Raw genomic sequence first — 115,343 nt, forward strand, 5'->3', positions numbered from 1 at the left:
CACGTCCATTTGGTCTTTGTCACAAAATACAGGCGAAAAATATTTGATCAGGATGCAATTGAAAAATTGCGAGGCTACTTTGCCAGTGTTTGTGCTGATTTTGATGTTGAACTGGTTGAAATGGATGGGGAACGGGGTCACGTTCATTTATTGATTAATTACCCGCCAAAACTGGCGATATCTAATCTGGTTAACAGCCTTAAAGGGGTATCGAGTCGATTACTTCGACGTGATCGTCCTGATATTGCCCAACGCGATTACTACAAGGGGGTTCTTTGGTCGCCGAGTTATTTCGCGGGGAGTTGTGGTGGCGCACCAATATCCATTATCCGCCAGTACATTGAGCAACAGGAAACACCTAGTTAGTTAAAAAACCGCGCCTTATCTCCCCGGCCTGAAGGACGGGGTTTTACGGTGCTTTGGATAAAAATGATATAAACAGCCAGAACGACTTATTATGTAAAAAAACCCGAGCCTAAGCTCGGGTTTTTGGTGTAAAACAGCTAGCAGATGAATTACATCATGCCGCCCATTCCACCCATGCCGCCCATTCCACCAGCAGCACCTAAATCCATTTTTTCGTCTTTAGGTAAATCTGTCACCATTGCTTCAGTGGTGATCATCAGACCTGCGATAGAAGCTGCGAATTGCAGAGCAGAACGAGTTACTTTAGTTGGATCTAAGATACCCATTTCAATCATATCGCCATAAGCTTCTGTTGCAGCGTTATAACCGTAGTTACCTTGGCCAGCTTTCACATCGTTAACTACCACAGAAGGCTCTTCACCTGCGTTAGCAACGATTTGACGCATTGGCGCTTCCATTGCACGTAGTGCAACACGGATACCAACTGTTTGTTCTTCGTTATCACCTGTCATTTCACGCAGCGCATTAGCAACGCGAACAAGTGCAGTACCACCACCAGCAACAACGCCTTCTTCAACTGCTGCGCGAGTTGCATGCAGAGCATCATCAACACGAGCACGTTTTTCTTTCATTTCAACTTCAGTTGCCGCACCGACTTTAATTACCGCAACACCGCCAGCTAATTTAGCCACACGCTCTTGCAGTTTTTCACGATCGTAATCTGAAGTTGCATCTTCGATTTGTTGACGGATTTGAGCAACACGGCCACTGATAGCCTCTTGTTCACCCAGACCATCGATGATGGTTGTCGTATCTTTGTTGATAACAACACGTTTCGCTTGGCCTAAATCTTCCAGCGTTGCTTTTTCTAACTCCATACCGATTTCTTCAGAAATCACAGTACCATTAGTTAGAATAGCGATATCTTGTAACATTGCTTTACGGCGATCACCAAAACCTGGTGCTTTAACCGCAGCAACTTTCACGATACCACGCATGTTGTTGACGACTAATGTTGCCAGTGCTTCACCTTCAACATCTTCTGCAATGATCAGCAGAGGTTTGTTTGCTTTAGCAACACCTTCTAAAACAGGAAGTAATTCACGGATATTAGAGACTTTTTTATCAACTAATAGGATGAATGGATTTTCTAACTCAGCTGTACCTGTTTCTGGTTTGTTGATGAAGTAAGGAGACAGGTAACCGCGGTCAAACTGCATACCTTCAACAACATCCAGCTCATCTTCTAAGCCAGTACCTTCTTCTACAGTGATGACACCTTCTTTACCCACTTTTTCCATTGCTTGAGCAATCAGAGTACCAACGGTTTCATCAGAGTTAGCAGAAATAGTACCTACTTGAGCAATAGCTTTAGTATCTGAACATGGAACAGACAGTTTTTTCAGTTCTTCTACTGCGCCCACAACGGCTTTATCGATACCGCGTTTCAGATCCATAGGGTTCATGCCAGCGGCAACTGCTTTTAAGCCTTCGGCGATAATTGCTTGTGCTAACACTGTTGCAGTTGTAGTACCGTCACCTGCCGCATCATTAGCTTTAGAAGCAACTTCTTTCACCATCTGAGCACCCATATTCTCGAATTTATCTTCTAATTCGATTTCACGGGCAACAGAAACACCGTCTTTAGTGATAACAGGTGCACCGAAAGATTTATCTAAAACAACGTTACGACCTTTAGGGCCTAAAGTTACTTTAACTGCATCTGCAAGAACATTAACACCACGTAACATTTTATTACGAGCGTCTATACCGAATTTGACGTCTTTAGCTGCCATCGTATATTTCCTTTGAATTCGTTCAGTTTAAGAAGATCTTAAAAGAGAAAAATTATGCTTCTACAATTGCTAAAATGTCGCTTTCAGACATGATAAGCACGTCTTCGTTATCAATTTTTTCTGATTTAACACCATAACCATCGTTAAAAATTACGATATCGCCAACTTTAACATCGAGTGGTTTGACTTCACCGTTTTCCATAATACGGCCGTTACCAACTGCTAAGATTTCGCCACGAGTTGATTTACCCGCTGCAGAGCCAGTCAGTACGATACCACCTGCTGATTTAGCTTCGACTTCTTTACGTTTAACAATAACACGGTCATGTAATGGACGAATCTTCATTAATAGATCTCCTATAAAAAAGTCCATATCAGGATTAAGGTTGATACCAGTGCCTAAGATGAACCAGTACCATGACGATACAAGTGGGGGCATCCAATAAAACTTCAAGGGGGAGAAAAGTGTTTTTTTTCAAAAAATCCCCTTTTTAGATGATTATGCTTATAGTTAATTATTTTTTATCAGAAAAATGGTCATTATCCTGATGTTCATCCTTATTATTCAGTTGCTTACTAGGTGAATCTTCTTTACGTTGATATTCACCTTCAAAAGTACTCCCACCTTGATGGGAAGAAAAGCCATTTCCACCCTGTCCGGGGGTATAAATTTTGATACGCGTAATCAGTTTTGTTACCAATAGCGCTTGTAATGGGGGTAACAATAAAAGTAAGCCGAGGAAATCAGTAAAGAAGCCAGGGATCAATAACAAAATCCCTGCCAACACCAACGAAACGCTTTTCACCATTTCAGCCGCAGGCACTTCTCCCATGGCTAATTTTTGTTGCATTGAAGCAATATTTTTCACACCTTGATTTTTGACCAAAGAGATCCCGACACAAGAAGTCAGTACCACTAGGAATAGGGTTGTAAGAACGCCAATTGAAGAGGCAACATGCACAAAAATCACAGCTTCTATATAAATAAGAAGGCAGATAACAATTAATGGGAGCCAACGCACTTGGTTCTCCTTTTATAAAAAAGATTCATATTATTAATAGAAAGGAGTGTGAACCACCTCTAAGCTAACAGCTTATACACTCGCTTTTTCTTAGTTTATCTACATAATAATGGGGAGCCTAATCCTCCTTTTCAAGGGAGCATAAAAAGAGAAGTAGAACTGTAAAATCCATGAGATAGATCACAAAAAGAAAATAATTCAGCGTTATTTACTTATAAAGTGATCCAGCTTAAAGGTATTTGCTTACAACCCGAATATGATCGTGTCAGTACCAAGCAAAACGGTAAGTTATATTACATTATTAACCGTTAACGATATATTTTATTAACAAGCGCATAACTAGACAGTTAAAATTTTAATAAGAAGGTTCTCATGTCAAATAAAACTCGTATCGAAGAAGACCTGTTAGGTAAAAGAGAAGTTCCTGCTGATGCTTACTACGGCGTCCACACTTTACGTGCAATTGAAAACTTCTACATCAGTGATCGTACAATCAATGATGTTCCAGAATTCATCCGCGGTATGGTCATGGTGAAAAAAGCCGCTGCATTAGCAAACAAAGAGCTTCACACTATTCCTCGCGAAATCGCTGATACGATTATCAAAGCCTGTGATGTTGTTTTAGAAACAGGCAAACACATGGATCAATTCCCAGTTGATGTATTCCAAGGTGGTGCTGGTACTTCATTAAACATGAATACTAACGAAGTTATCGCAAACATCGGTTTGGAATTAATGGGTCATCAAAAAGGTGAATATCAATATCTGAACCCTAACGATCACGTGAATAAGAGCCAATCAACAAACGACGCTTATCCTTGTGGTTTCCGTATCGCAGTTTATAACTCTGTTATTAAATTAACTGAGTCTATTGAGCTACTGAAAGCAGGTTTTGATAGAAAAGCAACTGAATTTGAAGACATCCTGAAAATGGGTCGTACTCAATTACAAGATGCTGTACCAATGACTTTAGGCCAAGAATTCCACGCTTTCTCAGTATTAATGAAAGAAGAAATCAAAAACCTAAAACGTACTGCTGAATTACTGTTAGAAATGAACTTAGGTGCAACTGCTATCGGTACTGGTTTAAATACTGCACCTGGCTACCAAAAATTAGCTGTTGAAAAATTAGCAGAAGTAACTGGTTTACCTTGCGTTCCAGCTGAAGACTTAATCGAAGCAACCTCTGACTGTGGTGCTTACGTGATGGTTCACGCTGCATTAAAACGTCTAGCAGTGAAAATGTCTAAAATCTGTAATGACTTACGTTTACTTTCTTCTGGTCCTCGTGCCGGCCTGAAAGAAATTAACCTGCCAGAATTACAAGCAGGTTCTTCAATCATGCCAGCTAAAGTAAACCCAGTTATCCCAGAAGTTGTGAACCAAGCTTGCTTTAAAGTTATCGGTAATGATACTTGCGTCACCATGGCAGCTGAAGCAGGTCAATTACAATTAAACGTAATGGAACCGGCTATTGGTCAAGCAATGTTTGAATCAATTTCTCTATTAAGCAACGCTTGCCGTAACTTAGTTGAAAAATGTGTTGATGGTATCACTGCTAATAAAGAAATCTGTGAACACTTCGTATTTAGCTCAATCGGTATCGTAACTTATCTAAACCCATTCATCGGTCACCACAACGGCGACATCGTTGGTAAAATTTGTGCAGAAACAGGTAAGAGCGTACGTGAAGTGGTATTAGAACGTGGCTTATTAACTGAAGAACAACTGGATGATATCTTCTCTGTTGAGAACCTAAAACACCCGGCTTACAAAGCAAAACGCTTCGATGATTAATATTTATGTTTCATAACATAATCATGTTAAACATAAGAATGAGCTCTTAAAAATACAAGGCACGGACTCTTTAAGAGACGTGCCTTTTTACTTGATTGTAAAAACAAAAATTTAACTTATCTTTCTCATTTTTTTAATTATCTCAAGGAGTAAACGCTATGTTAGCCGTAGAATTGATTATCGTTCTGCTGGCCATTTTCCTCGGTGCGAGACTAGGAGGAATTGGTATCGGGTTTGCCGGTGGTTTAGGGGTGTTAGTATTAGCCGCTATCGGTGTTAAACCAGGTACTATCCCTTTTGATGTGATCTCCATCATTATGGCTGTTATTGCCGCAATCTCTGCGATGCAGGTTGCTGGTGGTTTAGATTATTTAGTTGATCAAACAGAAAAACTATTAAGACGTAATCCTAAATACATCACAATACTTGCGCCAATTGTGACTTATTTATTAACTCTCTTTGCAGGTACAGGTAATATCTCTTTAGCTACATTACCCGTTATTGCTGAAGTTGCTAAAGAGCAAGGCATCAAACCTTGTCGCCCATTATCAACAGGTGTGGTTGCTGCGCAAATTGGTATTACAGCATCACCTATTTCTGCTGCGGTTGTTTATATGGCATCAGTCATGGAAAACCCTGCAATGGTCGGTGAAGGTAATACAGTAAGTTATATCACTCTGTTATCTATTTTATTACCAGCGACCTTCCTTGCTATTATTCTGATGTCATTCATCATCTCTTGGGTATTTAACTCAAAACTGTCTGATGATGCGATTTATCGTCAACGTTTAGAGCAAGGTCTAGTTGAATTACGTAATAGTAAAGAGCGTAGAGAAACATTACCGGGTGCTAAATCTTCTGTAATGCTATTCTTACTTGGTGTTATTTGTGTGGTCACTTATGCCATTATCAATAGCCCAAGTTTAGGCATTGTAAAAGAGCCGTTAATGAACACCACTAACGCTATCCTTATCATTATGCTGAGTGTGGCAACCCTTATCACTGTTTTCTGTAAAGTTAAAACAGATAACATCTTAAACTCAAGTACATTTAAAGCAGGTATGAGTGCATGTATTTGTATTCTGGGTGTTGCTTGGTTAGGTGATACTTTCGTTTCAAGTAATATCGATTGGATCAAACTGACTGCCGGTGATTTAATCACAGGTCATCCTTGGTTATTAGCGGTTATTTTCTTCTTCTGCTCTGCCTTATTATATTCACAAGCGGCAACAGCAAAAGCGTTAATGCCAATGGCTTTAGCTTTAGGTGTTTCTCCATTAACAGCGATTGCATCATTCTCAGCAGTTTCTGGTCTATTTATTCTACCAACTTACCCAACACTGGTTGCTGCTGTTCAAATGGATGATACGGGTACAACTCGTATTGGTAAATTAGTCTTTAACCATCCATTCTTTATTCCTGGTACTATCGGTGTGATATTAGCGGTCGGATTTGGTTTCCTCTTCGGCGGTATGATTTTGTAGTTTAAAACCAATATTTAAAAAGACATTGCAAAAAGCTTTACTTTTTAACTAGATATAAAAATAAGTCCCCTCACCCAAATGGATGAGGGGATTTCATTTTGACACTACCCCACTCGCGGCTGTTACTTTCATTTCTGATTAAAATCTGTTAATTATGGTGCTCTTGCGACACTATGATTTAAGGAGATTTCCGTGCAACGTGAAGCATTATTAGACCACGTACTTATCCAATTAGAGCAACATGGGCTTGCCGCTACGTTGCCTGAGTTATTGCAGGGATTTGATATTACTGAATCTGAACTCCAACCTTTTTGGCCTGATAAAGACGCGTTAATTTTTGATTGTCTACGCCATCATGGACAGCAAATTGATATTTGGCAACGTCAAGTGATATTAGATGAAACGCTGACCACAGAGCAAAAATTACTAGCACGTTACGATCAGCTGGCTATGCGCTTAGAAAAAAATCGTTTTCCAGGCTGTTTGTTTGTTGCTGCTTGTAGTGCTTATCCTGATGAGCATTCACAAATCCATCAGTTAAGCCAGCGCCAAAAGCAAAGCTCATTTGAATACTCTAGAATGCTACTACGCAAGCTTGATCTTGAAGATAGTGAGTTAGTTGCTAAACAAATGGAACTCATCTTAGAAGGCTGTTTAAGTCGCTTAATGGTCAATCGTCGTGCTGACGATATCACGACAGCAAAACTATTAGCTCAAGATATTCTTAAAATCGCCCAATGTCGTAAAAATGGTGCGCTAAGCTGATTGCATATCAATATTGCAATTAGAGTAATTGCTCATTTCGTTCTCTTATTCCATTACTCTCGATGAGAGGAAGAGCAAAGCGGTTAAGTGATAAGCAAAGGAAAAATATCTCTTTAAAAGATAAAAATGGACTATCTTTACTGATTGTTATTTAAGCATTTTTTATTAGAAAATCGCTTGTGCTGAAAAATCAGACTCAAATAGAATAAAAAGAGAGCAAACAAACTTATTTTTGCATTTTTTATTAAAAAGACGTTGACGCATCACGCTGAATACGGTTTAATGCGCCTCGTTGCCCGGATAGCTCAGTCGGTAGAGCAGGGGATTGAAAATCCCCGTGTCCTTGGTTCGATTCCGAGTCCGGGCACCATATTTATTTTGTTCGTCAGTGAGTTAAGTCACTGAGAGGGCAAAAAAGAGTTGAAAAATAATATAATTTGGCACAGTCACTTTATGTTAAAACTCTTAAACTAAACAGTCTTGCTCATATCAAGGCTGTTTTTTTATTTGTCACTTTTACTTTCTTTCCTAATTGCTGTCAAATCTAGATACTCCTCCTGTTATTCTTATCACATCAATTCCGCTTCAAGTATATCTCGCAAGTTATCAACACTTTCATCAATGTATTCTAATGTCGATGTAATACTGGCATGCCCTAATAGCCTTTTCACAACATGCAGATTACGCTCTGGTGATTGCATCATAAGATAAAAATAGCGACATATTCCTCTACCAACTCCCTGAAGCACCCCCACCACCACTCGAACCACCGCCACCACCGCTAGAAGAACTAGAAGAGCTTGATGAACTTGATGAACTTGATGAATAAGACGAACTCGAATAACCACCAGAGCCTGAATAACCACTACGTCTACGAATACGTTTTGAATATGGCAGTTGATTAAACGGTGAACCAAACGGACTAGCGACACAAATCGCTTTCCATTCTTTTCGTTGTTGCCGATAAATTGGAAATAACAGGTTGATAATACCAAATAAAACCACTAATACGATAAAATTACATAATAATGACAATATGACTATTATCACTAAAACAAAATTATCAATAATACCATCAAGAAAGACTTGTGTATAAAACATCACCGCCGCAAAACAGAGTGTCATGGGGAAAAATAACGTTGAAAATGTAGGAAAATAGTACGAATATTGCAGATAATTTTTCAACTGTTTACGTTGCTTTATACTTAACTTACCTTTTTGGTCTGCTGGATTTTTCTTTTTTCTTCCTCTAGGCGCTAATAATTGATTAATTTTGGTTTTTATTTTTCGCGTCGAGAATATCAACTGAAACCAATAAACACCGCCTAATATTACCAAATAAATTAGGATAAAATGTGTGTGGAATATTTTAAGTGTATTAGTATTTATCTGTGAGTTAGTGAAGCTTATTGGTTCATGATTAACGGCTTGAATAGCATTTTTAACCCCTTGTTCGATGCCTGCATAATAATTATTTGAACGAAAAAATGGCAACATTTCATTGCGAATAATTCGTCCTGCCAGTACATCAGTTAATGCTCCCTCATAGCCATACCCGACTTCAAAACGAACATTACGATCATTAATTGCCACCACGAGCAATAATCCATTATCTTTCCCTTTTCTGCCTATCTTCCATTGATTAAAAACACGAAAAGCAAAGGATTCGATGGTTTCTTTCCCTGTCGTTGGAACGATATAGACAACAAATTGTGATCCATCATTACGACTATTTTCGAAGTTAACCAATAAAGTATTTAACGCTTTGAATTGTTGTGCAGTCAATAAATTTGCACTATCAATCACTCTATCTGTTTTTAGTTGAGGAATATCATTCGCTGATGCACTCACTATCACGCTAAAGCTAAATAAGAACAATGAGAATAAGAATGAAACCTTACGTATCATGAGGCAAAGTCCACCACTGGTGTTACTTTTATTTCCTGTTCACTCTCAACAGTGAAATTGACTTTTTTATCATATCCCATAACGATAGCTATGAAGTTATAAGGAAACTGTCTAATCTGAGTATTATAATGACGAACTGCCTCGATATATCGCCCTCTAGCAACAGAGATACGATTTTCGGCCCCCTCTAATTGCACCATCAGATCTTGATATAATGTGTTAGCTTTCAAGTCAGGATATCTTTCTGAAATAGCTAAAAGACGTGATAAAGATTTTCCCAAATCATCCTGTGCTTTTTGATAACTCGTAGCAAGTGTAGAATTTTCAAATAAACGCGTATTGACATTAATTTGTCCAACAGACGCTCTTGCCTTTACAACATCTTGTAATACTTGGCTTTCATAATTTGAGTACCCTTTAACTGTATTGACTAGATTAGGGATCAAATCTAAACGACGTTGATATTGATTTAATAATTCTGATGCCGCCGCAGTAACTAACTCGTCATTCTTCTGGATTTTATTATAAGCATTAATCAATACAACAAAAATAATGATAAGAAGCAAAACCAAACCAACGACTAACTTACGCATAAAATATCCTTTTATTGGTGAGCTTTTAGTTCTATGACAGCAATAAATTTATCATTTTTATCAACTAAAAAAAATCATTTAATATTATTACCCATTTTTTATTGTGGTTACTATTTTTAGCCGATCTTTTCTTCAGTATTTTTCAACAATACTCCTATCTTCTTAATGAAATAGAATATTCACTCAATATATTTATTTTTTGCACAACAAAATAATTATTACCTTAAGATAAGGTATTGCCATCAGAGTAAAATCACTTTTATCTTTTTTAAAGAATGATCTGATTTTCTAATACAGAAGAATTAATACTATCTCATTGCTATCTTAGTCATTTATCTTAACTACCAATGAACATAAAAATAAATTAAGATAGACAAAATGTGTTCTCAACCACATGTTTTTTCAACCATTTAACATAGTATTATTAGTATTAACCTAAAAGAGACACGCTCATCTCGTTAATTTAAGAGAACGCTTTATGAACCTTTTTTTCCAAAATAGCTTAGCCTTTCCTAGCATTATCTTTAGTGCCTTACTTATTATTATCCTCTTTTATTGGCTATGTGCTGCTTTTGGACTATTAGATATCGATTTATTTAATATCGATAGCGAATTAGATGTCGATGCGACGGGCCTTGCGGGTTGGCTAACTAAATTAGGGCTTGCCGGCATTCCGGTAACCATTATATTAACCTTCTTCACTTTGTTCGGCTGGTTTATTAGTTACTTTTGCGTACATTGGTTTATTCGTTTTATTGAAACAGATTTATTGCGTTATGTTATCGGCTTTATTGCTTTTATTATCATCAGCTTTGTTTCTCTTAATTTAACAGCGCTATGCTTAAAACCAATCCGCAATAAGCTCATTTCTCGTAGCAAACCTAAATCAGTTCACCAACTAGTAGGAAAATTTGCTGTAGTACGCTCCGAATATGTCACAGAAAATAAAGGTGAAGCCCTATTAGAAGATGGTGGTGCCGGTTTAATTTTACAGATCAGAGCGCCAGCAACAGAAAATATTAAACGAGGGGATAGCGTAATTATTATTAGTTATGACGCGCCTACTCATAGTTATCAAGTCGTAACGGAAGATGAATTTCACCGCTAATGATAAATTCGGTGAAAGGAAAATAAGTTAACAGACACATTAAGATTAAAAATGACGACATCGTCTGAACCTATGGAGAAAAATGTATGGATTTGGCTTTCGTTATGCCTTTCTTAACAATTATTGGCTGTGTGATCTTAGTTATTTTAGGACTCTTTGGTTTATTCAAAGCGTTTTATATTAAGGTTCCACAAGGTACAGCATTAATTGTTAACGACATGACATCACAACCTAAAGTTCATTTTACTGGGGCTTTAGTTTATCCGGTTATCTACAAAAAAGAGTTTATGCGTATTTCGCTTTTAACCTTAGAAGTCGATCGCCGTGGTAAAGATGGATTAATTTGCCAAGATAATTTACGTGCAGATATTACTGTCGCCTTCTACCTGCGTGTTAATGAAACAACGGAAGATGTATTAAAAGTCGCTAAAGCGATTGGTGTAGATAGAGCATCAGATCATCAAGCCGTGAGTACATTATTTAGTGCTAAATTCTCTGAAGCCTTAAAAACCGTCGGCAAACAATTTGAGTTATCGAAATTATTTGAAGATAGACAAAATTTCCGTGATCGTATTGTTGATGTGATTGGTAAAGATCTCAATGGTTATGCGTTAGAAGATGTGGCCATCGACTATTTAGAGCAAACCCCTAAATCAGCCCTTGATCCAAATAATATTTTTGATTCAGAAGGTATTCGCAAAATTACCGAAATTACTGCAATACATAATATCGAAACGAATCAAAAAGAGCGTGACCAAGAGTTAGCGATTCAAAAGAAAAATGTTGAAACTCGCGAAGCAAGTCTGGCTTTAGAGCGCCAACAAGCAGATGCAGAAGCTCGCCAACAGCGTGAAATTGATAATATCCGTGCCCGTGAAAGTTCAGAAACCTTACGAGTACAAGAAGAAGAGCGTCTAAAAGCAGAGCAAGCTCGTATTCAAACTCAGCAAGAAATTGAAATACGAGAAGAAAACCGTATGCGTGAAGTCGAAGTCGCGCAACAAAATCGCACCAGAGCGGTAGCTATCGAGCAAGAGCGCGTTAATCGTGCCCGTGAATTAGAAATTGTCGCTCGTGAGCGAGAAGTTGAACTACAACGTATTGAAAAAGAAAAAGCGTTAGAAGAAGAGCGCAAAAATATTTCAAATGTGATCCGCGAGCGTGTTGCTGTTGAAAAAACGGTCGCACAAGAAGAAGAGCGTATTAAAGAAGTACGTGAAGTCTCAGAAGCTGAGCGTATGCGCCAAGTGACGGTGATTAATGCGCAAGCTGAAGCCGAAGAATCTTTAGTACGCCAAGTGAAAAAAGCCGAAGCGGATGAATCAAGTGCAAAACATAAAGCTGAAGAAATCAGCACCATGGCAAAAGCAGAATTAGAAGCCTCTGTGAAACAAGCTGAAGCGAAAAAACGCTTAGCTGAAGGGATCGAAGCTGAACACGCAGCATTAGGCCTTGCCGAAGCACGTGTTCGTCAAGCAACTGCCGAAGCAGAAGAAAAAGAAGGTTTAGTACAAGCCAATATCACAGCGGAACAGCTGTTGGCACAAGCGCGTGGCTTGAAAGAAAAAGGCTTAAGCGAAGCGCAAGTCATGGAAGCAAAAGCACAAGCGCAACAACAACAAGGTTTTGCTGAAGCGAAAATTCTTGAAGAGAAATTAGCAGCTCAAGCTCGCGGTGAAGAGCAACAAGCGAATGCCAAAGAAAAACTGGGTCTTGCTGATGCGAAAATTCTTGAAGAAAAACTGGCTGCTCAAGCGCGTGGTGAAGGTCAATTAGGTTCAGCACAAGCAGAAGTGATCCGCCAACGTCTGAAAGCAGAAGCTGACGGTTTAACAGATAAATTCAAGTCAATGGATCACCTCAGTGATACTGCTCGTGCTCATGAAGAGTTCCGTATGCGCCTTGAAAAACAATTTGAACAAGCCATGGCTTCTATTGAAGCAAATAAAGAGATTGCCCGTGAGCAAGCAGATGTATTAGCAGCTGCACTGAGCAAAACGAATATTGAAATTGTCGGTGGTGATGGCAACTTCTTTAATACCTTCTCTAAAGCACTGAGCTTAGGTAAAGCGGTTGATGGTTTTATGGATAAAAGTAGCTTTGCCAAAGAGAACGTTGAGAAATTGATTAATCGTACTCAACAAGATAAAAATTTAGATGTTGCTTCACTGCTAAAAAATCCAGAAGTTCAAGAATTAATTAATGGATTTATGGCGACTAAAGGTGCGGGTCAACTGATCAAAGAAGTCACAGCAAAATCAGACACCCCAAAAGAAGATTAATATCGCTCTAAAAGGAGAGGAAAAGACATAGAGAAATTCTCTATGTCTTTTCGATTGTTTCTATCGTTTAAGCCAAGGAAATCCGTTATACCATGTCTGATATTCATGATACGAATCGCGAACAGGAAATACTTGATAGCGCTGTTGCACAAGGTGGCGCATATGAAATATTGCGTAAACGCCTTACCGAGCAAGGTCAGCAGTTACATGTAAAAGCCACTGAACTCAATCAGCATCGATTAGCTGAATTTGGTCAAAGCCAAATGGATATCATTGGCCGTATTCGTATTCGAACAGAGAATAATTGCCAAGCAAGAGATATTGTTCGCGTTGGTGAATGGTTACTATTTGGTTATAACGTTTTCCTCGGTTTAAAACGAGAAACGCACCTTGAAGATGTTTTTTCACTTTATCGCTTAATTGATAATAATGGCGAGTTTGATGTTGAAGCGGTTGCTTATGAAGGCACTTTTTTAAATGATAATCGCTTTATCCAAGATTTTACCGAGCTATACACTTACTATAAAAATACGCAACTACTACAGCTAGTTGAGCGTGATGGTAAATTACTCGCTAGTTTTCAAATTGGCGATCGTATTACCGATGTACGCGTCTTCCGTTGGTCGATATCCAGTGACAAACAACGTATTGAATATATTGATAATCGTGGCGAACGCGATATAGCACTCCCCCCTGCTTACGATTTTGATTGGATAAAAACACAACGTGAAGATACGGTAAATGGGCGTTTTCCTCATATCAACATTTTAGATACAGTCTTTGTAGAAACCACCGGTGGCGATCTGACTGTCAAATGTGAAAACAATACCGAAGATGGTTTAGGTATTTATCGTGAAGCGGTCTTAGATAAAAACCAGTCCCTTGATGATGCACAAATTGAATATGCACAAACTGGCAGTTTAATTTTATTAAAAGTGCTTCCTTACCGCGAAGAGAATTGGCGTTATTTAGTCTATAACACACTAACACAAAGTGTTCAGCGTATTGATGCCATTGGGCAAGCTTGTGTGCAACTTCCGGAAGATCACGGTATCATTTTTCCCGGCGGCTACTATCTACAAAATGGCGATTACAAAACCTTTGATCAACCAATGGAAGGTATGTATTTTCGTCGTTTGCGTCGTTCACCTAACGGTGAAGATGTGCTGTATGTCTTCTATTCACCGACACAAGGTCGTCTCGCGCTATTTAATTACAATATGATTGAGCGTAAATTGGCGACACCATTGGTCGGTCATGGCTATGCCATGCTAGAAGATGGCAAAATGGTGCTATTTGAAGGGGAAGGCGAAGAAGCTACCCGTGTTCACCCGATGCAAGTTTGGCAAACGCCCTTCTATTCTGAAGAATTTGCTGATAAACAACCGCCACGAAACGGCTTTTATGGGCGTATTGGTAATGCCGATTTAGTTCGCGGGATCTCAGAAATTTTACATGTCGCCAAAGAAATTGAAGGTAGCCAAGTTTCCATCGCTCGTTATGAGCAACTTAGCCAACAACCAAAAAGCTTATTAGATCTCTATTACTGGTTTAATGATGAACACTGTCTAGGTATTGGCCCCTTACTAAAAGAAATCGCTCAAACAAGTGAATTAGTGCTTGATGAATATGAAAAAGTCGAAAGTATTCGTCAACAATCAGCGAAATCAATGCAAGAAGCGATCAACCGTCAGAAATCTCTGTTATCACTGACACTGCCTGATAGTTGGACCGATATTCAACAATTTGTTGATAGTTTAAATTCGCTCAATACACACCATGGACACCTTATTTCTTTGCGTGAATTCCGTTATATGGATTTAACGCAATTAAATAAAATGGAAACGGAAATAACCGAGGCACAGCAACGTGTTTCGCAAGCCACAGCCCAATTTCTTGCCAGCGACAAAGCGCTACAGCCTTTTAAAACACAGCTTACTACTTTTGAACAACAGATAGAAAAAGCACAAAACAGTGCTCAGCTTGATGTACCAATGAATGAGATGGCGCAGATGTCAGAAGATTTAGACATGCTGTCAAATCTGATGGCATCACTCACCTTTGAGGATGTGACGCAACAAACACAGATTATTGATGCCATCTCCCAAATTTATGCACAACTCAATCAATCACGAGCTCGCTTACAGCAAAAAAGAAAATCACAAAGTAGCGTAGAAACCGTCGCTCAATTTGGTGCGCAATTCCGCCTATTTAGTCAGGGGATCACCAATGCTTTATCACTGGCAACAGATCCGGAACGTTGTGAAGAGCAGCTTTCACGACTGCTAGTACAGCTAGAAGAATTAGAAAGCCAATTTAGTCAGCATGATGAATTTCTTGATGATATCTTGTCAAAACGTGAAGAGTTATTAGAGACTTTTGAGGCGCATAAACAATCGTTACTTGATGATCGTCAACGTCGTTCACAAAGCTTATTAACTGCTGCTAATCGTCTCTTAGAAAATCTGCAACGTAGAACAACTCGGTTGCAATCACAAGATGAATTAAATGCTTTTTTTGCCTCTGATCCTTTAGCATTAAAAACACGTGAAATCATTGAAAAACTAAGAGAAATCAATGATAACGTTAAAGCAGATGATATTGATGCCCGCCTTAAATCGTCTCGTGATCAAGCCATCCGTATCTTACGTGATAAAACGGATATCTTTGAAGAGGGCGGCAATGTTATTAAATTAGGCCCTCGTCACCGTTTTAGCGTTAATACACAAGAGCTAGATCTTACTATTTTACCGAAAGAAGATAAGCTTTGGTTGTATCTAACTGGTACCGATTTCCAAGAGCCAATCGACCATCCAGAGCTTGAAACACTGCGCCCTTACTGGAATGCAACATTAAGTTCAGAATCTGAAACGGTGTATCGTGCGGAATATCTCGCCTATTCAATTATCTATGCTGCATCAAAACGTCAAGATGGATTAACCCTTGAAATCTTAAAAGAAGCACTGAGTGTACCTGAAAAATTAGAAAAGTTAGTACGTGATTTCGCAACACCTCGCTATAAAGAAGGCTATGAAAAAGGGATCCACGATCACGATGCTATCGCCATTCTAAAGAAACTCCTACCTGTAGGTGAAAGTGCCGATCTGCTTCGTTATAACCCAACAGCACGGGCAATTGCTGCTATTTTCTGGGAAAAAGTACAAACTAATGAATACCCAGCATTATGGCCAGAGCGCGCACGAACGGCAGTGAATATTCAACAACTGTTTCATAATGATGATGCATTAATTGATTTACAGGCAGAAATAGAAGCGGATATCCGCCTATTCCTTACTGATAATCCGATTAAATGTGGATCTTATGTTCCGATCCAAGCCGCTGAATATTTAAGTTTTGCATTAGCAAGAACACCAATAGAATTGGTTTACAGTAAATATGCCAAAGAGCTCGTTGTTGCCTTACAAAACCGATTAGAAGCCGCTCATATGTGGATTGATTTTAATCGTTCACAACAAAATTTAGCCTCACGTTATGCACAACGTTGGGCATTGATTCAAAATTGGCTACAAGGATTGTGCTCTCAAGCCGATTATGCTCATCTAACCCCTTATATTCCGGGGGCAATTGCCATTATTATGTTAGATAAAATCGCCTCTGCACGTTATAGCGAGGTTGATTTATACTTTAAGGTAAACGGATTATTAGGTGAGCATCCTACTATTGAAAATCAAACACTTTCATTGAGTTTAGATGATTATTTCAGTCGTATGCGCGGACAGCGTAAAACCTTTATTCCCGCCTTTAATCATTATCTGACTTTACGACAAAAAATTGTTCTTGAAGAGCGCCAGCGTTTAAAACTGGATGAGTTTAAAGCAAAACCTCTCAGTTCATTTGTGCGTAATAAACTGATTAACGATGTCTATTTGCCAATTATTGGTGACAATATGGCAAAACAGATTGGTGCATTAGGTGAAGGGAAACGCACTGACTTGATGGGATTATTATTAATGATCTCCCCACCAGGTTACGGTAAAACGACCTTAATGGAATATGTAGCCGATCGTTTGGGACTGATCTTTATGAAAATAAATGGCCCTGCTTTAGGTCATAATGTTTTGTCATTAGATCCCGAACAAGCGCCAAACGCAACAGCAAAACAAGAGCTAGAAAAACTCAATCTTGCCCTTGAAATGGGCAATAATGTGATGTTGTATGTCGATGATATTCAGCATACACACCCTGAATTCCTACAAAAATTTATCTCGCTATGTGATGGCACACGCCGTATTGAAGGGGTTTGGAAAGGGAAAACCCGAACCTATGATATGCGTGGTAAAAAATTCTGTGTGGTGATGGCCGGTAACCCTTATACCGAGTCTGGTGAACTATTTAAGATCCCTGATATGTTAGCTAACCGTGCTAATATCTATAATCTTGGTGAGGTATTAGGAGGAATGGATGACGCCTTTGCACTCAGTTATATTGAAAATAGCTTAACCTCTAACTCCGTTCTTGCTCCCCTTGCTTTACGTGATCTAAACGATCTCTATCTTTTGGTTGATAAAGCCATGGGTAAATCAGTTTCAACCAATTCCCTCAGTTATCCTTATTCGGATGCGGAAATTAATGAAATTGTGATGGTATTAAAACATCTAATTACTTTGCGTGATGTGATTTTAAAAGTAAATCAACAATATATAGCAAGTGCGGCACAATCCGATAAATATCGTACTGAGCCTGCATTCCGCTTACAAGGCAGTTATCGCAATATGAATAAATTAAGCGAAAAAGTCTCTGCGGTTATGAATGAGAAAGAAATTGAACGCTTACTCGACGATCACTATCTTGGCGAAGCCCAATTACTCACAACGGGTGCTGAAGAGAACTTATTAAAACTGGCGGAAATACGTGGCACATTAACCGAACAAGATGCTATTCGTTGGCAGCAAATCAAAAAAGATTTTATGCGCAACAAAGCATTAGGTGGCGATAATGCCGATATTGGCGATCGCGTAGTGTCACAGTTGGCGAATTTAGTAGAAAGTGTGCAGAGTTTGCGCTAAAAGAGATAAATTAACCTTATTTAGCTCACTTATTTTAGTGGGCTAAATAGGGCATAAATAATGGTTTATAAATTGAGCAACCCACTCCAAAAATCATTGATTAATTGGAATACTACAACCCATGTACAATCCTTACTAACAATCTTTCTCATGTTTCCATGTTCACGATATGCATCTGTTCAAGATTAGTGAACAAGGGAATATCGTGAACAGAATATGGTTAAATATTTTTACAATTAATATTGTATGGTCTTAAAAATAAAAATGTATACATAATATAAACATTATTAATGTTAATTTTATTTGCTACATAATAAATGCCTTTATTATTAACAATAAATAAAAATTTAATTTAATAATCCATTGCATTAAATACATAAAATACATATCTACTCATATATTGAAAAAAAAGAAACAACTTAAATATCAATATGGATTTACTATTTATAAATTTATGAGATCTCTATCTAAAGATAAATAGTTAGCTTAGAACAAGGTATTTAAAAATGATATAATTAAAAATCGCTATACACCAACCATATAGATTATAATAATTTCCATTTAATAAATTGGAAATAAATAAAAATATATTAGCTTTATTTTATTAACACTATTGGCAATATAAATATTTTATTTAAAATAAGATTATTATAAAAATTATTCTATTCTTATCTGGTTTAACCTCGTTTTTATACCAGATAAGTAGCAACACAACAAAAATATATCAATAAAGTGGGCGTACTATGAAAAGCATGTTTACGACTCGAGAGCTCCCTGACGTAGATCGGTTTTCCGTATTCAGGGATACCATAAAAGACCGCTTTTTATCGTCTTATGAATGCAATGAAGTCGAATTACCGCCTCATTCTCGATTTTATGCCAACATTGTCGAGCAGAAGGTGGCTGATATTCGCTTTATTCAGCTAGAATCTAACGGTCATTGGGCAAGTAGCCGTCCTTTAAGAAACAAATTGAGTCTAGAAGAGCATTTTCAAATAGAACTCCAACGCTCAGGTACAAGTCATCTGACTCAAGATGGCAGAACGGCCTTTCTACGACAAGGCGATTTCTGTATTTTTGATATGGCAAGACCCGTTTCTTGGTCGTTCGATAACGACTATTCGTTATTTAAGCTTTTGATCCCAAGAGAAAAATTGGCACCACGTTTAGGTAATACACAGAACCTAACAGCAAGAGCAATACGAGGTAATAGTATTACAGGCTCCCTCGTTTATAGCTTTGTGATGCGTTATATCCCTTTCTTAGATTCTATGCCCACTCAACATGCTCAGCAACTAGCTGATATTTTATTGAATTTAATTACGTCAGCTTTCAGTGAATACAGTATTGCAACTCCACCTCAAAGCTTAGGAAGATCAACACTGTTTTATTTTGCTCAACACTATCTTGAGCAACATCTGTCTGATCCAGATCTCAGCGTGAATGAATGTGCAAATGCTTGTGGGATCTCCGTGCGCTATTTACAGATGTTATTTAAAGAACAAAATACATCTGTACTTCGTTGGATCTACCAAAAACGTCTTGAGAATTATAAAACGGCTTTAGTAAATCCTCTTTTAGCAGAGAAAAATATTACACAATTAGCTTATGAATGTGGATTTAGCGATATTTCTAATTTAAGTCGAAAATTTAAATCTGAATTTTTTATGACCCCATCAGAGTATCGGAAAATACATTCATTAAGATAAATAAACTTATTATCTCCCCCTCTAGTTAAATTTTTGGAGGTTATTCTAGAAGGGGGATAAAAGTTATCATATCAGCCGTAACGAAACTCAATCCCTAATGTGCCACACGGATATTCCCATTTTTTTAAAATCGTTTCGCCACATAAAATACGGCAAGTACCACACTCTAAACATCCGGCATAATCAAAAAGATATTGCCCTTTTTCATCTTTCTTATATAAACCAGCAGGGCAGGCTTTCATTAAGATTTCAAATTGAGCCGGATCAATATCATCCTTTAAGACGATATGTGGATTTTCTTCATCCACATTAAATTTATTGACCCCTAATTTAACGTCTACGTTTACCTGACTCATAAAGAACGTACCCCCTTAAATCCATCTTTAATTAAGTTCATCACACCGACTTTCTTAACCTGAGACAGTATTTTCTTACGCACTGGTTTTTCTGGACCATTAATCACGAATAAGTCATGCATGACATTGGCCGCCATTTGCGGATAATCCGTAAAGAATCTTGTATTATCGAGGAAAGAAGGTAAATCTTTGTATAACTTCATATCTTTTATGACGAAACTATCATTTAATAAAGATTGATAGCAACTTAGTTCTTTCTGGCTATAGCTGTTTTGCTCTTTCGCCATTAATACCGCTTTTGCAGCCGCTTCACCTGAAGCAATGGCTAAATCCATTCCTCTTACGGTATAGCCAACGTTAAGGCAAAATCCAGCAGCATCTCCCGCAGCTAGTACACCATCTTTGACTAACTCAGACACCATATTCATACCCCCTTCAGGTACCATATGTGCTGAATATTCTAATAATTTTCCGTCTTTGATAAGTGGAGCAACAACCGGATGTTGTTTAAAATCTTCTAATAATTGAGGAACCGTTTTTTCGAATTTGTCGACATTATGTAGTCCCAATACAAGACCTAAAGAAACTGTATTTTTATTGGTATATAAAAATCCACCACCTAAATACCCACCTGAAGGTGCGCCAGCAAAAAGCCAAGCTAAACCTTCATCATTAGTACAACCAAATCGGTCTTCCATTTGTTGTGGTGTAAACTCGAGTAGCTCTTTAACGCCCACAGCTACGGTGTGAGGATCCACCTTTTGTGTCATACCTAATTGCTTTGCTAACAGTGAATTCACACCATCTGCTAAGATCACCACATGAGCTTCAATTTCATCATCACCCGCTTTAACACCACAAACTTTTCCGTCTTTCACTAACACTTCATCAACGCGAACACCGGTGATCACTTGTGCGCCTGCGTCTTCTGCTTTCTCCATTAGCCATTGATCAAAAGAAGAACGTAATACGGTATAAGAGCGAGCGGCTTCCTCTTCTTGTTGAGTATGCTGATAATCTAAAGTGACCCCATCTGTTTCCGTTAGCATGGAAATTTTTTCACGCATTACAAGGCGCTCAACTGGCGCTTCTTGAGCAAAATTGGGAATGATTTTTTCAAGACTGTGCGCGTATAAACGTCCCCCCGTCATATTTTTACTGCCAGCGAAATTACCTCGCTCTACAACTAAAACATCACACCCTGCTTGTGCTAATACATAGGCAGCAGTACCACCAGCAAGTCCACCACCCACAATAATGGCGTCAAAAATATCGTCTGACATACTTTCCTATCCTTTTATTATGTGTGGTCGCTTAGTACATTATCACTAAGCGACCTACGGTGATTAGTCGCCGAGCTTCGCGGTTAATGCAGGTAACACTTTGTAGAGGTCGCCAACAATACCGTAATCTACCATATTGAAAATAGGGGCATTTTTATCTTTGTTGATCCCAACAATGATTTTTGCTCTATCCACACCCACCATATGCTGGATTTGCCCTGAAATACCGACAGCGACATAAACATCTGCACCTAAGGTCACCCCTGAAACACCAATGTAGCGATCGTGTTCCATCCAGCCTTCACCTTCAGCAATTGGACGAGAACAACCCACTTCGCCTTGGAGGGCTTTCGCTAATGCTGACGCTAATGCAATATCATCAGCCTTACCAAAACCGCGTCCGACACCCACAACACAATGCGCTTTACCTAAATCAACAGTACTACCTTGTTTTGGCTTACGTGCTAATACTTTTAATGTATGTGCGGGAGCGATAAAGATACTTTGCACCATTTGTGCATTGGGTGCATCTTTAATGGCTTCCACATCTAATGCACTGCCCACAGTAGCAATAGCATAAGGTGAACGAATTTCTGCTTTCGCATGCGCTAAACCACCGTAGACTTGATGTATGGCAATCACAGTATTATTTTCAATAGCAAGACTTAAAGCATCGCTGACAACACCAGCTTTTAAAATCACACCAAGACGAGCCGCAATCGCTTTTGCGCGTTTTGATGCAGCAAGTAAAACCAATGCATTTGCCCCCGCTTCTTTAATAATTTCGGCAAAAGAAGCTGCATAATCTTCAGCAATCACACCGTCTTGCGGGGCAAAACAATAAACACAGTCAGCTCCTAAGTTGACACATTCGCGCGTGCTTTCATCATCACCAATAAACAGCACATTAACCTTTTCACCAAGGTCACGAGCAAACGCAATCAGCTTTGCTAAATCATCCGCTTTTTCGGCATAAACAAAGGTAGTAGGTAGTAAACTAGCCATTTTTAATCTCCTTATTGATTAACCGCTTGGCGTAAATGTTCAGCAAAAGTGGCAATATTTTCATCTGAATCACCGTCTAAAATAATCCCAAGGCGATCAGACTGCTCAGGGGCACTCACTTGTGTTTGCACAACCGTCAGAGCAGAAATATCAACACCGATATCGCCTAATCCCAGTTTTTCGACCGGCTTTTTATTCGCCGCTAAAATCGCTTTCATTGAAGGGAGTTTTGGGGTGTTAATGCTTGAAGTGACACACACAATGGCAGGTAATGTCAGTTCAAGTTCTTCTGTGATATTTTCTAAATCACGCTCAACAATAATTTTGTCACCTTCAACAGTGATTTTGTTTACGGCGTTTACACAAGGTAGACCTAAATATTCACCTACCGCTAAACCCGTTTGTTGAGCGTATAAATCGCCAGAACCTTCACCGAAAACCAATAAATCAAAACCCACTTTCTGTGCTGCTTGCGCAATAATATTGGCAGTATCCATTGAATAAAGCGCATGACATGCATCATCCGCCACCAGAGTTAATGCATCAGGACCACGCGATAAAATATCTTTTTTAATTTTCGCGTTTTCAACCATGGCACGTGTTCCTACACTTAATGCAGTGACTGTGCTATCGCCAAGGGTAGAGGCAATTTCTACGGCGGTTTCAATTGCATTCAAGTCATACAAACTAATTTTTAAACCCGCATTATCGGTTGCGAGTGTACGATCAGGCCGTGTTGTGATGTCTTGTTCGTCATGAACAACCTTACAGCAGGCAATAAGTTTCATAATTCACATTCTCCGTTTTGCACAATGCAACAAATTAATCTCATTACGCTAAAATATGCTTAGCGATGACCATACGTTGTACTTCATTTGTGCCTTCAAAAATCTCAGTGAGTTTTGCTTCACGCATTAAACGTTCAACAGGATAGGATTTGGTGTAACCCATACCGCCATGTAATTGGACGGCTTTTTGAGTCACATAAGTGGCAGCTTCTGCGGCATAAAGTTTGGCTTGAGCAGATTCACGCGTGTAAGGAAGACCCGCCATTTTGGCGGCAGCAGCGCGATAAACCAGCATACGGGCGCAATCAACACGCGTTGCCATATCCACTAATACCCATTGAATACCTTGATTAGCTGCAATGGGTTTACCAAATTGAATACGCTCTTTGGTGTAAGCAATCGTGGCATCTAAGGCACTTTGTGCGATCCCTAATGCAAGTGCAGAACAACTTAAACGCCCGCCATCTAAGGTTTCCATTGCGATATTAAAGCCTTTACCTTCTTTACCTAGCATTGCACTAGCAGGAACAACACAATCACTGAAACTCACAGAGCAAGTTTCAGAGCCATTCATCCCCATTTTGTCTTCAGGTAAACCAATGCTAATACCTGGGTTATCACGCTCAACTAAGAATGCCGTGATCCCTTTTACGCCTTTGCTTTTATTTGTCATGGCAAACACGATAAAGAAAGCACCCTGAGGTGCCGCCGTGATCCACAGTTTAGAACCATTGATCACATAGTTATCACCTTGGCGAACGGCTGTTGTCTCTTGAGCCGCTGCATCACAACCCGCACTAGGTTCTGACAAACAGAAACACCCTAATTTTTCACCCGAAACCACCCCCGGCAAAATACGTGCTTTAGTCTCTTCATCAGCATATTTTTGAATAATGGGTCCGGTTAAAGAACATTGTGATCCCATGATCATTGCGTGAGAGGCACTCACTTTTGCCATCTCTTCGGTGGCTAATACATAACTAATTGCATCTGCTTCTGTACCGCCATAAGTTTCATCAATATTGAAACCAAAGAGTCCTAATTCAGCCATAGGTGCAATACTTTCACTTGGAAAGCGGTGCTCTTTATCAATTGCACCTGCAATTGGTTTGATGTCGTTTTCAACGAACTCTCTGACCGTATCGCGGATCAGGACTTGCTCTTCTGTTAGCTGAAAATCCATGTTTATTTTCCTCTGAGAATATTTAGGGTTATCTCTACGGTGTGCGATTTCACGTTTGTCGTCTTATCGCACGCATTAATGGGTTAACGTTATTTCTACATCGTCGCGATAGATGCAGGTAAAAAGGTGTACAGCAGCAACATAAACATCATGGCTAACAGTGGGATAGCGAGGGTTAATGTCCCCACAGGACCGTATCCCTCTTTATGGCTGACACCACAGACGCTAAAGACAGTAATAATCAATCCGTTAAATGGCGGTGTTGTACTCATAGATGCCATTGTGGCGACACGGTGTAATGAACCTTGATCAACCACGGTGGCAGGGAACATCGCAGCAATCATTGGCATGGCGATACTTAACGCCCCAGAGCCTGAACCACTGATAAATACCAGAGCACCGACGGAAATCGCCGTGACGACAAGGGGATTAAGTCCCGATTGCGCAATCGCTTGGAATGATTCTTTGAACGCAGGTAATGTCATGACTAACGCACCAAATCCGACAATCACCGCGGTATTAAAGAGGGAGGTCACCCCTTCCATTGTCCCTGCGGCTAAATTAGGGACGAGTTTTTTCCAATCGAGATAACGCAAGTACACAAGCAAGGCGGCAATAATGGCGCAGAACAGCGCAATAGCCGGATCCCATTTCAGGATATTCAGCACGACAAGCAGAATAAGCATCGGCAGTAATGCAACGAGCACATTAGGTAATTGACGATCTTTTTTACCTTCCTCTGCTTTCGCTGTTTTTTCGTCTTCAACCCAGCCTTCACCTTTTGCTTTTACACGCTTAAATAACCAAGTGAGATAAATAATCACTAAAGTGACTTGAAACAACGCGGTCAACATACCCGGTACTAAACCCGCTGTTGCTGAGGTACCTAAGAATTTCATTGGGATAAGATTTTGGATCTGAGGCGATCCTGGCATTATCATCACAAAGGTACCCGCACCTGCAAAATAGACAGCCGGAATAAGTCTGCGAGGAAGATTCGCTTTGCGGAATAAACTCACCATCATTGAATAAACGGTAAACAGTGCAACAAACACTGAAACACCGCCGTAGGCTAAAATGGCACAAGCCGCAACTAATGAAGGAATAACGGCTCTTTCACCAAATTTACCAATAATAAAAGAGGCAACACTATCAGCAGCGCCACTGATAGCGGTTAATTTGCCAAAAATCGCACCAAGTACAAAAATGAAGAAGAAGCTACCGAAATAACCACCTAATCCACCGGTATACACTTGCAATAGTGCATCGACAGGATTAAGCATATCTGGTGATACAAGCCATGCGGTCACAGCAAGAAACAGGCTGGTGGTAAAGACAGAAATAAAAATATGTATGCCTTTCATACACATAATCATTAATATCGCAAGCCCGATGATTAAACAAATAATACCCATGATTGCCCCACTTATAGGTGTTAGGGTTCAATTGACCTGCGTAAAGCACACAGGCCTTTTGTGACTATTAATTAACGTTGTTAAGCAGAAAGCACATCTGCAAAAGTTTGCAGCGCCGTTCTTGCCTGCTCATATGTTTTAGTTTGTTGATCAATTTCGATAATGATGGAAGGAATACCTTCTCTATCGAGGAATTTCTTCACAATAGGGGCATCAAATTCTTCAGGATCGCAAAACTTCGTCAGCAAATAGACGACACCATCAGCGCCTGTGTTTTTCACCATATCGGCAATTAAACGACCACGTTTTTTCTCTGGGTCATACAGCAATGAGCACCCTTCTAGCTGGGCCATTTGCTCTGCCATCGCTTCATAAGGTGAGTTATTTTCAGGAATGTCTTGGCGAAACTGACGAGATTCATGCGCGACTTCATCCGCTACAATCGCCATTTTGTTATCAGCCAAAATTTGTAGAATAGAAGGGCTATCGGCAATAATGCCTGTGACAACAATCTTGTGCCCTTTCCAAGGTTCTGGAGACAAGGTTTTGCATTGTGTGACAATAGCTTCAACAGCTTTTGTATGTTCAACGACATCCATAAGATAGCCACTTTTGATCACGGTATTACGACGTTGTGGTGTGACTAAATTTGGATGGAGTGCTGCTATTTGAGAGAATTCACGTAATGTAGCACGACGCTGATTAAAAAGACGGATGGCATTTTTCAGTGCATCGTCAGTCACCGTTTGGCCTGAAATTTCCCCTAATTGCAACGCTATTTTCTTATATTGTTCAGTTAAAAATGCAATACCTGCTGGCGTTTTACGGTTCTGTGGATGTACCAATTGAATAAAAGGCACTTGTGGTACACCCGCTTTCCAGTTTTGCCCTAAGCATTTTAAGGTGTCACAAAGAGAAGGAATTAATGCCGCAGACAACTTATTTAATGCCCCATCTAATCCCATCTCAAGAGAAGAAAGCACTAACGCACAATAGAAAGGAGGAAAATATTTCTTTGCTTCTGAGATCTCACGTCCTTCTGCGCCCCAAATACCAAAAGGCACCATACCCGCAGCATAGACGATTTCATTTGGCGTATATTCAGGGAAACAGCCAACAACCTTTTTACCGCTACGAATAAAACCATCTAATTGAGCAACTGGGTTATCCACCACGGCTTGTAACTCATCAAACAATTGCGTTAATGTCTTCATCAGAAGTCTCCCTTTTTCATTTCTGCTTTGTTAGCAGCCATAATTTCAGTCAATGCTTCAACACGGGTGACATACTGCGCTTCAGAGAAAACTCGAGGATCAGCTTGGTCGCCATCAAAAGTCACAGTTGGGATCTTAAGTTCATGACGAATACGGCGCTCAATTTCAGGCATAATGCCACTCCAGAGCTTGCAACTACGATTAACATGAATAATCGCACCATCAACTTTATTCTGACGGCTCACGTTAATACGCATATCAGCAGCACGCTCAACAGAGACACAGTTAGGGACATAAGAGTAAGCACGCATCATCTCGTTACTGTTTTGATAAATCACACCAAATGCAGTGGCGTAAACAGTTGCAGTCACGTTGATACCCTGCTCTTTTAACGGGGTCGATGTGGCTCGTAAGTAAGGCCAGCACGCAATACCTTCAAAGAGAACACGGTATTTTTCTTCACCGCGGTAAGTCGATTTTTTCTCTTTGATATTTTGTTCCATCTCTTCACACAGTTGCTCAAAAGCCAGAGCAGCTTCTAATTTACCGCGAGCACAAACAGCAACAGCCATGTGATTAAAGAGATCAAAACCATTCATTGGAGACGGCTCATATTGGCAATATTCAGCCGCTTTTAACCATGCACGCCCTGTACGTTGCGAAATTTCACAGACTTCTTTAAATTTCTCTTCGGAGAACACTTTGCCTGTAACTTTTTCGAGCTGTTTGATGGCATCATCAAATTGAGCTTGAACGTATTTCACCGTGACATCATCGGTGTCATAGTCATTTTTATAAGGAATATCGATAAGGATCATCGGAATATTCAGCTCATAAGCGATATTTTCATACCACTTGATCATACAGTTACAGATATTGTTACAACACAGTAAGAAGTCTGGCTGTGGCATATCCATCTCTTCACACTGTTTAATATCCATGTAAGAGAGGCTGATACGAGCATAAGCACAGATATCGTTGGAATATCCCATGCTTTCTGCATGCTCACACATTTTTAAACCCGCACCTTTCGCTGCAATTGCAGCGGCTTGGTTTTCAGGGTAAACCACACATAAACCTAATGTTTCAGCAATTTCTTGAGGAAAGTTAGAGGCACACCACCCTATTTTTTCACCGCTGTTTTTTGCATCCCACGCACGTTGATAAGCATCAGCAGCGATTTTTTGCAGTCGTTTTTTCGCAGGAATGTAATCCGGCGCATTCATATCTATATTGCTCATTTTAATGTTCCTATTGTTAACGCATCGTCTTCCAGTTGATGGCGATACGCTTCAAAGGCATAAATGGCTGCACCTATTGCCCCGTTGTATTGTGATAATGGTGAAGTGGCGATAGGGACGTTCAGCTCTTCGCTAACATAACGAACAACTTCAAAATTACTGGCTACACCGCCTGTCATGACAACAGGAGCTTCCACACCGACTCGTTTGGCAAGACCGGCAATACGACTAGCCACTGAGCGATGAATACCATTAATGACGTCGGGTATTGTTTCGTTATTCGCGAGATGGGAGATAACTTCAGATTCAGAGAACACAGTACAGGTTGAGCTAATAGTGACTTTTTTAGTGGACTTAGCGCCCTCTTGAGCGAGATCGGAAATCTTGGTTTCTAATACTCGCGACATCACATCTAAAAAACGTCCTGTACCCGCAGCGCACTTGTCATTCATCACAAAGTTTAATAAACGGCCTGTACCATCCATATGAAGTGCTTTAACGTCTTGGCCACCGATATCAATCACCGTTTTCACACCCGGAAAAAGAAAGTGCGCACCTTTCGCATGGCAGCTAAGTTCACTCACCTCTTTGTTGGCTTCTTTCAGAGAATTACGGCCATATCCGGTTGCACAGATCCAGCTGATCTGACTGAGATCGCCACCAAATTGATGTAATACTTCATTGATTGCTTTTTCAGGCCCAGAGGTTCCAGCTCCTACTGATGCCAACGACTTCGCGACAATAGTGTCACCATTTTTCATGATGATGCATTTTGATGCAGACGATCCGATATCAACGCCCATTGTGAAAATGTCTTGTTGCATGCCTTTGCTCTCCTGAAAATTAAAAAAATCAGTGGATTATTCTTTCCACGTCATCACGTCTTTATTAGCTTCAAGGTTTGCTATCTCTTCAGCGCTATACCCTAATTCAGCTAATACAGACGGTGTGTCTTCGCCTAACAAAGGACCACGACGGTATTCAGGTAAACCACTTTCCAAGAAATCAATCGGTGGACGAACCAAGGCTTTTTCACTGCCATTTTTGTATTTCATGTGGTAGAAGGTGTTAATTGCCCAAGCTTGTTTATCTTCCAACACTTCTTCCCAAGTTTGAGCAATGCTGAATGGGATATCGTTTTTGGTGAAAATATCAGCCCACTCTGACGCTGTTTTTTGCTCTACTTGTTGCCAAATCAGATCATACAGTTCAGGAGATCGATTATTTTTTGCCACTTCTTGTAGACGTGTATAACGAGCATCCTCTGCTAAATCTGGACGACCAATACACGAAATAAAGGTTGGATAATAAGCATCGTAAACAGGCATACAGACTTGAATAAAACGATCGTCTTTCGTTTTATAAGCCAAAATAAATGGGCTGGTAGTTGTACGGCGATCGATAGGATAAGCTTGGCCATAATCTGGATATTGCGCCGCTTGGATCATAATCGCTTGAGTGTAAATAGAGGTATGCAGTAAGTTTGTTGAAACGTACTCACCTTGACCGATGTTTTTAGCACGAATATAAGCGGCTAACACACCTGAAACCAAGCCTAATGCACACTGGTGATCGCCAAGACCGGGGATCACATTCATCGGTACTGTGCCTTTTTGGTACAGAGAACCTAAGATACCACCACGGGCAAAGAATGCAGTATAATCAAAGCCCGGTAAGTCTTTATCTGGACCTTCATCGCCATACCCCGTCACACTGGCGTACACTAATTTTGGAAAACGTTGTTTTAATGTTTCATAATCTAAACCTGCACGCTCTCTTGCGCCGGGACGCCAGTTAGTTAAGAAAATGTCCGCCTTTTCTAATAGTTCAAACAGGATTTTTTTCCCTGCTTCTGTTTTCGTATTTAACACAATCCCACGTTTATTCGCATTTTCTAAATCAAAACTGGTGTTTTCATGTTGATCTAATGGACGACCTTCTGTTGGTGCTGTATAGCGTAAGTTATCGCCACTTGGAGATTCGATTTTAATTACGTTCGCACCCATATCAGCTAAAATACGCCCCGCTGCAGGTACTGCGATAAAGGTCGCCAATTCAACTACGGTGACACCTTCCAGTGCTTTATGACTTGTCATTTCTTCTCCTAATTATTTTTAGACTTCATACTGCTGTTGTCAGAATGTGGATAAATCCGTTGCCACTTAACCCGCTACCATGTTTTTTTCATCTTTGATTGAAACGCCATAACCCAATTGCAATTTCAGCGCCTGCACATCAATTTTTCCGCAAGGGGTATGAGGAAATTCTGTAAAGAAATGGAGTTCTTTGGGGATTTTGTAGCGAGCTAGTCGCTCTTGTAGAAATTCACGTAATTCACTTTCACCAATGCTGTAGCCTTTTTGCACACAAATAGCGACAATCACTTCTTCACCTAAATCGGCAGAGGGGATCCCAAATGCTTTTGTTGCATCAACACCCACATATTCAGCAATGGCTTCTTCTATTTCACACAGGCTGATATTTTCACCACCGCGTACCACAATCTCTTTTATACGATAGGCATAGTGATAATTTCCTTGTTCATCGATATAGCCAATATCCCCCGTGTGCAACCAACCCTCTTCGTCTAACGCTTCTTTGGTTTTGTCTGGCGCATTGTCATAACCCATCATCACATGAAAGCCACGGGTGCAAATTTCACCTAAAATGCCTACTGGCACAGGTTTACCTGTTTTCAGATTAATAATTTTCATTTCAACAAAAGGTAAAGGCTTACCAATAGAATGACGTTTTATCTCTAAAGCATCATTAGGGAGAGTTTGCGTGCAACACGGTGAGGCTTCTGTTTGACCATAAGAGATAGTGATCCCTTTCATGCCGAGGATAGTTTCAATGTCATCAATTAACGCAGGAGGGAAACTTGCTCCTGCGATAATGCCTTTATCAAGACTCGATAAATCATAGTGAGAAAATTGTTCATGCTTCATTAAACGACTAAAAATGGTCGGTACACCATGCATAATGGTGCAACGATGATGTTGAATGGCTTTTAATACATCTTCAGCGTTGTAATTATCAAGAAGAACAAGTTGGCACCCTGTTGTTAACGCAAAAAAGAGACAAGAAGAGAGTCCAAAGCAGTGGAATAGCGGAACCGCAAGACAAATCACATCATCATGCGTAACACCTAAGCGCTGTGCTGACAGCATGGCATTATTAATAACATTATATTGGCTTAACATGACACCTTTCGGCATTGCTGTACTGCCAGAGGTCATTTGAATAGTTAGTAAATCTTTTACGCTAACTTGTTCAATAGCATGTTGATATGCTTTGTCTGATATTTTTTGGCTAATTTCTTTTAATTGAGATAAAGAGACGCTTTTTTCTGCCTGTTGATTTCCCATGCTAATAAATAATTGAGGTAATGCGTCTTTATTTTTTGATGCTTTTTTAGAAAGATAATTAATAACCTCAATAAAATGATTACTTTTAAAACCATCAGAAAAACAGAGTGCTTTAATTCCAGTTAATCGGCATAAATCTAATAACTCTCTTTTTTTTAAATGAAAGTTAATACAAACAACCGGAATACCAATTTGAGCAGCTGCAAGAAAACAAATTATCCATTCTTTACTATTAGCAGACCAGATACCTAAACGATCGCCTTTTGTTAACCCCATGGATAAAAAGCCACGCGCAACACTCTCGACTTCTTGTTGTAATTGTTGCCAAGACAGTGTTTTTTTACTTTGGTTTTCAATTAAGGCCGTTTGTGACGCATATTGCTTCACTACATTGTTTAGACATTCTTTAACTGTCGTTTCTAATAAGGTCATAAATACCTACTTAACCGCTTCTTTTCTGATGTTTACATCTGTAATGACCTTATTCTGGGTAGGGGAAATAATTCATTCTTGGTAAATAACGAACTGTTTTTCGTCATTTGAATAATCTGAGAGAGATTTGTGATTGAGGTCTATATTTGGTGAGTTAAATATAATTTGTAATTGAAGTATAATTAATAACAATAAGATAAAATTGAAATCAAGGCGTTATAAAGGTGTTATTATTAATAAAAAAAGAGAGCGGTATTTTATTTAAATAAGAAAACAACACCACTCTCTTTTTCAATATAAAAACACACAAATCATTTAAGAATATAAAAAAATCTTATCAATAAACATTAACGTAATCATTAAAATCAAAATAATATAAAAACAATAACAATTAATTTTTATAACATCTAAATAAAAAATTATTTAAAGCACTTAACTTATTTTATTAATGATCAATTAAAGGGATTTTTTACCACGTCGCATAGGCATCTTTGATGTCTGCTTTAACGTTAATCCCTTCGTTTCTGGCGCAAACAGTACTGATACCATCATCCCAAACAGAGAAATAGCCGCCCCCACCAGCATTGTGGTATTGATCCCATAAGTGGCAATAAAAGCGGGAAGCGCACAGGTGGAAATAACCGTCCCAATACGGCTTATCGACATAATAACCCCCACCGCCGATGCTCGGATATCGGTTGGAAATAATTCATTCGGATAAAGCCACTGTAAAATGCCAGGTCCTCCCGAGAAAAAAGCATAGGTAGCAAACGCTAAGATAACGAATAAAATCGGTAAATTCGGGAATATCCCCAGCGTGAATAATGCTAAAGTCATCATCGCAAAACTACCAATTAACAGTGGGCGTCGCCCCGTTTGGTTTAACCAAAACATTGCGGGAATACAACCCAACATAAAAAATAGGCTGATCACGACATTGCCTAATGCCGCACTTCTTCCTGTATCCCATCCTAATAAACCGACAATTTGAGGGCCAAAGGTATAAATGGCAAACATCGGGATCACTTGGCAGGTCCAAATTACGGCAACAAAGAGCACAAATGAGAAGTGGCGTTTATTAAATAATTCGATAAAACGGGTCGTTTTAGCATCTTCTGCTTCAAAGACCACAGGCTCGCCAAAGAGTTTGATCATCATTTCATTACACTCTTTAATACGCCCTTGGCGTATTAACCAAAGCGGTGATTCAGGGAGATCAAAGCGACCAATTAGAATAATAACGCAAGGAATAAAAGCACTGCCTAACATCCAACGCCAGCCATCTTGGACATCATATAAAAGATAACCCACTAAATTGGCACATGTCGCACCGATATACCACATAGCAGCAATAAATCCGACGGCAAAGGCACGTTGCTTTTTATTGGAAAATTCGGTGATCATCGAAGTTGCAATAGGATAGTCAGCGCCAATCACAATCCCAATAAGGAAGCGCATCACTAACAACCCTATTGGTGTTGAAACAAACATGGTCGCAATAGAAATCACCGCAATAGCCACAATATCAACGAGGAACATTTTACGGCGCCCTACTTTGTCACAAATATAGCCAAAAAGTGAGGTACCAATAAAAAGCCCTGCTAATGTTGCCGCACCAAGCAGACCAATCCATCGCGTATCAAGCTGTAATATAGGTGTTAATTGTTCGAGCGCCACACCAATAATGACTAATACATAACCATCAAGAAAAGGGCCGCCACTTCCCCATAACATCACTCGACGATGTACTGAGGTAAAACGAATATCATCAAAGTTTCTGGGCTGCATGACTGCGTCCTAGTCTATTTTTTAACCAAAGAAAGAAAAGCTCCCAGGCCGGAGACAGCGCTGGGAGAAAAGTAGCGATACATCATCCGTAACGATATTCCACGCCAAACGTTCCGCGTGGGTATTCCCATTTTTCAAGCGCACTGTCTAAACCGAGAATTCGACAGGTTCCACACTCTAAGCACCCTGCATAATCAAAGCTGACGCTACCATCTTGTTGTTTTTTATAAAGACCCGCAGGACAAGCTTTTACCAGTGTGTCTAATACTTGCATATCAGGTTGCTGTTTAATGATGATATGTGGATTTTCTTCATCGACATTAAATTTATTGATGCCCAATTTGACATCGACATTTACAGGAGAACTCATATTGCTTTTACTCCTTTGATCCCATCTTTTATTAAATTCATCCACCCCACTTTTTTGCTATGACGCATGATGGTTTTACGCATCGGTACAGGGGCATCATCGGTGACAGTAAAGAGATCTTTTGCAATACCAACCACCATGTCAGGATAAGCAGTAAACATACGCGGATTATCTAGTAAATCAGGCATACGTTGATATGCTTTCATATCGCGCAAAGGCCCCTGTGCTAAATGGTCGAGATACTCATTAAGGGTTTGTTTACTAAAATCATTTTTTGCCATTGCTGAAAGCACCGTTTTTGCAGCAGCTTCCCCTGATGCCATGGCTAAATCCATCCCTCTAATGGTAAAGCCTAGATTCATACACATGCCTGCCGCATCTCCTGCTATCAAAACACCATCGCGAACAAGTTCGTGTTGCATTCGCAAACCTGCCTCAGGTACCACATGGGCGCTATATTCCACCATTTTTCCATCAGCAATTAGCGGTGCTACAACGGGGTGTTGTTTAAAATCTTCTAGCATTTGTGGAACCGATTTTTTGGCATCTTTAATATGGTGAAGCCCACAGACAAGCCCCAAAGAAAGCGTCGTTTTATTGGTATATAAAAAACCGCCCCCCATTAACCCATCGGTAGGAGAGCCGGCAAATAACCAAGCTACACCTTCGTTATCTTTTAGGTTAAAACGATCTTTAATGACACTTTCAGGCAGTTCGATGATCTCTTTTACGCCCACGGCAACATTTTCAGTTGCAACTCGTTTTGTCATGCCTAACTGTTCAGCCAAAAGTGAGTTCACACCATCAGCCAAAATCACCGCTTTGGCTTCTAATACATCACCATCTGCTTCTACACCGACAATTTTACCGTCACGCTCAACTAACTTATCAACACGAATGCCCGTGATACACTGGGCGCCTGCATCTTCGGCTTGCGCCATTAGCCATTGATCAAATTCACCACGTAATACAGACCAAGAGGCATGATTAGGGTTATGCGTTTCAGCGTTTTGATAGTCGATAGTCATAGCCCCTGTTTGTGTCATAAATGACAGTTTTTCATGGGTGATCACCCGCTCAACCGGAGCCTGTTGCGCAAATTCAGGAATGATGCGCTCAAGGGTATGGGCATATAGACGACCACCCGTTACATTTTTTCCGCCGGCGTAGTTCCCTCTTTCTATTAGCAATACCTGCGCACCTTCTCTGGCTAAAACAAGTGCAGCCACAGAGCCCGCTAATCCTGCGCCAACAATAATGGCATCGAAAATATCTTCGGAATCGGACATAACATCTCCAGAACTTGCAAATAAAGCAGAGAAGTTATCTTCTCTGCTGACTAAATCAGTTAGATAGTTGACGGGTAAGTGCAGGCAAAATCTTCATTAAATCACCGACAATGCCGTAGTCAGCAAATTGGAAGATAGGTGCATTTTTATCTTTGTTGATCGCCATAATGGTTTGTGATCCATTTGCACCAACCATATGTTGGATTTGCCCTGAAATACCTACCGCCAAATACAGATCTGGCTTAAGCATCAAGTTAGAAATGCCAACATAACGCTCATGCTCCATCCATTTTTCATTTTCAGCCACAGGGCGGGAGCAGGCGATTTCAGCCCCAATCTCTTTTGCTAACTCTTCTGCAATAGCAATATTTTCTTTACTGCCAATACCTCGACCAACACTGACCACAAAACGAGCTTTATCCAGATCGACGGCATTGATTTTTCTTGGCTGAATAGACTGGCAAATAATGCTTTGTGAAGGGGCAATCCATGCTACTTTTTGTGCCGTACCCGTAGCCTGTGTTTCTGATGCAACGTCAAAAGCGCCAGTGCTTGCGGTAACAACACAATAAGGTGTTGTTAATGTTTCATCACCAAAGGCAAGTCCACCGTAAACCATATGTTTTGCCACTAATGCATCATTTTGGGTACTTAATGATTGTGCATCATTTGATACTACCGCGGCTAAACGGTGACCTAAACGAGCGGCAAATAATTTGCCACGACGCGTATTCGGCAGTAAGACCAAGCCGGCATCGCTATGTGATTTAATGGTTTCAACGATACTTTGTGCATAATCTTCCATAATGCGATCATCAGGTTTACCTTCTAATTGGAAAACCGCTGTCGCCCCTAATTTAAAGGCAGCGATGCTTTGCTCATCATTAAAGGTAAAGACATTGATTGATTGACCTAATGAAGAAGCACCTCCCATTAATTCTGGTAAAGGGGAAAGTACATCACTCAACACCCAAACAGTTGAAAACTGGCTCATAACTCCCCCTATTACTTAATAATTTTTCGTAAATATTCTGCAAATTCAGCAATTTGATCGTCGCCATCACCTTCAATAATGATGCGCTGACGTACTTTTTGTTTCGGTGCTAACACGGTTTGCTCTGAACGTGGCGTTATGGGCTCTAAACCAAGATCGGCCACACTCCATTGTTGAACCGGCTTTTTAGCGGCACCTAAAATGGCTTTCATGGATGGAATTTGCGGAGAGTTGATATCGGTAGAAACGGCAATCACCGCAGGTAAGGTGATAGTAAGCGTTTCAATTTCGTTTTCTAATTCGCGTTCAACGGTGATGGAATCAGTTGTAATAGAAACAATTTTATTAACCCCATTAATGGCAGGAATATTCAAGATCTCCCCCACCAGCAAACTCACTTGTTGGGAACTTAGATCTGCCGAGCCATCACCACATAAGATAAGATCGTACCCCTGCTTAGTTGCAGCTGCCGCAAGCACTGTCGCCGTTTGATAAGGAAGAGAAGCTTCCAATTGCTCATCAACCACCACCACGAGATCATCAGCACCACGAGATAACACATCTTTACGTGCTTTAGCGTTAGTCAGCGCGTTACCACCTACGCTCATTGCCGTGATTTGAATACCATCAAGTTGTGTTTTTAACTGATTTGCCGCTTCAATCGCATTTAAATCATATTGGCTAATTTTGTTATTGGCGCGCGAAAAATCGAGTGAACCATCGGCATTATTGACCACAATATCCTGTTCATCGGGAACACTCTTGTAACATGTAATAATCTTCATTACATCTCCTGAAATTAATAAATATGTCATTTACTCTGGCAATGTAATATACAATTAGCACAATTAAATGATTAATAAATTAAATCTAGATCACCAATATTGAAGATTATTAAATAAGAGATGGATAGCGTTCAATATTGCTAAATACATCACCAATATTGAAATTAAATTTAATTAAAGTGATTAACTTTCAATATTGTTATCTGGATCAACAATATTGAACATAATAAGAAATGAGTTATTTAATATTCAATATTGCCACAAAGATCAACAATATTGAAAGAGCGAATATAACACATTTATTACAAACCTAAACATATCCTTATTTATCAATTAATTAAGATGAAAATAAAAGGTTATAAAACGTAACATAAAATCGACAAAAAGAATAGTGTGAAGTGAATAACAGAATGAAACATTAATAATATCCATTATTCTTCTTCATTAATGATTTTATAAATTAGCCAATCGGCTTGTTTTTTGATTATGATAAAAACCAATTAATGGAATATATAGGATCTAACTAAAAGAGTTTATTCGAAATTAGGAATTAACACTTATTAAACTTCTGCGCTAAATATATTTGGAAAATTTACCTATGAGCAAAGATAATAAAAAGGCAGGAATAGAACCGAAGGTTTTTTTTCCGCCATTAATCATTGTTGGTATTTTATGCTGGTTAACGGTACGCGATCTTGACGCTTCAAATGAAGTGATCAATGCCGTGTTCAGCTATGTTACCAATGTCTGGGGTTGGGCCTTCGAATGGTATATGGTGATCATGTTCGGGGGCTGGTTCTGGTTGGTTTTTGGACGTTATGCCAAAAAACGCCTGGGCGATGAGAAACCAGAATTTAGTACGGCAAGCTGGATCTTTATGATGTTTGCTTCTTGTACATCAGCGGCTGTACTGTTTTGGGGCTCAATTGAAATATACTACTACATTTCAAGTCCTCCTTTCGGTATGGAAGGTTACTCCGCGCCAGCCAAAGAGATAGGGTTAGCTTACAGCTTATTCCACTGGGGCCCGCTACCTTGGGCAACCTATAGTTTCCTGTCTGTCGCCTTCGCTTACTTCTTTTTTGTACGCAAAATGGAAGTGATCCGCCCAAGTAGCACTTTAACGCCATTAGTGGGTGAAAAACACGTTAATGGTTTATTTGGTACTGTCGTCGACAATTTCTATTTAGTCGCTTTGATCCTAGCAATGGGCACCAGCCTTGGGCTTGCAACGCCTTTGGTTACTGAATGTATTCAATACTTATTTGGTATTCCTCACACTCTACAATTAGATGCCATTATTATCTCTTGCTGGATCTTACTCAACGCTATTTGTGTGGCATTTGGTCTACAAAAAGGGGTAAAAATCGCCAGTGATGTGCGTACTTACCTGAGCTTCTTAATGTTAGGTTGGGTATTTATCGTGGGTGGTGCCAGCTTTATTGTCAATTACTTCACAGATTCTGTGGGTACATTGCTGATGTATATGCCACGTATGTTGTTTTACACCGATCCTATTGGTAAAGGGGGTTTTCCTCAAGCTTGGACTGTCTTCTATTGGGCTTGGTGGGTTATTTACGCCATTCAAATGAGTATCTTCTTAGCGCGTATCTCTAAAGGTCGTACTGTTCGTGAATTATGTTTAGGAATGGTATCAGGTTTAACCGCAGGAACTTGGCTGATTTGGACTATTCTGGGGGGTAACACTTTACAACTGATTGACCAAAATATCCTTAATATTCCGCAACTGATTGATCAATATGGTGTGCCACGCGCCATTATCGAAACATGGGCCGCTTTACCCCTCAGTACAGCAACCATGTGGGGCTTCTTTATTCTCTGCTTTATCGCCACCGTCACTTTAATCAATGCCTGCTCTTACACACTAGCAATGTCAACTTGTCGCTCCATGAAAGAAGGGGCTGAACCACCATTATTGGTACGCATCGGCTGGTCTGTATTAGTCGGTATTATCGGCATTATTTTACTAGCATTAGGCGGCTTAAAACCGATCCAAACCGCCATTATTGCCGGAGGATGCCCACTATTTTTCGTCAATATCATGGTCACCTTGTCCTTTATAAAAGATGCCAAAGTGCACTGGAAAGATTGATCTCCCTATACGCAAAAAATGACACATTAAGAGGTTATTAACATGGATTTTAGATTGAATGATGAGCAGGAACTGTTTGTTGACGGTGTCCGCGAATTAATGGCCAGTGAAAACTGGGAAGCTTATTTCGCACAGTGTGATCGCGAAAGTAAATACCCAGAGCGTTTTGTTAAGGCCTTAGCGGATATGGAAATTGACAATCTGCTTATCCCTGAAGAGCACGGTGGCTTAAATGCCGGATTTGTTACTGTTGCCGCAATTTGGATGGAATTAGGTCGTTTAGGTGCGCCAACCTATGTGCTCTATCAATTACCGGGGGGATTTAACACCGTATTGCGTGAAGGGACTCAAGAACAAATCGACAAAATCATGGCGTTTCGTGGTACAGGCAAACAGATGTGGAACTCAGCGATCACTGAACCGGGGGCCGGTTCTGATGTGGGCAGCTTACAAACCACTTATACCCGTAAAAATGGCAAAGTTTACCTCAACGGTAGCAAATGCTTTATCACCAGTAGTGCTTATACCCCTTATATCGTCGTGATGAGTCGTGATGCGGCTTCCCCTGATAAACCCATCTTTACCGAATGGTTTGTCGATATGAGTAAACCCGGCATTAAAGTCACTAAGTTAGAAAAACTGGGTTTACGTATGGATAGCTGCTGTGAAATCACCTTCGACAACGTTGAACTTGAAGAAAAAGATATGTTTGGTCGCGAAGGTAACGGCTTTAACCGTGTGAAAGAAGAGTTTGATCATGAGCGTTTCTTAGTGGCACTGACTAACTATGGTACCGCAATGTGTGCGTTTGAAGATGCGGCGCGCTACGCCAACCAACGGGTTCAATTTGGTGAGACTATCGGTCGCTTCCAACTTATTCAAGAAAAATTCGCCCATATGGCGATCAAACTCAATTCAATGCGCAACATGTTATATGAAACTGCATGGAAAAGTGACAATGGCTTAATTACCTCCGGTGATGCTGCAATGTGTAAATACTTCTGTGCGAATGCAGCCTTTGAAGTGGTTGATAGTGCGATGCAAGTGCTGGGTGGTGTGGGGATCGCAGGTGAACACCGTATTGCACGTTTTTGGCGTGATCTACGCGTTGACCGTGTATCTGGTGGCTCTGATGAAATGCAGATCCTGACATTAGGACGCGCTGTACTGAAACAGTATCGTTAATTAATCGCAGAGCACTCTCTTAACATCGAGTGAGGGAGTGTTCAAACAGTCCACTGACGAGGTGACATTATGACAGAACATTTACCCATGCCACAATTTGGTCCACTAGCTGGAGTTCGTGTGGTGTTTTCAGGTATTGAGATTGCCGGGCCATTTGCAGGACAGATGTTTGCAGAGTGGGGGGCGGAGGTCATTTGGATTGAAAACGTTGCATGGGCGGATACCATTCGTGTTCAACCTCATTATCCACAGCTTTCCCGTCGCAATCTACATGCGTTATCGTTAAATATTTTCAAAGACGAAGGCCGTGATGCTTTCCTAAAATTAATGGAAACCACGGATATTTTTATCGAAGCCAGCAAAGGTCCTGCCTTTGCCCGTCGCGGTATTACCGATGAGGTTTTATGGGAGCATAACCCTAAATTGGTTATCGCGCACTTATCCGGCTTTGGTCAATATGGCGATCCGCAATATACCAACCTTCCAGCCTACAACACTATTGCTCAAGCATTTAGTGGCTATCTCATTCAAAACGGCGATAAAGACCAACCTATGCCCGCCTTTCCTTATACCGCTGACTATTTCTCTGGTATGACGGCAACCACCTCAGCATTAGCGGCACTGTACAAAGTGCAACAAACGGGCAAAGGGGAAAGTATTGATATTGCAATGTATGAAGTGATGTTGCGAATGGGGCAATACTTCATGATGGACTATTTTAATGGCGGAGAAATCTGTCCACGAATGACCAAAGGCAAAGATCCATACTATGCCGGCTGTGGCTTATACCGTTGCCAAGATGGTTATATCGTGATGGAAGTGGTCGGCATCACTCAAATTGAAGAAATTTTTAAAGATATTGGTCTTGCTCATCTATTAGGTACTCCTGAAGTCCCCAAAGGGACACAACTGATCCACCGTATTAATTGCCCTCATGGTCAACTCTTTGAAGATAAATTAGATGAATGGCTAGCCAACCAGCCGATTATCGCCGTACTAAAACGCCTATCTGAACTCAATATTGCCAGTGCAAAAGTGTTAACCATTCCTGAATTAGAAGGCAATCCACAATACGTGGCTCGAGAGTCAATTACTCAATGGAAAACGATGAGTGGTGAAACCTGTAAAGGACCAAATATCATGCCGAAATTCAAAAATAATCCAGGAAAAATCTGGCGTGGTATGCCTGCTCACGGCATGGATACCAATGCGATTTTGAAAAATATCGGTTATAGCGACGAACAAATTAGGGAGCTAGTCGATAAAGGGCTAGCTAAAATCGTAGAGTAAATACCGTTAGACTCAGGTACAAGTGGCACTATCCCACAATACCTGAGCTTACGGCAAAAGCATGGGATAACAGTTTAATGGATGTGATTGGCAGACAACACTTACGGCAAATGTGGGATGATTTAGCTGAAGTTTATGATAAAAAAACAGCGCTAATTTTTGAATCTGCACAAGGGAAAGTCAGACAATTTAGCTACAGTGAATTAAATGAAGAGATCAACAGAGCCGCAAATCTTTTTCATGCCTGTGGTATAAAAAAAGGCGACCATGTTGCCTTACATCTTGATAACTGCCCAGAATTTTTCTTTTGCTGGTTTGGACTGGCAAAAATTGGCGCTGTTATGGTGCCCATTAATGCCCGCTTTATGTATGAAGAGAGTGCTTGGATCATTAACCATTGCCAAGCACACTTTGTGGTAACAAGTGATAATTTCTCTCCAATTTACCAACCGATGTTGCACGATAAGCACTCTCCTTTAACGCAACTGTTTTTAATAACAGAAAACGGTCTCCCTACTGAAAAAGGGGTTGTTGATTTTTTAAGTGAAAAAGCCAAGCATCCCGTTACGCTTAATCATCACACCCCATTAAGTGTGGATGACACGGCTGAAATCCTTTTTACCTCAGGAACTACTTCACAACCCAAAGGAGTAGTTATTACGCATTATAATTTACGTTTTGCTGGCTACTACTCCTCATGGCAGAACGCCTTACGGGAAGATGATATCTATCTTACAGTCATGCCTGCTTTTCATATCGATTGTCAGTGTACCGCATCACTTCCTGCTTTTTCTGTCGGTGCCACATTTGTACTACTAGAAAAATACAGTGCAAGAGCCTTCTGGAAGCAAATTCTCAAATACCAAGCAACGGTAACAGAATGCATACCCATGATGATGCGCACCTTAATGGCACAACCAATCTCACCAGATGAAAAGCAACATAAACTGCGCGAAGTGATGTTTTACCTCAATCTTGCAGATGAAGAGAAAGATGCCTTTATTGAACGCTTTAATGTGCGATTACTCACCTCTTACGGCATGACAGAAACCATTGTTGGCTTAATCGGTGACAGACCTGGCGATAAACGCCGCTGGCCATCTATTGGTAGACCGGGATTTTGTTATCAAGCGCAAATTCGTGACAAACAAAATCAGCAAGTTCCTAACGGTGTAGTCGGTGAGATCTGCGTCAAAGGTGAACCGGGAAAAACCTTATTTAAAGAGTATTACAATCGCCCCGATGCAACAGAAAAAGCGCTAGAGCCTGATGGTTGGTTACACACGGGTGACTATGGTTATCAAGATGACGAAGGCTTTTTCTATTTTGTTGATCGCAGTTGCAACATGATCAAACGCGGTGGTGAAAACGTCTCTTGTATTGAAATTGAAAATATCATCGCATCACATCCTAAAATCCAAGATGTAGCAGTAATTGGTGTACCTGATGATATTCGCGATGAAGCCATTAAAGCCTTTGTGGTACTGGTTGACGGTGAAACGTTAAGTGAAGAAGCCTTTTTCGCCTTTTGTGAACAGAATATGGCGAAATTTAAAGTGCCTTCCGCCGTTGAGTTTAAACAGGGGTTACCACGTAATTGCTCAGGCAAAGTGATCAAAAAGCATTTGAAATAGGCCATAAGTGGGTTTTCGTGACAGTTAATTATAACTGCTTATTTTTATTGAAAAAGGAATATGACATGAGCCAATCATTACATCTAACAACACGTGGTTCAGTGCTTGAAATTATATTAGATAGACCGAAAGCCAATGCAATTGATGCCAAAACCAGTCATGAAATGGGTGAGGTATTTATGCGTTTTCGTGATGATCCTAGTTTACGCGTTGCCATTATTACAGGTGCTGGTGAACGATTCTTTTGTGCCGGCTGGGATTTGAAAGCCGCAGCTGAAGGAGAAGCCCCTGATGCAGACTTTGGTGCTGGTGGCTTTGCGGGCTTAACGGAATTATTTGATCTTAATAAACCTGTCATTGCTGCCATTAACGGCTATGCTTTTGGGGGTGGCTTTGAATTAGCACTGGCAGCCGACATGATAATTTGTTCAGACAATGCTTCTTTTGCCTTGCCAGAAGCACAATTAGGTATTGTCCCTGACAGTGGCGGTGTTTTACGTTTACCTAAACGCTTACCTCCCGCAATTGTCAATGAAATGCTCATGACTGGCCGTCGTATGAATGCACAAGAGGCGCTACGCTGGGGCATTGCTAACCGCGTTGTCAGTACGACTGAACTGATGGATAGCGCCCGTGAATTAGCCGATCAAATCGCCAACAGTGCGCCACTTGCAGTCGCTGCATTAAAAGAGATCTACCGTGCCACTAGCGAGCTTTCGATTGAAGAAGGCTACAAATTAATGCGCAGTGGTGTTCTAAAATATTACCCACGTGTTTTACATTCAGAAGATGCACTCGAAGGCCCGCTAGCCTTTGCCGAAAAACGCTCACCTGAATGGAAAGGACGGTAATTATCACTTGAATTGATAATACAACTAAGAGGAAAACTGATGAGTATCTATGCATTTGAAGGTGTTATTCCTGTTGTTCATCCAACAGCTTACATTCACCCATCAGCAGTACTAATTGGCGATGTCATTATTGGTGCTGGTGTTTATATTGGCCCTTTGGCTTCATTACGGGGTGATTATGGCCGTTTAATTGTTGAAGCAAGTGCAAATCTTCAAGATGGCTGTGTTATGCATGGTTATACGGATATGGATACCATTGTGCAAGAAAATGGTCATATTGGTCATGGTGCTATTCTTCACAGTTGTATTATCGGTCGTGATAGCCTAGTCGGTATGAATAGCGTGATTATGGATGGTGCGGTCATTGGTGAGGAAAGTATTGTTGCCGCCATGAGCTTTGTGAAAGCGGGCTTTCAAGGACAGGCGCGACAAATGTTAATGGGAAGCCCAGCAAAACATGTACGTGATATTAGCGACCAAGATATGCAGTGGAAACGTATGAATACTCGTGAATATCAAGATCTCACTGTTCGTTGTCGTCAAAGCTTAGTAGAAACGACACCATTAACAGCCCCTGAAGCTAATCGTCCTCGTTTAAGGGGCACGACAGAGGTAAAACCTAAAGGTCAATAAGCCAACAGCGACAGGCACAACAAACGCCTGTCGTATTGCTTTATTTTAACACTCGGCTATCAATTAACGCCGTTGTGATTTTGACAACATCCATTGCCATTTTTGTTGGTGATTCAGCCCATGAGGGATCATAGCGGCTAATTTCTCTGGGGCGCTTAAACGACTTTTACTTTGCGTATGACCTTTTAAACGAGAGTAAAGAGCAGGATCAATATGACTGACTTTGATCATCCGTTGGCATTGGCACCCTCTTCCTTCCAATTGATTAGGAACGCTTTTGGTTTCACACTCAATCTCTTTTACATCAGAAAGAATATAAGAAACGATATTAATCGCATTACATTGGGGGATATCAAAATTTTTAGCGATCTCTTTCGCACTCACCCAGCGTTGTTGCTCTTGAACCCAGTCTGCAATTAACAAATAGAGTGGTTTATTTATGTCTTCTTCACACATATTTACTCCAACAATATTACAAATCAAAGTTTATTTATCTCTAAATAAAGATAATAACTATATGTTAATTTTATTTAACCGCGGAGTATCGGCTTTCCCTGTTAATTCATTCAGTTAGTTATTTAAAAATAAATAATATTTTGTATATCATTAACAACCAAACTCTTTAATTAACACATTAATTACAATTTATTTTGTTGTTATTAAATATAAAATAACACTAATAAAAATAAATAAAATCAACTTACTGAGTTTACAGTAAGAACGGACAAAAAGAATAAAAGAACATGGTAAAAGTGTTTATAAACAACAAAATAGCATAAAAATATTATATTATTAATCCATTAAAATGCTAAGATTATAGTAATAGATTTATTTTTAGATTACCACAAAGGCAACTTATTGTTAGATATAAATCAATAATTGATTAAATTACACCTTGTCCGCGTATACGATAATTTAGCAGAGAATAATCTTACTTTAAAAACACAAATCGATATAATAAATTATTATTGCGCAATTTAATCAGATAATATTTCTACAATATAGTACAATGCTCAGCATTCTATTCTTTTTAAATAGTCTAATTCATCAGTAGAGTTTTTATTTAATATAGACAGAAAAATTGAATAAGAATAATATTTATTTTACCTATGATTATTATTTTATTGGCGCCATTAACATTAAATAGCGCCAAATAACAAACACAATAAAATCATTACAATGATTGGCGATTAAAGGCTAATGACCAATCATCAGTAAATTTATTAATCGCATCATCGACTACGGGTGAACGGATAATAGAGTAGGCAAGCTCTATCGGAAGTGTTACAGCCGAAGCGCCAGACAACAGACAATCAACCACTTGGCGTGGTGTTTTAAAACTAGCTGCCAGTATTTTAGTGGGTAAATTATGCATGGAAATCAGCGTTTGCAACTCTCTTACTACTCTCACACCATCAGAGCCTTGTCTATCCATACGATGCACATAAGGAGCGATATAATCAGCCCCTGCTAACGCCGCCATCAACCCTTGAGACACACTGTAAATAGCAGTCCCCAATACCAACATATTTTTTTGCTTTAATTGTTTAATAGCAACCAAGCCAGCTTCAGTGACGGGAATTTTAATCACAGTATTATCGGCAATATTACCAATGCGCAATGCTTCTTCAATCATGGTATCGATATCACGGGCAATTACCTGCGCAAATATCCGCCCCTTACCGCCCATAGCGGCTTTTAATTCAGGTAATAGCGTTTCAATGGGCTGCGCTGATTGAGCAATAATAGAAGGATTGGTAGTGACACCAGCAATAGGAAGCACTTGTGAAAGTTTTCTCACTTCTTCAATATCTGCGGTATCTAAATAGATTTCCATAATCGCGCCTCAATGATGTTGGTTTTAAGCTAAATAATTATAGGTATAGATTAGAAAGTAGCATTGTGAGCGAAGAATTTCTAGTAGAACAGATGAAAATAGCGCCATTTTCACGGCGCTAACAATTAAACAAAAAATAACCGTTATATTTATTTAATCCTTATCATTAATATAATTTTTTGCTATTAAGTATAGCCTCGATCTTAATAGTATTAAGATTAATAGCATGACTAAAATAATTATTTAAATAAAATATAGCGAGTTATTTTTTAAATTCAGCATCAATAACTTGATAAAAAGCATTACCCGTATCAGCAATATCCCAAACACCTAAAATAATTTGATAACCAGAACGTTCTGGTATATTACAATTTAATGTTACGGTTTCTGTGGGTATTTTCCCATTATCATTTCGTTGGCAAAAAGGTGTTAAATCAAAATCAGCACGGGTCAATGGTTTATTAACATCCCACCCTGGTTTTGTAATAAAGAAGCGCCATGATTCAGTGCTATGTTTTGCAGTTAATGTCCACTTAAAAGTATTTTCGCCACTTTTCATTGCCACTTTATGCCAGCGATCTGCACTTTGTGCATTTAAAGCAGAAAAAGTTGCCTTTCCACCACTGGCAATTTCACCATCTGCAGGACCACCTTTAGGGAATCCTTTATCCCCTTCAATGGATTGCGGTTCATACTGTATCGGACCACAATTTTTATTTAAATTCCCCCCTTTGGATGAACAAAGAAAAGCTCTGCTGGGTGGACTATCAATATAGCCATGCTTTAATGTCACCTCAGCTGATGCTGTTGAAATAATACCTGCAGATGATAATAATAATGTTGCAGTAAATAGCATAAGTTTATTTTTCTTCATAATAAATCCTCAATAATAATTAAATTTTTTAAAATATAATGATTATGTCAATCACATTAGATATTAGTCAAAAATAGATAATTAAATATATATTTATTAAAATCTGTGAGCAATATCGTCATTTAATTTAATATTAAAAGGAGACTAAAACAGTCATTTAATATTTATTAGATGATGATTAACTATTGAAATAATAAAAATATAAACAAGAGTATATAAAATAAGTTTATTATTAAAGAATAGTTTTAAATTAACATTTCACTTAAATTAACTATTCTTTATAAAAATTAGTTTGATGATAAATATGCCATGGCACTTCGTTAATCAATTAAAATAACGCATTGATATAATCAGAAGTAAACCCTCGATATTGGAGATAGCGAATTTGTTTGGCTCTCTCTTTAAAATCTTTGGGTTTACCTGTACCAAATTTTTTCTCTTTAAGATCTTGGCAGAGTGCATACCAATCAGTTTCTGTTTCTTCTAGTACCCGTGCAATAATTTCACTGGGAAAGCCTTTTTGCTGTAACTCTTGGCGAATACGCAGCGGGCCATAAGATTTACTTAAATAACGACGAAAAAAAGCATATACCGTGCGATTATCATCCAGATATTGGCCTTCTAATAATCGCTCGATCACTTGCTCTAAGCATCTTTCATCGGTTGTGCTCTGTTTAGCTTTATCGACTTCGTTGATCCTACGTGCTAAACGGCGTTTCAGCTCAGTGGTGCCATAATCACGACGCGACAACATAAATATAGCGTATTGGTATAATTCATCATAAGTCATCGCAACTCCTTAGTGTTATTGCACTCCAGTTCAGTATCCTGCATATCTTATCGCAGTTACTTATCAATGCGACCAATTAATCTTAACTTATCAATAACTGTACAAAAATAGTACAAACACGCTTGGTAAACCCCGTTATTTATCACCATAAAATCATCTGCTTTTATTAAGAATAAATGAAGATAAAGATGATTATTAGTTAAAAACACTTAGATAATACCGTGATAATACATATTGTTAAGCATTTTTATCTGCAATTAGCACTTATAGCTGGTGACCATATATAAGAAAAAGACTAAAATTTCGCGCTACTCTTTTACTTACTATTTGGTTATTTTTTTATTTTTGTGGGTTATATATGAACTTTTCTCATTTTAATAAGGTAGTGTTTGCTGCCTCTCTTCTTGCTACTGGCTTTTCTTATGCGGATAGCGATCGCCCTCTGCTCTCTTTAAGTGTAAGCCAATCTGGCGGCACTGCGTTAAATAGCGAAGGTTCGTTAGATACCCGTACTCCTGCAAGCCAATCGCGCGTATTACCTATTTGGGGTGATGAAGCTCGCGCCCGTGGTTATGATTTACCAGAGCCATTTGGTGCAAGCTATAGCTATATGAATCTACGTCAAGATATTATTGTGGATAAAATTGGTTTTTCATCACCAGCACTACCCCAACTTAGTGATATAGTCAAAATTGATGTTGGACATACACGTGAAAAGAGTGAAACTCATATGCTCAAATTAGATAGTTGGGTTTTGCCTTTTTTCAATGTTTATGGCTTATATGGTAAAACAAAAGGTACATCTCGTTCAGTCTTAAAAAATGTTAATGTTCAAATCGGCCCTTTGGTTATCCCTGTTGCTAAAAATGAAATATTTAATTTAGATTTTGAAGGAAAAACCTATGGTGCTGGTTTTACTTTAGCGGGTGGTTATAACCAATTTTTTGGTACTTTTGATTTAAACTATACCAAAACAAGTCTTGATATTCTTGATGGGGATATTAAAGCCTTAGTCATTTCACCTCGTGTTGGCTATGAATTTGTTTTTCAACCTTTAATCACCGGCCAAGGTAATACCAAGCTACAAGTGTGGACAGGTGCCATGTATCAAGATATTACCCAACGCTTCAAAGGTGACGTAAGTAAATTAAGCTTACCAGCTAACTTTGAAGATATGGTTAATTCATTTGGTGGCAATATTAAATTCGACGTTGAACAACATCTTGCTCATAAATGGAACCAAACGGTAGGGGCTCGTTTAGAAGTCACCCGTAACTTTAATGTGATCACCGAAGTGGGCTTTAATAATCGTAATAGTTTCTTTGTTTCTGGTGAGTTCCGTTTTTAATGGTTAAAACATCTTTTATTTATGGGCTGGCCTTTGCCAGCCTATTTATTTCACACACAGCGAATGCCCAACTCTTTCCTGATAGACAACAAATCGACCAATGGTTAAATCAACTAGGAGGGAGCAATAGTTTTGATCGCAGTAAAACCATCGACTGGGGCGTTTTACCCGGGCCTTTCTATACCCCTGAATTAGAGTTGGGGCTTGGGATCGCCGTTGTTGGGCTTTATCAAGCAGATAGTCGTCCCGACAGTAAAATTTCATCACTGTCATTAAGTGGCTTTGGTTCATCAACCGGGGCTTTTGGTATGACTTTTAGTAACTATACTTACCTTGCTGATGATACATGGCGCTTTTACCTTACTGGGGCATTAAATAATGTGCCGACCAACTTTTGGGGACAAGGCTATCATGAAGGACGAGTTAAAAAGAACTTTGCACAATATCGTTCACAAGAGCTACATTTAACGCCGACATTGCTACGTCAAATTACCAAAAACACCTATATTGGCTTAGGTTGGGATTACGCTAACTTACAAGCAGCAGCACCTGATGATGAGTTTAAAGCCTATATGAGCAAACGTCATTTGCCATTACGCTCTACCAGTTCAGGATTAAGTGTGCGCTTTACCTACGACAGTCGCGATTTTTTGCCTAACGCTCGCCAAGGCCAAGCCTTTGATATTAGCTATACTCATTATTCATCGGATACCGGTAGTAATAACCGTTTTAATGCAACCCAAATGCAGTACAACTATTATTATCCATTAACCGAAGATGCGGTACTCGCCTTTGATAGCTATGCTCGCTTTACCTCAGGAGATGTACCATGGACGCAACTGTCTAAATTAAGTAACGGCCATCAGATGCGTGGCTATTATGAAGGGCGTTATCAAGATAATCATGTCTTTTCTAGTCAGATAGAGTATCGGCAAAAACTTAGTTGGCGTCATGGTATTGCATTATGGGCCGGAGGTGGCACATTGAGTAATCAAGCACGTGATCTCGGTAAAGGACATTGGCTACCCAGTGTTGGTATTGGTTATCGTTTTGAATTTAAACCACGCATGAATGTACGCCTCGATTTTGGTATCGGTAAAAAGAGCACGGGATTTTATTTCCAAGTGGGTGAGGCATTTTGATGTTAACGCGTTTGGCTGTTTTTAATATCATCTTCATATTGGTCATTTCAGGATGCACTACCTCATCTGTGTCTGAAACCATTGCCGCTCATCTGGAAAGTGAAACTCAAGAAGAAGCCTCACAAGTTTGGCAAACGCCCCCCGCACTTGATGCACCTAATGGATTAAGGCCTTGCTGTGCTTTTGGCTATAATTTAAAAGTCAAAGCATGGGGAATACCTATCCCCTTTTATCGTATCGATAATATTGTTGAAGCTTCTACTTTAGGTGATCATCGCTATAACGATAACTTTTGGCTGGGAACTGCCGCAGTATTAGGCATAGGCAGTGAAAAGTCGGGCATAGTCTATTCACATAAAGGGGGCTTTCTTGATATCGCCCATATTCGTGATACCGCAGATTATACTTATTATCTCTTTAGCCATATCTATCCCAAATTAGGCCAAGAGTGGACGCTAACACTCAGTGACGAATTAGCACAGCGTAAAATTCACTTTAACCGCTTTACTCCTCCTAGTAGTGATCGACAACGTTATACCTTAAGTGCTTATCTTGCCGCGCGTTTAGCTTATCGCCTTGCCGTATGGCATGAGATTGCACAGTGGTACGGTTATCGCTCTGTGGCGGGATTTTCAGAAGGGATCTCCGCATTCTCACCAGAAGATCTCTACTCTAACCTAATGGGGGCGCGCTTATCACTTACCCTGATCCTCAATGGTGATGCCACAAACCTTGAGCACTATAACCAATCAATGCAGCGTATTATTCCCTCAGCACTCGCTCAACTAGAGGCGCAACCTCGTCAAGTCACCCAGCAGTGGTTTGATTTAATTGATGGTCAATGGTGGAATAGCCAAGAGCGGGTACCCGATAAATTTTTAGTATTAAAGCGTGATTATCATCTTGCTGATAAACGCTATCCGGTATTGCCTTTTGGGGAGACAACTCCACCTCATTACCTGACATTACCCGATGTTTACGCAGGCTATTCTTTAAAACAATTAGCAGAATTTCAGCTTTGGCCTACTAAACAGATGGCAAATTTACCCGTCCCTAAAACTTATTGGAAAGAAGCGGATTTTGCTGATTTAGCAGAAAAAGCTCGCCAAATTGATCAAAAAACTCGACCAAAAACAACAAAAAATGACTAAACATTGAACAAAATTGACATATTAAAAACGCTAAATTATGATAAATTTGAGTTAAACAGCATTAATTTATATAAGAATAACTGAACAATAATCAAAAATCACATTTTTTGTTAAAAGAAAAAAGCGATTATAAAACGAGGCGTTCCAGTAAATAAGATACATTTTATTAACAATGCACTCGTAGTTATCCTAATGTAAGGCGATATTTTGTAGCTATAGAAAAAGTAATTTGCTAGTATTCGTTCGATTTTTATCCAGTTAAACGAGGAGAAGCAATGCCCTCTCAATTGATGAGGACAAGTGCCGTCTTCGCTTTCTTGATTTCACTACTCTTTACTGGTGTGAGTTTTGCCTCTACCAGTACCGGCAGTTCCCGAATGCTGCAGGCGGATACATTCAAAAGCACGACAACCTCGTTGCCAGATTTGAAAAAATATCCCTCGGGAACTCAGCGTAAGAAAGCGTTTTTAAATGTCATAGTTCCTATTATTGATAACATTAATAATAAGATATTGAGAGATCGTGAGTGGTTAACCGCTCAACGTAAAGCCCAACACTGGGGCAGCGCAGATTTGAAAAAACTGCGTGAAATCTGTCAATACTATGGCGTAACATGTACCAGCCCCAAAAAAGTGAATTGGGATTCGTTACTGACTCGCGTTGATATTATTCCGACTCATTTTGTCGCAACGCAAGCCGCAACAGAATCAGGTTGGGGAACATCAAAATTGGCACAGCAAAACAATAACTTATTCGGTATGCGATGTGGTAACCGGTCTTGCAATAATGTCCCTGGGAAAACCAAAGGCTATGCAGCCTACCCGGATATTGAAGGCTCAGTGATTGCTTATATGCGTAATCTCAATACGCACCGCGCCTATAATTCACTGCGCTCATCAAGAGCACAGCAAAGAATGACGCAACAGCAACTCGATCCACGCCAGTTAATCACCGACTTGAAAGGCTATTCAGAATTAGGTTCAAGTTACAATGATTATCTGACCGAAATGTTCGACTCAAATAAGAAGCTGATCACGCAAGTTCAGTTACAGTCGAAACGAGAAAGTTAGTCCTAAATAGCTATTCATAGCAAACAAAAGCCACTTTTCATTTATCTGAAAAGTGGCTTTTATTTATCACAAGATAATCTTTTGATTGAAAGCAAGCTAATAATTCATAATATAGGGAGTAACACATTTGGTATGACTGTTAAATCACACCCTTAGAGCCATTTATGAATTTTTTTTCATTCGAGTTTCTCGGAGCCTTTACGAGCTTTTTTATTATCTATTGGCTCTTCCAAAAGCAGGTTAAGATCCAAAATATCTTACTCATCATAGTAAGTTATGCTTTTCTATTCTATGTCGACTACCGTCCTGCTGTTATCTTATTAAGCTATACGCTTTTGATTTACTCATTAGCCAATATACTCACCCGCTATACATCAACGAAAGTGATTTATTGGTTACTGGGGCTGTTAGTTGCCCTCTATTTTACTGCCTTTAAATATTACTCATTTTTCCAAGAATCATTGACACAACTATTCTCACAGTGGGGATTAAGTGTTGAATTACCAATTATTGAACTACTGGCACCATTAGGGTTATCGTTTTATATCTTCCACTCTGTTAGCTATGTCGTTTCAGTGTGTCGCAAAGAGATCCCTAAAGCCCCTTTTCTTGATGTCGTGCTCTACTTATGCTTTTTCCCAAGCATTGTGGCGGGACCGATTAATCGTGCCAAACAATTTTTACCACAAATTCAAGCACCAACCCGTAAAATTATCGACTATAAAGGGGCTATCATGCTGATTGTATTAGCAATCGCTAAGCTCTTTTGGTTAAGTGGTTGGTTGTCGACAAATTATGTCGATCCTATTTTTAATGCCCCTGATTTAGCCACTAGCGGACAAGTACTGGTGGCGACCTATGCTTATGCATGGCATATCTATTTTAACTTCTCGGGTTATACCAATTTAGTGACAGGTATTGCGCTATTACTGGGTTTTGTTGTCCCTCGTAACTTTAATGCACCTTATTTAGCCATCAATCTTGCTGATTTTTGGCGTCGTTGGCATATAAGTTTATCAACGTTTATTCGCGATTATGTTTATATCCCTTTGGGGGGAAATCGTAAGGGCGTTATTCGACAAAATGTGAATGCCTTTGCCGCGATGGTTATCTCTGGTTTATGGCATGGCGCAGCTATGACGTTTATTATCTGGGGAGCCATTCATGGTATTGGTGTGGTGATATTAAATATCAAACACCGCCTTTTCCCCGCCGCCAAACATGACGCCAATAGCATGCTAGCATCATTAAAAATGTTGTTATCTTGGATAATTACCTTCCATTTTGTGTGCTTTGCGTGGATCTTTTTTCGCAGCCAAACCGTCAATGATGCTTGGATATTAATTCAACAACTCTTTAGTGCAGGTGCTTGGCAGTCGCTACAAGCCGAAGGGCTAACCCTGTTTATGTTCTGGGGACTGTTCTTACTGTATCCTTGTTTTGTCACTTTAAGGGCAATTATTGCGCGACTTGAGAAAAAAGTGCCTTGGTATGTTTATCCACTACCATTAGCGTTGATCCTTACAATTATATTTATGTTGTCTCCTGATGGGGTTCCGGGATTTATTTATGCCAGCTTTTGATTTCAGTTCAAATTTAAAAAAGACCGTAAAAGTGGCTTTAATGGTGCTCTTCAGCACACTATTTCTTATTTGGCTAAACCAAACATCATTAGAGCGCTTTTGGCAACAACAATACCATCGCCCAGCCCCTTGGTCGGGTTTATCACAATATTATGCTTGGCAAGTGGGAGGTCAGTTGCGAGATGGCGTATTTGTCGCAGTAACAAGCTATAGTGATTATTTGCGAGTTAATCACCCGGATAATCAGGCTAAACCAATAACGCCTCGTCAAGAACAAACCGCCTTTCCAGAAGGATTTGCAGTAGGGCTACATTTTATCAATGGCTATACTCGCCCCGCTTCGCAATTAACACAACAGTTTCCACAACTCCTACAACGTCAATATGCACAAGGTACATTAGCAAATGCATCAACTATTGATCTGACAAAAGCCGCTGCTGAAGCCCAAAAACCTATTGTGCAAAAAACAGATGTCATATTATCTCCCAAAGACAAAGTGCTGTTTGCTGGAGATTCAATGATGCAAGGCGTTGCCCCCTTATTAAAACGTCAATTGCAAACAGATTATAATATAAGCAGTATTGATTTGAGCAAACAGAGCACAGGATTAGCCTATCCTAAGTTTTTTAATTGGCCTCAAACTATTGCTAATCGGTTAGCTAGCGATGATTCCATTAAGTTACTGGTTGTTTTTTTAGGGCCTAATGATCCTTGGGACATGCCCCCAGATGGTGGCGGACGTTATTTAAAATTTGCCAGTGAAGCGTGGGGTACCTTATATCGCGCACGTATCGCCAGCATTATTGATAATGCGCGCCAACATAATGTGAGTGTGATTTGGATTGGTCCTCCGAATATGCGTAAGCAAAAATTATCTCAAGGTATGGCTTATCTAAATCAACTTTACCGGGAAGAAGCAGAAAAAACGGGAGAAATTTACCTTTCTGTCAATGATATGTTTAAATATGAAAAAGATATTTATTCTGATTATATCGGTGATGGTAGCAGCCGCGTGAAGCTAAGAGCAGGCGACGGTATTCACTTTAGTTTAAAAGGGCAACAAATCATTGCTCAGCAGGTATTCTCGCGTATCCATCTGCAAAAAGTTGATGATGTGCCAGATGATGTAACAGACAAAAATATGGTCACGCCAAATGAAACAATTAACGCACATCCTTAAACCTCGAACCTTAGTCAGTCGTTCTATTATACTGGCTTTGGTTTCGCTGTTAGTCGCTTGTAACCAAGAGAAAGATAAATCTCTTACGCTATCAACACCTAGCGTGTTACCTGCAGATGGTTCAAGACAACTCTACAACTACCACGATCCCAACTTTGCCGCTTTTGCGCAAAAGTTAAAGCAACGACGCCAAAGGGTACATATCGTACAGTTGGGTGATTCACATACCGCTGCGGATTTTTTCAGTGGTAAACTACGTGAACGTTTTCAAGCTGATTATGGCAATGGTGGTATAGGTTTTATTCCCCCTACCGCTATTGCGGGTCAACGTATTGCCAATATCCAATATCAAAGCAGTAAAAAAGCGTGGGATTTACTTTCTAGTCGCAAAGAAAGCGATCCTGATTTTCCCTTAGGAGGATTTATCGCTGAGCCAGTCGCGAAATGGTCAGCATTGCAACTAAATGAAAATCCCACAACAGGTCAGCGTTACCAATTACAAGCGTTATATAAGGCGCCTACGGCTTCACAAATCCATTTACAATCCGCTGGCAGTAAAACGCTTTCACTTTCACAGACACAAGGTGAATGGCAATTTTCTAAACCCACAACGATCACCTTCCCAATCAATATTACGATTAGTAAAAACCAACCGATTAAATTAGGCGGTTGGTTAATCAGCAACCAAAAGCCAGGGGTGATGTTATCCGCATTAGGTATTAACGGCGCAACCATTAATATGATGGATAAATGGGGAGCACAGTGGAGTAAAACATTAGGCCAATTACATCCCGATATGGTGATTTTAGCTTATGGCACTAATGAAGCCTTTAATGATACGTTTGATTTAGTGGCTTACCGACAACTGCTTGTTGAAAAAATTCGTCAAATCCGCCAGCAAGCCCCGAATAGTGCCATTTTATTAGTTGGTCCGTCGGATTCTATTAAGAATAAAGATGCATCAGATTGTCGCTCTCAACAACCCCAATGGTTAACCGATATTATTCGTATCCAAAAGGAAGTCGCTCAACAAGAGCGTACATTATTCTGGGATTGGCGCGATTATATGGGTGGAGAGTGCTCAATTAAAGCATGGTCTATTTATGATCTTGCAAGGCCGGACGGTGTCCACCTTTCTCGTGAAGGGTATGAAAGTAGTGCAAATACTCTCTATAGCCAATTATCAGCGCTGATTAATAAAAGTTAGATATTATTATAACGAAAAGGAGCCTCAGCTCCTTTCTCGTTATGTAGACTCTCTGTCATCGCATTATTAATTATGTAAAGCATCAATATATTTAATGACATCAACACTCGCTTGTTCCATTTGCTGAATATACTTCACTACCGCATCCTGATCACCGGCCATATTCGCCGCCAATGCAAGACGCCCACTTTGATGAACCAATTTATGAGGCTCTTCTAAACGACGAAAAGCTTCACTACCGGCAAATTTGCGTCCTTCACCTTGGTAGTACCATTTTCCTAAACGACATTCAGTATGCTGATTAACACAATTTTCATCATCATTATTTAATAAGTGAATATAAATCGCTTCTTTCCATAAAACATGATCTATTTTCACAGTATTAAAAAATTGTTGTATCGACATAAACTGAAAGATATTTTTTAAATCATTGGCTTGTTGAGCAAGCGCAGATAAATTAGCATGACCTTCCGTAACAAGATTTTTTATTTGCTTCAATTGTTCTTGATTTTTCTGAGTATTTTGTTTTATTGGTGTAAAGCGGGCACTTACATTATTGTTGATAGACGCTATTTCTGAGGCCTGATTTTGGATCTTTTGTGAAAGGCTTTTCATCTCTTGTGCTAATACAGAAAATCCTGCACCTGCATGACCTATATGTCCTGCCTCTATTGCTGAATTAATTGATAATATATTGGCTTGATTTGACAGTTTATCAATATTATTAGCGCTATCTTTTATTTTATTTAGCCATTTAGCAAAATTCTCAATTTCTTCATTACTATGAGTAAAATGCTCATCAATTTCATTAAAAAAGACCACTAATGATTCTGCATTGATAAGCATATCATTAAAGAGATGTTCCATTTCTTCCAGCAATGCTAGCTTTTCTTGTAATTTCTGACTAGATGCCAAAATGGAATCACGAATAAGTGTAATAGTATGAATATTACACTCCGTATGCTGTTTAAACAGTGAATTATAATCACCCATAAAAATATCAGCCTCACCATGTTCACAAAACAATAAGACCTGTAGATTAATCAGTTGTTAACTATTTTCTATCAGATTTAATGGTGATTTATAGCAATGAAAAATGGCGCACCTATTGATGCGCCATTTGTTAAAAAGGAACAGCTCATTTTTATAAAAATGCAAAGAAAATCATTCCAACCACTGCGCCTGTAGTACCTAAAATGGTTTCCATTAATGACCATGTTTTTAAGGTTTGTCCTTCTGTTGCACCAGTAAATTTACCGTATAACCAGAAGCCGGAGTCATTAACATGGCTTAAAATAATAGAGCCACCAGCAATACAAACCGATAACGCCGCCATTTGTGCACCGCTATAACCTAGTTCACTGATCACCGGTAACACTAAACCAACCGCAGTTAAACAAGCCACAGTCGCAGAGCCTTGAATAACACGTACTGCACCTGCAAGAATAAAACAAGCCACAGCAATCGGCATACCTGCACCAATTAATGCATTCCCTAATGCTGGCCCCACACCTGAATCCACCAGCACCTGTTTAAATACGCCACCAGCCCCCGTGACTAATAAGATGATCCCCGCAGGTTGGATAGCCGCAGAGCATACTTCCATGACTTTTTCTTTACTCATACCACGGCGAATAGCCAAGCCATAAATAGCCACTAAACACGCCACAAGGATGGCAATAAAGGGGTGACCAATAAACTCAAGAATATTGAATAGCTGAGAGTCAGGCTCAACAAAACGCGCACCAATGGTTTTACATCCAACCAAGACTAATGGCAATAAGACCAATGCAAGACTGAAGCCAAAAGAAGGCATTTTACTTTGTCCTAAGCTTGGCTCATCAAAATCTTTCGGTAATTCTAAGGTCACATAACGGCTAATAAAGTTACCAAAAATAGGCCCCGCTAATAACATACCTGGAATGGCTGCACATAAACCAATTAAGATCATCCAACCAAAATCAGCATTCATCTGGTCAGCAAGCAACATAGGCGTTGGCCCCGGTAATAAGAAGGCAGCGGCCCCTGCAACACCGGCAAAGAGAGGGATCGCCATTTTAACAACATTCCCCCCCGTACGACGGGCAACAGCAAATACCACCCCGATCAGTAAAACCACCGCGACATCGAAAAACAGAGGTAATGCGCAAACTAAACCCGCAATACCCAGTGCATAGTTAGCCCGTTTTTCACCAAAGGATTTCAGTAGCCGTACCGCAATTTGGTCTAATGCCCCCGTTTCATGCAGAATTTTACCAAACATTGCCCCCAAAGCGACCACGATGGAGAGAAAACCCAATGTTCCCCCCATTCCGTTTTGCATGGTTTGCGTGATTTTTTCTAACGGCATACCAGAGAAAATACCAGCACCAATAGCAACAATCATTAACGCAATAAAGGCGTGTAAACGCGCATACATTACAAAGAAGAGCAATAATAGGACGGAGCCAACTGCAGTTAGCACCAGTGTTAATGTACTCATACCGCACTCTCCTCAGTAATAGGTTTAGTAACAGATTCTATAGTGTTGATGACATTTTCAATCACGTTATCAAGAGATGGCGAAATATCTATTTCATAAACATCAGGTTCGTCATTCGTTGGCTCTTCTAATGTTTCAAATTGAGTAATCAACATCTGTGGTTTAAAGAAGTGACCTTTACGCTCTTTTAAACGACTTTCAATTAGCGCGTAATCCCCTTTTAAATAGAGAAAATGTAAGCAGTGATTACCTTCTCTTAACATATCGCGATACTGTTTTTTTAATGCGGAACAAACGATTAATGACACTTTATTGGTTCTTTGCATTGCAAAAGCAGCATCATTGAGAGCGTGTAACCAAGGTTTGCGATCTTCATCATTTAAAGCATGACCTGAAGCCATTTTAGTGATGTTTGCACGAGGATGAAGGAAATCGCCATCTAAAAATGCCGCACCGATACGTTGTGCTACACCATTTGCAACCGCTGATTTACCGCTGCCTGATACCCCCATTAAGATAAAGACATGGTGTAGGGATTGGGTATCTTTCATATATTGCTCCTTTAGGCAGTTATTAACTTTTTGTAATGTTACCCGTAACTGTTACGGGTAACATTACTCGATCCAGAAAGATAAAAACAACCTACAAAACAAACTATGAAATGAAAGTGTGAAGCGTCTCGCAAATAGATTGTGGAAAAACAACAAAGTTACAACAAAATCATAAGTAATTGATAAGTTAACGACTGATTTTTACAAAGCAAAAAACGTCAGGATATATCACTCTATAATCCCAAATAGGGTCAATAAAAAAACCCTACCAAAGAAAAAAATAATTTAATAATCAAATGAATAACTAAATACTTTCACCGGTGATGATACGGAATCCCACATCAATCACTTGCCCACGAGCAATTTTACCCTTCATTCTTTTTAGTAATAAATCCGCCGCTTGTTGTCCCATTTCATCACGTGGCGTAAAAATACTGGCTAACCGTGGAGTCATGACTTGTCCCACATCATGACCGTGGAAACCGGAAATAGCAATTTGCTCAGGTACCGCAATCCCCATACGCTGACATTCGAAAATAGCCCCTATCGCAATATCATCATTGGTGCAATAGAGCCCATCTAAGTCAGGATATTGCTTGCGTGCCTCATGTAAAAGTTCTGTACCTAACGAATAAGAAGAGCTTTTAGGTGTCATCACATGACCTATGGGTAAGCCTGCTTCTTGCATCGCTTGTTCATACCCTTGTAAACGCATTAATGTTCGCTCATCTTGTCTTGCCCCAAGATAGATAATTCGTTTACAACCACGGTGGATCATTTCACTGACCATTTTTCGCGAGGCTTCAATATTATCTAACCCTACCGCCGAATCAAAACAAGGTGAAACACTATCCATAATTTCCACCACCGGAATACCCGCCGTTTCCAGCATTTTGACCGTTTTGGGTGTGTGTGTTCTCTCCGCTAAGATCAACCCATCAATATTATAAGAAAGCAGAGAAATAAGACGCTCTTCTTCTTTTTCTGCTTGATAGCCATAGTGCGCCAACATGGTTTGATAACCATATTTATCCGTCACAGATTCAATACCACGAATAACTTGTGCAAACACTTGGTTAGTAAGAGAAGGCAATAATACGCCAATCGCATGGCTGGTCGCATTCGACAAAATATCAGGTGCACGATTAGGAATATAATTCAGGCTGTCTAATTCACGAGCGATTTTGACTCGTAATGCTTCGGAAACTTGTTCTGGATTACGCAAAAAACGACTAACTGTCATTTTTGTGACACCAACACGGTCGGCAACATCCTGTAATGAGGGGCGTTTTTTTTTCATTTTATATCGTAACTATCCAAAATATCAGTATTAATACGCACTTGAGGTTTATTTAACAAACCTGATTATATCCTTAGGTTATACACTATTTCGAATAAAGTTTATCGGATGTCTTCTTAGATTTAATTTTGAATGCCTCTCCCTTGACTTAAGCCAAAGGAAATATAGTATGCATCGTTATATAATTTATGAAATAACGATTATTAATATAAAACAACACTACAGTGTGAACCTATGGCTATCCACAGACGACAATTTCTGAGTTATTTAGCGACGCTTGCAGCATTATCAGTACTGCCACGTTGTGCAAGAGCGGCAATCACTTCACGTATCGCCGCTCAATTTGGTGTGCTTCCTACACCAGAAAATATTCATCGCGTTATTAGCGCAGGCCCCCCAACCGACCAACTGTTGTTGGCTTTAGTACCAGAAAAATTATTAGGTTTCTCCTCGCTTAATCTAGGAAAAAGTAGCTTATTTGCCGACAAGTTGCGTAAATTGCCCCATTTAGGCCGTCTGTCTGGCCGTGGTAGTACACTCTCCTTAGAAACATTAATGGCGCTAGAGCCAGATATCATTATTGATAGTGGTAATGTTGATGAAACCTATCGTTCATTAGCTAAACGTGTTAGTGCGCAAACAGGTGTACCTTATGTGTTAATTGACGGCAGCTTAAAAGACAGCCCCACTCAGTTACGCCAAACGGGGGCTTTATTAGGTGTGGCAGAAAAAGCAGAAACATTAGCACTTATTGCAGAGCAGTATCTTAGTGATGCGACCTTGTTTGCTTCTACTCTAAAAATAAGACCTCGTTTTTACCTTGCACGTGGTGCAAAAGGCTTACAAACAGGCTCAACAGGATCTATTCATACTGAAGCTATTGAACTATTAGGGTTCGAAAATGTCGCTGATATTGCTGGTTTTACCGGTCTTACTGATGTTTCCCCTGAACAACTCCTTATGTGGAACCCTGAAGTTATCATCACACAAGATGAAAATGCCTATCAGCAAATCAGGCAAGACTCTATATGGAAAAATATCCAAGCTGTTAAAAATAATAAAGTGTTATTATTTAAAGGCTTACCATTTGGCTGGTTAGATGGCCCTCCTGGTATCAACCGTTTAATGGGAATGCGTCGCTTACAGAGCCATTTTGACCATCGAATAGCAGAACAAGCCACGCAAGATCTGCAAAATTACTTTGCTTATTTTTACCATACATCGTTAAGTGCTGAGCAATGCCAGCTGTTGATGAGGTCTTCATGAGCCAATCAGCACGTATCACTCTGTTGTTGCTGTTATTCTCAGCGGCTGTAGTTATTGCTATCACTAGTGGTAAGTATTCACTTACAGTCAATGAACTGTGGACAGTCGTCAGTAGCAAATTAACCGGGCATATTGAAGAGAGTCGAACAGCAACTGTGTTCTGGCAAATACGCTTGCCTCGAGTACTTGCTACCATTTTAATTGGAGGTGGACTTGCTATTGCGGGGGCGGCTTATCAAGGTATGTTCCGTAACCCACTGGTATCACCTGATATTCTCGGAGTGTCAGCAGGGGCTGGAGTCGGTGCTGTATTGGGTATTTTTCTTGGTCACTCCATGTTGTCAATTCAGCTTTTTGCTTTTGTCGGAGGGCTTATCACTGTTGCTTTAGTCTATTTTATTGCCAAATTGGCGAAACAACAGGATCCGGTCCTTTCTCTTGTTTTAGTTGGTATTGCGATTAGCGCCTTATGTGGCTCAGCTATTTCATTAATGAAAATTTTAGCTGATCCTTATACTCAGCTACCTTCCATCACTTTTTGGCTGTTAGGAGGGCTATCAACTATCACGGCGCCTGATTTACTCTCTGTTGCACCTTTAATGCTACTCGGGTTTATTCCACTGATTTTATTACGCTGGCGAATGAATATTCTCAGCCTTTCTGATGAAGAAGCGCGCTCCTTAGGCCTTAATGTAGAAATTACCAGACTTATCTTTATTTTATCGGCCACATTAATCACCGCGAGTGCAGTTTCTATTGCGGGCATTATTGGCTGGTTAGGTTTAATTGTTCCGCATATCGCAAGATTGTTAGTTGGTGCTAACTTCGGATATCAACTGCCTATTTCCTTACTTGTGGGCGCAACAATGTTATTAATAACGGATACACTAGCACGAACTATTGCGAATATTGAGTTGCCTTTAGGCATTTTAACCTCAGCTATTGGTGCGCCTTTCTTTCTGATGTTATTACTCAAAACAAGGCGGGATAGATGATCATCACTGCAGCTAAACAACTCACAATTGGCTATAAAACAACACCCTTGATCCAAAACCTCTCTTTTTATATTAAACAAGGGCAAATTGTCTGTTTATTAGGCGCAAATGGCTGTGGTAAAACCACGTTGATGCGTACCTTACTTGGTTTGTTACCCAGTCTTGCAGGCCATATTATCATTGAAGGCAAAGAAATAAGTAAGTGGTCACCAACTGATTTAGCCAAAGTGATTGCCTATGTTCCTCAAGCAACCCACCTCCCTTTTTCTTTTAAAGTGATTGATATGGTGATTATGGGGCGTGGAGCACATATCTCTTTTTTCTCGATGCCTAGCTCACAAGATAAAGCAATGGCAATGGAAACCTTAGAAATGCTCTCTCTTTCGCATCTTGCTCACCGCACTTTTGATACGTTAAGTGGTGGTGAAAAACAGTTGGTATTGATTGCACGGGCTTTGGTGCAACAACCTAAATTACTGATTATGGATGAACCTGCTGCCAGCCTTGATTTTGGTAACCAAATCAAGCTAATTAACCAAATTAAGACACTAAAAGCCTTGGGTATAAGTGTGTTTATGTCTACACATCATCCACAACATGCCGCTTTACTGGCAGATGAGGTGATTTTACTCACCCCTCATCGCCACGTTTTACAAGATAAACCTGAGCTTTTGCTCACCCCCGAACATTTAGCTCAGCTTTATAATGTGAAACCCACTGATATTCAGGCGCACTTTTACGCCTACCCTGATAATAACAATCCATATAGGCAAGAATATGAACACCATTGAAACCACAGATTTTGCTGAGCTTTATAAAAACCATATGCAACAGGCACAAAGAACCAAAAAAGAGCCTGAACATTGGGATAAACGCGCTGAAAAAATGGCAGAAAACTGTGCGAATCCCAACGATCCCTATTTGATCAAGTTTCGTGAAATGATGGATTTTTCCGATGCTGAAACACTATTGGATGTCGGCTGTGGACCTGGCTCTATTAGTATTCATGTTGCTGACAAGTTTAAAAAAATAATCGGGATAGATTATAGTACCGGCATGCTAACCGTTGCCAAACGTAGAGCCGCACAAGCGGGTATTCATCATGCTGATTTTCTTCATTATTCATGGGAAGATAATTGGGATGCGCTTCCACCTTGTGATATTGCGGTGGCTTCACGCTCCACATTGGTGATGGATTTAAAAGCTGCGCTGTTAAAACTAAATCGCCAAGCTAAATTACGGGTTTATACCACTCACACCGTATCACCCACTTTTGTTGATCAACGTATTCTTCGCTTATTAGGTCGCAATGTTCCCACATTGCCGACCTATATTTACGCAGTCAATATCCTTAACCAAATGGGGATCCACCCTAAAGTAGATTATATCCGTAGCCGTAATTGCCAAAATAATTTTAATAGCCTTGAGCAGTTTATTGACAGTATTAACTTCTCTGTAGGGCCTTTAAACGAAAATGAAATTGCACACTTAACCACTTATTATCATGAAAGTATGAAAAATGATGTGGCCCTTATATCGCCAACGCGTGATTGGGCGATGGTTTCTTGGGATGTCGTTCCTGAAAGCGAGCTAACCTTATGATTTATTATCCCGATGCTTTTCTTGATAATTTATTGCTGGAAGATATTCAATATGGCGATTTGACTTGTCGCGCACTCAATATTAACCATCAATTAGGCACAATAACTTTTACATGTCGTGAAGCCGGCTGCGTCAGTGGAATCACCCTAGGCTGCCGTTTATTAGAAAAATTAGGACTGACTGTCACCGCACATCTACAAGAAGGTGATTTTGCCAAGCAAGGTGATTGTTTAATTAGTGCAGAAGGTCGAGCAGATGCACTACACCAAGGCTGGAAAGTGGTGCAAAACGTGCTGGAATGGAGTTGTGGTGTGAGTGACTATATGGCAAAAATGCTCGAAATCTATCATCGCTACCAACCTAAAGGGCAAATTGCCTGTACACGTAAAAATATCCCTAATACAAAATTACTGGCCACTCAAGCGGTACTTGCGGGTGGTGGTATTATTCATCGCCAAGGCTGTTCTGAAACTATTTTACTCTTTGCTAACCATCGTCATTTTTTATCCGAGCCAGATAATTGGTTACAACAGGTTACACAGTTACGCCAAGCAGCACCTGAAAAATGCATTGTTGTGGAAGCAGATAACTTACAACAAGCAAGAGAAGCGTTAAAAGCGCAGCCAGATATCTTACAACTGGATAAATTTTCTATTGAAGATATTACCTTACTACAACAAGAGGCTCCGCAGATTGCCCCACGCTGTCATCTTTCTGTCGCTGGGGGAATTAATCTAAATACTATTGAAAAATATGCCCAAACAGGGATCGGCTTAATGGTGACATCAGCACCTTATTACGCACCACCTAGTGATATCAAAGTTCGCCTTTACCCTAAAAATTAAATCAAAACACAGATAAAAATATTAGTTTATTGACTGATAAAGATGAGTGCCTACATTAGGTAAGCACTCACTTTGTAACTTTAACTTACACCTATCGTTATATAAATAATTATATATTGAGATTAAAATAATGAAACTAACACCTCTATGCTGTTTATTCCTTGTTCTACTGCCTTGCAGTGTAATAGCCCAGACAACTTACCAGCAATCAATCCCTGATGTATTAACCGTTTGGAGCAGTCCCATTGCGGCAAATCCCGATGTATTAACACAACAACAAATGCTCGAACAAAATAAAGTCAATGCGGCACAAGCACTGGCAACATTACCTGGTATTGTGATGCAAAAATCAGGTAATCGTAACGAATATACCCTTAAAGTACGTGGTTTTGATAGTCGCCAAGTTCCGGTGTTCTTTGACGGTATTCCAACCTATGTGCCTTATGATGGCAATCTCGACTTAGCGCGTTTTACCACTAACGATCTCGCCAGTATCGAAGTTAACAAAGGTTATACCTCATTACTGCAAGGCCCTAATCTGATGGGAGGTGCAATTAATATCACCACCGCAACGCCTCGCAAACCATTAGAAGGTCATATTGCTTATTCGCAAGGTTTTGCTCGTGGTGCTGATTATGCTCATAACATGAGTGCTCGTTTAGGAGCACGCACTGAATATGGTTTTATCCAAATTAGTGGCAGTCAACTCCAGCAACGTTTTACCCCCATACCTAATGCAGATGAAAATAATAACACAGTTGGGACACATGGACGTCGTAGTCATTCAGCAACAGATGATAAACGAGGAATGATCAAAGTGGGTTGGACACCACGCGCTTCTGACGAATATACCCTCACCTATGTAAAACAAGATGGTAATAAAAATAGTCCACCGAATAGTGATCCTAATGCCAAAGGTCGATATAAATATTGGGCATGGCCAGATTATAATAAAGAGAGTTACTACTATAGTGGTGTGACACAACTTACGGATAGCATAAATCTACAAAGTCGTGCTTATCATGATAAGTTTGAAAATACCCTTTATATGTATCCTAAAAAAGGTAATAGGGTCGATTATAGCCATTATGATGATCACAGCACAGGCGCTGCATTACAATTCGGTATCGATATGGAGGAAAGTGATCTGCTCTCTTTTGCGGTACATTGGAAAGATGACGTTCACCGTGCCCAAAAAGAAAAAAACGGTGATTGGGTACGTTTTAAAGATAGAACTTGGTCATTAGCCACAGAATATCAATGGGTAGTGAGTAACGATCTTGATGTCGTTGGCGCCATAAGTTACGACTGGCGCAAAAGTATCGATACAGATAAAAAGGCTGATAACAACAAACAAAATGCCATTAACTGGGAAATCATGGCTAAATATTCATTAGCCAATGACGATAATATACGTTTTACAATCTCTGATCGCAGTCGCTTCCCTACCCAAAAAGAGCGCTATACCACCGAAAAACCCAAAGATGGATCAAGAGGGATTATTAACCCCAATTTAGATCCAGAACGCGCATTATCCTTTGATATGACCTACGAAGGTTATCTCAATGAGAAATGGGGCTACCAAACTAGCCTATATTACAATCGTGTAAGTGATGCCATTATGGCGCATACGCTTTATCGTCACGGTGAAGCGCTATTTCAAAACCAAAACAGTGGACGTGTTGATTATCTAGGCTTGGATATTGGTACTAAAGGGAAAATGACCGATTGGCTAGAACTTGGCCTAAATTATAGCTATATCCATAGTGATCCAAAGCAAGTTGACCATATTGAAGGTTTACCAAAACATAAAGCCTATATGTGGTTAACCTTTATTCCTGTTGAACAAGTGCGCTTTACTATTATGGAAGAAGCACAAAGTTGGACTTATAACCGTATAGATGAGAATAATAAACTGGCTGGCTATACAAAAACCGATCTACGGTTAGATTATGATGTTGGATATGGTATTTCAGTTAATGCTTCCATTAATAATCTTTTTGATAAATCTTATCAATATACACAAGGTTATATAGAAGATGGCCGTAATTATTGGTTAGGCGCTGAATATAAATTCTAATCAGCTCACTCAATTATAAGTAAAAGCGCTATTAAAAAATAATAGCGCTTATTTTTCAATATTCATAAATCCATATTATATGCAAAAAATAATCTATTAATAAAATATCAGAAACGTAAAAATCCTTTTGCCATTTCTAATAAAGTGTTCATTGTACTACTGACAATCTTAACAAAATTATCATAATTACTATTTGCTGTACTGTATTTTTTGGAAAGTTCATCTAAATTAGTGTTAATTTTCTTATCTAATGCGTCGATGGTTTTTCTGAATAACTCAAATTCTGTTTGATTAATATCATCCGTGTTAGATACCTTCTTAGATAGATCATTTAGCAATTTTTCTAGGTCAGTACAATCAATTCTACCTCGACAATCAATGTCAACATCAGGCTCCCCCCCACGCCTTTGTATTGATACGCTTATTCCATTTATACCTTTTAATAGTTTTTCTAACGCATCTGCCGCATTATTTACCTGTTGTAGATCGCTATAATGAACTTCTTGGCCATCAATGGTGCGTAAATATGTCCCATCCTTTTGATGTTGAAAAAACAAACGAGATTTAAAAACAAAAGGATCGTCGACAGTACCTGTTGGATTTTTATATTTATCTCTAATGTTAGATAAGTCATTAAAAAAAGATTTAAAATCAAAATTCACCGTACCTTCTTTACTTCCTGCTTTCTGATATTTATTTAAATTAGATATGGTTTGCCTTAGTTCATTGACAAAATTCATGTAGTTAGAAAAGATATCCTTTAATACATCTAGATAATCCGCTTTGCCTGAAACAATAGATTGTTTAACATTATTAAAAAGATCACTTAACGAATCAGTCTCATAACTATTATCTTTTTTTCTAAGATCATTTAGATCATTAGAAAATTGATTTAAAAAATTATTTTTATCATTAATGGTTTTATTATAATCATCATCTAAATAATAATATTTATCTGTATCAGGTAACTTCTCTATAAATTTATTCTTTCTATTATTATCATAATTCATATCTTGATATTCCCGATTAGGTTCCCAAGATAAAAAATCCTCATCTTCTAGCAGGTTTTCGAAATAATTATCAGTATTTACTCTAGTATTTAAATGAGGTAAATCGTTAATCCCCTCAGTATAAACTGAAATATCATTAGACATAATCTTAACCTTTTATATTAATAAAAGTTTATAAAAAAATATGATTTTATCTTTTAAATTAAGCTCTTACATTTGAAGAAATCGTAGAAGCTGCATCCTGCTGAGCATGAATTATCGCCTCTATTGCTTGTAATAATGCTCTTATGACTTCAGTCACTTCTCGCTGTATCTCATTGTTATTATTAATCACATTATTATTAATACTTCCTCTCGCATCCAATACTTTTTGTTCACCTTCAATTGTGCTACTTTCAGATTGCATAGTTTGGTCTGCAACCCTTGCTAATGGCTCTGCCAAAGATGAAATAGTATTTCCCATCACTATGGTTGGATTGGAATGCCCAATAAGCTCTTTCCCCATCCCTTTAATAGAAAAAGTGGCTCCCATACCATGTATAGCCATAGAAATACCAGCACTAGTAATTGCAGAACCAATCATAATATTGGCTTTTTTATTAAGATTATCTTTTACTTTATCGGCTATATCCAATTCAATGTTCATTAGCATCACACCCATTTCTCTGGATGCTTCAAATTTTTTTATCATTGTTTCTAAATATTTAACAATGAGATCTATTAATTTTATCATATCGTCTGAAACAAAATTAAAAATCCCCGTTTTTTCTATTTTAGCATGATCGTAAATATCATTATCATTATCTACTTCTAATGAATCTAATATCTGTTTAAGATCTGGTTTGGTTATATGTTCTGGTTCAGATAAAACAGGCTTTAGATTAATTCTTTCTATTCCTGTTAATTTACTTAAGCTAGGTTCTACCTCTTTATATAACTTATTTCTATCAATAATACCTTCACCTTCATCAGAATTATTGATTGTAGTTTGATAGTGATTAGATACATTATCACTATTAATCTTCATACTCATATTTATACCTCACTAATTTTTTATTTAAATAGATATATTTCTTATCATGTCTGATTTTAATTTATTACTTACTGAAGATTTATCGCTGAGGTTTTTTAAAATATCTGTTATAGAATCAATATTCTCATGATAAGTTTCCATTATCTTATCCATTAATTTTTGAATAATATCTAAAACTGCAGTTAATTTTTTACTACCGGCAATAGACTGGATTATTTTTGACGCGATAACAGAACCATAAATATTAACAGTATTTGTTGCTGCTGAATTGGTTAACTTAGAAGCAACCACCGTTCTATTCAACATAATACTTGCTTTTTTAGAAATCTCTTTAGCTAACTGCTTATCAATTTTTTCCAGTGCTTCTTCAAGCGCTTTAATAATGATATCTTTGATCATTTTCCCCAATACCGCTTCAAGTCCATCATTGAGCACTTTTTTTAGTATTTGTCTAATTTGCTGATTCGATATTTTATTAACCGCATCTGAAATACCTTTCATGGCAGGTCCAATAACAAAACTCAATGCCGTAGCGGCAACAAATAAAACGACTGTGACAAGTATTTTAGTTGCCATTTTCAATTTGTCTTGTATTGAATTTTTCATCTCTTCGATGATTTTTTTATCTAGCCCTAATTCTTTGAGTCCATCCAAAGAACTATTAACTAAACTCACTAGAAAATCACTAACCTTATCGATAGCTTCCATAACCGCATCTGATATGGGTTGCATAATCTCATCCATAAAAGATTTATTATGAATAGATTGATACACTTCATCAGCAATAGTTAACCCAGCATCAGCAACAAATAAGGTTGTTGCGACTCCTATTAATACCATTGAAGAGCCAGCGGTAAAAATAGAAGAAACACCTGCAACAAGCGTTAATAATCCGCCTAATATTTTTAAACCAATACCAGCCCAAAACTGAATTTCTTCTTGTTTTTTGATTAATGATTTTTGCTCTTCAACTTTATCTTTAAGTGATTTTTCAGTCACCTCTTGCATTTCATTAAAAAGTTTCTGTTCACTTTCCGAACGATGTAACATGACCTTTAACGTCAACTCACGTGTCTTAGATAAAAGAAATGTCAGTAATGACATACCGGATAAAGAGTTAGATGCAATTTCAAGCTCCAAGGAACTTTGTGAAATAGTCAGTTCTTTAAATAGACCTCTTATTTCTGCTAATTGTTTTTTTATTGATTCACTTTCTTTTTTGTTGATCAATGCCTTTAATTCATCAGTATGTGAAGTAATTTTATTGATTTTATCTTCACTTAAAGAAATATTTGGTAGGTAATTAAAAGAATCATCAAAAAAACCATCCAATTTTTTAGATAAATTATCTAGTTCATCTAATGAAAGCTTAGAAAAATCACTAGGAAAGTTTAAGAAAGGGAAAACATCTTCAAGGGCTTTTTCCATATCCACTTTAGAGTGAATATTTCCTAATAATAACTGTTGAATTAATGAATCAGGAATATTGCAATTATTTAAAAAACTTTTAACTTCAGACTCTTTTTTGAAATTCTTTTCTTTTATTTGGTTATAAACTTCCATCCAGTAATCAACAAAAGCACCTTTGGTTTTATCAAGCTCATTGAAGCCAGATTTAAAAAGTTCTTTTAAATCATCTATGCCATTAGATAGCTTTTGTAATTTATCTCTGTAATAATCAAATTTCTCTGGATCTTTAATTTTATTCAAAATATCTTCATGTATAACATGCTGGTAAGATAATTGTAAAAATAAAAAATCATAATCTTTGTTGGATTTTTTATTTTCTAAATGATCGGGACTGGAAGTAGGTAATGATGAATTTTGTTGTGCAGATACGTCAAGATGATCATCTTTTTTTTTATTATTCTTCGGTTCTTCTTCTGCTAAGGAAGGCTTAGTATTGTCTTCATCATTTTCTAGTGAAAATGTCGTCATTTTATATTGTGGATCATCTTGAATATTAATTCTTTTCGCATTCCTCTCCTGTTCATGAGGTACTCTAAGAAGTGGTATATCAAACTTACTTTGATTCTCCTTCTGTTGTTGAGTAGTCACATAATTACTTATATTATTAATTGCATTTGCTTGCTTAGTAGTATTTTTAATAACATTTTTTACTTCTTCAGAAACAAAAGGCGAAGCTAATCTACTATGTTCATTACTTTGATTAATCTTATTCATACTATTATTCCTTTTCTTCCTTTTCTTCCTCTTTATTAAGGACAACAAGAGGAATATCTTTTAATAGCTCTAAATAGCTATTAGCCTTCTCTTTTATCGTTTGATCATTAATATTTTGAGCCACCTGATGAAAACAATATTTAGCTTTTTCTTTTTCACCAATTGATAAATTACATTGTCCAGCATAAAAAACAGGTCGATAATCATTTTTAGCATTTAGATAAGCTAAAGCATAAAGATCGATAGCTGCTTGATATTGCTTTTTTAATTGATTAACTGCAGCAAGTCCCATAATGTAATCAACATTATAAAAATCATAGAGACATAAAAACTTAAAAATCGCCTCAGCTTCATCTAACTTCCCTTTCTGATAAAAATCATACGCAAATGAATAAATCCCTTCCATAAATCCATCTGGAATTTCACTTTCATCTTTGATAGATGCGCCATTTTGTACAATAGAAACAATGTAGTTTGCGAGCTGATCTAATTCTTTTTCTGACATTTTTTCATATGCTGACATTATGATAATCCTTTCATCTATGATGAATAATTAATAATAATATTCTAACTTAATTATTAATTACCCACTTTAATAAAACACACGTCTATATTCATAATTATAAATATTTCGACTAAATTTATTAATTATTGATATAGTCCATTTCTTCTCGAGATAACCCTTCAATTTCTACTCTTTTTAGCCAAATAAGAACATCCATAACATCTAATAAATCTTGATCTATTATCACTTCAAATAAATGATATTTATGATGTAACTTCCTTGCTAATTCAGGATAACGAATAACGGGTGTACCAACTTTTTTGGCATAGGCCTTTACCGCTAATGCTTTAGCATTAGTACAACTCAATGAAACTATTGGCATTATGCCATTATCAGGATCGAAGTAGATACCTACCGCGACATGTGTGGGATTGACAATAACAGCTGATGAGTCGCGGATCACTCGTTTCATTGGCTCATCGAGTAATTCTTGATGAAGTTGTCTACGTACCGATTTTATTTCTGGATTTCCTTCCATATTTTTATGTTCTTGCTTAACTTCATGTTTTTCCATCATCATATCTTTTATGAATAAAAAGAAATCAGCAATAATATTTAAAATAAGAATAGGTATCGATAAAATAAAAAATATAAATATAAAACTAACAACTAATGAGCACCATTTATCAATCACCCCCTCTAAATCAGCGCGATATAGTATAACGACTTCCCCCATATGTAAAATCATGAAAACATAACAAGTTATTAAAAATATAATAATAAATAATATTGTTTTTAAAAAATCTTTTATTGTTCTTATGCTAAATATTTTTTTAAATCCAGAAATGGGGTTAATATGATTAAAATCAATTTTAATTGCTTCAGTGGCAAGTTTAAAATGGGAGCTAAATAGAGAAGGGATTGCGCCAGATAAAAAAGTCACAATAATGATCGGTAGTACAATATCAAAGAATAATTTTGATATAACTTCAACATAACTCTTTAAAGAAATACCTGTTGGATGCAGTAAAAGTGATTGATAAAATTGATTAAATTCATCCAACTTCACTTGATTAAATAAATATATAACACCAATGAAATAGACTAAACCAGAAACCAGTTCCTTACTTTTAAACGATTGTCCTTTTTTTGCTGAATCATCAAGCTTTTTCTGTGTTGGCTTTTCTGTTTTCTCAGCCATGATAAATACTCATAAAAATAGAATAAAAGTATCTACTGTTAAAAAAATGATATAATTCATTCGTCATTGCTGAGGTAAAAAAGAGCAGTAATACTAAAAAAGCGATAATACCTTTGATACAAAGAGAGAGAGAAAATGCATTTAGTTGAGGACAAAATAATGAATAAACCCCTAATGCAACTTCACTTAAAAACATAATAATTAATACAGGAGAAACCAAAATAATCGCCACTTTAACCATATCATTTAGCCAATGACCGATAAAATCGTAACCGATATTTTTATTAACATACCCAATAGGAAAAACATCGTAACTCTCTTTTATGGTACTCATTAAAACAACGAGCCCACCTGTAGCTAAAAAATAGGCCATACAAAACAATCCGGTTAATGACGCAAATTCTGACGATTCAATACCTGTAGTAGGATTAATTGTATCTCCTATGCTTGCTCCTCTTTGATTATCAACGAATTCTCCAAACGCAGAAGCTATCCAAAATGGCGTGGCAAGTAGCAAGCCGATAACTAGACCTATAATTAACTCACTAATTAGAACAATAGCCCAAGTCTCTCTTAAAACCCCTGTTATCGTGATGCTAGGTTTTATTCCTAATGCTATATAAAAAATAATAATATATTTTAATAATTGACTATTGAGAACTCGACTATTGAGGAATGGAATAAACATAAAAATAGGAAATAATCTAGCAATGAGCAAAAAAATATCGATTAAATAAGATTGTATATATTGCAACAGTACTAGCATGATAGTTACCCTGCTAACCCAATCGTCAACATCTCTTTAGCATAAATTAGTAACTTATCTCCCATCCATCCCATCATCATAAGTAAACAAACAAAAACCCCCACAAGCTTGACACCAAAAGGTAAAGTTTGCTCTTGTATCTGTGTGATCGTTTGCAATAGCCCAATAAGCAATCCAATAAAGGTCGCGATAGCAATAGGCGCAGCTGAAAGCAATATAATCAAATAAATAGCTTTATTAGCCGCATAAACCATATCCACTAGCTCACCGCCATCAAATCAAGATATTGATTAATGAGTCCCTTAGATAACAGTCCCCAACCATCCATAGCGATAAATAAAATAAGTTTTAAAGGTACAGATAATGTAATAGGGCTCATCATCATCATACCTAATGCTAATAAAATGCATGAGACAACTAAGTCAATAACAATAAAAGGCAAATAAAGATAGAAACCTATAATAAAAGCAGATTTTATCTCACTAAGTGCATATGCCGGTAATAATGATAAGAGTGAATTTTCTATGTTTTCTTTATCACCATCACTATTCGGTCTATTCTCTTGCGCTTGTTCAAAAAAAGCTAATAAATCAGGATCTGAGTAATGATAAAGGTATTTTTTATAATCGCCTAACGCCCCATTTGAAAATGACTCAATCGCATCTGGAGATGACATATCCACTTTATTTTCAATAATATAGTAACAAATGTTTTTAGTAATTGGTGTCATAACAAAAAGAGCCATCATTAAAGCGATAGCATTAAGTACCATATTAGAAGGAACTTGCTGTACACCTAATGCATTACGAGTCATGACTAAAACGATAGAAAACTTTAAATAACAAGTTCCTGCAGCAATAATAAAAGGAGCCAATGTGGCAAGAGCTAGGATCAAGATTAATTGTGTTGAGCTTTCCATATGTTATTCACATTTTATAGATAATTTATTAATTTCTACCGCTAACATATCTTTAATTTTGATTAATTCTCCTTGGGCAATAGCTTTACCATTTGCTAAAATATTAATATGACGAATGGCATTATCAGGTAAAATAAATTTCTTCCCTGGTGCTAATTCTTCAAGTTGATCAATTGATAATGTTTTATTGGCTAAAAGAAAAGATATTGTAATCGGAATAGCGCCAATTGAATTTAAATCAAGTGATTGAGCTAAATCAATGCTATCTTCTATTATGGCATCGTTTTGCTCATCCTCTTCATTTTCTTCACTATTTTCAACAATAACATCTAATGTCACACAATTACCCTCATCCCATGAAAAATAAAAATATTTTTTATCACCAACATTAAAAGAAAAATGAATATCATCTATTAATAAAACATCCCCTGGTAATATTGTTTTTAATAATGAAAGTGATATTTTACTGTACCCTAAAATAAAACTTGTTATAAAACCTATTTTATTTTTTGGAAATACTGTCAATTCATATTTCCATTTAATATCGCAAATAAAAACATGACCTAATGTGGTATCAACACAAGGATAGCAAGATCCTTTTTCAGTGCCTAAACAGATATTATCAACACATGATGACATTGGCTCTTTAGAAAAAGGAAATAATAATGTTGATAAAGATTGTGAAAAAAGAGCAATTAAATAGTTTTCAGGTACTAATTCCCAATCAATTTTTTTTTCAGGATATAAGTTATCCATGACTTGACTAACTGAAATTAATGCCGTTAAGGTTCCTAATTTATTCTCACATCTCAATACAAAATATAGCTGTTTTTCTGTTATTTTTTTTGTACCAAAGATAGAAGATAATATTACCATGTCATTAATTTTATTTGTTTCTTTATGGTTATTATCTACCTCTACGTTAATACTCATTCATTTTCATCCTCTCTTTCATAAATAGCATTAATAGAGTTGATATACCACGATTTATTTTTATGGCTATTAGTTAGATCTATGGATAACCCCCCATTATATTGCTTTAAATTCTCTAATGCTGTTTGATAAACGCGTCCTGAGGAAGCAATTAACTGAACTTGTTTATCAATAAAATGAATTTTAGCCTGATGATAACGACTCTTCCATTTTGTAAATGTATAAGTAATGCTGGGTGGTAGAGTCAACATAGATATTTTTTTATCTATTACTTGCCAAGCAGGTAGCTGTGAAACCATTTTGGCTACTTTTGGTAATGCAATTACCGTTTTTATTGGTGTAACTTGCGAAGAAAAAGGAACAACTTTATTAGTTTCAGTGATATTTTCTTGATAAATTTCCGGTTCTTCTTTTGTATCAACTTTTGATACGTTATTTAGCGGAATTGCCATACTAGACTCAATATTTTTGTATGCACTGTTATTCTCTTTCTGATGAATTTGAGCCTGTTTTTCCTGCTTAGTTGCACTGCTAACTAAATCAACATTATCATTATTAACGGGTTCTTTTTTAATTATTTTTTCTACTAACTTAATATACCGTTGTTGATTTATTTTTTTATCTACGAAAATAGGAAATACTGAACTCTTTTTTGCCGATAAGAATTCATTAACCATCGTTTTAACATTGTTTTTTCTTATTATATCTTTAATGACAGTTTTTTCTTCTATTCCTACATGGGGTTGTAGTTTGTATTTATCTATCTTAGATGTTTTTTTATTTATTCTCTGATCAGTGAGCTGTGCTTTTTTTTCTTCTCTTCCTATATATAAAGAGTTAAATCCTTTTTTTATATTTATATCTAAAGATATTTTTTTAGTTTTAGAACCACCAGATGATAATAAATACCGATGACTTAATAGCAAACCTTCATAATTTTCTGGCGTTTTATCTTCCTGAAGATCTTGCTCATCGTTATGACTGGCAATATTGTCTTTTAAACTCGCTATTTTTTTAAGTATATCTAATTTCTCTGCTAATTTTTTTATACTTTCAGGTGTAAGCTGACATTTATTCAAATACCTATTTACGCTATAAGACTCAGTTGGAATATCACTTTCCGTTTTTTCACTAGATAGCGTCATCTTATTTGAGTTAGATATTCCCTGAACCATATAATGCTATCTCCTGTATTTCATTCTGCTCTAACCTTTCAATATATAGCTCTTTCTCTAATGCTTTTCTTTCAAAATAAAGTGTCATTTTATTTTGTTTTTTGACGGCCTTTTGTCGTTGTTTTTTTAGCGCCTCACTCTGTTTTTCTAAATCATTCAGTTTATCCTTTATTTCTTCAACTTGAGCGACATAAAAATTTATTGAATGTAAAACAATAGCTTGCTTCCTTCTTTGTTGATGAAACGAATGAATTGAATAAATACCGGCTTTTTCATAAGCGGGTACTTCACTCTTTAAAGCACTAATTAATTGCTCTTGCTCTTTTTTCTTCTGTTCAGCTTCTGTAATAAGTTTTTTATATTTTAATTGTTCTTTTTCTATTTTTTTTTGCCGTTGGGCAATGGCATTAATCAATGCTTGATGCTTAAGCGGTAATCTCATACATTTGTTCTAATGTTTGTTGAAAATCGGCTTTTTCTTTAAAGGATTGAGTAAGAAAGCTTTCTATCTTGGCTTGTTTTCTTACCGCGATATCATTTAATTCGTTATCTCCTTCATGATATTCTCCTAACTCTTGCAATAACTTAACATCTTGTAATCGCATCAATATTTGTCTTATTTTTAAAGCAGATTTTTGTTGTTTACTATCAGTGACTTGTTGAAAAACCCGACTCACACTACCTAATACATCAATAGCAGGATAGTGCCCTGATGCTGCTATTTTTCGAGATAAATAAATATGTCCATCTAAAATAGAACGAATTTCTTCACCGATCGCATCTGGCTCATCATCACTCTCTAATAAAACAGTATAAAATGCCGTAATGGAGCCTGTTTTTGTTACCCCTGGACGCTCTAAAATAGCGGGAAGTTTATCAAATACAGATGCTGGATATCCTTTACGTACGGGCAACTCACCCGCTGTTAATGCGATATCCCTTAACGCTCGACAATAACGAGTCATAGAATCAATAAATAAAACGGCATTTTTTCCTTGTTGACGAAAATATTCGGCAACCGTTGTTGCCACTAAAGCCGCATTACACCTTTCTACCGCTGATTGTTCTGAAGTTGAGCAAATTAAAACCGTATTTTCACATCGCTTATGTTGCTTTAATTCTTCAATAAACTCTGTAACTTCTCTTCCTCGTTCACCAATCAAGCCAATAACAAAAACATCGGCCTGTGCAAAACGGATAATCATATTCATTAACATCGTTTTACCCGTTCCTGCACTAGCAAAAATCCCCATTCGTTGCCCCAATCCACAACTTAATAATCCATCAATAGCACGTATACCTGACTTAAATAGTGTTGTAATAGGCAGCCTATCACTAAACAAAGGTGGCCGACCTTCGATAGGACATAAGGTATTAAAGGTCTTCTCTGCTATTTCTGTATTAAATCGTAATAAGCAATTCCCTTTACTATCAATCATGCTGCCTAATATATGTGGGCCTAGGGCAACTGAAAATGTTTTTCCTGTTGGCTCAACTATAATTTGTAAAGAGTAACCTTGAGCGCTTCCCATCATACTTAATATTGCTATGTTATTATGAAACCCAATAACAATAGCTTCACCGAGAATATTTTCACTGAAAATATTCTCTTTTAGTTGGCAGACCTCCCCAATAAAAACATCACGTAACATCACTTCTAAAATATTTCCTTGTATTCGTAAAGGATGCGCTGCGTTATGAAACATTAGAAATCGGGCGTTCATTATTTAGCCAATAAACCGTTGATGTATACTATTCATAATTTGAAAATAGTCATCAATGGCTCTTGCCATGCTTTCTCCATTTTGCAATGCAATTGGCATAAATGATGCTCTTAATTCTAAAGAGTCCTCAATTCTCACCAAGGCCGGTTGTCCAGGGTAAAAACTTTCTGTTTGATTATTGATGCTATCTAATAATAATTCGGCACTAATTTGTGTAAGTAATTTTTCATCATAATCACAAAGCACCGACCAAATCATAGGAACCTCGTCAACAACCAATAAATTAATATCTGGCATATCACCTAAACTAATGGTAATGGTTGAATGGTTATCGATTGATTTCCCCCCTGAAAATAAATCATTCCGACCAATAACATTCATTGCATCCATAAGTAAGCTAGCAAGATCAAAAGACATAATCACTCCTAAATAGATTGTAATACATTAATTTCAATATCAGATGTTATCTCATCATAAGATAATACCGGTATTTGAGGATATTGAGTTTCTATTAGTTTTTTTACAAAACGCCTTATATCTATTGATGTTAAAAATATATAATCCTGAATATATTTAATATCATCAATAACCATAGATATTTTTTCTATTATCATATCTAATTCAGCAGGTTCTAAATTCAATAATGTGCCAGAAGAACTTTGTCTTATTCCACTACGAATTATCTCTTCCATATCGTTAGATAAGATAATTGCATTAAACTTCCCATCGGTTGAAAAAAAATAACTAATATAACGAGCAAGAAGCGTTCTAATGTGTTCAGTAAGTAGCACGGGATCTTTTTCTTTGCTCCCCCATTGAACTAAGCCCCCTATAATAGTCTTTATGTTTCTAATAGGAATTTTTTCTTGTACTAATCGTTGCAAAACATCATTTATCCTCTGAATAGAAACTTGCCTATAACACTCTTTTAAAAGCTCAGGGGCACTCTTTTCTAATTTATCAAGGATATCTTTTGTTTCTTGAATACCAAGAAACTCTGTAATATTTAATGTGATCAGATCAGAGAATTTTCTATAAAAGTAACTTTCTGAACGTTCCGCTTTGTAACCTAATGGCGCTAATTTAGATTCATCATCACGCTCAATCCAATAATGGGTTTTATTATCATCTTCAATACTTATTAAGTTAAAGCCTAAAGAGAGCAATTCATCATTAGGATTTTCTATATGAAAAAGAGGAAAAGGACAATTAAGTTCTTTTGCTTTAACTTCGTTAATTAAAATAATAATTTTATCGTCATCTATTTTATCTGAATAGTGAATCACAATATCTGGTAATAATATACCATATTGTAAAATAAATTCTTTTTGTAACCATTTTTCAAAAACTATTTTTGTTAAATATGGTTTTTTCTTAGTAGAAAGAGTGATGATTAATGGCAAAGTTTCAGCTTGTGATAAGGTAATATTTTCTGTTAATAAACTATTATCTACTTCTTCCCCATGTTTACCAGAAAATAAATTTGACATAAGTCCTTTTTTACTGTCGGCATTAGTAGCATTATGATTATCTTTTTCATCTTCTGTTTTATATTCTTTTTTACTACTCTTCCATTTTATTTTAAAAAAGTAAACGCCAAGCATTACAGATAAAATAAGAAAAACAGGTGTGGGAAATCCTGGTAAAAAACCGATACCAAAAGCCAAAATAGCTGTAACAAGCAAAGCAAAATCTTGTGCCAATAGCTCATTCATAATGCTATAGCCCAAATTATTATTTTCACCACCGACACGTGTTACAATAAATCCGGCACTAATAGAGATAAGTAAAGCAGGAATTTGTGCAACTAATCCATCCCCTATCGTTAAAAGTGTATATGTATGTAATGCCTCTGTAATAGATAACCCCATTTGAGCCATACCTACCGATATGCCACCAATTAAGTTCACGAAGATAATGACAATGCCGGCTATCGCATCCCCTTTTATAAATTTCATGGCACCATCGAATGAACCATATAATTGACTCTCTTGTCCTAACTCTTTCCTTCTGATCTGAACTTCTTCATTCGTAATGATCCCTGATTTTAAATCAGCATCAATACTCATTTGTTTTCCAGGCATACCATCCAAAGAAAAACGAGCCGCGACCTCCGCTACTCGTTCAGATCCTTTAGTAATCACGAGAAATTGCACTATGGTCACAATGGAAAAGACAACAAAACCTACAACAAGATTTTCACCAATGACAAACTCACCAAATGAGGTAATGATCTCTCCTGCATCGGCATCTAATAATATAAGACGGCTCGTGCTTATTGATAAAGCAAGCCGGAAAAGAGTTGTTATAAGCAATAATGCAGGAAATGTCATAAAGTTCAGTATACGTTTAATATAAAATGAACTCATAAAGATAAGAATTGCAATAGTAATATTTAAACCTATAAGAAAGTCGACCAAATAAGTTGGCAAAGGTATAATTAACATCATTATAACCAGTATCATCACTGATAGTACGATAAGTTCTGGTTTGTTTTTTATTGCTAATAGAAACTTATAAATCATAAACTTTGCCAATAATTAATTGTTTTTTATTTTCTTAATTGATATTGCTCTTGCTTAATATAATTATCTATAATTTTTTGTATCATTATTTGGCATTCATTTCTAAAATCATCAGATAAGTATAATAATTCAGGATATTTATTGAACATTGTCTTTAACTGTTGTAGCAACCTCATTTTTATTTTAATAAAATAACCTTTCCATTGATTATCCATAAGTGATATTAAATATTTTTCCATTTGTTCTGGAGATATCATTCCATTAATAGTTAGTTGATAAAAATCATCTTCTTTTATAAAACTCTTTAAATCTTCTTTAACTAAATTTTCTATATTCATTTCTATAAAGCTATATAATAATCTTAATTTATTTACCTTTTCCAAAAGATAACCAAACTCTGAACTTTGGGAGCAACTTGGCATTAACGATTTCATATCACAAATCAAGCTCTGTGTTAGAAAATTCAAAATAATTGAACATTTTTTTATATCATATTTTTCTATCCACATTTTGAAAAAATAAATAGGTTCAATATCCAGAATAATGTAACTACGGTAAAGGTCTCTTAATACTGATGCATCTAAACAAAGTAATTTAGCAAAGGCTTTAGCTTGGAGAGCAATATTAATGCCCGCCTTAATTTGCTTACCCTCCTCACCTGCAAGTAACCTATTGATCTCATTTTCAATACCTGCATCTAATTGTGCACCTAATTTTTTTTTCCTAAGTAATTCTCGTAAAACCATAACGAGATCACTAGGATCAGGGAACATTTTACGTAAATATTGCAATAATTCCTGTAAACTTCTCCCCGATTTTCTAAATTGAAGCATCACCTTATCAAGTTTCTCATCAGCACCATCTTCTGCAATATATAAAGCTTCTTGCCCTTTATTGGCTTTTTTGTCTAATAATTTTCCTAATCGCTGAGAAAAAAGAGTTGCCACCATAGACATATCATCAGATATTTCTATTAATTGATTTTGATAATTTTCACTTTCGTTTATTTGTGGTTGCTTATATTCTATGTCTTGCTGACTTTCTTTACTAATACTGTTGCTGGCACCATTTGTCGAAGTTGCAGTATTAATTGGTCCGATCATAATATCACCTCATAAATGCCTGAATTTGTTTTAGCGCTTGAGATGTTTTTTTATCCATCGGTAAAAATGGGTGTTCAGTTAAAGAGTCCAATCCGTGCGTATCAGTTTTATCTAATAAACGCGGTTGTAACATAAAAATACGCACCATTTTTTTATTATTATCTGACTGATAGCTAAATGCTCGGCCAACTAAAGGTATAGCACTTAAAAAAGGAATTTTGTTTTCTGCTTTTATGTTATCTTCTCGTGTATATCCACCAATTAATAAACTACCGCCTTCAGAAACTCGGGCCACGGTGCTGATATTTGTGCGATTAATAACAGGTAATTTTTCAATCCCTTCTTCTCTATCTTCATCATCACTTTTTTTCTCGGCGCCATCTTCAAGATTGATAATCATCTCAATCTCTTGGTTAGTATTACTAATACGAGGCAACACACTGATCATAGTGCCGAATGTTGTAGATTCTAATGAAGCAACTCGCTCACCTTTAATTTGTGTATAAAAGGTGGTGTTATTATCAAATATGGCGGGGGTATTTTCTTGAGTTAACAAAATAGGACGAGAAACCATTTTAGCTTCCCCTTCCTCACTGAGTGCTTTGATTTTACTTAAAAAACTAAAACCAGATACAGCACTTAAACTAGCGGTATTAAAGAAAAATGTATTTTTACCCGAGCCATAACTCCCCTGCCAATTCACCCCCAAACTATCGGCTTTACTTTTAGAAATATCAATTATCCATAATGACAATTCAACTTGTCTTTTCGGTTTATCTAATTGTGAAATAAGTGAGCTAACTAAAGCTAAACCTTCTCGACTCGTTTTAACCAACAGGCTATTTGATCCTGGTAAAGGAACGAGTTCAACATTATATTTGCCCATTTGAGTGATAATCGGTGAATGAGTATCTTGTATATCGTTGGTAATTTTATCATCCTGATATTTATCATTATCTTCGATAATCTCACGCGCTCTTCTGACTGTTTTTTCTTTCTCTCCCGATGGCATAAATAGCTGTTGCAAAACCGTTGTTATACCTGGTAAAACCACTTTTTCATCACGTAATATATAGGTTCTATCTTGTACAAAAGTGTTTTTTAATGGAAATATCTGCACAAACTCATCGCCATAACGAGAGCTTCCGGTTGGAACTTGATTATTGATATTTTCATTAATTTGTTCTTGTACATCATTATCCAAAAGCTCAGCAGCAGCCTTAACTAGGCTAATATAAATAGGAGGACCTGAGAGATAAAAAGTACGCTGATCGTGACCTGCACGTAATGGGTAGCGGAGATCATATAATCCAACATCTTGTAGATACTCTTTCAGTTTACTCAAGCTGATATTTTTCACTTGAAATAGCTGTTGCTGTATCTCATTATCGCGATAAATATAAATAGATTCTCCGTCATTAAAATAAAGTAATGACAAACGTTTTACCATTAATTCAAAGGCGTCTTCAGGTGAAGAAATATCAAATTTTCCACTGATCCGCTCTTTTTTTACTGCGCTGCTTAGAATAAAAGGTTTATTTAATTTATCTGATAGCACTAGGAAAAACTGTTCAATATGTGTATTTACCGCAACAAAAACATCAGGTTTTTTAACCTGATGTGTATAAATAACCTTTCCTTCTGCCGCTTGAGTTGGCAAAAAGAAGCTATAAAAAATGATAATTCCAATGATACAGTAAATTTTATTTTTTATGTTCATAAAGATATTGGCCAATTCGCCGAAATTCAGTTGGTGTAATACCAAATAATGTCTTAATTTCATTAGAAAAATGAGATGCTGAACTAAAACCATTATCGACTGCAATCTGAGTCAATGATTCATCTGTTGATAGCGTTGTCAAAATAGAAGATGCCGCACGCCATGAACGTAATTGACTTTTACCACAATTACCTAAATAACGTTTACACAGCCGTCTAAAATGTGTCCCTGATACACCATATCGTTCACCTATTTGTGCAATATTGCTTTTTTTCTCATCCAAATAACTAATCAGATGTAATATAAGCCAGTAACTTTCACTGTGTCTTATTGTCACAAAAAGAGGTTCTAATTGGCTTTCATCTTTCAGTGCCTCATTAATAATCAGATGTTCTAATGTTCCACTCCCCTCTTTTATATAAAAAATTTGTTGATTAATATCAAAATTAGTGCCAACTGCTGTCATTTTTGAAAAATCTCTAGCATAATCAATAAATGCCAATAATCTGGCACAAATAAAAAATGATCTCTTTTCAATACGCCATGACTGATTTTCTGATTGAAAAATAACATTTTCATTTTTTGAATTATAAATAAAAGCCTTTCCCTTTATAATTTTAGTCGTTTTATCATCGTATATTCTTATTGGATATTCATCATTTAAAGGAATGCACATGAATAATAAATTCCCTGATAAAATATTTTTATCGCCACTTATTTTTATATCATTTATTAACATGGTAAATACCTCAGCCTATACTTATAATCTATTAAGGGTTCAAAAAAACAAACTATTTTTCAAAATGTTATTATAGCCATAATTTATAGAACACTATAATAATATAGCCTAGAATTAACTTTAAAAATAAATAACAATTCTCATTGATTATTATTAAAAAAACAACAGTAATATATCAACATTTATTTTCAAATAAAACACCTATGTTTTTTTAAAGAATTTCATTGTTTATATGACTAAAATATATTTATAACATGAATTAATTAACATTTATTATTGGGTTAACTCTATGCTGTATTATATTTATGTTCTCAGTGGTCCTTTAAAAGGGATAATAACGCCTTTGCTGCCTAATCAATACTCATTAATTCTACATAGTAAAGAACATATTGAAAATAAAATAGAAAATGAGAAATTAACACTTTACATTCCTTGCAACAAGAAAGAACATGAAAAGATAATTACGATTATGCTTGATGAGCATAATACAAAAAATAATAAATATAAAATAGAAGATGGTTTAATTTCTAAAGAAATTAGCAAAGAACTACCATTAGAACTCGATAAGCCTATATATATCAATAATTTTCCTATTTTCTTAATTAGTCATAAAGATGATTTGTCTATAACATCTTTTGATTTAAATTCAAAAAAATGGACAATTAATAGAAAAATCATTGTATCATTTATATTTGTTATTGCATTTTTTATAGTATCATTTACTTTTATGAATGTATCAAAACCATTACAAAATAAACCAAAGGAATTGGCTTTTAAAAGTTCATATTCAAATGAATTCAAAGGAGAAAATGGTTATTTATGTATTTACACTGAACCTTACTCTTCTAAAAATTTAATAAAAGATAGTGATTCAAAAACAAAAATTTCATTTTTGAACAAAGAAAAAATTATCAAATTAGCAACTAATAATAAAATTCACGTTACTTTAAAAGACAACACTAAACCTATAGTGAGTTTTTTTTATTATAATAAAAATGAAAAGTTAAAAATCATTCAAGCCATCAATGACAATTTTCCCAAAAATTGTCAGCCAATCATAAAAGAATTATCAATTACTAAAATTGTTGAAGAGATAAACAAGCTAAATTTCACTAAAACAATAGGATATACTATTGAAGAAAAAAATAACGGCTTAATTTTTATCTTTGATGATAAGCTAAGCGTAAATGACAAAGAAAAATTTAATGCTTATATAAAAAAACAGGCAGCTTTTTTTGGAAGAAAATTTATTTTTTATCGTGAAAATAAAGTTAATATCAACTTGAAAAATAAAGCAATGCTACAAGAAGATAATGGATATATTTTTCTTGATAATCAGCATCGTTATTTTCCTCAAGGATAATCAAGCTATGATGAGTAACATAACAAATTTAAGCACAAAGGAGTAATTTATGGCTGCGAGTCTTGTTGAAACAGATGTAAGTTCAATTAGTAAAGTTGACCAATATTTTCATAAACCTGTGAAAACCCAAAGCTATGAGTTATCTGAAGCCTTAGAAGCATTAAAAGCTGATACATCTAATGCCGCGGCATTAGCCGAATATCAAGCCAAACTTGCCGAATATAATATTACACGTAATGCCCAATCTACATCAATCAAAGTCATTAAAGATCTAGCAATGAGTATTATTGGTAATATGCGTTAACATCAGTTTTACGGAGGTTATGTATGGCTATTGCACCTATTATTCCCGTTAATTTAACCAAAGAACTACAAGATACAAGTGATGATAGTTTATCGACTATCATGGTAAATGGCATTATTAGTAGTATGCAATATGAAAAAAAGATACAAGAAAAGTTAACAACATTAAGCCAATTAGGTGATGCCCAAAGTTATACGAATTTACAAATAGAACTTAGCGATTATTCAATTACGATGAGCTTAGCGAGTACGTTAGCAAGAAAATCTCTCAATATTGTGGAAACACTACTTAAGGCTCAATAGTAATGAATAGACGGTATTTGTTATTACTATTTTTATGTTGCTTACTTCCTTTATTAAACGGTTGTAAGGATCAATCACTGCTCACTAATTTAAGTCAAAGGCAAGCAACTGAAATTCAAGCGGTGTTACAGAAACACCAAATAACAAGTACTCGTACTGCGTTAGGAAAAGGATTATTTGAGATCTCAGTTAAAAAGGAAAATATAGGGATTGCTATTCAAATATTAGAAGAATATCAATTACCAACAATTTCTCGTATTGAAATTACACAATTATTTCCATCAGATGCATTAGTTTCATCGCCTCAAGCTGAAAAAGCACGTTTAATTTCAGCCATTGAGCAACGGTTAGAACAATCATTATTAACCATTGATCATCTTATCGATGCGAGAGTACATGTCAGTTATCCACTATCATCAAATGATCGTATAACGCCAACACCTCATGCTTCTGCTTTAGTTTTCTATGAAGATGGCATGATAGATAGTGATCAGCTAAGTGACGATGTTCGTGCTTTTATCCATAATGCTTTTAATGATATGGATGAGAGTAATATTACTGTTTTATTATATCCACGGAATATCAATAAATTTACGATATTAAATAATCAACTTCACCAAGATAATACGACATCATTGAGTAACTCTTGGTTACTCATAGGGTTATCAGTAATTAGTTTAATTATAATAATTATGGTCATATTGATTATTTATCGTCGTAAACAAGTCAATAAAATGGTAAGCGAGAATGAGTAATCTGACTGCTGAACAATTTAAATTGATCTCTAATGTAATGTATGAACCGTTAAGTTATATCCATTCAGACTACGATGTATTAGCATCGCCAGAAGAAAATACTCTATGGCAAAAAATAGCTAATCGTCATTTAATTGAGCAATATCAACTTATACTGCATATTGATTGTGAGATTGATACTACCGTAGAAAAAATATTTACTCATTGGCACACTCTTCCTCGTTGTGCTTTATTTTTAGGTTATTTTTATTCTCGTCATACACTATTAGCACAAAATTATTATCATTTAGAACCTTCATTAAAAGCATTTTTAGCTCTCTATCCTATGTTAAATAGGACTGTCGATAGCAAAATATTACTGTCACTAAAAGATATTGCCCCCATAGATATTGGCTATCAATTACTATTTAATTTTATTAAGCTAATATCGAACGCACTAGCTCAACGTTTTAAATTACTTTTTTCACCAAAATCTTTATCAATTAATATTGAATTTCCTAAATCACTTGTTTTATCTCCTACACTTTTTTTACTGGTATTAAATTATGCTACGCTTGTTACCTGACAACCTTTTAAAATATACCTGCGAAGGTGTATTAATACGAGCTCACTATATACGACAGCTCGATAATATTCATAAAACAACATTAGCGACCAAGCAGGCAGCAAAAAAAATGCTGCATCACTTTAATCATAAACTAGATAAACTTCGTAATAAGATAGCTAACGAAGCTTATGCTAAAGGATTACAGGTTTTATTAGCTGATATAATAAGATTCTCAATTGAATATCAAGAAAAATTTGTACAATATGAATTTCAGCAACGAGAACAACTCGTCGCAACGATCGGGGAATTCTTAGATTCACCTGAAATACAAGTTAAACTCACTCAATATCTGATGTCATCTGTTCCTCTTGAGCAAAAAGTAACACTCGATATTCCCACAACACTACAGCGCTATTTTGAGAGTGAACTCGACAATAGCAATATTAAGTTAAACTGCCATAACAACAAGACCATTGCTATTCATACCGGTGATCAAATTACTTTTTTTGATCCTGCCATATTTCTCAACGATCTAAGAACACAATTTCATCGGCCTTTTTCTGAAACTTATCAACCGATTTTTGAGCAAAACATCAAACAACTGCTATTAAACTTTATCAATACATTTACCCCCTCAGACGATCTTTCTTCAAGAAAGCCAATTTTAAACGAGGATAACAATGAAAATTGATCCTTTCCGCGCACAGCAGATATATAACTCTCCTTCGACTTTATCTAGTGCTAACAATATTTCGAGAAAAGGATCAGATCCTATTATCGAAAATTTGAAACTGACTTTTTATCAAGATTTAAGCAAGGCGGATCTTAGCCATGCTAATGATATTCTTACTTTATTAGACCAATTTGATGTCAAAGATGGAGGTAATCAAACGTTAAAAGAGAAGCGACAAATAGCCTTATTAGTTTATGCACACCAACAAAGTGAATTAGAGCATCATGAAAATAAAAACTTAATTAATCAAGCACTAATTTCACGGCTCTCTTATCAAGGTTTTTACCATCAAGTCACCCAAGAATTATTAGGTATGATCGATAACAATGATGAATTCGAAGGTTTTTTTAAGCCTGATAGGGTGACATTTTCATTGTGATCATAACATTTGAGCACCAGGCCCTTTTTCTCCTAAAATATCATCAGGGTTACGTAATGGGCAATCATTTAATGATAGGCATCCACAGCCAATACAGTGATCAAGTCCATTACGTAATCGCTTAAGACGCCGAATACGCTCATCGAGCCGTATTTTCCAATCCGTTGATATTTCATGCCATTGTTCTGCAGTTAATTTACTATTTGGTGGATATTTCCCTAATATTTCCTGAATTTCTTTTAATGGAATACCTGTACTCTGCGCTGCTTTAATAATTGCCACATAACGGAGTACCACTGACGGGTAACGGCGCTGATTTCCAGGGCTCCGAGAACTTTTTATCAATCCTTTTTCTTCATAAAAATGCAGTGTAGAGATGGGTACACCACTGCGTTTTGCCACTTCGCCAACCGTGAGCGCTCGATTAAAATCTATTTTCTCTTTACTCATTTGCTACCTTTTTTATTTTTCACTTGACCTCAAGTTAACTTGAGGTTTTATAGTCCTGTCCCAATACAAAGTCAAGTCAGCCAATTGCCTGATTTTATTTTTTAAGTTTATTGAGGACTGATACATGCCTAACTCAATTGCACGTATTCTTGAAAGCCAAACATTATGGATTGTCGCAAGAGTGCTAATTCTATTGTTATTTTTATCATCGGGTTTTGCCAAGGTATTTGATTATGAGAATAGTTTGGCAGAGATGCGTGCAGCAGGGTTAAACCCTGATTGGTTTTTTAATCTCGCCAGCGCCATTGTTTTATTCGCCGGATCGATTTTAGTTCTTTTTGATCGTTATCTATGGTTAGGTGCTGGCGCATTAGCCACTTTCTTATTTTTAACCATTGTGATTGTACATACGTTTTGGAATATGACCGGCGATAAAGCGATGTTATCCATGTATTTTGCGATAGAGCATACCTCTGTGATTGGAGGACTAATGGCAACCGCAATGGCTAGCCACTTCAGAGCATTATGGAAAAAATTCAACTCATAACACCCTAAAAATAGATAAAAACTTCACTATGGGATCGGCGGTAAAATGAATAAGAAATTGACGTTAACTTTATGTGCCTCACTATTTTTATTAAGTGCAGGGGCAATGGTTTATGCAACAATGGGATCTGATGAAGATGAAACACAGCCATTTGCTTATCCACCAACAAAAGTGGCATTAGCAACCGCGCAATCCGCTGAATTACCCAATACCATGCATGGTGTTGGAGAATTGGAAGCTGCTAGACAAGTCTATTTAGCGGCAGAAACAAATGGGCGCATCGCCACTATCCACTTTGCATCAGGACAGACCGTCACCGCGGGACAAATCTTAGTAAAATTAAATGATGAGCCAGAGCAAGCGGAATTATTACGCCTACAAGCACAACTAACTAATGCAGAAAAACTTTATTCAAGAACTCGCCAACTTTATAGTAAAAATGTGGCTGCAGCAGCACAATTAGATAGTACGTTATCAGAGCGCGATATGATTGTAGCCTCTATCCGTGAAGTGAAAGCGCGCATTGCACAAAAAACCATTAAAGCTCCCTTTGATGGTATTGTCGGCATAAAACTCGTGCATGAAGGACAGTATCTAAATGCTGGGGAACGTGTTGCCTCATTAGTGGATGCAAGCCACTTAAAACTTAACTTTTCACTCGATGAGCAAGTGGCGCCACAGCTTTCAACTCATCAACCTATTAATATTGCAGTTGATGCTTATCCTAATCAAACATTTACCGGCTCACTTAATGCCATAGACCCTCTTATTGGCCCTTCTCGCACTGTGCAAGTACAAGCCATTTTACCGAATACCGATAACAAATTAAAAGCGGGCATGTTTGCTCGTGTTCAAGTTACCTCCCCTACTCGTCATCAGGCATTAACCGTACCAGAGACAGCGGTTACTTATACTGCCTATGGGGATACCGTGTTTGTAGCGCAATCTGACAATCAAAAAAACCTTATCGCTAAGCGTGTCTCTGTGAAAGTTGGATTGCGCTACAACGGCCTTATCGAGATCAAAGAAGGCTTAAATCAGGGAGATCAAGTTGTTACCTCAGGGCAAATCAAACTTAGTGATGGCACCTCAATAGCCCCCATAGAGCAAGATACGTTAACACTGGCCCAATCTACTACTCGTCAACCATAACAGGAGTGTTTCATGAAATTCACTGATATTTTTGTGCGACGACCTGTTTTAGCGTTAGTAGTTAGCACCTTGATTTTTTTACTGGGCGCATTTGCGTTCAGTAAACTACCTATTCGCCAATACCCCATGTTACAAAACTCAACGATTACCATTGCAACAGACTACCCTGGCGCATCGTCTGAACTGATGCAAGGTTTTGTGACTCAACCTATTACACAAGCCGTTTCCTCGGTGGAAGGCGTTGATTATATTTCTTCATCTTCAGTACAAGGAAAAAGTTTTGTCACGGTAAGAATGGAGTTAAACCGCGATCCGACACAAGCATTAACGCAAGTGATGGCCAAGGTCAATCAAGTACGTTATAAATTGCCAGAACAAGCTTATGATCCTGTGATTGAACTTTCTTCTGGTGAATCAACCGCAGTCGCTTATGTTGGCTTTTCCAGTGAGCAAATTTCTATTCCAGAATTAACTGACTATCTATCTCGTGTGGTTGAACCGATGTTTTCCTCCATTAATGGGGTCGCCAAAGTACAAGTCTTTGGCGGACAACAACTGGCCATGCGCGTATGGCTAGATACTGATAAATTAGCGGGGCGAAACTTAACTGCTAGTGATGTCGCTGATGCCATTCGCCGTAATAATTACCAAGCGGCTCCTGGAAAGGTCGAAGGTGAGTTTGTTATTGCGAATGTTTATGTCAATACCGATTTAACCAATGTGGAAGAATTTAAAGATATGGTGATCCACAATGATGGCCATAATCTTATACGTCTACGTGATATTGGCACCGTCGAGCTAGGTGCGGCTACTACTGAAACCAGTGGCATCATGAATGGCAAAAAAGCCGTCTTCTTAGGCCTATTTCCAACACCAACAGGTAACCCGTTAATCATTGTTGATGGTATTCGCGAAAACCTTACTGATATAGAAAAAACACTCCCACCAGGTGTAAATGTGGAGCTGGCCTTTGAAACTTCACGTTTTATTAAAGCTTCTATTGATCAGGTGGTGCAAACATTAATTGAAGCCATTTTAATTGTTATTGCTGTTATTTATCTCTGCTTAGGCTCATTACGTTCTGTAATTATTCCTGTGCTTGCTATCCCTTTATCTATGTTGGGGGCAGCCGGATTAATGTTGGCATTTGGTTTTAGTATTAATTTGCTTACTTTACTAGCAATGGTTTTAGCCATTGGATTAGTTGTCGATGATGCGATAGTGGTGGTTGAAAACGTACATCGTCATATTGAAGAGGGATTATCACCAGTGCAGGCCGCATTAGTGGGGGCACGAGAGGTCGCGGGGCCGGTTATTGCCATGACCATCACTTTAGCCGCCGTTTACGCGCCAATCGGTCTCATGTCAGGATTAACAGGTGCACTGTTTAAAGAATTTGCCATAACGCTTGCTGGTAGCGTCATTGTATCGGGTATTGTGGCATTAACCTTATCTCCGGTCATGAGCTCATTAATGCTCAAACCGAAAGAAAATGAAGGCAGGATGGCTAAAATAGCCGAATATACCTTTGATAAATTGGCATATTACTATAGCTATTTGCTTAATTTTTCTTTAACTCATCGCTGGTTAACCGTCGTTTTCGCCTTCGCCGTGTTTGTTAGCTTGCCGTTTTTATATAGCCAGACAAAACAAGAGTTAGCACCTTTAGAAGATCAAGCGAGCGTTTTAACCGCGGTAAAAGCACCACAACATGCAAATCTTGCCTATGCGGAACATTTTAATCAGAAACTTGATGATATTTATATGAGCCTACCGGAAACAGACAGCACATGGATCATCAATGGTACTGATGGCCCTTCAGCAAGCTTTGGTGGGATTAATTTTGATGGTTGGAAAGGTCGTGATCGTAATGCCAATCAAATTCAGGCAGACCTACAAAATCGTGTTGCGGATGTTGAAGGAAGCAGTATTTTTGCTTTTCAATTAGCATCATTACCTGGCTCTGTCGGCGGATTACCTGTCCAAATGGTGTTACGTAGCCCATTAGGTTATCCCGTTTTATTTGACACGATGGAAGAGATCAAACAGCAAGCACGAGAAAGTGGTCTATTTGTCGTAGTGGATAGTGATCTTGATTACAACAACCCTGTTGTGCAGATCACTATTGATCGTGCCAAAGCCAATACCCTTGGTATTCGCATGCAAGATATTGGCGAATCACTATCCTTATTAGTGGGTGAACACTATATCAATCGCTTTGGTATGGATGGTCGCTCTTATGATGTGATCCCCCAAAGTATACGTCAACAACGTTTAACTCCGGCAGCACTTGCAGGGCACTATATTCGTACTCAAGATAACCTGTTAATTCCATTATCAACCGTGGTCAATATTACCACTCAAGTTGAACCCAATAAATTAACGCAATTTAATCAACAAAATGCCGCTATATTTCAAGCTATTCCGGCACCGGGTGTCACCATGGGGCAAGCTGTTGCGTTTCTTGAACATGTGGCAAATTCCTTACCCGCTGGCTTTAGCCATGATTGGCAATCTGATGCTCGCCAATTTACCCAAGAAGGAAATACCTTAGTCTTTGCGTTTATTGCTGCCCTTATCATTATTTATTTGGTATTAGCCGCACAATATGAAAGCTTGGTTGATCCATTGATTATTTTGATTACGGTACCACTCTCAATTTGTGGTGCATTAGTGCCATTAGCTTTAGGTATGGTGACATTAAATATCTACACTCAAATTGGTTTAGTCACCTTGATAGGACTTATCAGTAAGCACGGTATTTTAATGGTGGAGTTCGCTAATGAATTGCAAGTTCATAAAAATCTAAATCGACGTAAGGCGATTGTTGAAGCAGCAAAAATCCGCTTACGCCCTGTCTTAATGACTACGGCAGCAATGGTTATCGGGCTTATTCCTCTGCTATTTGCCAGTGGTGCTGGAGCGAATAGTCGCTATGGATTAGGGTTGATTATTGTATCAGGTATGTTAGTTGGCACGCTATTTACGCTATTTGTATTACCCACAATGTACAGCTTCTTAGCACGAAACCATCAAGTCAGCGCTCAGACTGAGCGTCAAAAACAATTACAGCAAATCAGTGAGCAATAAAAATAACAAGCGCTAATGTCGTAAACCCATCCCCATTGTAAATACAATGGGGATGGTTATAGTTATTTTTTGAATAAATATTATTTTATTTCAATATTATCATTGACTAAAGGAATGTTATGATTTATTGCAAACTTAATCAGCTCATCAACTTGTGATTTCCTTTTAAGTACCTCCCTACTGCGATTTTCCCTTAAATGAACGAGAATACTTTCTAAGCTTTTTGTTTTTGTATTTCCTGCCTCTATCATTTTCATCATCTCCATTAAAGCAATAAACTCCCCTGTTCTTCCTAATCCCGCAAGACAATGGACAGCTATATTTTCTTTTGTTGGGTTTATTGTTAATTTTTTGCCAATCAAATCAATTGTATTTTTTAATTTTGTCGCATCTATTGCTGTATGATCTTTCCAATTATAAATATGTACAAAGTTTATATCTTTATTTTCATCACAACCTTTTTTAGTTAATTTATTAATATATACTTTGCAATCTAAACTTCTTTTATTTCCTAAAACTTCATTATTTCCATTTTTATTTTCTATAACTTTCCCATTTTTACCTTTTATTTTAAAACGACTGAAATCCCACTTCTTAAAGCGGCGAGATTCTATATTATCTGAATAAAAATCCTCTCTAAAGTATTTAAACCCTTTCTGCTTAGAATTGATTTTATCATATTCACTATCAGGTTTTGAGAAGTCCCATTTAATATCCTTATTCGAGGCTAAAACATAAACTGTCTTTATATCATTATCAAATAACATATTAAAATAATGTTTTAAACTCTCTTTATCATTAAGAGGATATTGGCTTGCAATAGTCGTATAAGGAGAGTTCTTAACACTCACATTATTAGTAGGTAATAATACCCCATTAGATTCTATTAAAGTTTTTTTACAATATCGTACTCTATATCTAGAATTAGGTACACATTGATAATTATTTTCATCATATTGAGGTGAGTTTTCATCATAATATAATTTGTTAAGAACTTCGGTAGATACTAATCTTTGGATATTATTTACGTTATTGATATTTTGTCGCATATAGAGAACAGGTGCTTTTTTTTCAGATAAAATTTCTGTATACCATATAGCACTACTATTCTTAACACTACTGAAATTAGGATTTCCCGTGGTATCTTTTATTCCTAAAGCATTTTTTACGCTATTAAATTTTGTACTTATATAAGAAACTATTTTTGGCATATATCACCCTTTTATAACTTAATTTTACATAACCGTCTCCCAACTTTATATTGGTAAAAACTTTAAAATATAAAAAAAACATCTTTTCTCACTCATGTTCATTTTAAGAAATGAATATAAGTGAATATAAAAATGCCGATATTTTTGAATAACATATCGGCATTTAAAATTAAAAGACAATTTAGTCTCTTGTTTATAAACTTATCTTACATCGTTGAAAAGGTATTCATAATTATCCCACCAGAGATAATCAATGCCATTGAGAATATAGCGGGTAGATCGGGTTTTTGTTTATATAAAATCATGGCAACTAATGTTACCCCAACAATACCAAATCCACACCACAAGGAATATGCCACACCAACAGGGATATAGCCCATTGCACGTGTTAAAGCGAAATAGCAAATACAGTAAGCGGCAATCACTAAAACAGAGGGAGCTAATTTACTAAAACCATTGGTCTTTTTAATCATTGAAGTGCCCGTGATTTCAGAACCAATAGACAGCGCCAGCCATAAGAATCCGGTAAACATAATGGTTATCCTTATTTATTTTAATAAAGTACTTATTTATTAAAAAATAGTTTTATTAAATATAGATTATTAAGAAATAGATTTATTTATTCACTGACGATACAGTCTGTTTTATATTTGATAACTCCGTCGTTTCTTCTGACTCTTCTTCGGAACCCATTTTCGAAAACAGATTCATAATGACGATCCCGCTGGCAATAACTGCCATACCAATAATAGCAGCCGTATCAGGATGTTGACCGTAAAATGCCATACCTAAAGTAGATACAACTAAGATACCGGTTCCGGACCAGGTGGCATAAGCTAAGCCTACTGGGATATTTTTAACTGCACGAGATAATGAATAATAACAAACAATATAAAGAACAATAATTAATCCTAATAATAATGTCTTTGTTATTCCTTCACTATTATCAAACATTTTTAAGGTCGAGGTTGCTGAGGTTTCTGAAATAATAACCGCCAGCATCCAAAGCCATGATTTTGCTTTTGGGGACATAATAAGACTCCTAAATTTTTAGATATGGTATATTTTAATCTTTCAAACTTTTTAAATATTCAATAGCAGAATCGGTTAATTTATCTTGTGATAATTGGTATTTTTCAGGGTTGCTCATTACTTGTTTCAAAGTAATATAGCGATTATTATTCGGTTGTTTTGTTTCCGTTTTATTAATAAATTTTAAATTGTGATCAAAAGCATTCTTTTTTAAATTATCTTCAACTTCATTTATTGAGCAAAAAGTAATACCCATTGATATTAATCGTTCAATATTCTGTTTTAGCACTAAGTTATAGTGTTCATTTTGGTTTAAACCTAAAATTTGATTAATTTCACTGTTTGGCTGACAAAAGTAAGGTAATGCAATAATAGGAATATTTTTAGCCAATGCGGAATGAATAAGTGTTCCTTCTTCACTAATCATTAACCCATTAATAATTTCCCCCACCAGCTTTTTGTCAAAATAGGGAATAAATAATGCCTGATAAGCGGATAACCTATGGGGATCAAACTCATCGGCTTTAGTGATATCCCCTACATGGCACCACTGCGATAAATCATGGCATTGCTGTGCCTGTGTGGTAACAAAAATAGAGGCCCGTACAGTGGAAAAATGGCTAATGCGTTGATAGATTTCATCACGATATCCCAGCGCCGGTGTTAAAACTAACAACACCGGCTTTTTTATACGCTTTTCTATTTCTGCAACAATCCGTTCAATTAATTGATTGTCCATTACCTCACCTCATGGTCTTAGCTGACAATAAACACGCTGTCGTTATTTCTAAGTCCTGCCGCATTTGCCTCATCGGTATCAATATGAAATTCCAATGCAAATTTATCACTGACGCGTATAATCACTTCATCAAAAATCAGGCTACGTTCACCCTCTGTTTTTACATGCACTTTCTGACCATTGGTCACATTTAACGCTCTAGCATCAATATTATTCATATGAATATGACGCTGAGCACAAATGACTTGCTGTTTTAATTCCACATATCCCGCAGGCCCCATTAAAACCGCATTACCGGAGCCTGCTAAATCACCGGAACTACGCACGGGTGCCTTTATACCTAATGCAAAACAATCTGCTTTTGAAATTTCTAATTGGCTTTGTGGACGAACCGGCCCTAAAACACGAACTTTACTGATAGAGCCTTTAGGCCCGACTACCATCACACACTCTTTGGCGGCAAATTGTCCCGGTTGTTTTAGATCTTTAAACGGGGTGATCTGATAGCCGTGACCAAATAACGCATCTACATCTTGTTGTGAAAGATGTACATGTCGATTAGAAATACCAACAGGAATAGCGATCCCTTGATTTATGCCCATTCCCACATTGGGGATATTTAAACGAGTGAGAATTTTTCCCATTAGTTGTTGATTAATCATTATTTTTTACCTTTACGGCTTTCAGGTTTACTCTCTTTTTTACTGCTTGGTGCTTTATCTGCTGTCATTGCTTTAGTTTCAGGGGCACTATTTTGAGCCAGTCGATCTGCAACTTCTTTTGTCGCGTCACTATCGCCACTTTCATGCTTCATGACAGTTTCAACCCTGTTTTCAGCCAGCGTTTTGAACGCATTCTGTTGTGTTTCTTCACTAATAACAGTGCTTTTTTTCTTACCTTTTATTGTCAACAATTTGGTGATAACACTTGGCTCAGGTCTTGCTATGACGAGTGATCCGATAACCAACTCTTTTTGGCTCACCACATCTACACCATGCTCAACCGCTGTTTTTACCGCACTGATCTCACCTTGAAAACAGACAGAAACTAACCCTGATCCAATTTTTCTATAACCGATAATTTCAACACTGGCAGCTTTACAAGCCGCATCAGCAGCTTGGATCGCAGCGGTTAATCCGCGTGTTTCAATCACACCTAAACTGTTCATCTTTCTCTCCTACTGATTAGTGGCGGACAAGACGGATCTCAAAATCAAATTGTTTAAAGAAGGCTTCTAAGCGATCGAGCTCTTCTGGCGTATATCCCGGATCGTTTTTAATGGGGTAGATCATCTCCAATTTTTGGTATTTATTACGGCCAAATTGGTGATAAGGTAGGATATCGATGCGCTGAAGATTACCGCGTTTTGACAACGCCATGGCGTAGTTAATTGCACCAGTAATCGCATCATAAGAGTCGTTATAACCTCGCACTAAAGGCATACGGATAACCACATTTGCACCGAGATCCATCAAACGCTCTAAATTACGGCGGACATTCTCATTACCAATACCAAATAATGCTTTATGCTGAGTAGTATCAATGTGTTTGATATCAATTAGAAACTGATCAACGACTTGCGCTAATTTTTCATAATTAGCCACATTAGTGGTTGCTTGTGTTTCCACCGCGGTATTGATCATCATCTTTTTACATTCACGTAGCAGAGCTACAGCAAAATCCGTTTGTAAACTCATTTCGCCGCCACCGATTGTGACACCACCGCCGGAAGAGATATAGAAGTCGTAATCTTGCATGATAATGTCCATCAATTCAGATACAGAGACATCTTTACCCATAATATCCAGTGCATCAGAAAGACACACTTCTTCACATTGACGGCATCCAATACAATCAACGGCACGATCAACGCGATGAACTTGCTGCCCTTGCTCATTAGTTGTCATGTAATGCACACCTGCCGGACACACATCAACACATTTACCGCAATCCACGCATTTATCGCGAGAGTACATCACCTGAAATTCACTGCTAAGACCTTCTGGGTTTGAACACCAAGGGCAGCGGATATTACAGCCTTTTAAGAAAACCAGAGTACGAATACCATCACCATCATAAATAGAGTATTTTTGGATATTAAATATCCGCCCTCTTATTTCTGCTGCCGTCTCCATCTTTACGCCTCCAAATCTGCATCAAACATCCTTGTTCGATAAATTTACATCTTGTCTTGTCGCGATTAATAGGGAGGACTCTTAGCCCTCCTTGGGTCTATGATCAGAATTTCTCAATCACTGTACGACTAATAATTTCATCCTGAACTTCTTTACATAATTCAACGAAGTACGCACTGTAGCCAGCAACCCGGACAATTAAATCGCGGTACTTTTCAGGCTCTAATTGGGCTTTTTTCAGTACTTCATTATCGACATAGCTAAATTGCATCTGACCATTACCCAAAATAGAGGCAGTTCTTAATAAGGTAATTAATCCTTGGCGTCCTTCATTGGTATCTAGCAAGCCTTTGAGGAATTTAAAGTTATGAACCATACCGATATTCATGGTTTCAACATTCATCTTGCTGATGGATTTAATGATGGCAGTTGGGCCATGTTTATCGGCACCCTGTGTAGGGCTGATCCCATCTGATAATGGTTTCCATGCTAAACGACCGTTTGGTGTTGCTGCGGTTAATTCACCAATTGGCGTGTTATTAGAGATAGATAACGTACCGTGACTAAATGTGGAGTAGAGCATTTTATATTTACGGCATTCACGTTCAGTCCATTCGGTAATGTCTAACGCATATTGGTCAACAACATCATCGTCGTTACCAAATTTCGGTGCATTTAAACAGTCACGCAGTAACTCTTCGTGCCCTTCAAAATTAGCTAATAAGCCGTCACGTATTTGCTCTAAGGTATATTTTTTGTCTTCATAAACCAGTTTGCGAATTGCCGCCATAGAATCGACATAAGTGGCTAAACCAGAGAAGATCAGACCCGGTCCGTGGTTAACCATCGCACCACCCGCTGTCACGTCTTTACCTTGCTCCATACAACCTTCAACCAATAGCGACATGAGTGGTTTTGGGGCAATGTCACGGTGAACGCGCTGGCTGATAACCGTACCAATTGCTGATAAACGAATAATATGTGCGACTTGCTCTTTAACCGCGCGATCGAAATCCTCATAAGTACGTAAATCACGTAAATCGCCGGTGTCTAAGCCTTGGTAGCTATCAAACAGCACCATACGACCACGATTTAATACAAATTCAATGGCAATTGGCCACTGGGTATAACCCGTTGATGTCCATTGATAGATACGACCTGATTTTTGTGGTTCAACACAGCCCATTAAGCAGTAATCGCGTGCATCTTCAAAGTCGAAGCCTTTGCGCAACATCATCTTGATATGAGAATCATCGAAGTGACAGGCAGGGAAGCCCATTCCCGCTTTGACCACATCAACGATTTTTTCCATATATTGCTGTGGTGATTGGTTATGGATACGACAAGCTAGTGAAGGTTGATACACTTTCACAAAACGTACTGCGTCCATAATCAAGTAAGTTAAATCGTTACAAGCATCGCCACCTGAGCGTTTTTGTCCCCCCACCGTTAAGTTGATAAAGGGTTGATAGCCGGCAAAATATTTTGCGCCAAGTTCACTAGACATCCACATTAATTCGGCACATTTGATGATAAAGGCCTGCATCATTTCCAGTGCTTGTTCACGCGTTAAACGACCTGTTTTAATGTCGTTTTCATACATTGGGAAACAGTATTGATCTAAGCGACCTAAAGAAAGTCCCGTTTGGTTCTCTTCAACTTCAAACAATGACTCTACAGTCCAGATACTTTGCAGTGCTTCTTGCAATGTTTTTGGTGGATTAGCAGGAACATTTTCATTGACTTGAGCAATGGTCAATAACTCTTCACGACGTTGTGGATCACTCTCTTTAGAGGCTAATTCACGGGCATGCTCGGCAATACGATGAGCATAAGCGATAACCCCTTCACAACTTTCAATCGACGCTTTATAGAAATAGATACGGTCAATGTCAGCAGGATTTTCCATGCTTAATTCAGCCAATTTCGCTTGTGCATCAGCTTTAATACCGTTCATCCCTTTGGTGAATAACAGCACGTCATAACCAGGGCAAGTATCACCACCACCATTAATTTGATGATAAGAGAGATCGCTGACAAAGGTTTCACCACTGAACTCCCATACACCCGCTTCGCGGTATTGCGCTTCACAGATTTCATCTAAAGAGCGACCTTCCCAAAATGGCACTATCTCTTCACGAATGACTTTTTTGTCTTCTTCTGAAATTTGGAATGGATCTTGTGGGCGCGTGCTCATGGTGTCGAGTTCATCACGTACCCAACGCCATGCGATATCAGGAGAGAAAGCGCCAGCACGCGGTTTCCCACAAGGATGTCCCACAATAAGCTCTTCATCTTGAATTAAGATAGGTGCGGTTTCACAAGCACGGCGGAAAGCTTTAGCACGCAATAAAATAGGGGGTAAACCAGGATTATTGCGAGCAATTTCAGTAAAGGCTAATGCTCTATAAATTGAAACACTAGGACGAGCCTCTAAATAACGATTACGCAGGCGCTGTAGACGGGGAGTTAAGCCTTCCATTACAGTCAACTCACCATTTGCTGTCGCCGGTGTAACAACATTGGCTGAAGGTGAAGCATATTGCGGTGGTGTATTCATACGACCGTTATATAAACGGACTTGTAGTGAACTGTGTAATGCTGATAGATTAGCGCGCGCTGATAACAACATTTCTGAAAGTTCGTTAATACTGACGCGAGGATCGTTAATATCGATACCTTGGGCCATGGCATCAAACATTGGATAGCCATCGACTTCTTTCGTTGCGCGCACTTCGGATAGCTCAGCCAGTTTTAGCCAAAGACTTTCAACAATCTCATAAGCTTGTGCTGGCGTTAAACGGCCTTGGTCAATATCACGTTGATAGAATGGGTATAGTGCTTTATCAAAGCCCATTGGGTTGATAGCGTAGCTACCATTCTCCAGATGAAGAATAAGCTGTAATAAATAGAAAACTTGTACCGCTTCTTTAAAGGTTTCTGCTGGTTTGGCGGGTACTTTACGTAAAATAGCCGCACTTTCTAATAATTCAGCTTTACGGTATGGATTACCTTCCATTGCGGCTAAATTTTCTGCTTTAGCTGACAGTAGTTGTGCAAAATAAAGTGCCGCATCACATGCATAAATCGCCGATTTGCAGAAATTGGCTTCATCCATACTGCTACGATTTACCGCACTACCAATGCTTCTCATTCTATCTTCAAGTTGTGCTTTGATGGCTAAGAAACCTTGATTCACCACCAGCATATAATCAGGTGATGCAACGCTATTATTGATACTTAAAAAGCGATAAATAGAGTCACTACGCACTTCTTCTTCGCTGTGGAAAATCGCACCACGTGGTGTTGAGGATTGGCTACCGATAATAAGCTCATCTTGAGCGATATAGCTTGGAAAATGACGAATAAACTGATAAAAGCGTTGTGCAGGTTTAATCGCTTGGGGCACACCGGCAATATTGTTATCTAATGAATCAAAAATCGTCGCACGCTCTGTGCTAATAGAACTGTTACGTGAAACTAAACGTTCTGCCAGCATTTTTACGCGTGGCGTCAAAGAATATTTGGCCATGTGAGGCTCTCCTGATGTTCTTTACTAGACCTAATCGGTATTAATTGAGCATTAACTGTGTGATACACCGGCAAATGCCTGACGATACAATGTTTCTAATTGGTGTGTGTTTACGTCACGCGGATTTGTCGGCGTACAGCTATCGCGTAAAGCCTGTCCGACCATTTCCGTTAAACGGGCATAAAAGTCCGCTTCACTGACACCGGTATCGCGAATACTCTTCGGCATACCCATTTCATCTTTCAATACATTAATGGCGACAATAAGGCTGATAACGCCTTCTTTTACCGTCTGCGCAGGTAATCCTAAACTTTGGGCAAGGTAGGCATAGCGCTTCGCTGCTTCGCTATTACAATCACCATGAAGATTGGCATTAAAGGCAATAACATGTGTCATCAATAACGCATTCGCACGGCCATGAGGGACATGAAAAACACCGCCTAATGCATGGGCAAGACTGTGTGTAATACCTAGCGACGCATTAGTAAATGCCATACCTGCGATGCAAGATGCATTGTGCATTTTTTCGCGAGCAAGTAAGTTATCCCCTTGATGATGACAATCAAGCAGATGGCTAAACACTAATTTGACTGCTTTTTCTGCCATCGCATCAGAAAAATCAGATGCAGCTTTAGACACATAAGCTTCTAATGCATGGCAAAGGACATCCATACCCGTATCAGCGGTAATTGCAGGAGGTACAGATTTCACAAGTTCAGGATCGAGGATCGCGATATCAGGCAACATAAACTCATCGACCAATACCAGTTTTTCACTGCGTGATTTGATCACTGAAAAAGAGGTCACTTCAGAGCCAGTACCACTGGTCGTGGGGATCGCAATAAACTGCGGTTTACTTCTACTGTGCTCTTTACGGGTATGCCAGAGGGAGTACATAACGGCTTTAGCAGCATCGATAACAGATCCACCGCCGAGTGCGATAACCAAATCAGGATAATGGGCATCCATTATTTTCATACCACTGACAATGGCAGAAATATCAGGATCTGATGCAACATCATCATAGATTTGAAACTCAATACCTCGTTGCATTAATTTTTCAGTGACTTTATCTGCAAAGCCAAACTTCACCATTGCTTTATCTGTCACCACAAATGCGCGGCGGGCAGTTAACCCAGAGAGAAAATTCAGTGCATTGGTGCCAAACTGAATTTTGGGTTTTATCAGAAACTCACTCATGTCGTTATTACTCCTTACTGTCCCGATAAACCTTCTCAACAATGGCAACCACGGACATCGCCTTGTAACGATCTTTGTTTAGTGCGAAGTATTCTTCAGCCAACACCACATCGTTGATACCTGCACCCACACTATCCACTGCAACATAGGTTTTATTTTTCAGTGGATTAAGCTCATCATCTAAGGTCGCTATCATTAATAAATTGCTTCCTTTCAGTTCAGGGCTTTTTTGTGTCGCGACTACGTGTCCGATTACCTTTGCGAGGATCATGGTTTATATCGCCTTCTATCAATGAGTTATTTACCCAGACGTCCGAGAACTTCTTTGATAATGCGCTCCACGTTCTCTTCGGTGATCTCACCTTGTTCAATCACTTGTTGTGCACACGCACTGACTGTCGTTGTATAAGGGGACGCGCCAAAGCGATCATCACCTTGTGTTTGACGTTGTGCTGTTGCACATTCCGCATGAACAGGGGTTAAAGAAGGTGAACGAAAACGATCATCATCAAGAATGCTGGTGTGGTAATTTGCGCTAGAAACAGCAGGTTGAGCAGCTTCTTGTGCTAATGGACAAGGTTGTTTTAACTCTTCAACACTACGTACCCCATAACCGACTTTACGAATATTCAGTAAATTCATCGGGCCGACGTTATCTGAGCTAGAACCACCGCCTACCGCACCACAACCTAGGGTTAACGCAGGAGTAATATTGGTTGTTGCGCCAATACCACCTAATGCCGCCGGAGTATTAATTAAAATACGATTAACGGGTTTTTCTAAAGAGAACTGACGAATAACATCTTCATTTTGGGTATGGATCACTAAGGTATGACCTAAGCCTTCGTTAGTGAGCAATTGCACCACACGATGACAGGCTGATTGCCAATCTTCTTCAATATACATACCTAAGATTGGGCACAGTTTTTCCCGTGAATAGGGATTCTTCGGTGAAACAGTATCTTGTAGTGCAATCAAGACGCGGGTATTAGCAGGTACAGTAAAACCGGCGCGCTGGCTTAAATAGATAGCATCTTTACCAACCACCGCAGGATTTATCGTGCCATTAGCGCGCAATAACATAGAAGCGACTTTCGCTGCTTCTTCATCATTCATAAAATAAGCACCTTGCGCTAATAGCTCACGGTGAACTTCGTTATAAATGCAACGTTCTACGATGATGGATTGCTCTGAAGCGCAGATCACGCCATTATCAAATGTTTTACTGGTGATGATATCGCTCACTGCTTTTTTGATATCCGCACTACGCTCAATAAAGGCAGGACCATTACCTGGACCACCACTGATAGTTGGTGTGCCTGATGCATAAGCCGCACGCACCATTCCTTCACCGCCAGTAGCTAAGATTAATGACACATCTTTGCTGTGCATTAATTCTTTTGTCGCTTCCAATGTCAGCAATGTCACACCATCGACAATTCCCTCAGGTGCTCCCGCTTCTAGTGCGGCTTTTTTGACAATTTCTAGCGCGCGGAAACTACACTGTTTCGCATTAGGGTGCGGTGAAAAAATAATCGCATTACCTGCTTTCAGTGCAATTAGGGTTTTATAGATAATGGTTGAAGTTGGGTTAGTGGAAGGCACTAACGCTGTAATAACCCCTAAAGGTACCCCCACATCCATGACTTTTTTCACTTTATCGTCATTGATAATGCCAATGGTCTTTAGGTCTTTCATATGTTCATACACACGCAATGACGCAAAGGTATTTTTCAGTACTTTGTCTTGCCATTTACCAAAGCCGGTCTCTTCGCTGGCCATTTTTGCCAACTCTTCTGCGTGACGAGCAGCTTCAAATGCAATGTGTTTGACTATATTGTCGATTTTTTCCTGCGAAAATTTCGCATATTGTTGTTGTGCATTTTTCGCGTTACGAACTAGCTCGCGAGCCAGTTGTCGGGATTGCAAATCTTTATCTAATGCAACCATGTTTTCCCCCATACAGGAGTTAAAAATTTAGCTGAATAACGTTTTTTTGCTTGGCAGCACCTGAATAATCAGGCTTTATGTTGCTCTGCAATCTTCTCGATATCGTTATGTGGTCTTGCAATAACACGAGAAGTCACTACTGTGCCGATACGTTTTGCCGCCTCAACACCAGACTCAACCGCTGCATTAACTGCACCGACATCGCCTTTCACCATGGCAGTCACTAAACCTGAACCGACGTTTTCATAACCAATCAGTTCCACATTGGCTGCTTTACACATTGCGTCAGCAGCTTCAATGCAAGCGACTAGACCTTTGGTTTCCACTAGACCGAGTGCTTCTTTCATATTTATTTCCTTCGTTATTCAGTCACTTTGTACTGGGCAACGATTTTTTGAATATCGTTATGTGGACGAGCGATGACTAATGAAGTGACCACCGTACCTACACGTTGAGCCGCTTCTAAGCCAGAATCTACAGCGGCTTTAACGGCACCCACATCGCCTTTTACCATTGCAGTGACCAAACCTGAGCCAACATTTTCATAACCAATCAATTCAACATTGGCGGCTTTGCACATCGCATCAGCGGCTTCAATACATGCCACTAGCCCTTGAGTTTCAATAAGTCCTAATGCATCACCCATACGTTCTCCTAAGGCAAAGACTATGCCTTGTGTTTGATAACAATTTTGTTGATGTCATTGTGAGGACGAGCAATCACAAGTGATGTGACGACTTCACCCACCCGTTGCGCTGATTCCACACCTGAATCTACCGCAGCTTTCACTGCCCCTACGTCGCCTTTCACCATCGCAGTCACGAGACCTGAACCAACGTTTTCATAACCAATCAATTCAACATTGGCGGCTTTGCACATCGCATCAGCGGCTTCGATACATGCCACTAACCCTTTAGTTTCAATCAGACCTAATGCATCACCCATTTTTATTTCCTCCAGGAAGCCGTTTAACGGTTTACAGTTACCCATCATGTCTGCGTGGTGATTTTTTAAACGCAGACCTTGGTTTCAAATTCACTATAACGGCTAAAAATAAAAACAACATATAAATCCATAAAAGATAAACATATAGTTTTATATTCTGATATTTATGCTTATTTAGCCTTATTTTTATTTATCTGTGCTGTTAATTGCCTTTTTTTATCTGTTTAAATTTATAAAAAAACACGCAAAGAAGATGAAAAAAAAGACAATTTAAGTTTGTTAGAAGGATGTTGAAAAGGTGCAAAAAGGCAGTACAAATCAGCGGGAAAGATGTGCGGGATATCACTAATATTTCAATGCCAGCTCAAGGATGAGAAAAAGCTAAATCTAGTCTATATACAAAAAGTGCTATTTCTAGGTTAGCCCTTTATGTCTTAAGCCGAACTCATTATGCGGCGTCCTTAGCAGGCATAAATAGTCAATGTTTCCGTCGATGGGGGGACAGTATGAGAGAGGGAATATTCGCAAGAATACGTCGCAACGCTCGCCCAATATTTATTGAGCGAGAAAGTAATGTGGATTTTTAATCGAATTTACTGCCGGGTTTTAAGGTACAAATATAGAGTGGGGAATTGAGCGAACTGAGTAATAACGTTTTTTCATTTAGCTTTTGTGCGTTAATAAATAATCCATCATGACTATCTGACATTTCACGCATAAAATAATCAAAAATAACATCGGGAGACTCATCAATTGAGGAGGCACTAGACTCCCATTGACTGACAAAATAGTGACGCTCGGTGGGGGAAACCCGCTTTGTGGTGTAATCAAATTTCACATAACGTTGTAAATAGAGCCAACCCGCTTTAGAGGTGGTATACCCCTCAACCACAATAGAGCCTTTGCCATTAGCGCCAAAAGAGAAATGAATATTGCCATTCACATTCTCATCTTCCATATTTTCAAAGCGCATAATGCCCTTTGTTGAACAAACCATCATACCTTCATTTTTGATAGTTAATAATCTTGTTGCTGCATAAGTGGCGACCAAGATAAAAATCAGGGCCGATAAAAAACATAAAAGTTTCCCTGAGATTTTCATTAGTATTTCCAAGAATAGTAAAAGTAATTATCGCAATAGCTAAATGGATTATCTTCGTTCTTAGCGCAATGCGCTAAAAAGACACGCCCTAAGCCATTAGTTTGTAATTTATCACCATAGAAAAAAACAAAGCGCTCCCCTTTCACACACTGTAAATTAAGCTTCTTTCTTACAGCGTCAAAATTGCGAATATAATTATCACTGACAGAGGAGTTAATCATGGCCTCGTTAGAGAGTAATTCACAATCATTATGGGTGAGAGGTGTTAATGTGATAGGCTTGGATTGATGCTGATTTAAAAAGATGATCACCACAAGAAATATGGCGCCAAATAAAAAACCAATACTGGCTAAATACCAACAAATTTCTGGTTTTTGTGGCGATGTTACCGATAATTGAGGCTCTTTTTCTAATTCACTGTCTAGATTATCAGGCTCCGATGATAACGATGTCTCAATGGGTGATGCGATATTACTTTTATTTGCTTCACCTTCGTGCTCATTTGTTTGCGTAACAGGTAACAGTGTTGAGTCATCAATTAATTCAACAGAGATATCAGGATTAAACTCTAGTCGCCCTTTGGCGATAGTGACAATAATATTTTCAATACCATAATGACGAAATGTTTTACGCAATAAACTTAAATATTGGTTTAAATTACTATTTGAAGAAACTAGCCCATTGTCATCCCACACGCGTTTTAATACTTCATCACGATTTACTACACCGGGATTTTGAATAAAATAAAAGAGTAACGCATTAGCGGTAATAGACAGATGTGTATCAACGTCACCTTTTTCTAACGATATCGCGCCATCCGTTGCGTCGTAATAAATTGAGGCATTTATTCTGTATTTCATTGTGCCCTCATTCATCCTAATTAACATGACTGATTTGCTGTGTCGGCCATATATTCAAATGTCATTTTTAATAATCTTTCAACTAATGCACTACGCTCTTGTTGTGAAATCGTAGGGCCTTCTGTGAGTTCTGATAACCAAAGGCCATCGGCAGCATAACGAATTAACGTACCTAAGTAGCTATTATCAAGTTTATCGCCTTTGGCTAAATGGCCTAACATCCAATCACGCCAACATTGACGCATTATTGGCTCGTTAGGCATAGCTAAAGAAAGTATTGCCAATTGGCGACTTTCATCTGACTGTTTGAGATCAGAAATATAGGTTAAATAAGCGCGAGAAAAGCGCCCTGCTTCTATCGGATCGTTGGCCATAATTAACGCAATTCGTTTATCCATAATACCGAGTAAGCGTTTGAATACCGCCTGTATCAGTTCTATCTTCCCAGGAAAATGGTGCAATAATCCGCCTTTACTGACACCCGCTTCTTTGGCTACGGCATTTAAAGATAAAGAAGCAATTCCTTCATTCGCCACAATAATACTTGCCGCTTCTAATAACTGCTCTTGGACGCGGATAGGATCTTTTTTTCGGTGATGTGCGGTTGTATTCATGCGTAGGATAATACCGACCAGTCGGTATGTTCCTTATTGATCAAAATCAAGCACTATTAGAGTGAGCCTTATTATATGCCAATAATGTCGTCAACTTCACATTACTTTATTTAAAACCAAATTTAATTTTAAATAATAAAATTATTTTATAGTTTTGATCTCAATAAAATATTTAATTAACAACAAAAAAAGAGAACTTGATAATTATCAATTAAAAATAAGGATAAATAGTCATTAAGATATTTCAATAATGTGGTAACGCAATAAAACACACTTTCTCTCATAGAGAATAAATTAAACACTCCTTTAAAAGAGCGATTATTTGTTTGTTTTAAAATAAAAAGCCCTCTTTAAATTTAAAGAAGGCCTTTCTATTATTAATTAAATTACTATTACTTAATCGTTATTAATTAACTATTATTAATAACGGTTAAAAACTGGCGTTTAATGCTTGTTCTAGATCAGCGATAATATCGTCTATATGTTCAATACCAATTGAAAGTCGAATTAAATCACGAGAAACCCCCGCGCGTTCTAGCTCTTCATCATTGAGTTGGCGATGAGTGGTTGATGCAGGATGACAAGCCAAGGATTTAGCATCACCAATATTGACAAGACGCACAATCAATTTCAATGCATCGATAAATTTCGCACCCGCTTCGGCACCGCCTTTGATACCAAAAGAGAGAATACCAGCAGGTTTACCTGACATATAACGTACTGCTAAATCATGCTCTGGGTGGCTGGTTAAACCTGCATATTTAACCCAGACAACTTGAGGATGATTTTGCAAATATTCAGCAACTTTTTGCGCATTTTCAGTATGACGCTCCATACGTAACGCTAATGTTTCTAGACCTTGAAGAATTAAGAAGGCGTTAAATGGCGAAAGGGCGGCTCCTGTTCCACGCAATGGAGCAACACGGCATCGCGCAATATAAGCAGCCGCACCAAAATGCTCAACATAATTAACCCCATGATAAGAGACATCCGGTGTATTGAGGATTTCAAAACGATCTTTATGTTCAGCCCAAGGAAATTTACCTGAATCAACGACGATCCCACCAATAGAGTTACCATGACCACCAATATATTTAGTGAGTGAGTGAATAATAATATCAGCACCATGCTCAAAAGGGCGACATAGGTAAGGCGTTGCTACCGTATTATCAACAATTAAAGGGACACCATGACGATGAGCCACAGTGGCGAGAGCTTGAATATCAACAATATTACCACTTGGATTAGTGATAGATTCACAAAATACCGCTTTGGTTTTCTCATCAATTAACGCTTCAAGTGCCAGCAGATCATCATGGGGGGCAAAACGCGCTTCGATACCGATACGGGGAAAAGTATGTGCCATTAAGTTATATGTACCACCATAGAGTTTCGCAACCGACACAATGTTATCGCCCACTTGTGCAATGGTCTGGATAGCATAAGTAATCGCGGCCATACCCGATGCCACAGCAACTGCTGCAATCCCTCCTTCTAAGGCGGCAACGCGTTGTTCCAATACATCATTGGTTGGGTTCATGATACGCGTGTAGATATTGCCAGGTACTTTTAAGTCAAATAGATCAGCACCATGTTGCGTATCATCAAATGCATAAGAGGTGGTTTGGTAAATAGGCACCGCAACAGCTTTGGTGGTTGGATCAGGTGAATAACCAGCGTGAACAGAAAGTGTCTCAAGTTTCATAGCAATCCCTTTGTTCTTATCATATAGGTAGCTTCTAAATAGAAGTTAGATCTTTTAACTTATAAGTAATATAGATAAGCGGATATTAGCCTTGTCGCATAGTGAAAAAATTTCAACTTATACCAATGAGACTTTTTTAAAATCGAGAGTATTTATTCAAATACCCCCAATTGGCACGAAAATTTGACTTAAGAACCCTGTTTTACATTCGATTTGCTCGTTTTTGGCATTTTTGTCATTTTTTGACGAGTCGCTAACCAACAAATTAAAGAGCCGCCTGTCACCATCATAACGCCTTGCCAAAATGAAAAAGAGAGTGCTGTAGAGAGTAGTAGGGATGAAAAAGCCGTAGAAATTACCGGAGTAAAATAAGAAAGCGTCGCTAATAATGTCACATTACCGCTGATCATTCCTGCCGTCCACGCTGCATTAGCTAACCCTATCGCAGCCCCAGTAATAAGTAACAGTGAGATACTTTTTACATTAACCACCCACTCGATTGGAGCAGAAAAAATATATTGCCCCCAAAGTGCCAATGCTGTTAAGAAAAAGAAAGGCACAATACCATTGTGTCCTCCCGAAATAAGACGAGTCACATTACTATAAAATGCCCATAACACGGCGCCGATAAACGCCAAAATATAACTGAGAGGGTTACGACAAATATTATTCCATAAGCTTTCTATTGTCAGTGGATTATCACCACTAACAACCCAAACAAGCCCACTGAATGAGCATAATAAACCCACTATCAATAGGATAGAGAATCGCTGTTTATTTAAGAATACCGCTAATGCCAGTGTAAAGCTGGGCCATAAATAGTTAACCATGCCAAGCTCTATAGCTTGTGCTCTATCACTAGCAAATCCTAGCGCTAACGATAAACAGATTTCATAGCTAACAAATAAAAGTGCCCCCCAAGCAAGGTAACGCTTAGGAAAAAGAGATAACTTAGGCACCCCTAAGATCAAAATCAAAAATAGCGTTCCCGTTGTGTAAATCAGCGCAGCACCCCCTACCGCACCAAAATACTCACTGATATTGCGAATTAACCCAACAATGGTACTCCAAAGGAATATCGCCACAATGCCATAGAGTGTTCCTTTTGATGTACTGGAAATCATGTTTATACCTTCAGATTTAAGTTTCTCTCTATATAGCCGATAGTAAAACAGAATCGGGATAATTGCTTGAATTACTCACTCCCTATAGAAGAAGCGCACTCGAAAATGAAACATTTTGTTACAATTAATATAGCAAATTAAATATATTGATTTACTCCCAATACGAGTAATAAAAGTATCTTTTATTTTTATACGATAAAAATACGCTTTGTAATTTCCAATAAAAATGAATAAACAATATTTCTATTTTATTTACAAATAATAAATTTTCATTTTAAAATTTACTTAAATGCCCCCTTTCAGCGTGCTTTTTTGCTTAACAAAAAGCCATTTTTGGTTTCATTTTATAAAAAAACTGTCCATAAAATACATTTTATGAAACATCATCTTATAAGTATAAGTACGCTATCTTTTTACGATATATCAGATAAATGATAAGATAGATGTAATAAAATCAAATAAAAAACCAAGCAATATCAATCAGATAAAAAATCACTCACAAAACATTAGACAAAGTAATATATTTTTCTATTTTTTAACAATTAAATATTACCGATAGTTGAGCAGATATTAATAGAATTTATCTATAAAACCAGCAAAAAACGATCGTTTAAAACGATTTCTCTATTTTTTTTACCACATTTATAATTTTTGTAAATTTGACTTAAGTGAATATATGGCAATTTATTCGTTTTCACGAAGATTGCTATCACTCGCTTTTGTTTTAATAAATAAAATAGTCTTATTTGGCATTTTCCAAAAATAATTTAATCCTTGTTTTTTATTATTAATAATAAAAACAGAATTAAATATTAGCTTATTTTATTAAGCTAAGTATTAAATATATATTGAAAATATAGGAACATTTAATGAAAAAGTTATTATTATCTGCAATTATTACTTCAGCAATGGCCATAATTGCTACACCTGCCCTAGCAGAAGATACTGGTACACCAGCACCAACAGAAGTTACAGTTAATGGTGGTACTATTAACTTTGAAGGTTCTGTCGTTAATGCTGCTTGTGGTGTTGATAGTAGTTCAAGTAACCAAACTGTTCGTTTGGGTCAATTCCGTGTCGCTGAATTCACTAAAAAAGGTGATGAAACAGGACGTATTCCTTTTAGCATTAAATTAAATAACTGCGATATTACTGTTTCATCATTAGCAGCAATTACCTTTAACGGTACAGCTTCTGATGGTGATGCAACTGCATTCGCATTACAAGGCAGTGGCGCAGCAACCAATGTAGCGTTAAAAATTACCGATTCAAGCAGCAAAAATGTTGTTCCAGGACAACCTTCTTCAACTCAAAAATTAATCGAAGGTGAAAACCAATTAAATTATAACGCTTCTCTTATTTCCACTGATGATACAGTGAAGGCAGGTAGCGCAAACGTTACAACTAACTTTATGGTGACTTACTCTTAATCACTTCATCACTTTTGATTGATGTCTTATCGCCAAGGACGGCCTATTTTTATCAAAAGTATTATTACTCCATATTCATTAGCTAATAAATATTTATTATGAAAAAGATATTTGCTTTTATTATTTTTTTATTCCCACTTATTGCTTATTCTAATGGTGTTTCATTAGGTGCTACGCGTATTATTTATAATTCTAATATTAAACAAACTAATCTTGTTGTGACTAATT

106 protein-coding genes and 1 tRNA gene (1 of these 107 running past the window's edge) are annotated in these 115,343 nt (G+C 37.9%); 40 read left to right on the plus strand and 67 right to left on the minus strand.

Annotated elements, in window-relative coordinates; all coding sequences use genetic code 11:
- The coding region (gene tnpA, locus AACQ49_RS05845) for an IS200/IS605 family transposase (RefSeq protein WP_161778930.1) at positions 1–366 on the plus strand (366 nt) is incomplete at its 5' end.
- A 149-nt stretch (positions 367–515) separates the two neighbouring features.
- Here tnpA and groL read toward each other — a convergent pair.
- The 3 genes from groL to AACQ49_RS05860 all read right to left on the minus strand — a co-directional run bounded on the left by groL (position 516) and on the right by AACQ49_RS05860 (position 3,184).
- Positions 516–2,162, minus strand: a complete 1,647-nt coding sequence (groL, locus tag AACQ49_RS05850) for a chaperonin GroEL (RefSeq protein ID WP_004245716.1) — start codon at positions 2,160–2,162, stop codon at positions 516–518.
- A 52-nt stretch (positions 2,163–2,214) separates the two neighbouring features.
- Positions 2,215–2,508 carry a co-chaperone GroES gene (locus AACQ49_RS05855; RefSeq protein ID WP_004249265.1) on the minus strand — a complete coding sequence of 98 codons (294 nt, stop codon included), beginning with the start codon at positions 2,506–2,508 and terminating at the stop codon, positions 2,215–2,217.
- A 169-nt stretch (positions 2,509–2,677) separates the two neighbouring features.
- A complete protein-coding gene (locus AACQ49_RS05860) occupies positions 2,678–3,184 on the minus strand; it encodes an FxsA family protein (protein WP_004245719.1) in 507 nt (168 codons plus the stop codon).
- Positions 3,185–3,556: 372 nt separating this feature from the next.
- Between AACQ49_RS05860 and aspA the strand changes: the two genes are divergently transcribed.
- From aspA to AACQ49_RS05880, 4 genes are all read left to right on the plus strand, one after another.
- On the plus strand, positions 3,557–4,981 hold the full coding sequence (aspA, locus tag AACQ49_RS05865) for an aspartate ammonia-lyase (protein ID WP_004245720.1): 1,425 nt from the start codon (positions 3,557–3,559) through the stop codon (positions 4,979–4,981).
- A 158-nt stretch (positions 4,982–5,139) separates the two neighbouring features.
- Entirely contained in the window at positions 5,140–6,465 is a 1,326-nt protein-coding gene (locus AACQ49_RS05870; RefSeq protein WP_004245722.1) for an anaerobic C4-dicarboxylate transporter, read from the plus strand.
- Positions 6,466–6,657: 192 nt separating this feature from the next.
- Positions 6,658–7,230, plus strand: coding sequence for a division control transcriptional repressor DicD (dicD, locus tag AACQ49_RS05875; protein ID WP_004245723.1), 573 nt, complete (start codon positions 6,658–6,660; stop codon positions 7,228–7,230).
- 294 nt (positions 7,231–7,524) lie between these two features.
- Positions 7,525–7,600: transfer RNA gene (locus AACQ49_RS05880), tRNA-Phe, on the plus strand.
- Positions 7,601–7,799: 199 nt separating this feature from the next.
- Here the strand turns inward: AACQ49_RS05880 and AACQ49_RS05885 are convergent.
- From AACQ49_RS05885 to AACQ49_RS05895, 3 genes are read right to left on the minus strand one after another with little or no spacing between them, the layout of a single operon-like run.
- Positions 7,800–7,979 (minus strand): integrase, encoded by a 180-nt coding sequence (locus AACQ49_RS05885; RefSeq protein ID WP_227201581.1) that lies wholly within the window; start codon positions 7,977–7,979, stop codon positions 7,800–7,802.
- Positions 7,960–9,138: a TPM domain-containing protein gene (locus tag AACQ49_RS05890; protein ID WP_088207025.1), complete on the minus strand. Its 1,179-nt coding sequence runs from the start codon at positions 9,136–9,138 to the stop codon at positions 7,960–7,962. Before AACQ49_RS05890 ends, AACQ49_RS05885 begins: the two co-directional genes overlap by 20 nt.
- Positions 9,135–9,731: a LemA family protein gene (locus tag AACQ49_RS05895; RefSeq protein ID WP_004249259.1), complete on the minus strand. Its 597-nt coding sequence runs from the start codon at positions 9,729–9,731 to the stop codon at positions 9,135–9,137. The genes AACQ49_RS05890 and AACQ49_RS05895 overlap by 4 nt, the downstream gene beginning before the upstream one ends.
- 478 nt (positions 9,732–10,209) lie before the next feature.
- On the opposite strand from AACQ49_RS05895, the gene AACQ49_RS05900 reads away from it, so the two are divergent.
- From AACQ49_RS05900 to AACQ49_RS05915, 4 genes are all read left to right on the plus strand, one after another.
- Positions 10,210–10,839, plus strand: coding sequence for an OB-fold-containig protein (locus AACQ49_RS05900; RefSeq protein ID WP_012368448.1), 630 nt, complete (start codon positions 10,210–10,212; stop codon positions 10,837–10,839).
- Between the two features lie 86 nt (positions 10,840–10,925).
- Positions 10,926–13,121: a hypothetical protein gene (locus AACQ49_RS05905; protein WP_004250158.1), complete on the plus strand. Its 2,196-nt coding sequence runs from the start codon at positions 10,926–10,928 to the stop codon at positions 13,119–13,121.
- A 92-nt stretch (positions 13,122–13,213) separates the two neighbouring features.
- Entirely contained in the window at positions 13,214–18,148 is a 4,935-nt protein-coding gene (locus tag AACQ49_RS05910; protein ID WP_161778931.1) for a DNA repair ATPase, read from the plus strand.
- Positions 18,149–18,891: 743 nt separating this feature from the next.
- Entirely contained in the window at positions 18,892–19,857 is a 966-nt protein-coding gene (locus AACQ49_RS05915) for a helix-turn-helix domain-containing protein (protein WP_004249253.1), read from the plus strand.
- A gap of 71 nt (positions 19,858–19,928) precedes the next feature.
- Here AACQ49_RS05915 and AACQ49_RS05920 read toward each other — a convergent pair whose 3' ends face one another.
- The 16 genes from AACQ49_RS05920 to AACQ49_RS05995 form a co-directional block, all read right to left on the minus strand.
- Positions 19,929–20,213: a ferredoxin ydiT gene (locus AACQ49_RS05920; RefSeq protein WP_004249251.1), complete on the minus strand. Its 285-nt coding sequence runs from the start codon at positions 20,211–20,213 to the stop codon at positions 19,929–19,931.
- Positions 20,210–21,496, minus strand: a complete 1,287-nt coding sequence (locus tag AACQ49_RS05925; RefSeq protein ID WP_049202945.1) for an FAD-dependent oxidoreductase — start codon at positions 21,494–21,496, stop codon at positions 20,210–20,212. The genes AACQ49_RS05920 and AACQ49_RS05925 overlap by 4 nt, the downstream gene beginning before the upstream one ends.
- A gap of 63 nt (positions 21,497–21,559) precedes the next feature.
- A complete protein-coding gene (locus AACQ49_RS05930) occupies positions 21,560–22,501 on the minus strand; it encodes an FAD-binding protein (RefSeq protein WP_053089871.1) in 942 nt (313 codons plus the stop codon).
- A gap of 11 nt (positions 22,502–22,512) precedes the next feature.
- A complete protein-coding gene (gene fixA, locus AACQ49_RS05935; protein WP_004249247.1) occupies positions 22,513–23,289 on the minus strand; it encodes a putative electron transfer flavoprotein FixA in 777 nt (258 codons plus the stop codon).
- Positions 23,290–23,332: 43 nt separating this feature from the next.
- Positions 23,333–24,472, minus strand: a complete 1,140-nt coding sequence (locus AACQ49_RS05940) for an acyl-CoA dehydrogenase family protein (protein WP_004249246.1) — start codon at positions 24,470–24,472, stop codon at positions 23,333–23,335.
- Positions 24,473–24,567: 95 nt separating this feature from the next.
- Positions 24,568–25,887, minus strand: a complete 1,320-nt coding sequence (locus AACQ49_RS05945) for a GntP family permease (RefSeq protein ID WP_004249245.1) — start codon at positions 25,885–25,887, stop codon at positions 24,568–24,570.
- A gap of 80 nt (positions 25,888–25,967) precedes the next feature.
- Positions 25,968–27,101: a 2-hydroxyacyl-CoA dehydratase subunit D gene (locus tag AACQ49_RS05950; RefSeq protein WP_017628518.1), complete on the minus strand. Its 1,134-nt coding sequence runs from the start codon at positions 27,099–27,101 to the stop codon at positions 25,968–25,970.
- Positions 27,101–28,342: a 2-hydroxyacyl-CoA dehydratase subunit D gene (locus AACQ49_RS05955; RefSeq protein WP_004249243.1), complete on the minus strand. Its 1,242-nt coding sequence runs from the start codon at positions 28,340–28,342 to the stop codon at positions 27,101–27,103. The genes AACQ49_RS05950 and AACQ49_RS05955 overlap by 1 nt, the downstream gene beginning before the upstream one ends.
- Positions 28,339–29,166, minus strand: coding sequence for an acyl-CoA dehydratase activase (locus AACQ49_RS05960; RefSeq protein WP_004249241.1), 828 nt, complete (start codon positions 29,164–29,166; stop codon positions 28,339–28,341). The genes AACQ49_RS05955 and AACQ49_RS05960 overlap by 4 nt, the downstream gene beginning before the upstream one ends.
- 36 nt (positions 29,167–29,202) lie before the next feature.
- The gene (locus AACQ49_RS05965) at positions 29,203–30,438 is read right to left on the minus strand and encodes a CaiB/BaiF CoA transferase family protein (protein ID WP_004249239.1); all 1,236 of its coding nucleotides are present in this window, start codon (positions 30,436–30,438) and stop codon (positions 29,203–29,205) included.
- Positions 30,439–30,504: 66 nt separating this feature from the next.
- The gene (locus AACQ49_RS05970; RefSeq protein WP_004249237.1) at positions 30,505–32,142 is read right to left on the minus strand and encodes an AMP-binding protein; all 1,638 of its coding nucleotides are present in this window, start codon (positions 32,140–32,142) and stop codon (positions 30,505–30,507) included.
- Between the two features lie 456 nt (positions 32,143–32,598).
- Entirely contained in the window at positions 32,599–33,930 is a 1,332-nt protein-coding gene (locus tag AACQ49_RS05975; RefSeq protein WP_074924114.1) for an MFS transporter, read from the minus strand.
- 82 nt (positions 33,931–34,012) lie between these two features.
- Complete coding sequence (gene fixX / locus AACQ49_RS05980) at positions 34,013–34,300, minus strand: ferredoxin-like protein FixX (RefSeq protein ID WP_004245788.1); 288 nt, start codon at positions 34,298–34,300, stop codon at positions 34,013–34,015.
- Positions 34,297–35,589, minus strand: coding sequence for an FAD-dependent oxidoreductase (locus AACQ49_RS05985; RefSeq protein WP_129623414.1), 1,293 nt, complete (start codon positions 35,587–35,589; stop codon positions 34,297–34,299). The genes fixX and AACQ49_RS05985 overlap by 4 nt, the downstream gene beginning before the upstream one ends.
- Before the next feature lie 55 nt (positions 35,590–35,644).
- On the minus strand, positions 35,645–36,583 hold the full coding sequence (locus AACQ49_RS05990) for an FAD-binding protein (RefSeq protein ID WP_004249234.1): 939 nt from the start codon (positions 36,581–36,583) through the stop codon (positions 35,645–35,647).
- Between the two features lie 11 nt (positions 36,584–36,594).
- On the minus strand, positions 36,595–37,368 hold the full coding sequence (locus AACQ49_RS05995) for an electron transfer flavoprotein FixA (RefSeq protein WP_004249233.1): 774 nt from the start codon (positions 37,366–37,368) through the stop codon (positions 36,595–36,597).
- A 598-nt stretch (positions 37,369–37,966) separates the two neighbouring features.
- On the opposite strand from AACQ49_RS05995, the gene caiT reads away from it, so the two are divergent.
- From caiT to caiE, 6 genes are all read left to right on the plus strand, one after another.
- The gene (caiT, locus tag AACQ49_RS06000) at positions 37,967–39,481 is read left to right on the plus strand and encodes an L-carnitine/gamma-butyrobetaine antiporter (protein WP_004245792.1); all 1,515 of its coding nucleotides are present in this window, start codon (positions 37,967–37,969) and stop codon (positions 39,479–39,481) included.
- 42 nt (positions 39,482–39,523) lie between these two features.
- Entirely contained in the window at positions 39,524–40,666 is a 1,143-nt protein-coding gene (caiA, locus tag AACQ49_RS06005; protein WP_004245793.1) for a crotonobetainyl-CoA dehydrogenase, read from the plus strand.
- Positions 40,667–40,735: 69 nt separating this feature from the next.
- Positions 40,736–41,956 (plus strand): L-carnitine CoA-transferase, encoded by a 1,221-nt coding sequence (gene caiB / locus AACQ49_RS06010; protein WP_161778932.1) that lies wholly within the window; start codon positions 40,736–40,738, stop codon positions 41,954–41,956.
- 77 nt (positions 41,957–42,033) lie between these two features.
- Positions 42,034–43,590 (plus strand): crotonobetaine/carnitine-CoA ligase, encoded by a 1,557-nt coding sequence (caiC, locus tag AACQ49_RS06015; RefSeq protein ID WP_151250755.1) that lies wholly within the window; start codon positions 42,034–42,036, stop codon positions 43,588–43,590.
- A gap of 65 nt (positions 43,591–43,655) precedes the next feature.
- Positions 43,656–44,441 carry a crotonobetainyl-CoA hydratase gene (gene caiD, locus AACQ49_RS06020; RefSeq protein ID WP_161778933.1) on the plus strand — a complete coding sequence of 262 codons (786 nt, stop codon included), beginning with the start codon at positions 43,656–43,658 and terminating at the stop codon, positions 44,439–44,441.
- Positions 44,442–44,480: 39 nt separating this feature from the next.
- Complete coding sequence (gene caiE / locus AACQ49_RS06025) at positions 44,481–45,074, plus strand: carnitine operon protein CaiE (RefSeq protein ID WP_161778934.1); 594 nt, start codon at positions 44,481–44,483, stop codon at positions 45,072–45,074.
- Positions 45,075–45,137: 63 nt separating this feature from the next.
- Here the strand turns inward: caiE and caiF are convergent, their stop codons facing one another.
- The 4 genes from caiF to AACQ49_RS06045 form a co-directional block, all read right to left on the minus strand.
- On the minus strand, positions 45,138–45,530 hold the full coding sequence (gene caiF, locus AACQ49_RS06030; RefSeq protein ID WP_004250151.1) for a carnitine metabolism transcriptional regulator CaiF: 393 nt from the start codon (positions 45,528–45,530) through the stop codon (positions 45,138–45,140).
- Between the two features lie 718 nt (positions 45,531–46,248).
- Positions 46,249–46,911, minus strand: coding sequence for a fructose-6-phosphate aldolase (fsa, locus tag AACQ49_RS06035; protein WP_004250150.1), 663 nt, complete (start codon positions 46,909–46,911; stop codon positions 46,249–46,251).
- A 262-nt stretch (positions 46,912–47,173) separates the two neighbouring features.
- The gene (locus AACQ49_RS06040) at positions 47,174–47,785 is read right to left on the minus strand and encodes a lytic polysaccharide monooxygenase (RefSeq protein ID WP_017628514.1); all 612 of its coding nucleotides are present in this window, start codon (positions 47,783–47,785) and stop codon (positions 47,174–47,176) included.
- A gap of 328 nt (positions 47,786–48,113) precedes the next feature.
- On the minus strand, positions 48,114–48,575 hold the full coding sequence (locus tag AACQ49_RS06045; RefSeq protein WP_036919119.1) for a regulatory protein RecX: 462 nt from the start codon (positions 48,573–48,575) through the stop codon (positions 48,114–48,116).
- A gap of 358 nt (positions 48,576–48,933) precedes the next feature.
- Here AACQ49_RS06045 and AACQ49_RS06050 point away from each other — a divergent pair, with 358 nt between their 5' ends.
- From AACQ49_RS06050 to AACQ49_RS06080, 7 genes are all read left to right on the plus strand, one after another.
- The gene (locus AACQ49_RS06050) at positions 48,934–49,923 is read left to right on the plus strand and encodes a hypothetical protein (protein WP_004249227.1); all 990 of its coding nucleotides are present in this window, start codon (positions 48,934–48,936) and stop codon (positions 49,921–49,923) included.
- Entirely contained in the window at positions 49,923–51,065 is a 1,143-nt protein-coding gene (locus AACQ49_RS06055; protein WP_161778935.1) for a BamA/TamA family outer membrane protein, read from the plus strand. The genes AACQ49_RS06050 and AACQ49_RS06055 overlap by 1 nt, the downstream gene beginning before the upstream one ends.
- A complete protein-coding gene (locus AACQ49_RS06060) occupies positions 51,065–52,216 on the plus strand; it encodes a DUF4056 domain-containing protein (RefSeq protein ID WP_161778936.1) in 1,152 nt (383 codons plus the stop codon). The genes AACQ49_RS06055 and AACQ49_RS06060 overlap by 1 nt, the downstream gene beginning before the upstream one ends.
- Positions 52,217–52,491: 275 nt before the next feature.
- On the plus strand, positions 52,492–53,286 hold the full coding sequence (locus AACQ49_RS06065) for a protein bax (protein WP_004249225.1): 795 nt from the start codon (positions 52,492–52,494) through the stop codon (positions 53,284–53,286).
- Between the two features lie 164 nt (positions 53,287–53,450).
- Positions 53,451–54,869: an MBOAT family O-acyltransferase gene (locus AACQ49_RS06070; RefSeq protein ID WP_004245806.1), complete on the plus strand. Its 1,419-nt coding sequence runs from the start codon at positions 53,451–53,453 to the stop codon at positions 54,867–54,869.
- Positions 54,856–56,049: an SGNH/GDSL hydrolase family protein gene (locus AACQ49_RS06075; protein ID WP_004245807.1), complete on the plus strand. Its 1,194-nt coding sequence runs from the start codon at positions 54,856–54,858 to the stop codon at positions 56,047–56,049. The genes AACQ49_RS06070 and AACQ49_RS06075 overlap by 14 nt, the downstream gene beginning before the upstream one ends.
- Entirely contained in the window at positions 56,024–57,256 is a 1,233-nt protein-coding gene (locus tag AACQ49_RS06080) for an SGNH/GDSL hydrolase family protein (protein ID WP_017827366.1), read from the plus strand. Before AACQ49_RS06075 ends, AACQ49_RS06080 begins: the two co-directional genes overlap by 26 nt.
- Before the next feature lie 66 nt (positions 57,257–57,322).
- On the opposite strand, the gene AACQ49_RS06085 is transcribed toward AACQ49_RS06080, so the two are convergent.
- From AACQ49_RS06085 to gntR, 4 genes are all read right to left on the minus strand, one after another.
- The gene (locus tag AACQ49_RS06085) at positions 57,323–58,249 is read right to left on the minus strand and encodes a methyl-accepting chemotaxis protein (RefSeq protein ID WP_004249221.1); all 927 of its coding nucleotides are present in this window, start codon (positions 58,247–58,249) and stop codon (positions 57,323–57,325) included.
- A gap of 151 nt (positions 58,250–58,400) precedes the next feature.
- Complete coding sequence (gene gntU, locus AACQ49_RS06090) at positions 58,401–59,738, minus strand: gluconate transporter (RefSeq protein ID WP_004245814.1); 1,338 nt, start codon at positions 59,736–59,738, stop codon at positions 58,401–58,403.
- Positions 59,735–60,289 carry a gluconokinase gene (gene gntK, locus AACQ49_RS06095; protein WP_004245815.1) on the minus strand — a complete coding sequence of 185 codons (555 nt, stop codon included), beginning with the start codon at positions 60,287–60,289 and terminating at the stop codon, positions 59,735–59,737. Before gntK ends, gntU begins: the two co-directional genes overlap by 4 nt.
- A gap of 304 nt (positions 60,290–60,593) precedes the next feature.
- Positions 60,594–61,589 carry a gluconate operon transcriptional repressor GntR gene (gene gntR, locus AACQ49_RS06100; protein ID WP_004250141.1) on the minus strand — a complete coding sequence of 332 codons (996 nt, stop codon included), beginning with the start codon at positions 61,587–61,589 and terminating at the stop codon, positions 60,594–60,596.
- A 234-nt stretch (positions 61,590–61,823) separates the two neighbouring features.
- On the opposite strand from gntR, the gene AACQ49_RS06105 reads away from it, so the two are divergent.
- The 6 genes from AACQ49_RS06105 to AACQ49_RS06130 all read left to right on the plus strand — a co-directional run bounded on the left by AACQ49_RS06105 (position 61,824) and on the right by AACQ49_RS06130 (position 68,377).
- Positions 61,824–62,855, plus strand: a complete 1,032-nt coding sequence (locus tag AACQ49_RS06105; protein ID WP_161778937.1) for an iron ABC transporter substrate-binding protein — start codon at positions 61,824–61,826, stop codon at positions 62,853–62,855.
- Positions 62,852–63,850, plus strand: a complete 999-nt coding sequence (locus AACQ49_RS06110) for a FecCD family ABC transporter permease (protein WP_161778938.1) — start codon at positions 62,852–62,854, stop codon at positions 63,848–63,850. Before AACQ49_RS06105 ends, AACQ49_RS06110 begins: the two co-directional genes overlap by 4 nt.
- Positions 63,847–64,641: an ABC transporter ATP-binding protein gene (locus tag AACQ49_RS06115; RefSeq protein ID WP_004245819.1), complete on the plus strand. Its 795-nt coding sequence runs from the start codon at positions 63,847–63,849 to the stop codon at positions 64,639–64,641. The genes AACQ49_RS06110 and AACQ49_RS06115 overlap by 4 nt, the downstream gene beginning before the upstream one ends.
- Complete coding sequence (locus AACQ49_RS06120; RefSeq protein ID WP_020946294.1) at positions 64,628–65,452, plus strand: class I SAM-dependent methyltransferase; 825 nt, start codon at positions 64,628–64,630, stop codon at positions 65,450–65,452. The genes AACQ49_RS06115 and AACQ49_RS06120 overlap by 14 nt, the downstream gene beginning before the upstream one ends.
- Positions 65,449–66,297 carry a ModD protein gene (modD, locus tag AACQ49_RS06125; protein WP_004249215.1) on the plus strand — a complete coding sequence of 283 codons (849 nt, stop codon included), beginning with the start codon at positions 65,449–65,451 and terminating at the stop codon, positions 66,295–66,297. The genes AACQ49_RS06120 and modD overlap by 4 nt, the downstream gene beginning before the upstream one ends.
- 130 nt (positions 66,298–66,427) lie before the next feature.
- Positions 66,428–68,377: a TonB-dependent receptor plug domain-containing protein gene (locus AACQ49_RS06130; RefSeq protein WP_161778939.1), complete on the plus strand. Its 1,950-nt coding sequence runs from the start codon at positions 66,428–66,430 to the stop codon at positions 68,375–68,377.
- A 107-nt stretch (positions 68,378–68,484) separates the two neighbouring features.
- Here the strand turns inward: AACQ49_RS06130 and AACQ49_RS06135 are convergent, their stop codons facing one another.
- The 17 genes from AACQ49_RS06135 to AACQ49_RS06215 form a co-directional block, all read right to left on the minus strand.
- Positions 68,485–69,531: an IpaD/SipD/SspD family type III secretion system needle tip protein gene (locus AACQ49_RS06135; protein ID WP_017827364.1), complete on the minus strand. Its 1,047-nt coding sequence runs from the start codon at positions 69,529–69,531 to the stop codon at positions 68,485–68,487.
- Positions 69,532–69,589: 58 nt separating this feature from the next.
- The gene (locus AACQ49_RS06140) at positions 69,590–70,420 is read right to left on the minus strand and encodes a hypothetical protein (RefSeq protein WP_049235981.1); all 831 of its coding nucleotides are present in this window, start codon (positions 70,418–70,420) and stop codon (positions 69,590–69,592) included.
- Positions 70,421–70,444: 24 nt separating this feature from the next.
- Positions 70,445–72,604 carry a type III secretion system translocon subunit SctE gene (gene sctE / locus AACQ49_RS06145; protein ID WP_017628509.1) on the minus strand — a complete coding sequence of 720 codons (2,160 nt, stop codon included), beginning with the start codon at positions 72,602–72,604 and terminating at the stop codon, positions 70,445–70,447.
- Positions 72,605–72,608: 4 nt separating this feature from the next.
- Positions 72,609–73,127 (minus strand): type III secretion system translocator chaperone SicA, encoded by a 519-nt coding sequence (sicA, locus tag AACQ49_RS06150; protein WP_004245829.1) that lies wholly within the window; start codon positions 73,125–73,127, stop codon positions 72,609–72,611.
- 121 nt (positions 73,128–73,248) lie between these two features.
- Complete coding sequence (locus AACQ49_RS06155) at positions 73,249–74,310, minus strand: EscU/YscU/HrcU family type III secretion system export apparatus switch protein (RefSeq protein WP_004245830.1); 1,062 nt, start codon at positions 74,308–74,310, stop codon at positions 73,249–73,251.
- A complete protein-coding gene (gene sctT, locus AACQ49_RS06160; RefSeq protein WP_020946301.1) occupies positions 74,303–75,076 on the minus strand; it encodes a type III secretion system export apparatus subunit SctT in 774 nt (257 codons plus the stop codon). Before sctT ends, AACQ49_RS06155 begins: the two co-directional genes overlap by 8 nt.
- A 5-nt stretch (positions 75,077–75,081) precedes the next feature.
- Positions 75,082–75,330, minus strand: coding sequence for a type III secretion system export apparatus subunit SctS (sctS, locus tag AACQ49_RS06165; protein WP_004249210.1), 249 nt, complete (start codon positions 75,328–75,330; stop codon positions 75,082–75,084).
- Between the two features lie 5 nt (positions 75,331–75,335).
- Complete coding sequence (locus tag AACQ49_RS06170; RefSeq protein WP_161778940.1) at positions 75,336–75,995, minus strand: EscR/YscR/HrcR family type III secretion system export apparatus protein; 660 nt, start codon at positions 75,993–75,995, stop codon at positions 75,336–75,338.
- A 3-nt stretch (positions 75,996–75,998) separates the two neighbouring features.
- Positions 75,999–76,928, minus strand: a complete 930-nt coding sequence (locus tag AACQ49_RS06175) for a FliM/FliN family flagellar motor switch protein (RefSeq protein ID WP_036971442.1) — start codon at positions 76,926–76,928, stop codon at positions 75,999–76,001.
- Positions 76,925–78,103: a hypothetical protein gene (locus tag AACQ49_RS06180; protein WP_049218984.1), complete on the minus strand. Its 1,179-nt coding sequence runs from the start codon at positions 78,101–78,103 to the stop codon at positions 76,925–76,927. Before AACQ49_RS06180 ends, AACQ49_RS06175 begins: the two co-directional genes overlap by 4 nt.
- Positions 78,084–78,545 (minus strand): hypothetical protein, encoded by a 462-nt coding sequence (locus AACQ49_RS06185; RefSeq protein WP_036907331.1) that lies wholly within the window; start codon positions 78,543–78,545, stop codon positions 78,084–78,086. The genes AACQ49_RS06180 and AACQ49_RS06185 overlap by 20 nt, the downstream gene beginning before the upstream one ends.
- On the minus strand, positions 78,529–79,827 hold the full coding sequence (gene sctN / locus AACQ49_RS06190; RefSeq protein WP_036900336.1) for a type III secretion system ATPase SctN: 1,299 nt from the start codon (positions 79,825–79,827) through the stop codon (positions 78,529–78,531). Before sctN ends, AACQ49_RS06185 begins: the two co-directional genes overlap by 17 nt.
- 3 nt (positions 79,828–79,830) lie before the next feature.
- Complete coding sequence (locus tag AACQ49_RS06195; protein WP_004245838.1) at positions 79,831–80,244, minus strand: InvB/SpaK family type III secretion system chaperone; 414 nt, start codon at positions 80,242–80,244, stop codon at positions 79,831–79,833.
- Positions 80,245–80,252: 8 nt separating this feature from the next.
- Positions 80,253–82,352, minus strand: coding sequence for an EscV/YscV/HrcV family type III secretion system export apparatus protein (locus tag AACQ49_RS06200; RefSeq protein ID WP_004249202.1), 2,100 nt, complete (start codon positions 82,350–82,352; stop codon positions 80,253–80,255).
- A gap of 26 nt (positions 82,353–82,378) precedes the next feature.
- The gene (sctW, locus tag AACQ49_RS06205; protein ID WP_004245840.1) at positions 82,379–83,455 is read right to left on the minus strand and encodes a type III secretion system gatekeeper subunit SctW; all 1,077 of its coding nucleotides are present in this window, start codon (positions 83,453–83,455) and stop codon (positions 82,379–82,381) included.
- Positions 83,456–83,459: 4 nt separating this feature from the next.
- Positions 83,460–85,175 carry a type III secretion system outer membrane ring subunit SctC gene (gene sctC, locus AACQ49_RS06210; RefSeq protein ID WP_004249201.1) on the minus strand — a complete coding sequence of 572 codons (1,716 nt, stop codon included), beginning with the start codon at positions 85,173–85,175 and terminating at the stop codon, positions 83,460–83,462.
- The gene (locus AACQ49_RS06215) at positions 85,159–85,914 is read right to left on the minus strand and encodes a helix-turn-helix domain-containing protein (RefSeq protein ID WP_004245842.1); all 756 of its coding nucleotides are present in this window, start codon (positions 85,912–85,914) and stop codon (positions 85,159–85,161) included. Before AACQ49_RS06215 ends, sctC begins: the two co-directional genes overlap by 17 nt.
- 289 nt (positions 85,915–86,203) lie before the next feature.
- On the opposite strand from AACQ49_RS06215, the gene AACQ49_RS06220 reads away from it, so the two are divergent.
- Genes AACQ49_RS06220 through AACQ49_RS06250 form a run of 7 tightly spaced genes read left to right on the plus strand, consistent with a single transcriptional unit; the run spans position 86,204 to position 90,297 of the window.
- A complete protein-coding gene (locus tag AACQ49_RS06220) occupies positions 86,204–87,277 on the plus strand; it encodes a hypothetical protein (RefSeq protein WP_161778941.1) in 1,074 nt (357 codons plus the stop codon).
- Between the two features lie 49 nt (positions 87,278–87,326).
- Positions 87,327–87,581: a type III secretion system needle filament subunit SctF gene (gene sctF, locus AACQ49_RS06225; protein ID WP_012368477.1), complete on the plus strand. Its 255-nt coding sequence runs from the start codon at positions 87,327–87,329 to the stop codon at positions 87,579–87,581.
- Between the two features lie 23 nt (positions 87,582–87,604).
- The gene (sctI, locus tag AACQ49_RS06230; protein ID WP_004245846.1) at positions 87,605–87,883 is read left to right on the plus strand and encodes a type III secretion system inner rod subunit SctI; all 279 of its coding nucleotides are present in this window, start codon (positions 87,605–87,607) and stop codon (positions 87,881–87,883) included.
- Positions 87,884–87,885: 2 nt separating this feature from the next.
- The gene (gene sctJ, locus AACQ49_RS06235) at positions 87,886–88,638 is read left to right on the plus strand and encodes a type III secretion system inner membrane ring lipoprotein SctJ (RefSeq protein WP_004245847.1); all 753 of its coding nucleotides are present in this window, start codon (positions 87,886–87,888) and stop codon (positions 88,636–88,638) included.
- Positions 88,631–89,203: a type III secretion protein gene (locus AACQ49_RS06240; protein ID WP_161778942.1), complete on the plus strand. Its 573-nt coding sequence runs from the start codon at positions 88,631–88,633 to the stop codon at positions 89,201–89,203. Before sctJ ends, AACQ49_RS06240 begins: the two co-directional genes overlap by 8 nt.
- On the plus strand, positions 89,184–89,876 hold the full coding sequence (locus tag AACQ49_RS06245; protein ID WP_004245849.1) for a hypothetical protein: 693 nt from the start codon (positions 89,184–89,186) through the stop codon (positions 89,874–89,876). The genes AACQ49_RS06240 and AACQ49_RS06245 overlap by 20 nt, the downstream gene beginning before the upstream one ends.
- Complete coding sequence (locus tag AACQ49_RS06250) at positions 89,866–90,297, plus strand: hypothetical protein (protein ID WP_049218989.1); 432 nt, start codon at positions 89,866–89,868, stop codon at positions 90,295–90,297. The genes AACQ49_RS06245 and AACQ49_RS06250 overlap by 11 nt, the downstream gene beginning before the upstream one ends.
- On the opposite strand, the gene soxR is transcribed toward AACQ49_RS06250, so the two are convergent.
- On the minus strand, positions 90,298–90,747 hold the full coding sequence (soxR, locus tag AACQ49_RS06255) for a redox-sensitive transcriptional activator SoxR (RefSeq protein ID WP_004245851.1): 450 nt from the start codon (positions 90,745–90,747) through the stop codon (positions 90,298–90,300).
- A 124-nt stretch (positions 90,748–90,871) separates the two neighbouring features.
- On the opposite strand from soxR, the gene AACQ49_RS06260 reads away from it, so the two are divergent.
- From AACQ49_RS06260 to AACQ49_RS06270, 3 genes are read left to right on the plus strand one after another with little or no spacing between them, the layout of a single operon-like run.
- Positions 90,872–91,294, plus strand: coding sequence for a DoxX family protein (locus AACQ49_RS06260; RefSeq protein WP_004245852.1), 423 nt, complete (start codon positions 90,872–90,874; stop codon positions 91,292–91,294).
- A gap of 45 nt (positions 91,295–91,339) precedes the next feature.
- Positions 91,340–92,446, plus strand: coding sequence for an efflux RND transporter periplasmic adaptor subunit (locus tag AACQ49_RS06265; protein ID WP_004249194.1), 1,107 nt, complete (start codon positions 91,340–91,342; stop codon positions 92,444–92,446).
- Between the two features lie 12 nt (positions 92,447–92,458).
- Positions 92,459–95,536, plus strand: a complete 3,078-nt coding sequence (locus tag AACQ49_RS06270) for a MexW/MexI family multidrug efflux RND transporter permease subunit (RefSeq protein WP_088207013.1) — start codon at positions 92,459–92,461, stop codon at positions 95,534–95,536.
- An 80-nt stretch (positions 95,537–95,616) separates the two neighbouring features.
- Here the strand turns inward: AACQ49_RS06270 and AACQ49_RS06275 are convergent, their stop codons facing one another.
- The 19 genes from AACQ49_RS06275 to yddG form a co-directional block, all read right to left on the minus strand.
- Positions 95,617–96,747: a protein-tyrosine phosphatase family protein gene (locus AACQ49_RS06275; protein ID WP_088207012.1), complete on the minus strand. Its 1,131-nt coding sequence runs from the start codon at positions 96,745–96,747 to the stop codon at positions 95,617–95,619.
- 206 nt (positions 96,748–96,953) lie between these two features.
- Positions 96,954–97,280, minus strand: coding sequence for a DMT family transporter (locus AACQ49_RS06280; protein WP_004245856.1), 327 nt, complete (start codon positions 97,278–97,280; stop codon positions 96,954–96,956).
- 82 nt (positions 97,281–97,362) lie between these two features.
- A complete protein-coding gene (locus tag AACQ49_RS06285; protein WP_004249190.1) occupies positions 97,363–97,779 on the minus strand; it encodes a DMT family transporter in 417 nt (138 codons plus the stop codon).
- Positions 97,780–97,813: 34 nt separating this feature from the next.
- Positions 97,814–98,518, minus strand: a complete 705-nt coding sequence (locus AACQ49_RS06290) for a hypothetical protein (RefSeq protein ID WP_060555725.1) — start codon at positions 98,516–98,518, stop codon at positions 97,814–97,816.
- A 17-nt stretch (positions 98,519–98,535) separates the two neighbouring features.
- Positions 98,536–99,180: a phosphate propanoyltransferase gene (locus tag AACQ49_RS06295; protein WP_088207011.1), complete on the minus strand. Its 645-nt coding sequence runs from the start codon at positions 99,178–99,180 to the stop codon at positions 98,536–98,538.
- On the minus strand, positions 99,180–99,686 hold the full coding sequence (locus AACQ49_RS06300; RefSeq protein ID WP_088207010.1) for a BMC domain-containing protein: 507 nt from the start codon (positions 99,684–99,686) through the stop codon (positions 99,180–99,182). The genes AACQ49_RS06295 and AACQ49_RS06300 overlap by 1 nt, the downstream gene beginning before the upstream one ends.
- Positions 99,687–99,702: 16 nt before the next feature.
- Positions 99,703–100,653: a choline TMA-lyase-activating enzyme gene (cutD, locus tag AACQ49_RS06305; protein ID WP_004245863.1), complete on the minus strand. Its 951-nt coding sequence runs from the start codon at positions 100,651–100,653 to the stop codon at positions 99,703–99,705.
- 103 nt (positions 100,654–100,756) lie between these two features.
- On the minus strand, positions 100,757–104,185 hold the full coding sequence (cutC, locus tag AACQ49_RS06310) for a choline trimethylamine-lyase (protein ID WP_088207009.1): 3,429 nt from the start codon (positions 104,183–104,185) through the stop codon (positions 100,757–100,759).
- Positions 104,186–104,236: 51 nt separating this feature from the next.
- Complete coding sequence (locus AACQ49_RS06315) at positions 104,237–105,385, minus strand: 1-propanol dehydrogenase PduQ (protein WP_004245865.1); 1,149 nt, start codon at positions 105,383–105,385, stop codon at positions 104,237–104,239.
- A gap of 7 nt (positions 105,386–105,392) precedes the next feature.
- Entirely contained in the window at positions 105,393–105,656 is a 264-nt protein-coding gene (locus AACQ49_RS06320) for a EutN/CcmL family microcompartment protein (protein ID WP_004245867.1), read from the minus strand.
- A 26-nt stretch (positions 105,657–105,682) separates the two neighbouring features.
- Positions 105,683–107,335 carry an acetaldehyde dehydrogenase (acetylating) gene (locus tag AACQ49_RS06325; RefSeq protein WP_004249183.1) on the minus strand — a complete coding sequence of 551 codons (1,653 nt, stop codon included), beginning with the start codon at positions 107,333–107,335 and terminating at the stop codon, positions 105,683–105,685.
- A 68-nt stretch (positions 107,336–107,403) separates the two neighbouring features.
- Positions 107,404–107,682, minus strand: a complete 279-nt coding sequence (locus AACQ49_RS06330) for a BMC domain-containing protein (RefSeq protein WP_004245869.1) — start codon at positions 107,680–107,682, stop codon at positions 107,404–107,406.
- Between the two features lie 14 nt (positions 107,683–107,696).
- A complete protein-coding gene (locus AACQ49_RS06335; RefSeq protein ID WP_004245870.1) occupies positions 107,697–107,981 on the minus strand; it encodes a BMC domain-containing protein in 285 nt (94 codons plus the stop codon).
- A gap of 20 nt (positions 107,982–108,001) precedes the next feature.
- Positions 108,002–108,280, minus strand: coding sequence for a BMC domain-containing protein (locus AACQ49_RS06340; protein WP_004249182.1), 279 nt, complete (start codon positions 108,278–108,280; stop codon positions 108,002–108,004).
- A gap of 583 nt (positions 108,281–108,863) precedes the next feature.
- Positions 108,864–109,382 (minus strand): FidL-like protein, encoded by a 519-nt coding sequence (locus AACQ49_RS06345; RefSeq protein WP_004245872.1) that lies wholly within the window; start codon positions 109,380–109,382, stop codon positions 108,864–108,866.
- Positions 109,382–110,242, minus strand: coding sequence for a transcriptional regulator (locus AACQ49_RS06350; protein WP_017827350.1), 861 nt, complete (start codon positions 110,240–110,242; stop codon positions 109,382–109,384). The genes AACQ49_RS06345 and AACQ49_RS06350 overlap by 1 nt, the downstream gene beginning before the upstream one ends.
- Positions 110,243–110,262: 20 nt before the next feature.
- Complete coding sequence (locus tag AACQ49_RS06355) at positions 110,263–110,856, minus strand: TetR/AcrR family transcriptional regulator (protein WP_004245875.1); 594 nt, start codon at positions 110,854–110,856, stop codon at positions 110,263–110,265.
- A 430-nt stretch (positions 110,857–111,286) separates the two neighbouring features.
- Entirely contained in the window at positions 111,287–112,561 is a 1,275-nt protein-coding gene (locus AACQ49_RS06360) for a bifunctional O-acetylhomoserine aminocarboxypropyltransferase/cysteine synthase (protein ID WP_004250120.1), read from the minus strand.
- A gap of 188 nt (positions 112,562–112,749) precedes the next feature.
- The gene (yddG, locus tag AACQ49_RS06365) at positions 112,750–113,685 is read right to left on the minus strand and encodes an aromatic amino acid DMT transporter YddG (RefSeq protein ID WP_004245877.1); all 936 of its coding nucleotides are present in this window, start codon (positions 113,683–113,685) and stop codon (positions 112,750–112,752) included.
- A gap of 869 nt (positions 113,686–114,554) precedes the next feature.
- On the opposite strand from yddG, the gene AACQ49_RS06370 reads away from it, so the two are divergent.
- Positions 114,555–115,115 carry a fimbrial protein gene (locus AACQ49_RS06370; protein ID WP_004245878.1) on the plus strand — a complete coding sequence of 187 codons (561 nt, stop codon included), beginning with the start codon at positions 114,555–114,557 and terminating at the stop codon, positions 115,113–115,115.
- Positions 115,116–115,213: 98 nt separating this feature from the next.
- Positions 115,214–115,343, plus strand: the start of a protein-coding gene (locus AACQ49_RS06375; protein WP_036977012.1) for a fimbrial biogenesis chaperone. It continues 548 nt past the right edge of the window; only the first 130 of its 678 coding nucleotides appear in the window; its start codon is at positions 115,214–115,216; its stop codon lies off the right edge, out of view.

It is taken from the genome of Proteus sp. G2675 (assembly GCF_963886535.1).
GTDB lineage: Bacteria > Pseudomonadota > Gammaproteobacteria > Enterobacterales > Enterobacteriaceae > Proteus > Proteus mirabilis.

Coding starts and splice junctions, on each gene's coding strand:
- groL (WP_004245716.1), bottom strand. CDS start 2,162: ATGGCAGCTAAAGACGTCAAATTCGGTATAGACGCTCGTAATAAAATG.
- AACQ49_RS05855 (WP_004249265.1), bottom strand. CDS start 2,508: ATGAAGATTCGTCCATTACATGACCGTGTTATTGTTAAACGTAAAGAA.
- aspA (WP_004245720.1), top strand. CDS start 3,557: ATGTCAAATAAAACTCGTATCGAAGAAGACCTGTTAGGTAAAAGAGAA.
- AACQ49_RS05870 (WP_004245722.1), top strand. CDS start 5,140: ATGTTAGCCGTAGAATTGATTATCGTTCTGCTGGCCATTTTCCTCGGT.
- AACQ49_RS05890 (WP_088207025.1), bottom strand. CDS start 9,138: ATGATACGTAAGGTTTCATTCTTATTCTCATTGTTCTTATTTAGCTTT.
- AACQ49_RS05895 (WP_004249259.1), bottom strand. CDS start 9,731: ATGCGTAAGTTAGTCGTTGGTTTGGTTTTGCTTCTTATCATTATTTTT.
- AACQ49_RS05900 (WP_012368448.1), top strand. CDS start 10,210: ATGAACCTTTTTTTCCAAAATAGCTTAGCCTTTCCTAGCATTATCTTT.
- AACQ49_RS05905 (WP_004250158.1), top strand. CDS start 10,926: ATGGATTTGGCTTTCGTTATGCCTTTCTTAACAATTATTGGCTGTGTG.
- AACQ49_RS05910 (WP_161778931.1), top strand. CDS start 13,214: ATGTCTGATATTCATGATACGAATCGCGAACAGGAAATACTTGATAGC.
- AACQ49_RS05915 (WP_004249253.1), top strand. CDS start 18,892: ATGAAAAGCATGTTTACGACTCGAGAGCTCCCTGACGTAGATCGGTTT.
- AACQ49_RS05920 (WP_004249251.1), bottom strand. CDS start 20,213: ATGAGTCAGGTAAACGTAGACGTTAAATTAGGGGTCAATAAATTTAAT.
- AACQ49_RS05925 (WP_049202945.1), bottom strand. CDS start 21,496: ATGTCAGACGATATTTTTGACGCCATTATTGTGGGTGGTGGACTTGCT.
- AACQ49_RS05930 (WP_053089871.1), bottom strand. CDS start 22,501: ATGGCTAGTTTACTACCTACTACCTTTGTTTATGCCGAAAAAGCGGAT.
- fixA (WP_004249247.1), bottom strand. CDS start 23,289: ATGAAACTTATTGCCTGCTGTAAGGTTGTTCATGACGAACAAGACATC.
- AACQ49_RS05940 (WP_004249246.1), bottom strand. CDS start 24,472: ATGGATTTTCAGCTAACAGAAGAGCAAGTCCTGATCCGCGATACGGTC.
- AACQ49_RS05945 (WP_004249245.1), bottom strand. CDS start 25,887: ATGGGTATTATTTGTTTAATCATCGGGCTTGCGATATTAATGATTATG.
- AACQ49_RS05950 (WP_017628518.1), bottom strand. CDS start 27,101: ATGAAGACATTAACGCAATTGTTTGATGAGTTACAAGCCGTGGTGGAT.
- AACQ49_RS05955 (WP_004249243.1), bottom strand. CDS start 28,342: ATGAGCAATATAGATATGAATGCGCCGGATTACATTCCTGCGAAAAAA.
- AACQ49_RS05960 (WP_004249241.1), bottom strand. CDS start 29,166: ATGCAACAAGACATTTTCACAATGGGCGTTGATATCGGATCGTCTGCA.
- AACQ49_RS05965 (WP_004249239.1), bottom strand. CDS start 30,438: ATGACAAGTCATAAAGCACTGGAAGGTGTCACCGTAGTTGAATTGGCG.
- AACQ49_RS05970 (WP_004249237.1), bottom strand. CDS start 32,142: ATGACCTTATTAGAAACGACAGTTAAAGAATGTCTAAACAATGTAGTG.
- AACQ49_RS05975 (WP_074924114.1), bottom strand. CDS start 33,930: ATGCAGCCCAGAAACTTTGATGATATTCGTTTTACCTCAGTACATCGT.
- fixX (WP_004245788.1), bottom strand. CDS start 34,300: ATGAGTTCTCCTGTAAATGTCGATGTCAAATTGGGCATCAATAAATTT.
- AACQ49_RS05985 (WP_129623414.1), bottom strand. CDS start 35,589: ATGTCCGATTCCGAAGATATTTTCGATGCCATTATTGTTGGCGCAGGA.
- AACQ49_RS05990 (WP_004249234.1), bottom strand. CDS start 36,583: ATGAGCCAGTTTTCAACTGTTTGGGTGTTGAGTGATGTACTTTCCCCT.
- AACQ49_RS05995 (WP_004249233.1), bottom strand. CDS start 37,368: ATGAAGATTATTACATGTTACAAGAGTGTTCCCGATGAACAGGATATT.
- caiT (WP_004245792.1), top strand. CDS start 37,967: ATGAGCAAAGATAATAAAAAGGCAGGAATAGAACCGAAGGTTTTTTTT.
- caiA (WP_004245793.1), top strand. CDS start 39,524: ATGGATTTTAGATTGAATGATGAGCAGGAACTGTTTGTTGACGGTGTC.
- caiB (WP_161778932.1), top strand. CDS start 40,736: ATGACAGAACATTTACCCATGCCACAATTTGGTCCACTAGCTGGAGTT.
- caiC (WP_151250755.1), top strand. CDS start 42,034: ATGGATGTGATTGGCAGACAACACTTACGGCAAATGTGGGATGATTTA.
- caiD (WP_161778933.1), top strand. CDS start 43,656: ATGAGCCAATCATTACATCTAACAACACGTGGTTCAGTGCTTGAAATT.
- caiE (WP_161778934.1), top strand. CDS start 44,481: ATGAGTATCTATGCATTTGAAGGTGTTATTCCTGTTGTTCATCCAACA.
- caiF (WP_004250151.1), bottom strand. CDS start 45,530: ATGTGTGAAGAAGACATAAATAAACCACTCTATTTGTTAATTGCAGAC.
- fsa (WP_004250150.1), bottom strand. CDS start 46,911: ATGGAAATCTATTTAGATACCGCAGATATTGAAGAAGTGAGAAAACTT.
- AACQ49_RS06040 (WP_017628514.1), bottom strand. CDS start 47,785: ATGAAGAAAAATAAACTTATGCTATTTACTGCAACATTATTATTATCA.
- AACQ49_RS06045 (WP_036919119.1), bottom strand. CDS start 48,575: ATGACTTATGATGAATTATACCAATACGCTATATTTATGTTGTCGCGT.
- AACQ49_RS06050 (WP_004249227.1), top strand. CDS start 48,934: ATGAACTTTTCTCATTTTAATAAGGTAGTGTTTGCTGCCTCTCTTCTT.
- AACQ49_RS06055 (WP_161778935.1), top strand. CDS start 49,923: ATGGTTAAAACATCTTTTATTTATGGGCTGGCCTTTGCCAGCCTATTT.
- AACQ49_RS06060 (WP_161778936.1), top strand. CDS start 51,065: ATGTTAACGCGTTTGGCTGTTTTTAATATCATCTTCATATTGGTCATT.
- AACQ49_RS06065 (WP_004249225.1), top strand. CDS start 52,492: ATGCCCTCTCAATTGATGAGGACAAGTGCCGTCTTCGCTTTCTTGATT.
- AACQ49_RS06070 (WP_004245806.1), top strand. CDS start 53,451: ATGAATTTTTTTTCATTCGAGTTTCTCGGAGCCTTTACGAGCTTTTTT.
- AACQ49_RS06075 (WP_004245807.1), top strand. CDS start 54,856: ATGCCAGCTTTTGATTTCAGTTCAAATTTAAAAAAGACCGTAAAAGTG.
- AACQ49_RS06080 (WP_017827366.1), top strand. CDS start 56,024: ATGAAACAATTAACGCACATCCTTAAACCTCGAACCTTAGTCAGTCGT.
- AACQ49_RS06085 (WP_004249221.1), bottom strand. CDS start 58,249: ATGGGTGATTATAATTCACTGTTTAAACAGCATACGGAGTGTAATATT.
- gntU (WP_004245814.1), bottom strand. CDS start 59,738: ATGAGTACATTAACACTGGTGCTAACTGCAGTTGGCTCCGTCCTATTA.
- gntK (WP_004245815.1), bottom strand. CDS start 60,289: ATGAAAGATACCCAATCCCTACACCATGTCTTTATCTTAATGGGGGTA.
- gntR (WP_004250141.1), bottom strand. CDS start 61,589: ATGAAAAAAAAACGCCCCTCATTACAGGATGTTGCCGACCGTGTTGGT.
- AACQ49_RS06105 (WP_161778937.1), top strand. CDS start 61,824: ATGGCTATCCACAGACGACAATTTCTGAGTTATTTAGCGACGCTTGCA.
- AACQ49_RS06110 (WP_161778938.1), top strand. CDS start 62,852: ATGAGCCAATCAGCACGTATCACTCTGTTGTTGCTGTTATTCTCAGCG.
- AACQ49_RS06115 (WP_004245819.1), top strand. CDS start 63,847: ATGATCATCACTGCAGCTAAACAACTCACAATTGGCTATAAAACAACA.
- AACQ49_RS06120 (WP_020946294.1), top strand. CDS start 64,628: ATGAACACCATTGAAACCACAGATTTTGCTGAGCTTTATAAAAACCAT.
- modD (WP_004249215.1), top strand. CDS start 65,449: ATGATTTATTATCCCGATGCTTTTCTTGATAATTTATTGCTGGAAGAT.
- AACQ49_RS06130 (WP_161778939.1), top strand. CDS start 66,428: ATGAAACTAACACCTCTATGCTGTTTATTCCTTGTTCTACTGCCTTGC.
- AACQ49_RS06135 (WP_017827364.1), bottom strand. CDS start 69,531: ATGTCTAATGATATTTCAGTTTATACTGAGGGGATTAACGATTTACCT.
- AACQ49_RS06140 (WP_049235981.1), bottom strand. CDS start 70,420: ATGAGTATGAAGATTAATAGTGATAATGTATCTAATCACTATCAAACT.
- sctE (WP_017628509.1), bottom strand. CDS start 72,604: ATGAATAAGATTAATCAAAGTAATGAACATAGTAGATTAGCTTCGCCT.
- sicA (WP_004245829.1), bottom strand. CDS start 73,127: ATGTCAGCATATGAAAAAATGTCAGAAAAAGAATTAGATCAGCTCGCA.
- AACQ49_RS06155 (WP_004245830.1), bottom strand. CDS start 74,310: ATGGCTGAGAAAACAGAAAAGCCAACACAGAAAAAGCTTGATGATTCA.
- sctT (WP_020946301.1), bottom strand. CDS start 75,076: ATGCTAGTACTGTTGCAATATATACAATCTTATTTAATCGATATTTTT.
- sctS (WP_004249210.1), bottom strand. CDS start 75,330: ATGGTTTATGCGGCTAATAAAGCTATTTATTTGATTATATTGCTTTCA.
- AACQ49_RS06170 (WP_161778940.1), bottom strand. CDS start 75,995: ATGGAAAGCTCAACACAATTAATCTTGATCCTAGCTCTTGCCACATTG.
- AACQ49_RS06175 (WP_036971442.1), bottom strand. CDS start 76,928: ATGAGTATTAACGTAGAGGTAGATAATAACCATAAAGAAACAAATAAA.
- AACQ49_RS06180 (WP_049218984.1), bottom strand. CDS start 78,103: ATGGTTCAGGGAATATCTAACTCAAATAAGATGACGCTATCTAGTGAA.
- AACQ49_RS06185 (WP_036907331.1), bottom strand. CDS start 78,545: ATGAGATTACCGCTTAAGCATCAAGCATTGATTAATGCCATTGCCCAA.
- sctN (WP_036900336.1), bottom strand. CDS start 79,827: ATGAACGCCCGATTTCTAATGTTTCATAACGCAGCGCATCCTTTACGA.
- AACQ49_RS06195 (WP_004245838.1), bottom strand. CDS start 80,244: ATGTCTTTTGATCTTGCTAGCTTACTTATGGATGCAATGAATGTTATT.
- AACQ49_RS06200 (WP_004249202.1), bottom strand. CDS start 82,352: ATGATTTATAAGTTTCTATTAGCAATAAAAAACAAACCAGAACTTATC.
- sctW (WP_004245840.1), bottom strand. CDS start 83,455: ATGATCGGACCAATTAATACTGCAACTTCGACAAATGGTGCCAGCAAC.
- sctC (WP_004249201.1), bottom strand. CDS start 85,175: ATGAACATAAAAAATAAAATTTACTGTATCATTGGAATTATCATTTTT.
- AACQ49_RS06215 (WP_004245842.1), bottom strand. CDS start 85,914: ATGTTAATAAATGATATAAAAATAAGTGGCGATAAAAATATTTTATCA.
- AACQ49_RS06220 (WP_161778941.1), top strand. CDS start 86,204: ATGCTGTATTATATTTATGTTCTCAGTGGTCCTTTAAAAGGGATAATA.
- sctF (WP_012368477.1), top strand. CDS start 87,327: ATGGCTGCGAGTCTTGTTGAAACAGATGTAAGTTCAATTAGTAAAGTT.
- sctI (WP_004245846.1), top strand. CDS start 87,605: ATGGCTATTGCACCTATTATTCCCGTTAATTTAACCAAAGAACTACAA.
- sctJ (WP_004245847.1), top strand. CDS start 87,886: ATGAATAGACGGTATTTGTTATTACTATTTTTATGTTGCTTACTTCCT.
- AACQ49_RS06240 (WP_161778942.1), top strand. CDS start 88,631: ATGAGTAATCTGACTGCTGAACAATTTAAATTGATCTCTAATGTAATG.
- AACQ49_RS06245 (WP_004245849.1), top strand. CDS start 89,184: ATGCTACGCTTGTTACCTGACAACCTTTTAAAATATACCTGCGAAGGT.
- AACQ49_RS06250 (WP_049218989.1), top strand. CDS start 89,866: ATGAAAATTGATCCTTTCCGCGCACAGCAGATATATAACTCTCCTTCG.
- soxR (WP_004245851.1), bottom strand. CDS start 90,747: ATGAGTAAAGAGAAAATAGATTTTAATCGAGCGCTCACGGTTGGCGAA.
- AACQ49_RS06260 (WP_004245852.1), top strand. CDS start 90,872: ATGCCTAACTCAATTGCACGTATTCTTGAAAGCCAAACATTATGGATT.
- AACQ49_RS06265 (WP_004249194.1), top strand. CDS start 91,340: ATGAATAAGAAATTGACGTTAACTTTATGTGCCTCACTATTTTTATTA.
- AACQ49_RS06270 (WP_088207013.1), top strand. CDS start 92,459: ATGAAATTCACTGATATTTTTGTGCGACGACCTGTTTTAGCGTTAGTA.
- AACQ49_RS06275 (WP_088207012.1), bottom strand. CDS start 96,747: ATGCCAAAAATAGTTTCTTATATAAGTACAAAATTTAATAGCGTAAAA.
- AACQ49_RS06280 (WP_004245856.1), bottom strand. CDS start 97,280: ATGTTTACCGGATTCTTATGGCTGGCGCTGTCTATTGGTTCTGAAATC.
- AACQ49_RS06285 (WP_004249190.1), bottom strand. CDS start 97,779: ATGTCCCCAAAAGCAAAATCATGGCTTTGGATGCTGGCGGTTATTATT.
- AACQ49_RS06290 (WP_060555725.1), bottom strand. CDS start 98,518: ATGGACAATCAATTAATTGAACGGATTGTTGCAGAAATAGAAAAGCGT.
- AACQ49_RS06295 (WP_088207011.1), bottom strand. CDS start 99,180: ATGATTAATCAACAACTAATGGGAAAAATTCTCACTCGTTTAAATATC.
- AACQ49_RS06300 (WP_088207010.1), bottom strand. CDS start 99,686: ATGAACAGTTTAGGTGTGATTGAAACACGCGGATTAACCGCTGCGATC.
- cutD (WP_004245863.1), bottom strand. CDS start 100,653: ATGGAGACGGCAGCAGAAATAAGAGGGCGGATATTTAATATCCAAAAA.
- cutC (WP_088207009.1), bottom strand. CDS start 104,185: ATGGCCAAATATTCTTTGACGCCACGCGTAAAAATGCTGGCAGAACGT.
- AACQ49_RS06315 (WP_004245865.1), bottom strand. CDS start 105,385: ATGAGTGAGTTTCTGATAAAACCCAAAATTCAGTTTGGCACCAATGCA.
- AACQ49_RS06320 (WP_004245867.1), bottom strand. CDS start 105,656: ATGATCCTCGCAAAGGTAATCGGACACGTAGTCGCGACACAAAAAAGC.
- AACQ49_RS06325 (WP_004249183.1), bottom strand. CDS start 107,335: ATGGTTGCATTAGATAAAGATTTGCAATCCCGACAACTGGCTCGCGAG.
- AACQ49_RS06330 (WP_004245869.1), bottom strand. CDS start 107,682: ATGAAAGAAGCACTCGGTCTAGTGGAAACCAAAGGTCTAGTCGCTTGC.
- AACQ49_RS06335 (WP_004245870.1), bottom strand. CDS start 107,981: ATGGGTGATGCATTAGGACTTATTGAAACTCAAGGGCTAGTGGCATGT.
- AACQ49_RS06340 (WP_004249182.1), bottom strand. CDS start 108,280: ATGGGTGATGCATTAGGTCTGATTGAAACTAAAGGGTTAGTGGCATGT.
- AACQ49_RS06345 (WP_004245872.1), bottom strand. CDS start 109,382: ATGAAAATCTCAGGGAAACTTTTATGTTTTTTATCGGCCCTGATTTTT.
- AACQ49_RS06350 (WP_017827350.1), bottom strand. CDS start 110,242: ATGAAATACAGAATAAATGCCTCAATTTATTACGACGCAACGGATGGC.
- AACQ49_RS06355 (WP_004245875.1), bottom strand. CDS start 110,856: ATGAATACAACCGCACATCACCGAAAAAAAGATCCTATCCGCGTCCAA.
- AACQ49_RS06360 (WP_004250120.1), bottom strand. CDS start 112,561: ATGAAACTTGAGACACTTTCTGTTCACGCTGGTTATTCACCTGATCCA.
- yddG (WP_004245877.1), bottom strand. CDS start 113,685: ATGATTTCCAGTACATCAAAAGGAACACTCTATGGCATTGTGGCGATA.
- AACQ49_RS06370 (WP_004245878.1), top strand. CDS start 114,555: ATGAAAAAGTTATTATTATCTGCAATTATTACTTCAGCAATGGCCATA.